Here is an 87,745-nt window from a genome sequence, read left to right on the forward strand (position 1 = left end):
CGATTACATCGAGATGTTTTACAACCCAAAACGACGCCACAGTTTCAACAATCAGCTGTCACCGGTAGAGTTTGAAAAGCGTTACGCAGCGAGCCTGGAGAGTGTCTAGGAAACCCGGGGCGATTCAGTCAGTGCAATAGCTGCTCCAAATACACTCAAGAAAGGATCGCTTGTCTGCCCCTCGGAAGAAGCATACGACACGCAGCTGCAGTACATCGTCCAAGGAGTGAACAAGCTCGTTGGAGGTTGTGGGTTTACCAATAAGACCTATCAGGTAGTCATCCTTGACTTAAACCTATTCAGTGCTTCTCAAGTTCAGGTGATTGAAAACGACATCACTGTGTGGACTGCCCACGAATCCTTGTCGAATTGACCCTCTAAGCCGCAGTGAGTGGGTGGAAAGTCGATTCTATAGTTTTCAGTTTATAGGTTTTAGAAGCGAGTTGGATTGGTCCCGTAGTGACCGCAGGGAGAGACTGTGCGGGGGGGGGGCAAGCAAGTGGCTGTGGATTTGTTGGGCTAAGGAAGACGCAAGAAAAATTGCTGGTTGTCGGGACCTGAGGTTCATGCGCAGACATAAAGTGTTACACCTCGGGAAAAGGTGCTTCGGAAGTCTGAGATTCAGGTAGTAGAAGGCTCTGCGACGTATCAGGTAGGCCATGTGTGACAATACTGGCTACACCCAAGATTTATGAATGCCCGTGCGAAGTGTTTACACGGGTGATTAGAAACAACCTCAGCAGCCTCTTTTGTTCAAGCCCGTCCCGGCGTTTATTCCGCGGTCGATGTCTTTTTGTGCGCGGCATAAAATATGCGGCTGTACGGCATGAGCAGTTTAAAGTGCGCATCGGATGCAATTTTGCCCCTGCTCCGCTAGCATTAGCCCCTTCCGCTTTTCTGACGCGACGGTTATCAATGAGTTATCAGGTTCTTGCACGTAAATGGCGTCCGCGCTCGTTCCGCGAAATGGTCGGCCAGACCCATGTGCTCAAGGCTCTGATCAATGCCCTGGACAGTCAGCGCCTGCATCACGCCTACCTGTTTACCGGTACCCGTGGTGTCGGCAAGACCACCATTGCGCGGATCATCGCCAAATGCCTGAACTGTGAGACAGGTATCACCTCGACCCCGTGCGGAACGTGTTCGGTGTGCCGCGAAATCGACGAAGGGCGCTTTGTCGATCTGATCGAAATCGATGCCGCGAGCCGGACCAAGGTCGAGGACACCCGCGAGCTGCTCGATAACGTGCAGTACGCGCCAAGCCGCGGGCGCTTCAAGGTCTACCTGATCGACGAAGTGCACATGCTCTCCAGCCACTCCTTCAATGCGTTGCTCAAAACCCTTGAAGAGCCGCCGCCCTACGTCAAATTCATCCTGGCTACCACCGATCCGCAGAAACTGCCGGCGACAATCCTTTCCCGTTGCCTGCAGTTCTCCCTGAAAAACATGACCCCCGAGCGGGTAGTCGAGCACTTGAGCCATGTGCTGAGTGTCGAAAACGTACCCTTTGAAGATGACGCGCTGTGGTTGCTGGGTCGGGCTGCGGACGGCTCGATGCGTGATGCGATGAGCCTGACCGACCAGGCCATTGCCTTCGGTGAAGGCAAGGTGCTGGCGGCTGATGTGCGCACCATGCTGGGTACTCTCGACCACGGCCAGGTGTTTGACCTGCTGCACGCCTTGATCGAAGGCGATGCCCGGGGACTGCTGGAGGCTGTGCGCCATCTGGCCGAGCAGGGCCCGGACTGGAACGGCGTCCTGTCCGAAATCCTCAACGTCTTCCATCGCGTTGCCATTGCCCAGGCGTTGCCCGAGGGGGTCGACAACGGCCACGGCGACCGTGATCGCGTACTGGCCCTGGCCAAGGTATTGCCTGCCGAAGACGTACAGTTTTATTACCAGATGGGCCTGATCGGCCGGCGTGATTTGCCGCTGGCACCAGACCCCCGTGGCGGTTTTGAAATGGTCCTGCTACGGATGCTGGCCTTCCGTCCGGCAGACGCGACAGACTCGCCGAGTCAGCCGCTAAAGCCAGTGGGGATCAGCCAGGCCACAGTTGATTCCGCCCAAACCGTGGCTGGCCCGACCGCTGTTGCGCCAGTAGTTGCTGCACCTGCACCTGCCGCTGTGGCGGTGGTTGAAGTGCCCAGGCCTGAGCCTGAGCCTGAGCCGGCACCTGCACCTGTGGCGGCCCCCAGGGCGCCAGCAGTGCCGGTAGTGGACTTGCCGTGGAACGAGCCTGCTGTTGCCGTGATCGAAGAGCCGCTGGCGCCCCAAGCGATGCTCGATACGCTGGGCGAACAACCCGAGTTGCCACCGATGCCGTTGCCTACGCCTGACAGCGTGGTGCCGGACGCGCCGCAGTGGGAAGACGCGCCTGTACCTGAGCCAACGCTGGAGCAAGTGGACTCGGCGCTGTCGGGCCTGGATCGCGATGACGAGCCGCCGCTGGACGAAGATTACATTGAGCCGGACATGGACTCGGCGGCCTATAGCTACCTTGACGAACTGGCCAGCGAGCATGGGGGCGAGCCTGCACCTGAGCCCGAGCCATTGCCTGCTGCCGAGCCTGCGACCGGGCTGGCCCTTGAATGGCTGAATATGTTCCCCAAATTACCGGTATCGGGCATGACGGCGAGCATTGGCGCCAACTGCACATTGATCTCGGTTGATGGTGATGACTGGTTGCTGCATCTGGACCCGGCCCACAGCGCGTTGTTTAACGCGACTCAGCAGCGCCGGCTCAATGATGCGTTGAACCAGTATCATCAGCGCACACTCAAAGTGACTATCGAGCTGATCAAGCCGGAGCAGGAAACCCCGGCCCAGGCCGCCTCGCGCTTTCGTGCAGAGCGCCAGCGCCTGGCAGAAGAATCCATCTATGCCGATCCGCTGGTGCAGCAAATGATTGAACAATTCGGTGCGGCAGTCCGTGACGATACGATTCAACCTGTGGACGTTGTTGAGGCTCAGGCTTCATAACGCCAGGAAAAACTTACAGCCCGAGGTTTCTTGGCCGCGGGTGCATTGTCCAAATAACGTTTGAGGTGATTCCCATGATGAAAGGTGGCATGGCCGGCCTGATGAAGCAGGCGCAGCAGATGCAGGAAAAAATGGCCAAAATGCAGGAAGAACTGGCCAATGCTGAAGTCACTGGTAAAGCCGGTGGCGACATGGTGACTGTGGTCATGACCGGTCGTCATGACATCAAGCGTGTGAGCATTGATCCGGCTCTGCTTGAAGGCGTCAGCGATGATGACCGTGAAGTGCTGGAAGACCTGTTCGCGGCTGCAGTCAACGATGCCGTGCGCAAGGTCGAAGCCAATAGCCAGGACAAAATGTCCGGCGTGACCTCCGGCATGCAACTGCCGCCAGGCATGAAGCTGCCGTTCTAAGGCGCTGCACAAAATGCCAGGCCCCGGGCCTGGCATTTTTTTGCCTGGCTGTTTTTGATTAATGGTGCAGGCTGCCCGGGTGCACGGGATTGCTGGTATTTGACGCTGGCCCGGACCGCGGGTATAAACCGCCTCTCGTTGTTTTGTCGGACCTTTCCCTATGAGCTTTAGTCCCCTGATTCGCCAACTGATCGATGCCTTGCGCACCTTGCCGGGCGTAGGTCAAAAGACTGCACAGCGCATGGCTCTGCAATTGCTTGAGCGTGATCGCAGCGGTGGTTCGCGTCTGGCGCTGGCCTTGAGTCAGGCTATGGAGGGCGTGGGTCATTGCCGTCTGTGCCGGACCCTGACCGAGGATGACTTGTGTCCGCAGTGCGCCGATGTGCGCCGAGACGACACCCTGCTTTGTGTGGTTGAGGGGCCGATGGATGTCTATGCCGTCGAGCAGACCGGCTATCGCGGTCGTTACTTTGTGCTCAAAGGGCATTTGTCGCCGCTGGACGGCCTGGGGCCGGAGGCGATAGGTATCCCGCAACTGATGACGCGCATCGCGGAACAGGGCACCTTCACCGAGGTGATCCTCGCCACCAACCCGACGGTCGAAGGCGAGGCTACTGCACATTACATAGCGCAATTGCTCGGCAACAAAGGCCTTATTGCTTCGCGCATCGCCCACGGTGTACCCCTGGGTGGAGAGCTGGAACTGGTTGACGGCGGAACCCTGGCCCACTCGTTCTCCGGGCGCAGACCGATCGTTCTGTAAGCATCAGCTTGCCGGCGAGCAGACGACACGGCCTTACTCTGTCAGGGAAAATTCAGTCAGGCAAAAGGTCGGGACGCCCATTTCCTGCAGGCGTTTCGACCCGCCCAGTTGTGGCAGATCAATAATCGCAGCGGCTTCAAACACCTGTGCCCCCATGCGCCGCACCAGATTGGCAGCGGCAATCAGGGTCCCGCCCGTAGCGATCAGGTCATCGACGATCAACAGCGAGTCGCCTTCACACAGGCTGTCGGCGTGAACCTCGAGAAACGCTTCGCCATATTCGGTCTGATAGCCTTCGGCTAAAACGTCAGCGGGCAATTTGCCTTGCTTGCGAAACAGGATCAGCGGCTTGTTGAGTTGATGCGCCAGTACCGAGCCAATCAAAAAGCCGCGGGCATCCATGGCGCCGATGTGGCTGAAATCAGCCTCGACGTAGCGTTCGATAAAGGTATCGGCAATCACGCGCATGGCGCGGGGGGATTGATACAGCGGCGTGATATCGCGAAAAATCACCCCTGCTTTGGGGAAGTCAATTACTGGGCGAATCAAGGATTTGAGGCAAAAGTCGTCGCGGATCATATCGGGCTGTCCTGGCGTGCGTTAGCTCGCCAGTATAGCCCGATGAATGACGGATTCAGACTTCCAGCGAGCCACCGGCCAGGGCGCACAGCTTGATGGGGTCAAGAATGTGAACTTCCTTGCCATCAGCGGTGATCAGCTGGTTTTCTTGCAGGCGGGTAAATACCCGGGAAACCGTTTCAACTGCCAGGCCCAGGTAATTGCCGATTTCATTGCGCGACATGCTCAGACGGAACTGGTTGGCCGAAAAGCCACGGGCGCGGAAACGGGCAGACAGGTTGACCAGAAAGGTCGCGATACGTTCGTCAGCGGTCTTTTTCGACAGCAGCAACATCATCTGCTGATCGTCACGAATTTCCCGGCTCATGATGCGCATCAGCTGGCGACGCAGTTGCGGCAGCTGTACCGAAAGCTCGTCCAGACGCTCGAAGGGAATTTCGCAAACCGGCGTGGTTTCCAGTGCCTGGGCAGATACCGGATAGGATTCGGTGTCCATGCCTGACAAACCGACCAGCTCGCTGGGCAAGTGGAAACCGGTGAGTTGCTCTTCGCCGCTGTCACTCAAGCTGAATGTCTTGAGGGCGCCGGAGCGTACTGCGTAGACCGAGACGAACGGGTCGCCCTGACGAAACAGAAATTCGCCTTTTTTCAATGGGCGACCGCGTTTGACGATTTCCTCTAACGCATCCATGTCTTCCAGGTTTAACGAAAGTGGCAAACATAAAGGCGCGAGACTGCAATCCTTGCAGTGAGCCTGGCTATGAGCGCGCACTTTTACTGGCTCGGACATTTCTTAAATCCTTATAGGAAAACACACATAAGATGCAAGGTTACCCCAGGGAGGGGGCTGAGGCCAGTGCGCCAATTCAGTGCACTTCACTCAAGTAACCTGCAGCCGTGCCGATAGCCCGGTAACGGCTTAAGCACAGGGAGCAGGTCAGATGTCATCGATGGGTGGAGTTGGCCTTAGTCAGAGTGGCATGTTGACCATAAACACGCCTGCGATAAACAGACAGAATGTCGCAGTGGCCGACGAGGACACGGGCCTTGGCCAGGCGGCAGCTCCCGCTGAGGGCGTCAAAGTGGTGATTTCAGGTGCGGCCATGAAGTTGGCAAAAGCGCAGAAAGATCAGAACGACGACATTGAAGGCAGCGGCTTGCCGGATCAGGTTCAGAAAATTCTGAAGATGATTCGCGAGATCAAGAAGCAGATAGCTGAAAAGCAGGCTCAACTGCAGCAAGTCATGGCCAACAGCAATTTGAATCCTGAGCAGGCCAAGGCTCAGGCCGCCGGCTTGCAGGCGGCAATTGCCGGTTTGAGTGCTGCATTGCTCAATGCCAATGCCAGCCTGGTCAAAGCCATGAAAGACTTGAGCGGTGAGGACGCGCTCAAGGCTTCTTCGCTGATGGCCAGTTAGCGGGCGTTATCACCGGTTGCGAGCGCTCCCTATATCACCCGGGAAAATCGCTGCCGACTGGCCTGTTCCAGGTAGCCATCAAACACCATGCACACCGAGCGCACCAACAGCCGCCCGGCGGGCAGTACGGTCAATTGCTCATGGTCCAGGGTGATCAGGCCATCGGCGGCCATTCTCTGCAGGGCAGGCCACTGCTGGGCAAAATAGCCTCGAAAATCAATATTGAATACTTGCTCTATGTGGGCGAACGGCAAGTTCAAATTGCAGATGATTTGTTGAATCACCTCGCGCCGGATCCGGTCATCCTGATTGCACAGCAGGCCACGGGCAGTGGCGAGCTGGCCGCTGGCCAGGGTGCGCTGATACTGGGTGATGTCGCTGTCATTCTGGCAGTACAGCTCGCCGATCTGGCTGATGGCTGATACGCCGAGGCCGATCAGGTCGCAATGACCGTGGGTGGTGTAACCCTGGAAGTTGCGTTGCAGGGTGGCTTCTTCCTGGGCGATGGCCAGTTCGTCGTCCGGCAGAGCGAAGTGATCCATGCCGATATAGCGATAGCCGGCAGCTGTCAGCTGGGCGATGGTGCGCTCAAGCATTTCCAGTTTGGCGGCAGGCGAGGGCAGATCGCTGGTATTGATCCGCCGTTGCGGCATGAAGCGCTCTGGCAAGTGCGCGTAATTGAACACCGACAAACGATCCGGCTGCAGGCTGATCACTTCGTTGATGGTTTGTGCGAAGGCTTCGGGGGTTTGCTTGGGCAGGCCGTAGATCAGGTCGATATTGATCGAGCGAAACTGCAGGGTGCGCGCAGCATCGATCACGGCACGGGTTTCTTCCAGGCTTTGCAGGCGATTGACCGCTCGCTGTACCTGGGGGTCGAGATCTTGCAGGCCAATGCTGACGCGATTGAACCCCAGCTCGCGCAGCAGGCCCATGGTCGACCAGTCGGCTTCCCGGGGGTCGATTTCGATGCCGTAATCGCCGGAGTCGTCGTCCAGCAAGGTGAAGTTTTCGCGCAGGCTGGCCATCAGTTGGCGCAATTCGGCGTGGCTGAGAAAGGTCGGCGTTCCTCCGCCAAAGTGCAGTTGCTCGACGGTTTGTCTGGGGTCGAGGTGGCAGGCGACCTGGCGGATTTCCTGCTCCAGTCGCTGCAAATAAGGCTGCGCCCGGCCACGGTCTTTAGTGATCACTTTATTGCAGGCGCAGTAGTAGCAAATATTGGCGCAGAACGGCACGTGTACATACAGCGACAACGGCCGCGACGCCTTGCGGCTTTCGCGCAGGGCGTGCAGCAGATCGAAAGTACTGACCTGATCAGTGAACTGCATGGCTGTCGGATATGAGGTATAGCGCGGGCCGGCCAGGTCATAGCGGCGAATCAAATCTGAGTCCCAACGAATGGCGTCGAGCATGCGGGCATTCCCCTGGGATGGTTGGCAATGCGCTGGAGTCTAGGGGCTCGGGATTTGGATGGCCTTGATTTGTATCAATGGCGGCGTGTACTGCATCGCCGGCAAGCCAGCTCCCACAGAGTGTCCCTCGGGGTTGCACAGCTGTTATGGGAGCTGAGGTCATTCAGCTCCCACAGAGTGTCCTTGGGGGTTGCACAGCTATTGTGGGAGCCAGCTTGCTGGCGATGGTATCGGTGAGGTCAAGCAGTTGGGCTGCGTTGCCTGCATCGCTGGCAAGCCAGCTCCCACAGTGTGTTCCTTGAGGTTGCACAGCTGCTGGGGGAGGTGAGGTCATCCAGTTGAACTGGGTTGCCTATATCGCTGGCAAGCCAGCTCCCACAGAGTGTCTCTTGGGGTTGCGCAGTTGCTGTGGGAGATCAGGTCATCCAGCACCCACAGAGTGTCCTTGGGGGTTGTACAGCTATTGTGGGAGCCAGCTTGCTGGCGATGGTATCGGTGAGGTCATGCAGTTGGGCTGTGTTGCCTGTATCGCTGGCAAGCCAGCTCCCACAGTGTGTTCCTTGGGGTTGCACAATCAGGTCATCCAGCTCCCACAGAGTATCCCTCCCGGTTGCATAGCTATTGTGGGAGCCAGCTTGCTGGCGATGGTATCGGTGAGGTCAAGCAGTTGGGCTACGTTGCCTGTATCGCTGGCAAGCCAGCTCCCACAGTGTGTTCCTTGGGGTTGCACAATCAGGTCATCCAGCACCCACAGAGTGTCCTGGGGGGTTGCACAGCTATTGTGGGAGCCAGCTTGCTGGCGATGGTATCGGTGAGGTCATCCAGTTGGGCTGCGTTGCCTGTATCGCCGGCAAGCGCTCGCACAAGTGACTGGGCTAGTGCCCCATCAACCAGTGCTGATGGGGGCCGGGCAGGGTCCAGATGCCGAACAGGATCACCAGCAAGCCCCCGGCCATGCGTACGCTGCGCTTACGCAGCAGTGCCGTGACACGCTCGGCAGCCAGGCCGGTCGCCAGCAGCACGGGCCAGGTACCAAGCCCGAATGCCAGCATCAGCAGTGCACTGTCGATCGCGCTGCCCTGGCTGGCCGACCAGATCAGCGTGCTGTAGACCAGGCCACATGGCAGCCAGCCCCACAGCGCGCCCAGCAGCAATGCCCGGGGCAGGCTCGATACGGGCAGCAAGCGGTTGGCAACGGGCTGGATATGCCGCCACAGGCCGCGTCCCAGGCTTTCGATGCGGGTCAGGCCGCTCCACCAGCCGGCCAGGTACAAGCCCATGCAGATCAGCAGCAACCCGGCGAGGATGCGCATGTACATCGCCGCCGGACTGTTGGCCACCGCCCATCCGGCGAGCCCCAGCAGCAAACCTGCTGCGGCGTAACTGAGGATTCGCCCCAGGTTATAGGCCAGTAGCAGCCTGAAGCGGCGGCTGCGTTGCTCTTTGGGGATGGCCAGGGTCAATGCCCCCATCAGGCCGCCGCACATGCCCAGGCAATGGCCGCCCCCGAGCAGGCCCAGAATCACGGCCGAAACCAGTAGTGGCGCTAGCTCAAACATGGGGTGGGGCCTTGCTGTCGGTGTCCTGCTCCGACTCCGGGTGATGCAGCCTGGCTTCTTCGACGGCCGCTGTATGTTTCGGGTCCTGGTCGTCAAACAGGATGCTGTGGGCCGGGCTGTCGAGGTCATCGTACTGGCCGCTGTCCACTGCCCAGAAGAAGATGTAGATGGCGATTGCGACAATCAGCAAGGCCGCGGGAATCATGATGTAAAGCGCTGGCATAAATACTCCAGGCGTCCGGTTCAGATCGGCAGCGGACGGGGTTGTGACGCAGGCCGGGCATGGGCCTGTCGGGGCATGCGGGTCAGGCGCAAGGCATTGAGTACCACGGTCAACGAGCTGATCGACATGCCGATGGCAGCCCAGATCGGCGTGATCCAGCCCAGTGCCGCAAAAGGCAGCATAAGGCCATTGTACAGGCCGGCCCAGAGCAGGTTTTCGATGATTACCCGCCGTGTGCGGCGGGCCAGGCTGAAGGCTTGCACCAGGGCATCCAGGCGATTGGAGAGCAATACCGCATCGGCACTGGTTTTGGCCAGGTCAGTGGCCGAGCCCATGGCCACGCTGATATCGGCAGCGGCCAGCACCGGCACATCGTTGACCCCGTCACCGAGCATCAACACCTTGCGGCCCTGGGCGTGCAGTTGCTGCAAGACCTGCAGTTTGTCATCCGGGCGCAAGCCGCCCCGGGCCTCATCGATACCCAGCTCGGCGGCCACACTGGCCACCATCGGCGAGCTGTCCCCCGAGAGCAGCAGCGTGCGCCAGCCCCGCGCCTTGCAGGCCGCCAGTAGCGCGGGAGCGTCGTCGCGCAGATGGTCGTCGAGCACCAGCCAGGCCAGCGCGCCGGCGGTATCACCCAGCAACAGCCATTGCCCGGGCTCATCCGGCATCGGCGGCACCGGGCAGAGGCTCAGTTCGCAGACAAAGTCCGGCTGGCCGATGCGTAACTGGCGGTCACCCACCAGGCCTTCAAGGCCCCGGCCTGGTGTGCTGTGTACCTGTTCGGCGGCTTGTGCAGCGCGGCCGAACGCGCGGGCGATCGGGTGTTCCGAGCGGTTCTCGAGGGCCGCCGCCAGGGCCAGACACTGATCGCTGTCCAGTTCGCCCAGGGGGCGAATCGAGCGCAAGGTCAGCCGGCCTTCGGTCAGGGTCCCTGTCTTGTCGAAGATCACCGTGTCGATCTGGTTCAGCCCTTCGAGCACATGGCCGCGGGTCAGCAACAGGCCCAGCTTGTGCAGAGTGCCGGTGGCCGCGGTGAGCGCGGTGGGGGTCGCCAGTGACAGGGCGCAAGGGCAGGTGGCTACCAGCATCGCCAGGACGATCCAGAACGCCCGTGACGGATCGAGTTGCCACCACAGCAGGCCAATCGCCACGGCAGCGAGCAAGGAAAACAGCAGGAACCACTGCGCCGCTTTGTCAGCGATCTCGGCCAGGCGCGGTTTTTCGCTCTGGGCCCGGTCCAGCAGGCGCACGATGGCGGACAGGCGCGTGTCCTGGCCCAGGGCCAGAACCTCGACGGTCAGTGCGCCTTCGACATTCAGGGTGCCGGCGGTGACCGCATCACCAGTCCGGCGTGCCTGTGGCAGGTATTCGCCGGTCAGCAGAGACTCGTCGATGCTGGACTGGCCTTGCAGGATCTTGCCGTCGGCCGGAAGAATCGCGCCGGGGTGCACCAGCACCTTGTCACCGACTTTGAGTTCGCTCAGCAGAATGCGCTCGCTCTGGCCGTCATCACTCAATCGCAAGCAGGACGCCGGCAGCAGGTTGACCAGTTGTGCGGTGGCGGCGGCAGTGCGTTCCCGGGCGCGGCGTTCCAGGTAGCGCCCGGCCAGCAAAAACAGGGCGAACATGCCCACCGCATCGAAATACAGCTCGCCGACTCCGGTAATGGCAGTCCAGATGCCGGCGATATAGGCGCCGCCGATGGCCAGCGAAACCGACACATCCATGGTCAGATGGCGGGTGCGCAGATCACGCATGGCGCCTTTGAAAAAAGGCGTGCAGCTGTAAAACACGATGGGTGTTGTCAGAAACAGTGCAACCCAGCGCAGGATGGTGTGCATCTCGGGGCTGAGATCAATGTTGAATTCCGGCCAGGTGGCCATGGTCGCCATCATCGCCTGGAACCACAGCAGTCCGGCGACACCCAGCTGGCGCAAAGCCAGGCGATTTTCACTGGCCAGTTGTTCCGTTGCCCTGTCTGCCTGATACGGGTGCGCGGCATAACCGATGTGCCGCAGTTCGCTGAGGATTTCACTCAGCGGCAACTGGCTGTCAGCCCAGCGCACATGCAAACGGTGGTTGGACAGATTGAGGCGGGCTTCGCTCACGGCAGGCAGGCGCCGCAGATGTTTTTCAATCAGCCAGCCACAGGCGGCGCAACTGATGCCTTCGATCAGCAGGGTGGTTTCGGCCTGTTCGCCTTCATGCCGGACAAAGGGTTTTTGCACATCGGCGCGGTCATACAGAGCCAGCTCTTCCACCAGTTGCACGGGTAATGCCTGGGGGTTGGCAGAGGCTTCGCTGCGATGCTGGTAATAGCTTTCCAGGCCGCCGGCCACGATCGCCTCGGCCACCGCCTGGCAACCAGGGCAGCAGAACTCGCGGGTCTGGCCCAGAACAACGGCAGTAAAGCGGCTGCCGGGCGGGACGGGCAGGGCACAGTGATAGCAGGGAACGGGAGAGGTCATGGCGGTCTTTCGCGAGAGGGTGTCGCCGGAACTGCGACATTGCGCTCCGGCCCGCCCCTGCAGGTGCGGGAACGGGCTGGCGCGCAATGGGGTTAATTGGTCTTGTGCACTTCAGCGCCCTGAAGCGGCTCGTCGCCCAGCAGCAGGTCTTTGTCATGGCCCACCAGCTCTTCTTCAAACAGGCGCCAGGTTTTGCCGTCTTCAACGCCCAGCAGCTCAACAAAGCGCCGGCCTTCGATTTTGTCATCCAGCTGGCCGATGTAACGGCCCGGCTCTGATTCACTCTGGCTGAGGCTGATCTTGCGGTCTTTCTCGGGTTGGGTCGGCGAGATCAGATTCAGTTCCAGTACCTTCGGCTTGCTGTTGCCATCAAGCAGCAGCACCACTTCGCCGGTCATTTCGTCCAGCCGCAGCTTGGCCTTGAGCTGCAGAGTCTGGCCCAGCAGTTCGCGGTCAAGTGCGCGGTTAATGCCTTTGCCGGCTTCGTAGTAGTTGTCGTTGACCAGGTTGTCCGGGTTGTTCACGGCAATGGTCACCATGGACAGGGTCAACGTCACCGAGCAGGCGAGAATGGCAATGATGATCCACGGCCAAAGATGCTTGTACCAAGGGCTGGAGGCGTTTGCTGCGGGCATGGCAGGTTCTCTTCTCTTATCTGATTTGTGGGCCGATGAAGCGGCTCTTGGCTTTGACGCTGATGTCGTTGTGATCGGCATCCTTGAGGATGAAGAACACTTCGTTGGTGCTGGACGGCAGCTGCTCCGGAGCAATCGAGAGCTCGACCGGCAGGCTGACGATATCGCCCGCGGCGACCCTGATTTCGCGTTTGCCTTGCAGCTTCAGGTCCGGCAGGCCTGTGGCCTCCAGCACATAGGTGTGGTCTTGCTGATCCTTGTTCATGATCTTCAGGCTGTAGACGTTTTCGATCCGTCCTTCAGCGTTTTCGCGGTAGAGCACGCGGTCTTTGCTGACGTCGAACCCCACCAGGGTACGGGTATAGAACGCAGCTGCCAGCAGACCCATCATGGTCAGCAACACCAGTGCATAGCCAAGCAGGCGCGGACGCAACTTGTGGGTTTTCTGGCCCGACAGGTTGTGCTCGGTGGTGTAGCTGATCAGGCCGCGAGGATAGTTCATTTTGTCCATGATGCTGTCGCAGGCATCGATACAGGCGGCGCAGCCGATGCATTCAATCTGCAGGCCGTCACGAATGTCGATCCCGGTCGGGCATACCTGCACGCACATGGTGCAGTCGATGCAGTCACCCAGGCCTTGGGCCTTGTAATCAGTGTCTTTTTTGCGCGGGCCGCGGACTTCGCCGCGCCGCGGGTCGTACGAAACGATCAGCGTGTCCTTGTCGAACATCACGCTCTGGAAGCGGGCATACGGGCACATGTAAATGCACACCTGCTCGCGCAGCCAGCCGGCGTTGCCGTAGGTGGCGAGGGTGAAAAAGCCGACCCAGAAGTAAGCCCAGCCATCAGCCTGGCCGGTAAAGAAATCGAATACCAGTTCGCGTATCGGCGAGAAGTAACCGACAAAGGTCATGCCGGTGACAAAACCGATCAGCAGCCACAGGCTGTGCTTGCTGAATTTGCGCAGGAACTTGTTGGCGCTCATTGGCGCCTTATCGAGCTTGATGCGCTGGTTGCGGTCACCTTCAGTGACCTTCTCGCACCACATGAAAACCCAGGTCCAGACGCTTTGTGGGCAGGTGTAGCCACACCACACGCGACCTGCATACACGGTAATAAAGAACAGGCCAAAGGCCGCGACGATCAGCAGCCCGGAGAGCAGGATGAAATCCTGTGGCCAGAAGGTGGCGCCAAAAATAAAGAATTTACGCTCGGGAAGGTTCCACCAGACGGCCTGGTGCCCACCCCAGTTGAGCCATACCGTACCGAAATACAGCAGGAACAGCACGGCGCCACCGGCGATGCGCAGGTTGCGGAAAATACCGGTAAAGGCCCGGGTGTAGATCTTTTCCCGGGAGGCATACAAATCGACGCTGTCACCAGGTTTTTTGGCAGGCGGCGTGACGTTGTGTACAGGAATCTGATTGCTCATTAGTGCGTCCCACGGCAGTGGAAAATGCCTCGGTCAGTACATGCCGACCGCGGTCAGAAGGTGTTGCAGTGGCGTAATGATACGCCTGTGACTCTAGCTCAAGGGTGCGACCTTTGGTCGCGTTCCGGAAATCACCAACTTGGTATAGGAGATGTAACAAGTCGTGACATGGATCAATTGACTTGGGGTCGCGGTTCAAGTGCAGGGCAATTGCGCACCGGGCAATGGTGGCGTCCAGCGAAAGCACGGCTGTAATAAAACGGCCCCGCCAACGTGGGTTGGCGGGGCCGTTTTCTGCAGCAGTTACAACCCTGGTTTACTCGGCTGCCTTGGCGTCATCGCCATGGGACAGACTGTAAACGTAGGCCGCCAGCAGGTGAACCTTGTCGTTCCCTTGCAGGTCGGCCTGTGCAGGCATCTGGCCCTGACGGCCGTAACGGATGGTCTGTTGCAATTGAGCGAAGCTCGAACCGTAGATGAATGCACCCGGGTGGGTCAGGTTCGGTGCGCCCATCAACGGGTTGCCCTTGCCTTCCGGACCGTGGCAAACCGCACAGTTGGTCGCGAACAGTTCCTTGCCCTTGGCAGGGTCGGCTTTCGCGCCTTCCGGCAGCTTGCGGCCGTCCAGGCCGGTCAGGACATAGGCGGCCACGTCGCTGACGCCTTGCTCGCCGATCACTTCGGACCAGCCCGGCATGATGGCGTGGCGACCGCCCATGATGGTGGCCTTGATGTCTGCCGGTGTACCGCCCCAGCGCCAGTCGGCGTCGGTCAGGTTAGGGAAGCCATAGGCGCCTTTGGCGTCGGAACCGTGGCACACCGAGCAGTTGGAGGCAAACAGGCGGCCACCCATCTTCAGTGCTTGCGGGTCTTTGGCCACTTCCTCAATGGGCATGGCGGCGAATTTGGCGAAGATCGGACCAAATTTAGCGTCCGATTTAGCCATTTCCTTTTCCCACTCGTGAACACCGGTCCAGCCTGTCTGGCCATTGGCAAACGCGGTCTTCTCTTTGGTGTCCAGGTACTCGTAGCCCGGCAGCAGGCCTTTCCAGTTACCCAGGCCCGGGTACAGCACCAGGTAGCCGAGGGCGAAGATGATGGTGCCGATGAACAGCATGAACCACCATTTCGGCATCGGGTTGTCGTACTCTTCAATCCCGTCGTAAGAGTGCCCAACTGTCTCGTCAGTCTGCTCGCTGCGTTGGCCCTTGCGGGTGGCCAGCAACAACCAGGTCAAGGCGAAGATGGTACCCAGACTGAGGACTGTGACGTACAGACTCCAGAACGTAGTCATTCTTTGTTACTCCTAGAAGCTTGCTCTTGCTCTACGTGCTTGATGGCTTCGGGATCATCCTTGAACGGCAATAAGGTTGCGTCATCAAACTCCGACTTGCGTCGCGGACTGAAAACCCACAATGCCAAACCGATAAAAGCCACCATCACGACGACAGTGCCCAGGCCACGAATCATCCCGATATCCATCTAGATCACCGTTTGCTTTTGATGATGGTGCCCAGGCCCTGGAGATAGGCCACCAGCGCGTCCATTTCGGTTTTGCCTTTCACTGCATCCTTGGCCCCGGCGATATCTTCGTCGGTGTAAGGAACGCCGAGCACGCGCAAGACTTCCATTTTTTTCGCCGTGTCCTTGCCGTCCAGCTTGCGTTCTACGAGGAACGGATAGGCAGGCATGATCGACTCGGGGACCACGTTGCGCGGGTTGTACAGGTGTGCACGCTGCCAGTCATCGGAGTAACGACCGCCAACCCGGGCCAGGTCCGGCCCGGTACGCTTGGAGCCCCACAGGAACGGGTGATCCCAGACGCTTTCGCCGGCTACCGAGTAGTGGCCATAACGCTCTGTTTCTGCGCGGAACGGGCGGATCATCTGCGAGTGACATTGCACACAGCCGTTGGCGATGTAGATGTCGCGACCTTCCAGCTCAAGAGCGGTACGCGGCTTCATGCCTTCAACCGGGGTATTGGTCACGTCCTGGAAGAACAGCGGAACGATTTGGGTCAGACCACCGATGCTCACGGCGATGACCATGAAGAAGGCCATCAGGCCAATATTCTTCTCGATTGTTTCGTGCTTCATCAGTGGGCTCCAACTACAGCGATTTTGCTCGCTGCTTCAGCTTCTACCGGGTTCGAGGCGCGTACGGTACGGAACACGTTGTAGGCCATGAACAGCATGCCGCTGGCGAAGATAGCCCCGCCGATGGCGCGAACGATAAAGCCAGGATGGCTGGCTTGCAGTGCTTCCACGAACGAGTAGGTCAGGGTGCCATCGTCGTTGATTGCGCGCCACATCAGGCCCTGGGTGATGCCGTTGACCCACATCGAAGCGATGTAAAGCACGGTACCGATAGTCGCCAGCCAGAAGTGCGTGTTGATCAGGCTGGTGCTGTACATCTGCTTCTGGCCATAGATGCGCGGGATCATGTGGTACATGGCACCGATCGAAATCATCGCTACCCAGCCCAGTGCCCCGGCGTGTACGTGGCCGATGGTCCAGTCGGTGTAGTGCGACAGCGAGTTGACGGTCTTGATTGCCATCATCGGGCCCTCGAAGGTCGACATGCCGTAGAAGGCCAGGGACACCACGAGGAAGCGCAGGATCGGGTCGGTGCGCAATTTATGCCAGGCGCCCGACAGGGTCATCATGCCGTTGATCATGCCGCCCCAGCTTGGAGCCAGCAGGATGATCGACATTGCCATGCCCAGCGACTGGGCCCAGTCCGGCAGAGCGGTGTAGTGCAAGTGGTGCGGGCCGGCCCAGATGTAGAGGGTAATCAGGGCCCAGAAATGCACGATCGACAGACGATACGAGTAGATCGGACGCTCGGCCTGCTTCGGCACGAAGTAGTACATCATGCCCAGGAAGCCTGTAGTCAGGAAGAAACCTACAGCGTTGTGGCCGTACCACCACTGGATCATGGCGTCAGTCGCACCGGCGTAAGCCGAGTAGGACTTGAAGAAGCTCACCGGCAGGGACGCGTGGTTGACGATGTGCAGCATTGCCGTGACGACAATGAATGCACCGTAGAACCAGTTACCTACATAGATGTGCTTGGTTTTGCGCTTGGTAATGGTGCCGAAGAACACAATACCGTAGACCACCCAGACGATGGCCAGCAGGATAGCCAGGGGCCATTCCAGCTCTGCGTATTCCTTGGTTGTGGTGTAGCCCAGCGGCAACGTGATGATCGCGCCGATAATGACCGCCTGCCAGCCCCAGAAGGTGAAGGCAGCCAGGGCGTCGGAGATCAGGCGTGTCTGGCAGGTGCGCTGCACGACGTAGTACGAGGTACCAAACAATGCACAGCCACCGAAGGCAAAAATCACAAGATTGGTATGCAGGGGACGCAGACGGCCAAAGGTTGTCCACTCAAGACCAAGGTTTAATTCAGGCCACACAAGCTGTGACGCGATAAAAACCCCGAGCCCCATGCCAAGGATCCCCCAGACCACCGTCATGATGGCGAACTGGCGGACTACCTTATAGTTATAAGCAGTCGGACTGATTGCTGTGCTCATTCTAAGGTTCCACGGTTTTGGTGTTTTATTAGGAGTAAAAATCGGTCGCAAGTATGTATAAAACGTAGGGGTATTGCAACGCGGCTTGACCTCGGTCAATGCGTTCCAACGCTTATTCTGCGGCCTTTCCATGCGTGCAGTAGGGTCAAGTCGACCGCCAACAAAACACCCCGTGGAAGGCAAAAATGAAAGGGCCGGGCAGGGCAAAACCGGGAGGGGGGCAGTCATGGCAACTTGATGGCGAAGATCGCAATCAACGATAGCCGTTGTAAACCCACCAGTGTGGCCTGTAACTGCACCCTTCAACTTACCGATTAAATTCACTTGACGTGAAACTGGTGACCCCGGGATCACTGAGAATTTGAGCTTAGTCCTGAATGGCGGGAGAGCAACGGCGGACTAAAAAGAGGTGCGACACTTGGTCGCGCTTTTAGGCGGGAACTGCCGCACCAAAATGATGCGGCAGGAAATGTCTGGTAATTATTCGGCTGTTTTTTCCTCTTGATTACCATGGGACAAGCTGAACACATACGCAGCCAGCAATTGCACCTTGTCGTTACCCAGCAACTCGTTCTGCGCCGGCATGTGGCCCTGGCGGCCATGGCGAATGGTTTGCTGCAATTGCGCCAGGCTGGTGCCGTAAATAAAGCCCGCTGGCACCGTCAGATCCGGCGCGCCCATCAGTGGCATGCCTTTACCGTTGGCACCGTGGCACGCCACGCAGGTGGTTTCGAAGGCTTGCTTGCCAGCCACCAGATCCACGGTCGTGCCCTGGGGCAAAGGCAGGCCGGCCAGATCGTGGCGCACATAGGCGGCAACGTTCTTCACGCCCTCGTCACCCAGTACCGGGCCCCAGGCCGGCATTGCAGCGATGCGTCCGCCCATGATCGTGGTTTTAATGGTGTCGGCATCGCCGCCCCAGCGCCAGGTGTTGTCGGCCAGGTTGGGGAAGCCGAAGGCGCCCTTGGCATCCGAGCCGTGGCACACAGAGCAATTGGAGGCAAACAGACGACCGCCCATTTTCAGTGCCTGGGGATCCTGGGCCACTTGCTCAACCGGCATGGCGGCGTATTTGGCGAAAATGGGGCCAAACCTGGCGTCTGCCTTGTCCATCTCCTTTTGCCACTCGTTCACCCCTGTCCAGCCATCCTCGTAACCCGGCAGCAGGCCTTTCCAGTTGCCAAGGCCCGGGTAAAGGATCAAATAGCCCACACCAAACACCAGCGTGCCGACGAACAACATGAACCACCATTGTGGCAGCGGGTTGTCGTACTCCTCGATGCCGTCAAAACTGTGGCCCATGGTCTCGACGGTTTCGCTTTTTCTTTCCCCCTTGCGGGTACTGATCAACAGCCAGGTCAGGCCGATCAGCGTGCCAATGGTCAGCACGCAGATATAAACACTCCAGAAGGTGGTCATTGCTTATTACTCCTAGACGCTTGTTCTTGCTCGACGTGTTTGATCGCCTCTGGATCGTCTTTGAATGGCAGCAGGGTCGCGTCTTCGAACTCCGACTTGCGCCGCGGGCTGAATACCCACAGCGCCAGGCCGATAAACGCCACCGCCACCACCACAGTGCCCAGGCCGCGGATCATTCCACTACTCATGTCAAACATGGCTCACCTCTTGCTCTTGATGGCAGTGCCGAGCACTTGCAGGTAGGCCACCAGCGCGTCCATTTCGGTCTTGCCCTGTACCGACTGTCTGGCATTGGCGATGTCTTCGTCGGTGTAAGGCACGCCCAGGGTGCGCATCACTTCGAGTTTTTTCTGGGTATGGCTGTCATCCACCGGTTCGGAGACCAGCCACGGGTAGGCGGGCATTTTCGACTCGGGTACGACGTTGCGCGGGTTGTACAGATGCGCGCGGTGCCAGTCATCCGAGTAGCGGGCGCCGACCCGCGCCAGATCCGGCCCGGTACGCTTGGAACCCCACAGGAACGGGTGATCCCAGACACTTTCACCGGCGACCGAGTAATGGCCATAGCGCTCGGTCTCGGCCCGGAACGGACGAATCATCTGCGAGTGACATTGCACGCAGCCTTCGCGAATGTAGATGTCACGACCTTCCAGTTGCAGCGCGGTATAAGGCTTCATGCCTTCGACCGGGGTATTGGTGACATCCTCAAAGAACAGCGGGACGATTTGCGTCAGGCCGCCGACACTCACACAGAGAATCATCAGCAACAGCATCAGGCCGATATTTTTTTCAACGATTTCGTGTTTCATGGCGAACTCCTCAGGCCATCTGCGCGGCGGCTACGACTTCAGCGGGCTCGGCGTTACGCACGGTGCGCCAAGTGTTGTATGCCATCAGCAACATGCCGCTGAAGAAAATCGCGCCGCCGATCAGGCGCACGACATAGCCCGGATGGCTGGCCACCAGGGTTTCGACGAAGGAGTAGGTCAGCGTGCCGTCTTCGTTGACTGCGCGCCACATCAGGCCCTGGGCGATGCCGTTGACCCACATCGAGGCGATGTAAAGCACTGTGCCGATAGTGGCTAGCCAGAAGTGCGCGTTAATCAGGCCCATGCTGTACATCTGCGGGCGACCGAAAATTTTCGGGATCATGTGATACAGCGCGCCGATGGAAATCATCGCCACCCAGCCCAATGCCCCGGCGTGTACGTGGCCGATGGTCCAGTCGGTGTAGTGGGAGAGGGCGTTGACGGTCTTGATCGCCATCATCGGTCCTTCGAAGGTCGACATGCCGTAGAACGCCAGGGACACCACGAGGAAACGCAGGATCGGGTCGCTGCGCAATTTATGCCAGGCGCCCGACAGGGTCATCATGCCGTTGATCATGCCGCCCCAGCTTGGCGCCAGCAGAATCAGGGACATCACCATGCCCAGTGACTGGGCCCAGTCCGGCAGTGCGGTGTAGTGCAAGTGGTGCGGGCCGGCCCAGATGTAAAGGGTGATCAGGGCCCAGAAGTGCACGATCGACAGGCGATAGGAATAGATGGGACGTTCGGCCTGTTTCGGCACGAAGTAGTACATCATCCCCAAAAAGCCGGCCGTCAGGAAAAAGCCCACAGCGTTATGGCCGTACCACCACTGCACCATGGCGTCAGTCGCACCACCGTACAGCGAGTAGGACTTGGTGAAGCTGACCGGGATTTCCAGGTTGTTGACGATGTGCAAGATGGCCACGGTCACGATAAATGCGCCGAAGAACCAGTTGCCCACGTAAATGTGTTTGGTCTTGCGCTTCATGATCGTGCCGAAGAACACGATGGCATAAGCGACCCAGACGATGGTGATCAGGATATCGATCGGCCACTCAAGCTCGGCGTATTCCTTGGAGCTGGTGTAGCCCAGCGGCAAGCTGATGGCAGCCAGCAAAATCACCAGTTGCCAACCCCAAAAGGTAAACATGGCGATCTTCGGCGCGAACAGGGTTGCCTGGCAGGTACGTTGCACTGCGTAAAAGGACGAGGCAAACAGTGCACAACCGCCGAAGGCGAAGATCACCGCGTTGGTGTGCAATGGGCGCAAGCGCCCGAAACTGGTCCAGGGCAAATTGAAGTTGAGTTCCGGCCAGACCAGCTGCGCGGCGAGAAAAACGCCGAGCCCCATACCGACGATGCCCCAAACCACCGTCATAATGGCAAATTGGCGGACCACCTTGTAGTTGTAGGCAGTACTTGTAGAAGTGTTCATGGTTCCCCATCCACGGTTCAGGCGCATACAAAGGTACGCCTGGAGTTATAGGCAGACTAAAAGCGAGGCAAGCATGGGCGTAGCAGGCAAGGCCGGTATTGACAGGGATCAATGGGCGCAATGCGTGCAGGAGCAGGGCTGGTTATGGAGTCCGGCCACCGGCGAGGTGAAAAACCCGCAACCGCAGACCCTGATCCTGGCCCATGGTGCCGGTGCTCCGATGGACAGTGCCTGGATGACCGGTATGGCTGAACGCCTTGCGGCACGAGGGGTGAACGTATTGCGCTTCGAGTTCCCGTACATGGCGCAACGCCGGCTCGATGGTGGCAAAAGGCCGCCAAACCAACAGGTCAAATTGCTCGAATGCTGGCGCGAGGTGTATGCCGGGGTGCGACAGCATGTCGCCGGGCAAATTGCGATTGGCGGCAAGTCCATGGGCGGGCGCATGGCCAGTCTGGTGGCTGATGAGCTGGGGGTTGCTGCTCTGGTCTGTCTGGGTTACCCGTTTTACGCCTCCGGCAAACCGGAAAAACCCCGGGTGGCGCACTTGGCCGGGCTGCAGACAGCCACCCTGATCGTGCAGGGCGAACGTGATGCTCTGGGCAACCGGCAAGCCGTCGAGGCTTACACCCTGGCGCCGGGCATTGAACTGCACTGGTTAGTGGCGGGGGATCACGACTTGAAGCCGCTCAAGGCATCGGGGTTTAGCCATGAACAGCATCTGGACGCCGCTGCCGACAAAATCGCCCACTGGCTCCAGGCCGGTGATGCCCTGTAGGAGCGAGCTGTTCAATATGCCAGCGAAGAGCTCGCGAGCAAGCTCGCTCCTACAGGTTAAAGGGGGGGCAGTGCTTAACGGTTGAACCGCTCCACCAGCGAATACTGGATGTTTACCGTCTGGGTCAGCTCTTCGCTCAAGCGCGCCGAATGCTGGGCCTGCTCTGAGGTCTGGTCAGCGAGGTCGGCAATGGTGCTGATGTTGCGGCTGATTTCTTCCGCCACTGCACTTTGTTCCTCGGTGGCTGCCGCGATCTGGGTGGTCATGTCGGTGATATTGGCCACCGCTTCACTGATGCCCACCAGGGCCTTGTCGGCTTCCAGTACCCGGGCCACGCCTTCTTCAGCCTGACGATGCCCGGCATTCATGGTCTGTACGGCAGTGGCCGCAGTCTGCTGCAACTTGGCGATCAGGCCATGAATCTGTCCGGTCGACAGGCTGGTGCGTTGTGCCAGTTGGCGCACTTCGTCAGCCACTACGGCAAAGCCGCGGCCCATTTCACCGGCACGTGCGGCTTCGATGGCCGCGTTCAAGGCCAGCAGGTTGGTCTGGTCGGCAATGCCTTTGATCACGTCAACCACGCCGCCGATTTCATCGCTGTCCTTGGCCAGCTGAGTGACTGTCGCGCCGGTTTCGCCGACCACGATGGACAGGCGTTCAATGGCTTCGCGGGTTTCACCGGCAATGTCGCGACCGCGGCTGGTCAGGCGATTGGCTTCTTGAGTGGCGTCAGCCGTGCGCTGTACGTGGCTGGCAACTTCCTGGGTGGTGGCTGCCATCTGATTGACCGCGGTAGCCACTTGTTCGGTCTCCACCCGCTGGCGCTCCAGCCCCTTGGAGCTTTTGTGTGCCAGCTCATCGGATTGACGGGCTTGCCCGCTCAAATGCTCGGCGGTGTCCTGCAGGCGGGTCAGGCAGGTCTTCAGTCGTGCTTCCTGACTCAGAATCGACATTTCCAGGCGCGCTTGCGGGCCGCGGCTGTCGGTGTACATCTGCGCAATCAGCGGGTCCGACGTGGTTTGTTCGGCCAGGCGCAGCAAGCGCTTGATCCCGCGCTGTTGCCAGCTCAGCCCCAGTAACCCCAGCGGAATCGACAACAGGGCCGCCAGGGCAAAGCCCCAACTGGAATTGAGCAGGGCACCAATCATGAAACTCAGTTGGCTGACCAGAATGAACGGCAGCCAGTCCTGCAGCACGGGGATCCATTTATCGCGCTGTGGCACCGCCGACTTGCCGCGATTAAGGCGCGAATACAGGGCTTCGGCACGGCGGATCTGTTCGGCGCTCGGCTTGACCCGAACCGACTCATAGCCCACCACGCGCTCATTCTCGAATACCGGGGTCACGTAGGCGTTGACCCAGTAATGGTCGCCGTTGCGGCAACGGTTTTTCACGATGCCCATCCACGGCGCGCCTTTTTTCAAGGTGCTCCACATGTGTTCAAAGACGGCAGAGGGAACATCCGGATGGCGCACGAGGTTGTGTGGTGCGCGGATCAGATCTTCACGCAAAAAACCGCTGATCTCGACAAAGTCGTCGTTGCAATAGGTGATTACACCTTTGGCATCGGTGGTGGAAATCAACCGTTGCTGAGCGGGGAACGTACGTTCGCGTTGGGTGATGGGCTGGTTATTCCGCATGTCATATCTATCCGCAAGACTTTGACAGGCTGTCGGCATGGCCAGGGATTTGTTTAATTTATATTTCGGCTGCCGGGTGCGGCGAAACGCCCCGGTAGCCGTTGTGTGCTAGATAGCCCGCATCGGGTAGGTAAAAAACACGAAGTGCAGCAGGTTCAGCCCGAAGTGAGTAGCGATTGCCGCACCCAGCCCGCCGAAGCGCCAGGCCAGGCCATAACCAAGGCCGGCAATCCCCGACAGCAGCACCCAATGCCAGCCAGCGGCCATGTGCGCCAGACCGAACAGCAGCGCAGCCATGACCAGGGCCAGAGTCTGGCCATGGGGCAGTTGTTTGAACCAGCGACTCAAGCCGCCCTGGATGTAGCCGCGAAACAGGGCTTCTTCCACCAGGGTCACCAGCAGTAAATTGTTCAGCACCCATATCCAGCCAGAGGCTGGCCATTTGGGGGCCCAGGTAATCATGCCCAGCAGCATGGCGCCGCCCAGAGCCGCAATCGCCACCAGGGTCAGGGCCATCAACGTGGCGGCAAACGAAACCCGCCAGCCGAAGCGTGGCGCAATCCAGGGGCACACCAGCAATAGCCAGAAGCCGATCAGCGGCTTGTCCAGATTGAGGTACAGCGAGAAGGGCACGGCGTCCGGTGTCAGCCGCTCAGGGTTGATGGCGCGGCCATTATGGAAACCGGGTAACCAGTGCAGGGCCAGCGCCAGGGCGAGCAATACAAACAGCCCGTGACCGGCATAACGCAGCCATTGCTGGCGCTGCTGACGGGCTGCGAGCCCGGCCAGGATCAAGGCAAACAACGGGATAAGGGCCTGGGCGGTCAATTGGCCGTAACTCAGGGCCAGGCAGTAGCCCAGGCTCAGAAATGCCAGATAAGGCCATGGCAGAGCAATCATGAAAATCCTTGTAATTGTTAAAAAAACGCCCCGAATGCAGATCGGGGCGCTGAGGATACATCGCGAGACAAGCTCGCTCCTGCACAAGGTTAACCTATGTCGCGGTATACGATCTCACTGACACAACCCCACCTGCAGGAGCGAGCTTTTCTACGGGACCGGCCAGAGGTAGCCAGAGCGTTTCAGGAGGCAATCAACTGGCGCAATACATAGTGCAGGATCCCGCCTGCCTTGAAGTATTCCACCTCATTCAGGGTGTCGATGCGGCACAGCACTTCGATTTTTTCCTGTTGACCATCCTCGCGGGTGATGACCAGCGTCAGGTTCATCCTTGGCTGCAGTTCGGCATCCGTCAGTCCCAGGATATCCAGGGTTTCCTTGCCGGTGAGTTTCAGGTTCTTGCGATTCTGGTCCAGTTTGAATTGCAGCGGCAGCACGCCCATGCCCACCAGGTTCGAGCGGTGGATGCGTTCAAAACTCTCGGCAATCACCGCTTTGACCCCCAGCAGGTTGGTGCCTTTGGCCGCCCAGTCGCGACTGGAACCGGTGCCGTATTCCTGGCCGGCAATCACCACCAGTGGTGTCCCCGCTGCCTGATAACGCATCGCCGCATCATAGATTGGCAGCTTTTCGCCGCTCGGGATGAAGATCGTATTGCCACCTTCTTCGCCGCCGAGCATTTCGTTGCGAATCCGGATGTTGGCAAAGGTGCCGCGCATCATCACTTCATGGTTGCCGCGCCGCGAACCATAGGAGTTGAAGTCCCGCGGTTCGACGCCTTTCTCGCGCAGATAGCGTCCGGCCGGGCTGTCCGCCTTGATATTGCCGGCAGGAGAGATGTGGTCGGTGGTGACCGAGTCGCCAAGCAACGCCAGCACCCGGGCACCCTTGACGTCCTTGATCACCGGTAGCGGGCCGTCGATGTCATCGAAGAAAGGGGGATGCTGGATGTAAGTCGAATCTTTCTGCCAGACATAGGTTGCGGCCTGTGGCACCTCAATGGCCTGCCATTGTTCGTCACCGGCAAACACCTCGGCGTATTCCTTGTGGAACATGGCGGTAGTCACCTGTGCCACGGCATCGGCGATTTCTTTCTGGCTGGGCCAGATATCGCGCAGGTATACCGGTTTGCCGTCTTTACCGGTGCCCAGCGGTTGAGTGCTGATATCAATACGCACGCTGCCGGCCAGGGCGTAGGCGACCACCAGCGGTGGCGAGGCCAGCCAGTTGGTTTTCACCAGAGGGTGCACGCGTCCTTCAAAGTTGCGGTTGCCCGACAACACCGAAGCCACGGTCAGGTCAGACTGGGTGATGGCTTTTTCGATCGGCTCGGGCAACGGCCCGGAGTTGCCGATGCAGGTGGTGCAGCCATAACCCACCAGGGCGAAGCCCAACTGGTCGAGGTACTGGGTCAGGCCTGCGGCCTTGTAGTAGTCAGTCACCACCTTGGAGCCGGGCGCCAGGGAAGTTTTCACCCACGGCTGGCTTTTCAGGCCTTTTTCAACGGCTTTTTTTGCCACCAGCCCGGCAGCCATCATCACACTCGGGTTGGAGGTGTTGGTGCAGGAGGTAATGGCCGCGATCACCACCGCGCCGTTTTTCAGGCGATAGGTCTGACCTTCAACGCTGTAGTCCACTTCACCGATCAAGTCGGCATTGCCCACAGCCACGCCACCACCGCCTTCACTTTCAAGGCGGCCTTCTTCTTTATTGGCCGGTTTGAATTGCAGGCTCATAAACTCGTCAAAAGCCTGGCTGACATTGGGCAGCGAAACCCGGTCTTGGGGGCGCTTTGGCCCGGCCAGGCTGGCTTCGACGCTGCCCATGTCGAGTGCCAGGGTTTCGCTGAAGACCGGCTCCTGGCCCGGCAAGCGCCACAGTCCCTGGGCTTTGCAGTAGGCTTCGACCAGTTTTACGGCGGCTTCGGGGCGCCCGGACAGGCGTAGATAGTCCAGGGTGATTTGATCGACCGGGAAAAATCCGCAGGTGGCGCCATATTCCGGTGCCATGTTGGCAATGGTGGCGCGGTCAGCCAGGGGCAGATCCGCCAGTCCATCGCCGAAAAACTCGACGAACTTGCCGACAACCCCCTTGCTGCGCAGCATTTGCGTCACCGTCAGCACCAGGTCGGTGGCGGTGATGCCTTCTTTGAGTTTGCCGCTGAGTTTGAAACCCACCACTTCCGGGATCAGCATCGAAACCGGCTGGCCGAGCATCGCGGCTTCGGCTTCAATCCCGCCCACGCCCCAGCCCAGTACACCCAGGCCATTGATCATGGTGGTGTGGGAGTCGGTACCGACCAGGGTGTCCGGGAACGCATAAGTGCGGCCGTCTTCGTCCTTGGTCCAGACTGTCCGTCCCAGGTACTCCAGGTTCACCTGATGGCAAATCCCGGTGCCGGGCGGTACCACGCTGAAATTGTCGAAGGCATCCTGGCCCCAGCGCAGGAACGCATAACGTTCGCCGTTGCGCTCCATCTCAATATCAACGTTTTGTTCAAAGGCACTGGGGCTGGCAAATTTGTCGACCATTACCGAGTGGTCAATCACCAGGTCTACCGGGGACAGCGGATTGATTCGCTGTGGATCGCCTCCGGCCCTGGCCATCGCCGCACGCATGGCGGCCAGGTCGACCACCGCCGGCACGCCGGTAAAGTCCTGCATCAACACCCGGGCCGGGCGGTACTGGATTTCCCGGTCGCTGCGCCGCGCCTTGAGCCAGGCGGCCAGTGCCTTGAGATCCGGTTCGGTGACGGTCTTGCCGTCTTCCCAGCGCAGCAGGTTCTCCAGCAGCACTTTGAGCGACATGGGCAGCTGGCTTAAATCCCCCAGTGACTTGGCGGCAAGCGGCAGGCTGAAATAGTGATAAGTCTTATCGTCGACTTTTAGTGTGGCGAGGGTGTTCAGGCTATCAAGGGAGGACATGAAATGACTCCTTTTGATCCGCACGGTACGGATCGTGTGGAACGAACAGAGCTTCTAACGTAGCCCTGAATCATTGATCTGGCTAATAACTGGACTGTCTATAAGGGTTCAAGGTTCCGAACTCAGTTATCATGCTGGCCTTTTCGTGACAGTCCTTGCTCCAAATCAAGGATGCGCAGCCGGCCAATTCCCGCCTGCTGCCCAGGAGTAATTCAATGAACACCGTTTTTATGCACTGCCGGCCCGGTTTTGAGGGAGAAGTCTGCTCCGAAATCGCCGAGCATGCTGCCCGCCTCAATGTCTCTGGTTATGCCAAGGCCAAGCCGAGCAGTGCCTGTGCCGAATTTGTCTGTACCGAAGAAGGCGGCGCCGAACGCCTGATGCGCGGTTTGCGTTTTGCCGAACTGATTTTCCCGCGTCAATGGGCCCGGGGCGGTTTTATCGAACTGCCGGAAACCGACCGCATCAGCGTGATTCTCGGGCACATGGCCGACTTTCCGGTCTGTGGCAGCCTGTGGCTGGAAATGGTCGATACCAATGACGGCAAAGAGCTGTCCAACTTCTGCAAGAAGTTCGATGCTCACCTGCGCAAAGCCCTGATCAAGGCCGGCAAGCTGGTGGAGGACGATGAGCAGAAACCGCGGCTGCTGTTGACCGTTAAAAGTGGACGCGAACTGTTCCTTGGTCTGGCCGAGTCGAACAACTGTGCCATGTGGCCCATGGGCATCCCGCGGTTGAAATTTCCCCGTAAAGCGCCTAGCCGTTCGACCCTCAAGCTGGAAGAAGCCTGGCACCACTTCATCCCCCGCGACCAGTGGGATGAGCGCCTGCACAGTGACATGACCGGGGTTGACCTTGGCGCAGCGCCCGGCGGCTGGACCTGGCAGCTGGTCAATCGCGGCATGATCGTCACCGCCATTGACAACGGCCCGATGGCAGAAAGCCTGATGGACACCGGACTGGTGCAGCACTTGATGGCGGATGGGTTCACCTTCAAGCCCAGGCAGCCGGTGGACTGGATGGTCTGCGACATCGTGGAAAAGCCTGCGCGTAATGCGGCGATGCTCGAAGAGTGGATCGGCGAAGGTCATTGCCGCGAAGCGGTGGTCAACTTGAAATTGCCGATGAAACAGCGTTATGCCGAAGTGCGGCGTTTGCTTGATCGCATTGCTGACGGTTTCAAGGAACGCGGTATCCAGGTCGAAATCGGCTGTAAGCAGCTGTACCACGACCGCGAAGAAGTGACCTGCCATTTGCGTCGACTGGACGTGAAAAAAACCAAATCCCGTTGATTCAGGAGTAACTGATGAGTTTTGCTGATTTGCCGGTTGACGGCACTCTGGACGCTACCGGCCTTAACTGTCCGGAACCGGTGATGATGCTGCACCAGCACATTCGTGACCTGGTACCGGGCGGTTTGCTGAAAGTCATCGCCACCGATCCCTCGACCCGGCGTGACATCCCCAAGTTCTGCGTGTTTCTCGACCACGAACTGGTAGGGCAGCAGGAAGAGGCGGGCAAGTACCTGTACTGGATTCGCAAGAAGCAGGACTGAGCAAGATCCTGCAGGAGCGAGCTTGCTCGCTCCTGCAGTGTGGGTCTATGCCATGCGAATCCGCTCTTTGGCGCTGCGGGTCAGGCGTACGCTGAGCATCAGCGCCGCGCAGGTCAGGCCTACAATCAGGCCCTGCCACAGCCCGCTGGGGCCATTGGCCGGGCCGAACCAGTCGGTCAGGCCCAGCGCATAGCCCACCGGCAAACCAATCCCCCAATACGCGAACAGGGTCAGGATCATCGTCACCCGCGTGTCCTGATAGCCGCGCAACGCGCCCGCCGCAGTCACCTGAATCACATCCGAAAACTGATACAGGGCGGCAAACATCAACAGCATGGTCGCCACCTCGATCACCAGCGGATCGGCCGTGTAGACGGTGGCAATCTGCTCGCGCAACAACAGGATCAGACTGGCAGAGATGCCCGCCCATACCAGCGCAGTGCCCATGCCGACCCCGGCGACGAAACGTGCTTCGCGCGGTTGCTGGCGCCCCAGTGCCTGGCCCACGCGGACGGTGATTGCCATGCCCAGGGAGTAGGGGATCATAAACACCAGCGAGCTGAAGTTCAGAGCGATTTGATGGCCTGCCACCACCGTTGCCCCCAAGCTGCCGATCAACAGGGCAATCACCGCAAAAATGCTCGACTCGGCAAATACTGCAATGCCGATCGGTAGCCCCACACTCAGCAAACGCTTGATGATTGCCCATTGCGGCCATTCAAAACGGCTGTATACCCGGCTCGACTGGTAGATCGCACCACGCCAGGTCCAGGCCACCATGCCCAGGGCCATAAACCACATTACAATGGCCGTCGCCCAGCCACAGCCCACGCCACCCATGGCCGGGACCCCAAAGTGCCCATAAATGAACACGTAGTTGATCGGGATGTTGAGCGCCAGGGCACACAACCCCAGCACCATGCTTGGCCGCGTACGGCCCAGGCCATCACTGAAGTTACGCAGCACGCAATACAGCCCCACCGCCGGCATGCCGCTGGCGATCCCGTGCAAATAGCCCATGCAGGGTTCAATCAGGTCCGGGGCGACTTTCATCAGATGTAACAGCGGCTCTGCACCCAGCAGGATAAATGTCGCACACAGCCCGGTAATCAGCGCCAGCCACAGGGCCTGGCGCACGATCGGGCCGATCTCCCGGTGATTGTTGGCGCCAAAACGCTGGGCAACCTTGGGCGTGGTGGCCAGCAGGATGCCCGACATCAACAGAAACACCGGTATCCAGATCGAATTGCCCAGAGCCACGGCCGCCAGGTCCCGAGGCCCGACGCGTCCGGCCATGACGGCATCGACAAAACCCATGGCCGTGGTGGCCACTTGGGAAATGATGATCGGAAACGCCAGCGCCAATAGCGCCCGCACTTCCGTGCGAACCCGGGCCGGGCGGCTGACAGGGGCGGCAGGGGTGTTATCAGTGACAGAGTTCACAAGCGTGCATCCACAGTGTTTAACGCGCAAAGCCGGCGATTGTACGCCTGCCCCGGAGCTCGGCAAACCTTGAGTTGTAGGGGCTTTGTAAGCGCGATTGAAAGTGCTTGGCACAGCTTGCTGGCCCATTGATGACTACAACGCCTACACTGCCACTCCGCCAAAGGAGCCTGCCATGTTGATTGTTGCTGACGAAAATATTCCGCTGATCGAAGAGTTCTTTGCCGGCTTCGGTGAAATACGCCGTCTGCCGGGACGCCAGATCACGCGTGCAGACGTGCATGCTGCGGATGTGTTGCTGGTGCGCTCGGTGACCAGGGTCGATCGCGACTTGCTGGAAGGCAGTGCGGTACGTTTTGTCGGTACCTGCACCATTGGCACCGACCATTTTGATCTCGATTACTTTGAACAGGCAGGTATTGCGTGGTCCAGTGCCCCGGGCTGCAATGCCCGCGGCGTGGTGGACTACGTGCTCGGCAGCCTGCTGACCCTGGCCGAAATCGAAGGTGTCGACCTTATTCAGCGCACCTACGGGGTTATTGGCGCCGGGCAGGTGGGCGGGCGTCTGGTCGATGTGTTGCGGGCACTGGGCCTCAAGGTACTGGTCTGCGATCCACCGCGCCAGGCGGCTGAAGGTGGCGACTACGTCAGCCTTGAACACATCATCGAGCACTGCGATGTGCTCAGTTTGCATACTCCGTTAAGCACCAGCGGCAGCTTCCCGACCCGGCATTTGCTTGACCGCCAGCGCCTGGACCGACTCAAGCCGGGGACCTGGCTGATCAACGCCAGTCGCGGTCCGGTGCTCGACAATAAGGCGCTGCGCGAAGTCCTGACCCGGCGCGATGACCTGCAGGCAGTGCTCGATGTGTGGGAGCACGAGCCTGAGGTGGATCTGCAACTGGCGGACATGTGTGTGCTGGCGACGCCTCATATCGCCGGCTACAGCCTGGATGGCAAGCAGCGGGGCACGGCGCAGATCTATCAGGCACTGTGCGACTTCCTCGGGCAGCCGGCTGTGGTCAGCCTGTCAGACTTGTTGCCGGCACCCTGGCTGGCGAGGGTCGCACTGAGTGCCAATACTGATCCGGGCTGGGCCCTGGCCATGCTGTGTCGGGGTGTCTATGACCCGCGTCGCGATGATGCGGACTTTCGCCGCAGCCTGATCGGCAGCGTCGAAGAGCAGAAGCTGGCGTTTGACGGATTACGCAAAAACTATCCGGTACGTCGTGAGATAGAAGGCCTGGAGGTGCATGTCGAGGGCGAGTCGGTGGCCTTGAAGCAATTGGTCAAGGCGCTGGGCGGGGTGTTGGTTTAAGCACCGGGCACAAAAAAACGGCCCTTTCAGCGGGGCCGTTGTATGTTCTGAGCGCTGTTGCAGGAGTGGGCCGCGCGACGCATGGAACCCGGTTAAACCCTGTCGCCTGCATCGCGGGCAAGCCGCGCTCCTGCCGAGGATCAGTCTTTGTGCACAGGTTTGACCAGACGCAGCTCCAGTTCGTGGCAGGCGTCCTGAATCATCTCTTCAGTGATCGAAATTTCCTGGCCATTTTCATCGATAATGGCGCACCCCAGTGATTGCTTGGCTTGCGTACGAATCACTGGAACCGCTTGAGCATTGTGTTGCAAATCCATGGCCTGTCTCCTCATCAGGGTGTCTCGCTACTTTAGGTCCGTTTAGTGACCAAACTGTGACATGGCTTGGCGACGGACCCAGTCCAACAGAAATATCCTGAAACTTCCACCCTCACTTTAGAACGATAATGCCTATGGCTTGTTGTCTCAGGTCATATTCAAAACGATTGAGAAAGGTTTAGCTCTGCGCAGCTGACTTCGTTGTAGGCTGTTTCACGCTTTCTTCTGGATGCCTTCCATGCTTTCTTCGCGTCAACGCCGGGCCATTCGCTTGGCCGCCCATTTTGTAGCGCCTTATCGTTGGCAGGCGGTGGGTGCCTTGCTGGCCCTGATCGTCACTGCGGGTGTCACCCTTTCGATGGGGCAGGGCATTCGTCTGCTGGTCGACAAAGGCTTCATGACCCAGTCGCCACACTTGCTCAACCAGTCCATCGGTTATTTTCTGCTGCTGGTGCTGGCTTTGTCGGTGGGTACATTTGTGCGCTTCTATCTGGTGTCCTGGATTGGTGAACGGGTGGTGGCTGATATCCGGCGACAGGTGTTCAACCACCTGATCGGCCTGCATCCGGGCTTTTATGAGAACAATCGCAGTTCGGAAATCCAGTCGCGGCTGACCACCGACACCACGCTGCTGCAATCGGTGATCGGGTCGTCCTTGTCCCTGTTCCTGCGCAACAGCCTGATGGTGATAGGTGGTGTGATCCTGCTGTTTATCACCAATCCCAAACTCACCAGCATCGTGGTGGTCGCGCTGCCACTGGTACTGGTGCCGATCCTGTTCTTTGGCCGCCGCGTGCGTACCCTGTCGCGCCAGAGCCAGGATCGTATCGCCGATGTCGGCAGCTACGTGGCCGAAGCCCTGGGCCAGATCAAAACGGTCCAGGCTTACAACCACCAACAGCAGGATCAACAGCGCTTTGCCAGCACCGTCGAAAATGCATTTGCCACCGCCCGCAAACGCATCCTGCAGCGCTCATGGCTGATTACCCTGGTGATCCTGCTGGTGCTGGGGGCGGTCGGCGTGATGCTGTGGGTCGGCGGCATGGACGTGATCGCGGGGCGCATTACCGGCGGCGAGCTGGCGGCATTCGTGTTTTACAGCCTGATCGTCGGCAGTGCCTTTGGCACCCTGAGCGAGGTGATCGGCGAGCTGCAACAGGCTGCGGGAGCAGCTGAGCGAATTGCCGAGCTGCTGCAATCGAAAAGCCTGATCATGGCGCCGAGCAGCGATTTGCTGGTATTGCCCCGGCGGGTGGCCGGTAACTTGCAGCTTGAGAACCTGTACTTTTCTTATCCGTCACGGCCTGAAAGCTATGCCATTGAAGGGCTGAGCCTAACGATCAATGCGGGCGAAACCCTGGCTCTGGTGGGGCCATCGGGGGCAGGCAAGTCGACGTTGTTCGATTTGCTGCTGCGTTTTTACGATCCCCAGGCGGGCCAGGTCCTGCTCGAAGGCCTGCCCATTACCCGGCTGGACCCCCACGACCTGCGCCGTTGCTTTGCACTGGTGGCGCAAACCCCGGCCCTGTTTTTCGGCACCATTGAAGACAACATCCGCTATGGCAATGCCCTGGCTACCGACGCCCAGGTCGAAGCCGCGGCACGGATTGCCCATGCCCACGATTTCATACAGCAAATGCCCGAGGGTTATAAAACCCATCTGGGAGATGGCGGTCTGGGCTTGTCTGGCGGGCAGCGCCAACGGTTGGCCATTGCCCGGGCGCTGCTGGTGGATGCGCCGATTCTGCTACTGGATGAGGCCACCAGTGCCCTCGATGCGCAAAGTGAGCACTTGATCCAGCAAGCCCTGCCGAGCCTGATGCAAGGCCGCACCACGCTGGTCATCGCCCACCGCCTGGCCACCGTACAAAATGCCGACCGGATTGCGGTGATGGATCAGGGCAAGCTGGTGGCGATAGGTACCCACGCGCAATTGATCGCCAGCAACCCGCTGTATGCGCGGCTGGCGGCGTTGCAGTTCAATGTGGATATGGGCACGCAATGACGTGTAGGAGCGAGCTTGCTCGCGAGCTCTTTAAACAGCTCGCGAGCAAGCTCGCTCCTACAGATTTTTAGCGGTATTCACACAGGTAAGCAGTCTCAACCACGACCTTGAGCTGGAACTTGCTGTTGGCCGGTACGTTGAACTGGCTCCCGGTGGCGAAAGTCTGAAACTGCTCGCTGCCTGGCAGTTTGACGCTCAACTCGCCCGATACCACGTGCATGATTTCGCGCTCGGCGGTGCCGAACTCGTATTCACCCGGGGCCATGACGCCAATGGTGGCTTTGCCTTCGGCTTGTGCGAAGGCAATCGACTTGACGGTACCGTCGAAGTATTCGTTGACTTTAAACATGGCGATTCCTCGGAATGGGCTAAAAAGGGCTGGCCAGTATGCAGAAGCCGTTTTATCCCGTCACGCCATTTTATGGCCGCTAAACCTTGAGGATCAGCGGCAACAGGCGGGCAGTGTTACGGGCATCTTCCAGTGCCCGATGCTGCTGCCCGTTGAACTGCATGCCTGCCAGTTGCAGGGCACTGTTAAGCCCCGGCGCACTCTTTAGCTGGCGGGCCTGGGCAAATTGCTGCTTGAGGTTCATGTGTGGCAAACGAGCCAGCGCACTGTCGAGTTTTTTCTGCTGCCATTCCTGCTCCAGCTGCTTGCGGTCGTAGTCACCCCAGCTGGCCCAGCCTTCAAGTTTGGGCAGGTGCTGGCCGAGCCAGCGCTCGAACTGCTCCCAGACCTGCGGCAGCGGAGCCCCGGCATCAATATTGGCCTGGGTGATACGGGTCAGATGACGGCAAAAAGGGGTCAGCAGCGGACGCCGTTGCGGGCGGATAAAGCGCTGGAAGTGGTCCACCTCCCGCCCGGCTCGAGTGACTACACTGGCGCCGATTTCAATGACTTCCATTTCTTCTATCGGCCAGCCGCCATCATCGGTAGTCGCTTCCAGGTCAATAACCAGCCAGTGAGGCATGTGCAGCTTCCTTAAACAGCATCGGCGTTGAGAAGGGGAGCGTAGCTAAAGCAGCGCAAATTTGTAGTGGGCCGGTCCGGCTCTTGCTTGATAACCTGTGCACCCTTAAATTACGCGCACGCATGATGTCAGGTTGTGCGCAGATCAATAAGTTCCAGTGATGGGCTCGACCAGGGGTGCATGGCTTTGAAGTGTTTGCCAGTGTGGATGGTCCATTGTGCAGTGCTGTCCTTGGGCACATTTTTTCTGACACCCGCCTGGGCTGTCCAGGAAGTCAGAGTGGGGGCGGCCCATTTTCCGCCCTATACCGTGCGCCCGGAAATCGGCGTCGATACCGGCCTGTTGCCGCAACTGCTCGACGCCTTGAATCAATTGCAGGGGGACTACCACTTCGTCATCGTCCCTACCTCCAATGCTCGGCGCTACCGTGAGTTCGAGCAGGGGCGCATGGACATGGTGCTATTCGAAAACCCGACCTGGGGCTGGAATACCATTGCGCATAATCCGGTAGACATGGGGCTGGAAGATGTCGAAGTGTTTGTCGCCAAGCGCCAGCCTGGCCGTGGGCAAACCTATTTTGGCGACCTGGCCAACAAGCGGCTCGCGCTCTTTAACGGCTATCACTATGCCTTTGCCGGATTCAATACTTCGCCCAAGGCCCTGACCGAAAAATTCCACGCCAGCCTGACTTACTCCCACGCCAGCAATTTACAGATGGTCCTGCGCGGGCGGGCAGATATCGCGCTGATTACCCGTTCCCATCTCATCGACCTGCTGAACAAGAATCCGCAGATTGAACCAACGGTGCTGGTGTCCGACCGGGTCGACTATATCTACCATCACTACGCGTTATTGAGTCCCCGGGCGCCGATCCAGGGTGCGCAGTTGGCGAAGATGCTGCAGGCGCTGCGTGACAATGGCCAGTTTGCCTCGATCTTCGCGCCTTATAAAATTGCCCAGGTACCCGCGCAAATACCCGGGGCCCAGGCCGTACCCTAGGGGCGCCGGGTATTTGCCGCAGCGAGCTCCTGCAGGTGGGGGTTCTCAGTGTCTGGCAAAGATATCCGGCTGGGTTCCCGACACTTTTCGGCAATGCACCAGCGCATCCCGAATCATGAAGTTCACCAGGGTCGGTGATACTCCCAATTCCTTGGCGATATCTTTTTGCTGCACGCCGTGCAGGCGATACATCTCGAACGCATAACGGGTGCGGCTCGGCAGTTCGGTCAGGGCGACCGCGATGTGCTCCAGCGTCGAAAAATTGATGTGCGAGGTTTCTGGAGACGCGCCGTGAATGACCACATTCAAACCTTCCTCTTCAGTTCCCGAATACTTCTGTTCGAGCGCCTGCTTGCGGTAGTGGTCAATTGCCAGGTTGCGCACGATCTGGAACAAGTAACTCAGTTGCGCCTTGAATGATGAAGTGATCTGCGGCGCAGACTGCAAGCGGAAGAAAGCGTCCTGCACCACATCTTCAGCCCTGGATCGGCAGCCGGTGATACGAGCTGCGATTTTGACCAGGATCAGCCGGTTATCAACGAAGGCTTGGAGTAGGGGTGAGTCGCACCTGCTTGTGGACACTTGTTCCGTCATGGAGATCACCTGTTGCGAGTGAATGAGTGCAGGGCTCGGTAAGCGTCCTACACAGCTCGCAACAAATTAGGCTGAATGATAATTATTGTCAATTGAGAAAGAGAATTAATGGCGCTTGAAATGGAGGATTGAGAGGTTGTTCACATCGCCCGGCGGTGCCTCTAAAACGCCACTATTGGCCGGTCCCATGATCTGTCCGGCACAAACGTTCTCAAGGCAAATCTGCAGGAGCGAGCTTGCTCCTGCAGGCATTTCGGGGTTATTTGGGACCGAGGATTTTCACCAGTTTGTCCGGTGACGGTGCGCCTTGCTGTTGTTGCAGGTTGCCTTGTTCGTCGAGGTAGAAAATCGCCGGGGTGGCCGACACATCGAGGTCAGTCATCAACTGTGCATTGGCATCCAGCTTGGCTTGAACGTCAGCCGGGATCTTGGTCAGGGGCTTGAGCTTGCTGGCCTTGCCGGCTTGCTCATGTTCGTGCAGGGCCTGCTGCGGGTCTTTGGCGGCCAGCAACGCAGCAGATTTTGCCGGGCTGTCTTCGCGGATGATGCCGACCATGATATGGCGCAGCTGTACCTTGCCCGACTCTACCCATGGACGGGCCTGTTCCCAGAACATGTTGCAGTACGGGCAGTTCGGGTCGCTGAACAGGTAAACGATGCGCGGTGCATCTTTCTTGCCGTCGGCAATCCAGTTGCTCTTTTCCATATTGGCCCAGACCTGCTTGGCCATCGGCTCGTACACCAGCTTTTGCAGCGGTGCCAGGCTCAGGTCCTTGCCATCAGCGTCATACAGATTGCCCACCAGCACGTTTTTGCCATCCGGGGTCAAATACAGGGCCATGCCACGGTTCTGGTACTGCGCGGCATAGCCACGCATGCCGCTGGGCGCATCGAAACTGCCAATGATTTTTGCACCTTTGGCTTCAATCTTCTTGATCGGCGCCGGCCACTCTTCAGCGTGCACCAGCGACGATTGCAGCAGGGCGGCGCCCAGCAGGGTGGTTATGCTCAGGTTTAGCAGTTTGCGGTTAAACATTTTTGCAGATTCCTAGCAGGGTCGGCCTGGTGGGCCGACATTGAATTGTTCTGATCGAAGCTTTCCAGCGCACGGGCCAGGCTGGCTTCGGACAGCTCGCCCAGATGACTGCCCAGCAGGCGGCCTTCAGGACTGTAGAACAGGGTAGTGGGCAGGGCCATCGAACCCACTTTTTGTGCCAGTTGGCCGCCGCTGTCGAACAGCACGTTGCTGAGGTTCAGACCTTGGGTTTCAAGGAAGGTGCTGACGCTCTGCATGCTCTCGCCCTGATTGACGAACAGGAAGGTCACGTCCTGGTGTTGATGCTGAGCGTTTTGCAGCACCGGCATTTCCCGGCGGCAAGGCGGACACCAGGTGGCCCACAGGTTGATGACCAGCGGGCCGCCCTGATAACTGCTCAGTTGCACCGATTCGCCACTGGCATTGCGCAACACCAGTTCGGGCATGCGTGTGCCTTGTTCGTAGAGGCTGGACGAGAACGTGGCCAGCAGCCAGAACGCCAGGCCAGTACCCAGCCCCCAGCCCAGAGGGCGCCGCAGCCCCTGGCGGCGCCAGCCCCAGATCACTGCGCCGATCACCACCGCCAATAACCCCGGCCACAACACAAAACCACCGTCGCGCAGGTCGAGAATCTGCAGCAGGTCCTTCTGGAAGTAGCGCCAGTAGCTGATCACAAAGCCGATGCGGGCCACCAGCAAACCCAGCAAGAACAGGCTGAACAACACTGACTCAGGGTTTTCGCCACCGCGTTTGGCCACCCGCCAACCCACCAGCGTCGCCAGGGCGAGGGCCAGTATCAGCAGTAAGTGGTTGATGGCCAGGGCAAATGAACCAATGGTCAGAGTGAGCATTTAGAGGAGTTCCCGAGTGGCATTCCAGTTATTCAAAAAGGTCTCGGCGTTGACTTCGCCGGTGATGCGTTGCCCACGTCGCTCTGCACCGTCGGGGCCGATCCAGATGAAGCTGGGAGGCCCGGGGACTTGATAGCGGCTGAGCAATTCGCGGCTGGCGACATTATCGGCGGTCACATCAAGACGCAACAGGCGCACGCCCTCTAGCGCCTGCATCACCTGAGGCTTGGCAAAGACCTGTTTTTCCATGACCTTGCAGGACACACACCAGTCGGCGTAGTAATCGAACAACACCCATTGCCCTTGTTCCTTGGCACTGGCCAGTTCGCGCTCGAGGCTGGCGGGGTCCTTGATGGTGATGAAGGCATCATGGGCAGTCGTGGCGCTGCTGCCGGCGACTGTTTTGGCGGTATACACCTGCAACGGTTGCCACAGATCGGAACCGCCACCGGCTGCTCCCACCAGTAACAGGCTGCCCCACAGACCGGCCAGCAGACTGAGCGGGCTGAACAGCATTCTGGCGCGCAGGAAGGTCTGCGCCTGTTGCCACAGGCTGCACGCCACCAGAACCAGCAACACGCCCCACAAGCCGACCCACAGGGATTCGTCGAGCACCGGGCGGACCAGCAGCAGGGCCGTGCCCAGGAACAGGAAGCCGAACAGGCCTTTCATCAGGTTCATCCAGGCCCCAGGCTTGGGCAGGAAGCGGCTGCCGACGGTGACCAGCAGCAACAGTGGAACGCCGATGCCGAGCCCCATCACAAACAGCACCAGGCCACCTTGCACGGCATTGCCGCTTTGCGCGATATACAGCAGGGCGCCGGCCAGCGGGGCGGTCATGCACGGGCCGACCAGCAAGCCGGACAGCGCGCCAAGAATGCCCGCACCCAGCAGGCTCCCGCCTTTACGCCCGCGGCCGGCGGTTTCCAGCCGGTCACGCAGCGCTGCGGGCAATTGCAGTTCGAAGAAGCCAAACATTGGCAGCGACAGCACCACGAACAGGGCGGCAAAGCTGCCCAGTAACCAGGGTTGTTGCAGCAGTGATTGCAAGTTGGCGCCCAGCAGTGCGGCCAGCACGCCCAGCCCGGCATATACCAGCGCCATGCTGATGACGTAACTGCCTGCCACTGCAAAGCCGCGTCCGGCGCTGGCGCCGCTGCCCACCACCAGTCCGGCCAGAATCGGCAGCATCGGCAGCGAGCACGGGGTAAAGGCCAGCAACAGGCCCAAACCGAAGAACAGCAGCAAGCTCCAGCCCAGCGAGCTCTGTTGCAAGCTGGCGGCCAGGGACTGGTCCTGAGCCTGGCCTTGCGCTGCAACCGGTGCAGTGCCGCCCAGGTCCACTGTCTGGCTCTGCGGCGGGTAGCACAGGCCGGCATCGGCACAGCCTTGCCAGCTGACTTTGACCTGGCCGCTGGCACCTGCCGGAATCAGCAATTCAAGGCTGTCGCGATAGACCTGGGTCTCGCCAAAAAACTCGTCGCTGTGTTCCTGCCCTTGTGGCAGCGCAGGCTTGTGCGCTTCGTCCAGGCCGTCAAACTTCAAGCGCTTTTGATACAGGTAATAGGTGTCGGCGACCTTCCAGTGCAGGCGGGTTTCGCCGGACGGCATGGCTTCAGAGCTGAACTCGAAGGCTTTATTGGCAGGCAGGAAGTCGGGCTGTGCGAAAGGATCGTCCGTGCCCTTGGCTTGAGCCAGACCGGCGAAACACACCAGCAACAAAGTCATCAACAAACGCATCTTTAAAACCTTAAGCAATCACAAGTGGCGCTACAGTGCTGGCAACCCATTAACTGATTATTAAACGTTGTACAGTCAGTTGGCCCGCCATCGGCCCTTTAACGGCATAATCGGGCCTTAATCCTGTCGCCTTTTAATCGGCCACATTTACGCGGGTATCAGCATGCATGTACTGGTTTGCGAAGATGACGAACTGATCGCCAGCGGCATTGTGGCCGGGCTCACGGCTCAGGGCCTGACGGTGGAGCACGTAGGCACCGCAGCAGCGGCCAGGGCCATGCTCAAAGTGGCGGAGTTCGATGTGATGGTGCTCGACCTCGGCCTGCCGGATGAAGACGGCCTCAAGCTGTTGCAACAGCTGCGTCAGCAAGGCTTCGAGCTGCCGGTACTGGTGCTCACCGCACGGGACTCGGTGACTGACCGGGTCGATGGCCTGCAGGCCGGAGCCGATGATTACCTGCTCAAGCCCTTTGATCTGCGCGAGCTCGCGGCCCGTTTGCACACCCTGTTGCGCCGGGTGGCAGGGCGCAGCGTCAATCTGATCGAGCATGGTCAGCTGAGCTATGACCCCAGCAGCCGCGTGACCCTGCTTGCCGGCCAGCCGGTGGACTTGTCACGTCGGGAGCAGGCGCTGCTGCAAGCCTTGCTGCACAACCGTGGTCGGGTGCTGTCCAGCGAGCAGCTCAAGGACAGCATCTATGGCTTTGGCGACGAACTGGAGAGCAATGCCCTGAACGTACATATCCATCACCTGCGCCGAAAGCTGGGCAATGGCATTGTCGAAACCGTCCGTGGCCTGGGCTATCGCCTGGGCCCGGCCGATGGTGTCGGGCAGCCATGATGAGTATGCGACTGCGTTTGAGCCTGACCATCGGCTCGGCGTTCGTGCTGGTCTGGGCCCTGGCCGCCGCCTGGATGCTCAGCGACCTGCGTCAACAAATGATGTTCTCCCTTGATCAGCGGCTGGTGGCATCGGCGCGGATGGTGGCGGGGTTGCTGGAGCAGCTGCCGCAATTACCGGTCAAAGGCGAGGGCACCCATTTCAGCGCTGAACAACTGACCATCCCGGGTGGCATGGCCTGTCAGGTCAGCTCCCTGCGCGGCGAGATTCTGGCCCGCAGCCACAACAATCCGGACCAGCCGATGCAGTCCGAGGCGGCCGGTTTCCATGATCAGGTAATCGATGGTGCCGTGTGGCGTACTTTCACCCTGGACCGCGGCGATGTACGCATCACCACCGCTGACCGTCAGGTCGAACGCGAAGCGCTGAACCTCTCGGTATTGCTTGCGGCCTCGGTGCCGGTGGGCATGGCGTTGATGGTTTGCCTGCTGTTGTTGTGGCTGGGTATCGGTCAGGGACTGGCGCCTCTCAAGCGCATGCGTGAAGCCTTGATGCGCCGCGATGCCGATTCGTTGCAGCCCTTGCAGATCGAACCGCTGCCCAGTGAACTGAAACCGCTGCTCGACTCCCAGAACCAGCTGTTGTCGCGCATCGCCAAAGCCATCGAGCGCGAGCGTCGCCTCACGGGGGATGCTGCCCATGAACTGCGCAGCCCGTTGACGGCGATCAAGACCCATCTGCAAGTGGCGCGCATGACCGAAGGCGCCGCGCGTGACAAGTCCCTGGCCCACGCTGAAGCCGCCACTGACCGCTTGCATCGAACCCTCGAACAATTGCTGCTGCTGGCGCGGGTGGAGGGCAGTTTGTCGTTCGATGACGGTGTGCTGTGTTCGGCCGAGCAGGTGGCACGCCTGGCCATCCACGATGCCGCGAGCGGGGCGGCCGAGCGCATTGACCTGCAACTGCCAGAAGGGTTGCCGGGCACGGCACTGGAGGTGCCTTCGGTACTGGCCATTGCCGCATTGCGCAACCTGTTGGACAACGCCCTGCGTCACACCCCGGCAGATACCCAGGTCGAACTGCAACTGCGGGTTGAGGGCCGCTCGGTGCATTTTGTGGTGCGCGACCACGGGCCGGGCATCCCCCCGCAAACCCTGCAACACATGACCCAGCGCTTCTGGCGCAATGGCAACAGCAACGGCTGTGGCCTGGGGCTGGCCATCGTGCAGGCGATCGTCGAGCGGTGTGGCGGCGACCTGAACTTCGACAGTCGACCGGACGGGTTGCGGGTTGACCTGCGGATGCCGTTGAAAACCCCTTGAGCTGCCTATGTGAGCTGGCTGCCTGCGATATTGGCACCTCGGACTATCTGAACGTGCCGGTGACCCATCGCTGGCAAGCCAGCTCCCACAGGGTAAGGGGCTGGCTTTTTTTCAAGGGTTTTATTGATCTGAATCTTGTCGCTCAGCGATTTTTCTGGAACGATCCCTCCCTCCAATAAACGCCCGGGACAGCGCTTTAACAGGCGCTTGTGCAGTGTTTCAGACGCTGCCACAGCATGCTCTCAGCCCTTCTTTCAGGCCGATAAACATCGTGTTTATCCGGTTTGCGGACCCCGTAAAAGACCAAGAACTCAAGGTAGAAAAACAATGAAGGATTCAACGCTGAATCACCGACCGGACGGGGAGGAGCCTGAACTCAAACGCAGTCTGTCCAATCGTCATATCCAACTGATCGCCATTGGCGGTGCCATCGGCACCGGCCTGTTCATGGGCTCGGGTAAAACCATCAGCCTGGCCGGCCCCTCGATCATTTTTGTTTATATGATCATCGGCTTCATGCTGTTTTTCGTCATGCGCGCCATGGGCGAACTGCTGCTATCCAACCTCAATTACAAGTCCTTCATTGATTTTTCGGCCGACCTGCTGGGCCCCAGGGCCGGCTATTTCACCGGCTGGACATACTGGTTTTGCTGGATCGTGACAGGCATTGCCGATGTGATTGCGATTTCCGGCTATACCCAGTTCTGGTTCCCGGACATACCGCTGTGGTTACCGGCCATCGCTTGCGTGGCGCTGCTGCTGTCGTTGAATTTGATCACGGTGAAAATGTTCGGTGAACTGGAGTTCTGGTTTGCCATGATCAAGATCGTGGCCATTTGCGCGCTGGTCTGCACCGGCCTGTACATGGTGGTTACCGCTTTCCAGTCGCCGACCGGCAACACCGCCTCGGTGGCCAACCTGTGGAATGACGGCGGCATGTTCCCCCATGGCCTGATGGGCTTTTTTGCCGGGTTTCAGATTGCAGTCTTTGCTTTTGTCGGTATCGAGCTGGTGGGTACAACTGCCGCCGAAACCAAGAACCCTGAACGCAACCTGCCACGGGCGATCAACTCAATTCCGCTGCGCATCATCATGTTTTATGTGTTCGCGCTGATTGCGATCCTGGCCGTTACCCCCTGGCGCGATGTGGTCGCCAACAAAAGCCCCTTCGTCGAACTCTTCATGCTCGCCGGCCTGCCTGCAGCCGCTGGCATCATCAACTTTGTGGTACTGACCTCTGCGGCTTCATCGGCCAACAGCGGGGTGTTCTCCACCAGTCGCATGCTGTTCGGCCTGGCGCTGGAGGGCGAAGCGCCGAGCAAGTTTAAAAATCTTTCCCGACGGGCAGTGCCCTCCAACGGTCTGATCTTTTCCTGCATCTGTTTGCTGGCGGGTGCGCTGGTGATCTATCTGGTGCCGAACCTGATGGACGCGTTCACCTTGATCACCACCGTCTCGGCGACCCTGTTCATGTTTGTCTGGACCATGATCCTGCTGTCCTACCTGGCGTACCGCAAAAAAAGCGATCACCTGCACCAGGCATCGCGCTACAAAATGCCGGGCGGCAAGTTGATGGTCTGGGTTTGCCTGACCTTCTTTGTCTTCATCCTGGTACTGCTGGCCCTTGAGGACGACACCCGGCAGGCGCTGTATATGGTACCGGTATGGTTTGTGGTACTGGGCCTGGCCTACCGCTCAGTACGGCGCAACAAGATGCTGACCCAGGACCGCTAGTCTGTAGTTGTTGTCAGTACTTTCACAATTGCGTCGATGTTGCCTTGCAGTTCCGCCACTGGATCGGCGCCATCGGCGCTGACCACCACCAGTTCACTGCCGCCTTCGGTCACCGCAGCCTGCAACGCTGCGGACGCCGGGCGGTGGTCCAGTACCAGGGCTACGTCATTGTCCTCAAGGGTCTGGCTCAAGGCCTTGAGTGCCTCGGGCGTCCATGGCTCATCGCCTTTGTGGTGTACCTCGACACGCTCCAGGTTGAGCCCGCCAATCAAGTAGTCCAGGCGGTCCGACAAGCTCACCACGCTCAAGTTGTCGGCCCCGGCCAGTCTGGCTTCGCTATCGGCGCTGAGTTTGAGCAGACGCTGTTTGAGGCTCGCCAGATTGGCTTCAATTTGCCCTTTGGCGGACGGCGCCAGGCGCACCAGGTCTGCCGCGATCACGTCAGCCATTCGTCCCATATTGTTACTGGCCAGCCAGGGCTGACTGTTCAGCCCGTCGGGGTGGTTGCCCGGCTGCAGGGCGATGCCTGGCAGGCTGCCATCCACCGGGCGGGCGGCGTCGACCTCAACGATGCGGATATTGCTGCGCCGCGCCATGGGGTAGAGCGGGTCGTCGCTCCACACCGAGCGCAGACCGATCACCGCATCGGCATTGAGCGCCAGCTGGTGCAGGGCCGATGCGCCGCGACCGCTGAAGTAAGCGCTTTGGCGACTGCCGGGCAAGTTGGCCGCCGCCGCCCGTTCCAGGGCGATGTTGCTGTCCTTGACCAGCAGTTGGCCCAGCCCGTAGGTAATCGGCAGGCTGGCGAGGATTCGCAGCGGCGCGCCGCTCGTGTCGGCCGCCTGCAGCGGGGTGCTGAGCAGGCCGGTGATGGCCAGTGCCAGAGTCAGTTTGCGTAGGCTAGACATTTATCCAATATTCCCTTTCAGGCTGGGTACCACGCCACGGGCGATGGCTGCCAGGGCGAAAGCAATACCGGCCACCAGAATGATCGCGGCGCCGGACGGAATGGGCAGGTCGAACACGATGGGCAGCAAGATGCCGCACAAGGTACTGAGGGTTGCGATCAACACCGAAATCCAGAAAAAGCCTTTCAGTGACTGGCTGAGCAAGCGTGCCGCCGCCGCCGGAATCACCAGCAGGGCGCCTACCAGAATGGCCCCGATCACCTTGACCGCCGCGACGGTAATCAGGGTCACAAGAATCACGAACAGATAGTCCAGGGTCTTGACCGCCACCCCGCGCACGGCAGCCAGTTGCGGGTTGAAACTGGCGAGCATGATGCGGTTGTACAGCGTCAGACTCAGGCCAAGAACCAGCGCGCCGACTATGGCCAGCACCAGCAGGTCGTTGCCGTTGACCGTCAATACCGAGCCAAACAACACGTTTTCGAGGATGTGCACGTTGATCTTGCCCGCCAGAATCAGCAGCAGGCTGGCACCCAGTGCCAGGGACACCGAGAGGAACACCCCGATCAGCGTGTCGGGGGCCAGGCCGGTGCGGTTGCGCAGGTAATTGAGTGAAATGCCGAACAGCAGGCAATAGCCGAACAGGCTGCCATAAGGGCCGGTATAGGGTTCGCCGAGCAATATGCCGATGGCCACCCCCGTCAGCGCAGCATGGCCTACGGCTTCGGAGAAAAAGGCGAAACGCTTGACCACCACCAGCGTACCGAGGCCGCCCAGCACCGGGCCGATCAGCAACCCGGCAAGCACGGCGTTGACCACAAAACCGTAGGCCAGAACCTCTGGCAGATACCCGGCCGAAGCCCAGCCCTGAACCATCACACGGAATGCTTCGTAGCTCATCAAAGGGTGCTCCCGCGGGTTGCCGGATGGGTCGAAAACAGGCTCAGCAAGCGCTCCGGGCTGAGGGTTTGTTCCGGTGGGCCATCGAACAGCACCTGGCGATTAAGCCCGGTGACGCGATCGGCCAGACGCTTGACGGCCGCCAGGTCGTGCTCGATCCACAGCACCGTCACCCCGCTGGCGCGCCAGTGCGCCAGCAAGCGTTCAAAGACCTGGGCCCCGGCTTCATCCAGGGCCGACATCGGTTCATCCAGAACCAGCAGTTGCGGGGCCGGAATCAGCCCCTGGGCCAACAACACGCGCTGGCGCTCACCACCGGACAACGCGCCCATGCGCCGCTTGCGCTTGTCCTGCATGCCCACTCGCTCCAGTGCCTCGCCAATGGCCGGAGCGACCTTGGGCGACAGTCCCATAAAGGCCGGGCGCCGCTGGCACATGGCAGCCATAAAGTCGTCGACGGTCATCGGCAAGCCGCGATCAAACTCCAGTGCCTGGGGCACGTAGCCGATCAGCCCCGGCTCACCGGGCCAGTTCAGGCCCAGGCGGCCCTGGTGCGGCATTTGCCCGAGCAGGGTTTTGATCAGTGAGCTTTTGCCACCGCCGTTGGGGCCGACCAGTGCATGCACGCTGGCGGGGCGAATGCTGAAGCTGACGTGGTCGAGGATCAGGGTGCGCCCCAGGGTCAGGGACACTTGATCAAACTCGATTCCGGGCCCGCTGGCGGTAACACTCAGGTGTTCGGCGGCACTCATGCTCCGGCCTCCTGGATGGCCCTGACCACGGTGTCGAGGTTGCCGGTCATTTCTTTTTCGTACTTGTCGGCGCTGTAGTCGCCATAGGAAATATGCGACAGCGGGTACAGCCTGACCCCGGACTCGCGTTGAATGGTGTCGACATAGCTGGACGGGAAATCCATCTCGGAGAAGATCACTTTCACATCCAGCTCCCGCAGTTGATCGATGGTTTTCTTCAGTTGGCTGGGGCTTGGCTCGATGCCGTGCGCCGGTTCGACCACGGCGGTGACTTCAAGGCCGAATTCGCGCAGCAGGTAGTCATAGGCGGCGTGCACCGTGGCCACCCGCAAGTCAGCGTTGGGTGCCTCGGTCAGCTTGGCCAGTGCGTCAGCGCGCATCTGGCGCAGGCGTTTGCCGTAGGCGCGGGCATTGGCGGTGTAGGTTTTGGCGTTGGCCGGGTCGAGCTTGCCCAGTTCGCGGGCGATGTTATTGACCTGGGCAATCGAGGCGCTGATCGAGAGGAAGGTGTGGGGGTTGACCACCTTGCCTGCGCCTCGCGCAGCGTTGCCGGTGGCGGCCAGCAGCGGCACATTCTGGTTGGCTTCGATGACCGCGATCTGGGGTTTTTCGCTGGCTGCAATCATGCGGTCGGCGAAGTCGTCATGCCCCACGCCATTGAGCACAATCACATCCAGTGTGCCGATGCGTTTGATGTCTTCGGCCCGGGGCTCGTAGGCATGGGGGTTGAAACCGGCGGGAATCAGCGGCACCACTTCGGCCTTGTCGCCGACGATATTGGCCACGTAGCTGTAGTAGGGATGCAGGGTGATGCCGATGCGCAGCGGTTTGGCCAGCGGGGCGTCGGCAGCTGCCAGGGGGGTAATGCAAAAGGCCAACAGGCCGGCCAGCAGCAGGCTGCGGCGGCGCAAAACAGATGCAATGGACATGACAAGCCTCAGGTAAAACGGTGGGTTCAGTGCCGATGCTGGCGAGTAACCCCGGCATCGAACTGCGCGATCACTTGCTGCCAGCCGCTGCGGTTCAGGGCGGCATCGCTGAAGTCGGTCGGGGCGCTGGCGCCGGGATTGCGGTTTAGCCACACATCCGGATCGGTGCCTATACGCAGCAAAAACGAGCCCGCCACCCCAGGGTCGGGACTGATGCCCAGATAGGCTTTATCCCCCAGCAATTGCCAGGCGTGGCTGCCCCGGCTGACGGAGCTGGCATCGATGGCAAAGGGCGCAAAGCCTTCTGCGCCCAGTTGCTCGGGTTGTGCCAGGGCGCCGGACTCTTCACTGAGCAGCAGAATCTCGTCCAGGGTCACTCGCAGGTCGGCGTAGATGCCCTGTTCGGCGGCGTTCAGATCCCGCCGCGCATCCAGCTGGTGGGCGGCCACTGCAGTCACTTCCAGGGATTCATGACGCCAGGCCACCACTGAGCCGGCCACGACCAGAATCAGCAGGCACAAGAGCAACACATACAGGGTTTCATGCCCGGCCCCTTCGGGGCGTACGACTTGAGTAGTCATGGGGTCTCGATATCGGCTTGATCGATTTCAACGATGTGCCCGGGTCCCGCGTCGAACAGCACGTAAAACTCGGCATCCGGGCGCTTGAAGGTCATGCTCGAGTCCGGCCCCAGCTTGCCCGGTACCAGGATGGTCTCGTCGTAGCCGATCACATCCAGGGTCACTCCCGGCGCGCCGCTGCCATCGGAAAACCCGCCGGTACAGCGGATTTGCCCGTCTTCGACGCTTTTGCACTCGCACATCGGGTTGTGGGCCAGGGCCTGGCCGCTGAGGCCCAGCAAAGCCAGGAGCCCGGCTGTCATGGCCGGGCGTATGAACAGTCGCGAATTCATTGTTTAGCACCTCGTTGGGCCAGCCAGGCCATGGTTGCCGGGGAAGCCTGACTCAGGGGAATGGATGCCTGATGCATCGAGCCGTCCCACCCTTCAAGGGTGATCCACAGCTCGGCGTCGGCCCTGGTCCGCTCGGGGATCGGCAGCGTGGCGCCCATGCGATACGGCGTACCGAAGAAAATCACCCCGGCGGCCCGCAGGCTGCGCGGCTTGCCAATGCGCAGGTAAGCAGCCTTGACCTGATCGATGGAGCTGTCGCTCAGCGCCGCGTTAAAGCTCTTCATGTAGCCTGCCGGGCCATCGGGGCGCGGGCCTTCATTGCGCAGTTCAGCCAGTTGCAGGCTCCACGGCCCTACCTGCACCGTGCCCACGTCACGCTCGCCCAGGCCGCTGTCACCCCGGAACAGCGACGCATCGGCAAAGTATTTGGGCATAAACCCCAGCGGCACCAACAGCAGCAGGATGTTTATGTGAAAGCGCCATTTGTGCCACAGCCGGCTCAGGGTGGAAGGGGGCTGTGCAGTCACTGTCTTGCTCATGCATTGGCCTCTGCGGGTTGTTTTTTATGGGGGCTGGCGGCCAGGCTTGCTGCCGGGCGCGGGGATTTATGGCTGCGTTTAAGGGCGTTGGCGGTGGCCAGTGCGGTCCGTTTGGTCCAGATCAGCAGGCCGCTCAACACCATCATGCTCAGCACCAGGCCGAAGAAGAACCAGATCAGTTTGACCCACAGGCCGCCGAAGTCGCCGGTGTGCAGCGGCCGCATCGACTCGGTTACCAGTTCCAGGCCGGAGCGGTCGGCGATCATCCGCGAGCCTTCAATCGCGCCGTTGTACGGGTTGATTTCGGCGGTCTGGAACAGCAGCGGATACCAGCCCGGGCCGCCCACTTCAATATGGCCGTAGGCATTGCCCGGCAAGCTGACAAAGCTGGCTTCGAAGCCGGGAATTTTTTCGGCGGCAATCTTCACTGCCTGGTCGAGGCTGATCTGCGGTGCGGGCTGACCGTTGGCCATGATTGGCACATCCTGGCGCGCCACCACGGGGGGGATGCCTTCCGTGGAGATGGAGATCTGGTTATCAAACAGAAAGGCCTGAATCAGAAACCACAGGCCGGTGATGGAAATCACTGCAATAAACCAGATCGACCAGACGCCGCACAGGCGATGGAAGTCGCCCCAGAAAATCCGTGCCCCATGTTTGAAGCGCAGATTGGGTTTGAAAAAACCTTTCCAGAACTTCTTGTAGACCACCAGCCCGGTCACCAGCGATGCCAGCAATGGCAGGCCGAGAAACGACACCAGGTACCAGCCCCAGCTGTAGCCATTGGTAAAGGGCACCAGCCACCAGCCGTGCAGGGCCCGGGTGAATTGTTTGAAGTTGAAACTCGGGCTTTCGCCCTGGATGGCGCCGGTGTACGGGTTGATGTACAGCGAAGGCGAGCGACCGTCCGGGTAGACCACGTCGGCCACCAGTGCGAAATGCGATTCATCGGGACGGCTGATGGACTGCACTGCCAGTTTCGGTTCGGCCTGGTGAATCGCGCTCAGTATCTGCTCGTAAGTGAGCAGCGGCGCATCATCTGACGGTTGGCTGGCGCGGGCTTCAGGGGTGGCCAGCCACACTATCTCCTGGCTGACTACGGCCAGGGTGCCGGTGACACAGACAATCAGGACAAAAAACCAGATGGGCAGGGTTAGCCAACTGTGGACCAGGAACCAGAGCTTTGAACGGGATTTTTTGGACATGGGAAACGACTAACTCGCAGCTGGGCGGGTACTTGATCGCTATTGAGAAGCGATTGCTTATCCATGTAGGACGGATGAGCCGCGGAAAACCCGAACCCCGAGTTGTAATAAATTATTTCTCCGGCCTCTTCCTGTAGCAGCGAGCTTGCTCGCGAGCCGTGTAAATGCCACTGAAGAGCTCGTGAGCAAGCTCGCTCCTACAGGTGTTTGGGGGTTACTCCAGGGAGCGTCCGAGTTTCCAGTACCCCATCAAGGTCAGGCTTTTGCGATCCAGCCCGCATTGATTAATGAAAAACCGCCGGATCGTCATCACTGCTGCCGATTCACCGGCGACCCAGGCATAAAACTCGCTCTGTTTGGCGCTGGCCCGTTCCCACAGGAGCTGGGTGGTCAGGTCGGGCTCTTCGAGTTCGCCCCCGGGTTTTGTTCTGATCAGCGGCAAACTGGCCAGTTCGCGGGCAGCCAGGGTCATGCCGTCGCCGTGCTGCTTGCCGAGGCTGGCGCGGGGCAGCCAGTGGATTTTGGCCTTTGCGCCGCACAACAGGGGCTGGCAGTCCGACTCCTGGGGAACCTCGATAAAGGCTTGCACCTTGGGCGGGTCCGGGTTCAGGGCGAGTTGTTCGAGAATTCCGGTAATCGCCGGCAAGGCGGTTTCGTCGCCGATCAACAGCACTTGGCGCACGCCTTCTGGGGGCTGCCATTCATAACCGCCGGGGTCGGCGGCATAGGCTCCATTGGGAGCAACGATTTGCAGGCGGTCGCCGGGTGTTGCATGGGTGGCCCAGCGCGAGGCGGGACCGGTTTCGCCGTGCAGGACGAAGTCGATGTCCAGCTCGCAGGTTTCCGGGCGCAGATTGCGAATGGTGTAGGTGCGCATTGGTGTAGCGCACTGCGCACTCGCTTGGCGCCGTGCGGCTTGCCAGTCGCCATGTCTGGGCAGGTTGGGGGGCGTGCCATTGGCGCTCGGGAAAAACAGCTTGACCCGTTGATCCGGCCCCAGCGTGCGCATCAACCCCACATCGCTGCCGCTGAACACAAAGCGCTTGAGCGAAGGGCTCAAGGCAATGCTGTACTTGAGCCGGATATCGAACAGCTGGTAACCGGCGGGTTTACTGAGTCGTTTACGCAGGGATTGCACCAGCGTGGTGGAAACGGACATGGCAGCGCCTAAATAAACAGGAGTCATTAGATAGAACGACCCGTGTTGCGCTCAATTTAAAGGCTGATATCGAGTGGCCTGCATCGCAGACTGGCCAGCGATGCAGGAGGGCTGTTCAAGCCCCGAAGCTGAGCTGCGCGATCAGCCAGATATTGGCGCAACTGATCACGGCAAACAGGAACCAGGCCAGCAGCCGGGTCGGCAGGCGGTTGGTGAACGGCCCCATGAGTTTCTCGTCGCCGGTCATGCGGATCAGCGGGTACAGGGCAAACGGCAATTGCAGGCTGAGTACCACCTGGCTGAGGATCAGCAGTTTGCCAACGGCGTCGTCCCCCATCAGCCAGACCCCGAGAAATGCCGGGATCAGTGCCAGGCCACGGGTGATCAAACGGCGCTGCCAGCAGGGAATCCGCAAGTCCAGATACCCTTCCATGATGACCTGGCCGGCGATGGTGCCGGTGAAGGTCGAGCTTTGCCCGGAGGCCAGCAGTGCCACGCCGAACAGGACACTGGCCATGGCGCCGCCCACCAGTGGGTCGAGCATGCGGTAGGCGTCCTGGATCTCGACCACGTCGCTGTGGCCGGTTTGGTGAAAGGCCGCTGCGGCCAGGATCAGAATCGCGGCGTTGACCAGCAGCGCCAGGGCCAGTGAGCCGATGGTGTCGATGCGCGACAGGCGCACGGCGTCCAGTTTGCTGGCGTAATCGGTGCCCGTCAGGCGGGTCTGCACGATGGAACTGTGCAGGTACAGGTTGTGCGGCATGACGGTGGCGCCAATGATGCCGATCGCAATGTACAGCGGTGCCGCCTCGCTGATCGCTGACAGGGACGGTTTGAAACCTTCGAAAACGTCCGGCCAGTAAGGTTTGATCAGCAGCAGTTCGACAAAAAAGCACATGCCTATGGTCAGCACCAATGCCAGCATGATCGCTTCCAGGCGGCGGAAGCCTTTGCCTTGCAGGGCCAGGATCAACAGGGTGTCGAAGGCGGTGAGGGCGATGCCGAAGGTCATCGAACAGCCCAGCAGTAAATGGAAGGCCAGTGCACAGCCGAGCACTTCGGCCAGATCGGTGGCGATGATTGAAATTTCTGCCAGTACCCACTGGGCCCGTGCCGAGCGCTTGCTATAGCGCTCGCGGCACAGTTGCGCCAGGTCGCGGCCGGTGGCGATGCCCAGCCGTGAACACAGGCACTGCACCGCCATGCCTGCAAGGCTGGCCAGCAGGACCACGAACAGCAAGTTGTAGCCGTAACGCGAGCCCGCCTCGATGGCGGTGGCCCAGTTGCCCGGGTCCATGTAGCCAATGCTGATCAGCAGCCCGGGGCCGGCAAAGCGCAATGCGCGTTTCCAGAATGGCGCCCTGGCATCCACGGGAACGCTGCCGCTGACCTCGGGAGGGCAGAAGGGCGCAGTGGCGATTTTCGGCAGGCTGAATTTCAAGCGCGGGCTCCGCTGTCATGGTCAAAGAGGCGCGGGCAAGCCCACGGGCGTCAGTACCGGTTGCCCGGAAAAAAATGCCACCAGGTTGTTAACGACCATCTGCACTGTGCCTTTAGCCGCTTCTGGCGATTGACCGCCCATGTGCGGGGTCATCACCACATTGCCCAAGGTCTTGAACGCATCCGGGACCTGGGGTTCGTGATCGAATACATCGAGCCCGGCCCCGGCAATTTGGCCGCTGCTCAGCGCAGCGATCAGGGCATCGGTGTCTACGACACTGGCGCGGGAAATATTGATCAGGTAGCCGTCGGGTCCCAGGGCATCGAGCACCGGGCCGTTGACCAGATGCCGAGTGTCGCTGCCGCCCGGAGTGGCCACTATCAGGAAGTCCACGGCGCCGGCCAGTTCGGTCAGGCTGGCGCACCAGGTGTAGGGTGTGTCGGGGCGGGGCTGGCGGTTGTGGTAGCTGACACTCATGTCAAAACCGTTGGCGGCGCGTTTGGCGATGGCTTGCCCTACGGCGCCCAGCCCCAGGATGCCCATGCGCTTGCCGGCGAGGGACGGCAAGCGCAGTTTGTTCCATTCGCCACGACGGATGCCGGCATCGGCCTGGGGGATGCCGCGTACCAGTGACAGCAGGAGCGCCATGGCATGGTCGGCCACCGACGAGGCGTTGGCCCCGGCGCCGTTGGTCACGGTGATTCCCCGGTTACTGGCAGCCTGCAAGTCCACTTGCTCATAGCCGGCGCCGATCACGCAGATGATCTTGAGCAAGGGCAGGGCGGCCATCTCTTCGCCAGACAAGCCCAGGGGGCCGCGGGTCAGCACTGCGTCGATGCGTGCCCCATGGCTGGCAATGGCTTCGGCGCGGCTGAGGGGAGTGGGGGCAAGGATCAGCTCAAAACCTTCGCTTTCGAGCAATGGCAGGTAATCGTTAACCGTTTCAACCAGCACCAGTACTACTCGGGACATTGGGCGTCTCCAGTCAGGGGGATCGAGGATGGGCCGAGATTAGCACCCCTGCCGGTGGGGTTTCCCCGTATCAATTCGATACAAAGGCTCTATTCGCGCTTTTTTCCGCCCTGTGGCGTCACCGGTCAGTCCCGCGCTGGAGCCGGGCAGGGTCGGCCTGTTACCATTCGCCCTTTGTTTTATCTCTACTTCGAGACCGCCCATGACCACCGTTCGCACGCGCATTGCGCCATCGCCTACCGGCGACCCCCACGTCGGCACCGCTTACATCGCTTTGTTCAACTACTGCTTTGCCAAGCAGCATGGCGGCGAGTTCATCCTGCGGATCGAAGATACCGACCAGTTGCGTTCGACCCGCGAGTCCGAGCAGCAGATCTACGACGCCTTGCGCTGGCTGGGTATCACCTGGAGCGAAGGCCCGGATGTTGGCGGCCCCCACGGTCCTTACCGGCAGAGCGAGCGCAGCGAGATCTACCAGAAGTACACCCAGCAGCTGGTGGACATGGGGCACGCATTTCCGTGCTTCTGCACCAGCGAAGAACTGGACCAGATGCGCGCCGAGCAAATGGCCAAGGGTGAAACCCCGCGCTACGACGGTCGTGCGTTGCTGTTGTCCAAAGAAGAAGTGGCCAGCCGCCTGGCTGCCGGCGAACCCCATGTAATCCGCATGAAGGTGCCGACTGAAGGTGTATGCGTGGTTCCGGACCTGCTGCGCGGTGACGTCGAGATCCCGTGGGATCGCATGGACATGCAAGTACTGATGAAGACCGACGGTCTGCCGACGTACTTCCTGGCCAACGTGGTGGATGACCACCTGATGGGCATCACCCACGTGCTGCGTGGTGAAGAATGGCTGCCGTCGGCTCCCAAGCTGATCCTGCTGTACGAGTACTTTGGCTGGGAGCAACCGCAGTTGTGCTACATGCCGCTGCTGCGTAACCCGGACAAGAGCAAGCTGTCCAAGCGCAAGAACCCGACTTCGGTGACGTTCTACGAGCGCATGGGTTTCATGCCTGAAGCGATGCTCAACTATCTGGGCCGTATGGGCTGGTCGATGCCGGACGAGCGCGAGAAGTTTTCGCTGCAGGAAATGGTCGATAACTTCGATCTGTCCCGGGTCTCGCTGGGCGGGCCGATCTTCGATGTCGAGAAGCTGTCCTGGCTCAACGGTCAGTGGTTGCGCGATCTGCCGCTGGAAGAGTTTGCCAGCCGCGTTCAGCAATGGGCGTTGAATCCTGAGTACATGATGAAGATCGCGCCGCTGGTGCAGGGTCGTGTTGAAACCTTCAGCCAGATCGCACCATTGGCCGGGTTCTTCTTCGCCGGTGGCCTGCAGCTGGATGCCAAGCTGTTTGAGCACAAGAAGCTGTCCAACGAACAAGTGCGCCAGTTGATGCAATTGATTCTGTGGAAGCTCGAAAGCCTGCGTCAGTGGGAAAAAGACCCGATTACCGGCTGTATTCAAGCGGTGGTCGAGTCTCTGGGGCTGAAGCTGCGCGATGCGATGCCGCTGATGTTCGCTTCGATCACTGGCCAGGCCAGCTCGGTGTCGGTACTGGATGCCATGGAGATCCTGGGACCGGACCTGACCCGTTTCCGTCTGCGCCAGGCGCTGGATCTGCTGGGCGGCGTGTCGAAGAAAGAAAACAAAGAGTGGGAAAAGCTGTTTAACGCGATTGGCTGATCCTGGGTTATCTGTGGTGGCTGCCGCAGGCTGCGACGGGTTGCGCAGCAGCCTCCGGTGCTGTGGTGGTCCTGCTGACCCACCGCAGCCTGGGGCAGCGACTACAAGTTTTACTCTCAGGAGCCGTGTTTTCGGGGGTAGAAGGGTAAGTGGTTGTTCTCACGGCAAATTTTTTTAAAAAAGTTTGAAAATAAGTTTGACAGCCTACCCATCCAGTCTTAATATGCGCCCCGTCCACACAGCAACACGTAACAGTGACTGTCTGGGGCTATAGCTCAGCTGGGAGAGCGCCTGCATGGCATGCAGGAGGTCAACGGTTCGATCCCGTTTAGCTCCACCAAATTTACAGTTCAATGCCTGGCCACACCGGCATTGAATCGATCAGCACTCAGCGCTGATCAGTGTTAGAAGGTTTGTGTCCCCTTCGTCTAGTGGCCTAGGACACCGCCCTTTCACGGCGGTAACAGGGGTTCGAGTCCCCTAGGGGACGCCAGTTTTACAGAAGCATCACGCAAGTGTTGCTCCGCCGCCAGGCGATAAATCGGGGCTATAGCTCAGCTGGGAGAGCGCCTGCATGGCATGCAGGAGGTCAACGGTTCGATCCCGTTTAGCTCCACCAATTTACAGTTCAAGGTCTGGCCACACCGGCCTTGAATCGATCACTGCTCAGCAGTGATCACTGTTAGAAGGGTTTGTGTCCCCTTCGTCTAGTGGCCTAGGACACCGCCCTTTCACGGCGGTAACAGGGGTTCGAGTCCCCTAGGGGACGCCACGATTACCCGCTCTGCGGGATTTATAAGGGTCATTCGGTTATTGAATGGCCCTTTTGTTTGTCTGCGATTTGGCAAAACTCCGACCTTTTCCCTTCGTCTGTATCCGCCCGCGCCTTCGTGCTGACCGGGTGCGTTACACTGCGGCCTTCATTCGCGTATGGAGAAACGGCATGAGTTGGGATCTGGCAACGCCATTCATCATTGATCTGCAAGTGCAGGCCGACGATATTGACGGGTTTGGCCATGCCAATAACGCTGCCTATGTGGTGTGGCTGGAACGTTGTGCCTGGCGGCATTCGCAGCGTCTGGGGCTGGACCTGAGTGCCTATCGTCGCCTCGACCGGGCAATGGCCGTGGCCCGCCATGAGATCGATTATCTGGCCAGCGCCTATGAAGGTGACGAGTTGCAACTGGCAACCTGGATTGTCGATTGTGACAAGCGCCTGCGCATGACCCGGCACTTTCAGCTGGTGCGCCCTTGCGACGGCGTAACCCTGCTGCGCGCACAAACCACCTTTGTCTGCATCGAACTGTCTACCGGCAAGGCCAAGCGCCTGCCGCCCGAGTTTCTGGAAGGTTATGGCCCGGCGGTCGTAACGGCCTGACAAGGGCGACAGCCTGATACCCGTTGGCCCCGGAACCCCGTAAACTGCCGCACGTTTTTTATGAGAGTCACCCATGCAAATTGCTTTGGCGCCGATGGAGGGGTTGGTCGACAACATCCTGCGTGATGTCCTGACCCGCACCGGCGGTATTGATTGGTGCGTCACCGAATTTATCCGGGTCACCGAACGTGTATTGCCAGAGGCGTACTTTCACAAGTTCGCCCCCGAACTCCAGCACGGCGCCAAAACCCGCGCCGGCGTGCCGCTGCGTGTGCAGCTTTTGGGTTCTGATCCGGCCTGTCTGGCGGATAACGCGGCATTGGCCTGTGAGTTGGGATCAGGGGTGATTGACCTCAATTTCGGCTGCCCGGCCAAAACCGTGAACAAGTCCCGGGGCGGAGCAGTATTGCTCAAAGAGCCCGAATTGCTACATGCGATTTTGTTGCAGGTGCGGCGCACGGTGCCAGCGCATATCCCGGTCACGGCCAAGATGCGGCTGGGCTTCGATACGCCTGACAGTGCCAATGAGTGCGCGATTGCCCTGGCCGAAGGGGGCGCCAGCCAGATCGTGGTGCATGCCCGGACCAAGATGGATGGCTACAAGCCGCCAGCGCACTGGGAATACATTGCCCAGGTGCAAGACGCGGTCAAGGTGCCGGTGTTTGCCAATGGCGATATCTGGTCGGTTGAAGACTGGCGCCGCTGCCGCGAAATCAGCGGGGCCGAGGACATCATGCTCGGTCGCGGACTGGTATCGCGTCCCGACCTGGCCCGGCAAATTGCTGCTGCAAAAGCCGGTGAAGAGGTGGTCGAAATGACCTGGGCCGACCTGCAGCCCATGATTCGCGACTTTTGGGCCCAGGCCGAGGCTCAGTTGACCCCGCGTTCCGCCCCTGGGCGGCTTAAGCAATGGCTGGCCATGCTGACCCGCAATTACCCCGAAGCCATGGTGCTGTTCAATGCCATGCGCCGCGAAACCGATTGTGAAAAGGTCAGGCATCTGGTCAATAACCCGTCTTCGGACGCTGCCTGACACGGCAAAAAAAAATTCAAAAAAAACCCTTGAAATGCGTTTGGCGGTCCCTATCTATGGGGTACGCGATGCCGAAAGCGGGTCGCGTAAACCAATCTCGCTGAAATCAGGAGGATGAAATTATGAGCACTGCACTTTCCATGGCGCCTCTGTTCCGTAATTCTGTCGGCTTTGACCGTTTTAGTGATTTGTTTGAAACCGCATTACGCAATGATTCCAGTGGCGGGTACCCACCTTACAACGTTGAAAAACGTGGTGAAGACAGCTATCGCATCGTGGTGGCAACGGCGGGGTTCCAGCAAGATGATCTGGACCTGCAAGTAGAGAAAGGTGTGCTGACCGTGAGCGGCAGCAAACGTGAAAGCACCAGCGAAGAAGGCGTTACCTTCTTGCATCAGGGCATCGCCCAAAGGGCATTCAAGCTGTCCTTCCGTCTCGATGACCATATCGAGATCAAGGGCGCAAACCTGAACAATGGTTTGCTCAGCATCGACCTGCAGCGGGTCGTGCCCGAAGAGGCGAAAGCCAAACGCATCCCTATCAACGGGGATCGGCAGGCTGCTCTGAACAACTGATTTGAGCAAGCGCCAGCCCGGGACCCCGTCTTTAAGGCGGGGTCTCTTGCTTTGGGCGCCCTTGAAGAGTGGTACGCAGGCATTTGTTCCGACCCTCTCCCCGGGGCAGGTGCCTGCTTTGGTTGTCACTCGGCTCCAGTCGGGGCCGGGTATACAGTCCTGAATATCACGGCTCTGTCGCAAGTTTGCGGCTCGATGCCCATCGGACCCTGTACCTGGGTCAGCAAACATTGAATAAATCCTGAGCCGGGCCCGGGGAGACGGGCCTGGTTGTCACGCATTACTTTGCGGCCTGATTCGCTGTGCCCTGGTAGTGCTTGAGATTTTTCTCGGCTTTGTAGCGCAGGGCTATATCAGGCACGCTGCCGCTCTTGCCGGTTTCTACCCAGTTGCGAATACGGCCGGCATCGGCAAAGTGGGTGTATTTGCCGAAGGCATCGAGAATCACCAGCGAAACCGGGCGATTACCCATTTCCGTGACCAGTACCAGGCAGTGTCCGGCCTGATTGGTGAAACCGGTTTTGGTCAGCTTGATGTTCCATTTGTCTTTATTGACCAGATGGTCGGTGTTGTGAAAACCCAGGGTGTAGTTGGGTTTGCGGAACGCCACGGTCTTTTCTTTGGTGGTGCTCAACTGGGTCAGCATCGGGTAATGCCGCGCTGCGGCCAGCAACTTGCTCAGGTCCCGGGCAGTGGACACGTTGCGCACCGACAGGCCGGTGGGCTCGACGTAATGGGTGCTCATCATGCCCAGGCTTTTGGCCTTGGCATTCATCGCCGCGATAAACGCCACATAACCGCCCGGATAATGATGCGCCAGGCTGGCGGCGGCACGGTTTTCCGAAGACATCAGGGTGATCAGCATCATTTCATGGCGCGACAGTTCGCTGCCCAGCTTGACCCGGGAGAACACGCCTTTCATTTCCGGGGTGTCGCTGATGTTGACCGAGATGTACTCATCCATCGACTGCTTGGCGTCGAGTACCACCATGGCGGTCATCAGCTTGCTGACCGACGCAATGGGGACAATGACATCAGGGTTGCTGGAGTAAATGATTTTGTTGGTCTGCAGGTCGACCAGCATCGCGCTGCCTGAAGCGATGTGCAGTTGTGACGTATCCCTTGGAGCCGAAGTGGCTTCGTTCGCTGCGGCGATCGAAGGGGCGGCGGTGCCTGTAAGAACTAAAAATAGGCTCAGAATCGAAAGATGAATTTTCACGCAGAATGACTCAAGGATGGTTGGGAAGTGCCGATCTGTAACGGTTATTTGAAACGTATCGTTACATTTCGTGAGTATGGATCAATAATCGTTGAAATGCCTGATTTCGCAGGGACTTGGAGCATGTATTTCAGGTAAATCGTTATTTGTAGACTTTCTCTGCCCGGGCAATTTGTCGATCCGGTCGGCTGCCGCGGGCGAGGGTAGCAGCTCAAAGCTGTGCGCTGGCTGAACGCGAGTGGGGCCGGCCGGCGTTTGCTTTGGCCCGGGACACTTAAGAGACCGGCAATTGTGTAAAATGCCGGCCCTTGAAACTGACCGGCCGGCCCGATGACTCCTGAAGCGTTAAGCACCCTGCACCTGCACCTATTGACTGCCTTGGAGACTGCGCCCGACGAAACCCGGCGTTTGTTCCATGGGCGCGGACGGTGCTGGCCGGGACTTGAGCAATTGACGGTGGACTGGCTGCAGGGCGTGCTCCTGGTTTCGCTATTCAAAGAGCCTGAGCCGGCGCAGCTAGAGGCATTGAAGCACCTGCTGCTGAACCTCTCGCAATCGGCGGTATGGCAAGCCAGCGGGGCGCACACGCTGGTGATGCAGCACCGCTACACACTCAACAGTGACAGCGAATGGCTGGTCGGCGAAGCGATTGATGAGTGGACGCTGACCGAAGGTGGCTTGCGCTACCGCGTCGACCTGGGCCGCAAGCAGAACAACGGCCTGTTCCTTGATATGCGCTACGGCCGTGACTGGGTACGGGCCAATGCCGAGGGCAAGCGGGTCCTGAATCTGTTTGCCTACACCTGCGGCTTCTCGGTCGCCGCCATCGAAGGCGGCGCCCAGCATGTGGTCAACCTCGATATGTCCCGTGCGGCATTGAGCCGTGGTCGCGACAATCACCGTCTCAATGCCCATGACATGAGCAAGGTGAGCTTCCTTGGCCATGAGCTGTTCAAGTCCTGGGGCAAGGTGAAAAGCATGGGCCCTTATGATTTGGTGATCATTGATCCGCCTTCCTTCCAGAAGGGCAGTTTTTTGCTGACCAAGGATTACCAGCGGGTGGTTCGGCGCCTGCCGGAGTTGCTCACTGAGAACGGCACGGTGCTGGCGTGCATGAACGATCCGGCTTTCGGCTCTGACTTCCTGATCGACGGCGTGACCCTTGATGCGCCGAGTTTGCGTTTCGTGCAGCGACTGGAGAACCCGCCTGAGTTTCCGGACGCCGATGCAGAGTGCGGTTTGAAAGCGCTGGTGTTCAAACAAGGGGTTTGACCGGCAAAAAAAAGCCCGCGGGGGAGGGTGCGGGCGAAGGGTTCATTGAATGAGCAGGGCGAATATACAGCTCGCTGCCAGTCAGAAATGTGAAACATATTTCATGCTTTGTTAGCCGGTGCGGGCTTACTTGGTGCGCGACGATTCAAACAGGAACCAGACGCGGCGTTCGGCCTCGTCGATCCAGTTTTCCAGCAGGCTGGTGGTCGCCACGTCGCCGAGTTCAGAACACATTTCGTGGGTCTCGCGCATGTAGGCGGCGAGCTGGATATTGTCTTCGCGCAACTCGGCCAGCATGTCGCTCGGGGTCACGAAGTCGGCGTCGTTGTCCAGCAGGCGCTGGAGTTTTTTGATGTGACCCACCGAGCGGATAGTGGTGCGACCCAGCTTGCGCACGCGCTCGGCAATGGCGTCGGTGGTGGCAAAAATCTGATCGGACTGCTCGTCCAGCAGCAGATGGAAGTCACGGAAGTGCGGGCCTGACATATGCCAGTGGAAGTTCTTGGTTTTCATGTAAATGGCAAAGGTATCGGCCAGCAGGGCATTCACTTCTGCCGCAATGTTGATGCAGGCTTCATCGCTCAGCGCCGAAGGTGTCCGCAGATCGGCCTTTCTGCTTTCCTTGGCGGATTTCAGGTCTTTCATGATGGTTCCTCGTGGTGGCTGGAAATGGGGATGACGCAGGGTGTCGGGCGTGTCTGTGCCGGCTGACTAAAGACCAGGAACTGCCTTTCGTCAAACGCACCCTGGAGCCGTCTACAGGTTGCGACCGGCGAAAGAGCAAGATTGTTCAATACTTTGGAACACCCTGCTGCGACCCTTTGCCACTGCTTATTGCCGGGATGTTTTTTGATGCCTACGACCCTTCCACGCGTCGCGTTCACCCGCGGTGCGATTGCTTGTCTTCCATTGACCCTGGCGTGTGCGCCCTGGGGGTTGCTGGCGGGTTCGACGGCAATTGATGCGCAATTGACCCCGCTGCAGAGTCAGGGTCTGTCGGTGTTTGTTTTTGCCGGGGCGGCCCAGTTGGTGGCCATTGGCATGATCAAGGGCGGCGCCAGTGTGATTTCAATCCTGCTGACCACCTTGCTCCTGACCTCGCAGCATTTGCTGTACGCGATGCATCTGCGCCCGCTGGTGTCGCCACTGCCGGTCAGGTGGCGGTTCGGGCTCGGGTTTCTGCTGACCGACGAATTTTTCGCCCTGGTCAGCCCCTATGACCAGAAGACCTTCAGTCGCTGGTACGCATTGGGTGTCGGGCTGTGCATGTACCTGGGCTGGAACCTCTTTACCCTGCTTGGGGTAATACTGGGCAAGAGCATTCCGGGGCTGGATCAACTGGGGCTGGAGTTCTCGATTGCCGCGACTTTTATCGCCCTGATTACACCCGTGGTGCGTAATGTGCCGACGGTGATCTGTGTCGCGGTCTCACTGCTGAGCGTGGTGCTGTTCAGTCACTGGCAGTGGGAGTCGGCGATTGTATTGGCGGGGCTGGCGGGCATGGCTGCAGGCTATGTGTGCAAGCGGCTGGGGGAGTACTTCGCATGATCTGGATGATTATCGCGGGGATGACCCTGATTCTGTTTTTCAACCGCTACCTGTTTCTGGAGCCGCGGTTGCCGATTCGCCTGAACCGGCGGGTAAAGGAGTTTCTCGGGTTTGCGGTGCCCGGGATGCTCACAGCCATTTGCGGGCCGATCATTTTTGTCAAAGATCACGGCCTCGACCTGGGGCCGGGCAATCCGTACCTGCTGGCCGGCCTGTGTGCGATAGGGCTGATGCTCTGGAGCCGCAACGTTCTGCTCAGTGTTGCGTTAAGCATGGGGCTGTTTTATCTGTTTCGCTGGTGGCTTTGATCTGGGCCGCAGCTCGCGTAGTGAAGGGACCGCTGACGGCAACGCCGTCACTGACCAGGTACCAGCAGGCCAGAAGGCCGTCGGCTCGAAGCCGGGCCGGTACTGCGCTACCGATGACAGACATGACATGAACTTTTGACATACAAACCTCTCTGCAAACAATGTTGCTAGCTTAAGGTCTGTGCCGGTGCGCAAATAATCATTGCGCGTGATAGTGGCCATTGATGCCAGTGAGGTCAGGGTCTAATCAACCACCTGGTCGAGCATCTGCATCACTTGCTGATCGCTGATGAGCCCTTCGCTTACAAGGTGCTGGGCCAGCAGCGACATGAGTTTCGCAGTGCGGTGGCCTTCGAGCTGCTTGAGCTCGGTGAGGGTGTTATAGACCTTGCTTGAAGTGCACAGGCCTGCGGTGCGGTGCGGGTTTTGTGTAGGCATACAGGTCGTCCTTGTTTTTATAAAGTGCTCTTGTTGGCTGTCCGGGTGCAGCGGACTGATGACCATCATGCCGCAACCCGCAGCATGAGGCTGTCTCAGCCGCGACACCCATGACATCTAATCAGACCTGGCGCCAGCTTCACAAGCCTGCCGGTGAACCCGCTGCTTACCAGCGCGGCGGGCCGTAGTAGCCGCGGGGCGGGCCGTAATACACCGGGTGCGGGCGACCATAGTAGCCCTGGTAATAGACCGGTTGTGGCGCCGGGACATAGACCGGCCGTGGCTGGTAATAGATCGGTTGCGGCTGGACATACACCGGCTGCTGGATATACACCGGACGTGGTTGTTGTGCAGCCATGACCGAGCCTGCAACGGTAGCGCCGACCACTGCACCGACAACGGCTGATCCGGCATCCCAACCGCCATGGGCGCTGGCTTGGCCTGCGACAGCCAAAGCGCCGATAAGCAAAGCTACTTTGGGGATGGTACGCATCATGACGATTCCTCTGGTTTCAGTCCCGACTTTGGCCACTGGGCCACGTAAACATTGCGGGGATAACTCTATGACCGCCTTTTTTGAAAAAACTGCGGAGCGCTTCGGTAAATATTGTGTAAGGTTTGCCCGGCGCTGAGACGTTTCAGCCCGGGCAGCAGCAATATGATCCAACAAAACTACCCACGCGGCTTGTGCCGTCGATCTGAAAGCAATCTGCAAGGAGATGAGCATGCAAATGAATCCGGATAAAGACACCCGACTGTGCATATCGCTGTCGGGCCGGCCGGGGAATTTCGGACTGCGTTTTCATAATCATCTATACGAGCAGCTGGGCCTGAACTTTTACTACAAGGCGTTCAGCAGCAAGGATCTGGCAGGGGCGGTGACCGGTATCCGGGCCCTGGGCATTCGCGGCTGCGGCGTGTCCATGCCCTTCAAGGAGGCCTGCATTGCGCTGGTCGATGAGCTGGATGCCTCGGCCCGGGCCATTGCGTCGATCAACACCATCGTCAATACCGATGGCCACTTGAAGGCCTACAACACCGACTACATCGCCATAGCCCAATTGCTGCGCGATCATAAAGTCCCGCAGCAAACCACATTCGCCCTGCGCGGCAGCGGTGGCATGGCCAAGGCAGTGGCATCGGCCTTGCGTGATGGTGGTTATCGCAATGGACTGATCGTGGCCCGCAATGAGGCGACGGGGGCGGGGCTGGCCAAAACCCTGGGTTATGCCTGGCAGCCGGAGCTGGGGGAGAGCAGGCCGCAGATGCTGATCAACACCACGCCCGTGGGCATGACGGGGGGTGCCGAGGCGAATGATCTGGCGTTTGCAGAAGATGCAATTGCGCAGGCAGAAATCATCTTCGATGTGGTGGCCATTCCGGCTGAAACGCCATTGATCCTTTGCGCTCGGGCTCAGGGCAAGCGGGTGATTACCGGCCTTGAGGTCATTGCGATCCAGGCCCTGGAGCAGTTTGTGCTGTACACCGGCGTGCGGCCCACAGCCGAGCAGTTCAAGGCCGCGGTGGCGTTTGCCCGTAGCTGAGTGAAGGAGCGGGCGCGTTATTTCGCCCGCTCTACGGATTTACTCGAGTTCCGCCAGACGTGCTTCGAGCGCGGCGATTCGCGCCTCAAGGGCTTCAAAGCGTTCCAGTGATACGCCGGCACTGGCGCTGCTGCGCTCGGCAGGTTGCTGGCGGGCCGAGATGATTGTTTCGATATCGGCCGGGTCGCCCAGAGCGTGCATGTAGCGGTCTTCGCGCTGGCCGGACTGGCGCGGCACCAGCAGCGCCAGATCACGGGCGATCAGGCGCTCCAGCTGGTGTTGCACTTGTTCGGTGTCTTCGAAATCGTGCATGCGTGAGCTGCGGGTCAGCAGCTCATTGAGGGTTTGCGGGCCCCGCAAAAACAGCAGCCCCAGCAGGATCACCTGGGCCGGAACCAGCTCCAGCGCCTTGTCGACCTTGTGTTCCCAGCGGTCGGCACGGCTGCCCATCACCAGCCGGGTAAAGCCGCGACCTTCCAGTGCGCGCAGGCTTTGTCCGACCTGGCCCTGGGTCAGGCTCATCACCGGCTCGCGGCTGGTTTTCTGATTGCAGGCCAGCAGCAGGGCGTTGAGGGTCAGTGGATAAGTTTCAGGGTGGGTGGCCTGTTTCTCGATCAGGGAGCCGAGAATGCGGATCTCGATGCTGTTGAGACGAGGTCCGGTGTCAGATTCGATCTGCGGGTTTTCTGTGGACTGACTCGCTGGGGATTCCATTTCTCTTCTCCATTTTTAGCCAGCGGCCATTGTGGAGTCTTTTGCCCGTTAGAGCGACTGTCTTGATTGGCCCCGCAGGGGGCTGGCCCGGGCAGTACCTGCGGGGAGGGCGGTTAGCGGTTGACCAGTTTGGCCGGCAGCGCAATCACCAGCAGGCTGCTCAGTAGCAGACAGCCGGCAAAGAACCACAGTGCGCCGGCACCGCTGCCGGTGACGTCGATGGCAATGCCCATCAGCGAATTACTCACCAGCCCGGCAATATTGGCCAGCGAGCAGGCCAGGGCGAACCCGGTAGCGGCGGCCCGGCCCTTGAGAAAGGTCGCCGGCAAACTGAAGAACACCGGTACGGCCCCGATGATGGCGGCCGAAGCAATGGCGAACAGCAAAACCGTGGCAAACACGTTGTGGTTAAAGAAGGTGGTGGCGGCCATGGCTGCCGCACCAATCAAAAAGGGCACGATGATATGCCAGCGCCGTTCGCGACGACGGTCCGAACTGGCACCGATCATCAGCATGCCAACCAGGGCGGCGGCACTGGGCAGTGCGGTCAGCACACCGATATGAAAGTTGTCGGCCACCCCAGCGTTGCGAATGAAGGTCGGCATCCAGAACGCCATGGCGTAGGCGCTGAGCAGGATGGAAAAGTCGATGCCGCCGAGCATCCAGACCTTGAGGTTGAAAAAGCCGTCACGGAAGCTGTGCTTGCTGTTTTTGCCCTCGACGTCATCCAGGCGCAGTTCGCCTTCGAGCAAGGCTTTTTCTTCGTCGTTCAACCATTTGGCTTTGTGATGGTTATCCGGCAGTACCCAGAACGTCAGGATGCCGAGCAGCACGCTGGGTACGGCTTCGACGATAAACAGCCATTGCCAGCCGCGCAGGCCGGCGGTGTTGTCGAAGGCGCCCATGATCCAGCCTGACAGCGGCCCGCCGATCACGCTGGAAAGCGGCATGCCGATCATGAACAGGGCAATGATGCGCCCGCGCCGATAGGTCGGAAACCAGGTGGTCAGGTAGTACAGCACGCCCGGCAGAAACCCGGCTTCGGCCGCACCCAGCAGAAAGCGTACAAAGTAGAACTGGGTCGGGGTGGTGACCAGCATGGTGCAGGCCGACAGCAGGCCCCAGGTAATCATGATCCGGGCAATCCAGACCTTGGCCCCGACCTTCTCCAGCGCCAGGTTGCTCGGCACCTCGAACAGGATATAACCGACGAAAAACAGGCCCGCGCCAAGGCCGAATGCGGTCTCGCTGAAATGCAGGTCTTGCAGCATTTGCAGCTTGGCGAAGCCGATGTTGATCCGGTCCAGATAGGACGCCAGATAACAGAAGCAAAGAAAGGGGATCAGTTTCCAGGTGATCTTGTGATAGAGCGCCTTGACGGGATCTGCCACAGGGGTCGCAAGGGTTGTTCCAGCATTTGCAGAGGGCATGTGTGTCTCCTGGCGGTGACTTATGTTTGTTTTTGTGTAGCCGCGATCAGTGCTTTGGCAGGCTCGTAAAGCGGCTTCCAAAGGCAGTGTCAGAAGACTGGGCCGGCCCTCCTCGATGCTCGGAGTGAGGCCTTGCCCAGTTGTGGCGACCGGTGCTCTGCGGCCCGGTTCTATGGCGGATTTCCCTGTCTGCCGGATGTTACTCAAACGCTTTTGGCGAATTGCTCCATGGCCTCCCGTTTGCTCACCACATCGCCATATTTACTGTCGATATCGAACAGGTTGGCTTCATGCGGCGCGCTGTGCCGGTCACCGACACACTCGCGCACAACGATGGTGCGAAAGCCGTGTTGCACGGCATCCACTGCTGTTGCGCGGATGCAGCCACTGGTGGAGCAGCCTGCGAGGACCAGGGTGTCGATACCCTGGGCGTGCAACAGCGATGCCAGGCTGGTGCCGAAAAACGAACTGGCGTATTGCTTGCTGATCACCACTTCATCCGCATTCGGTGTGACCGCTTCGCAGAAGGCGGCCAGCGGGTTGCCCTCGACCATGTCTTTCATCACCGGGGCTTTTTTAAGCCAGATCCCGCCGTCGGCAAAATGCCCCGGGTGGTAGCGGATATTGGTATGCACCACCAAAACTCCGTGGTCACGGGCGCAGGCCAGCAGCCCGGCACTCTCGGCGACAGCGCTGACCACGCCCGGGGCGAACAGGGGGGCGCCCTCGCGGGTATAACCCTGCATGAAATCCACCATCAGCAAGGCCGGCTTGTTGCCAAAACCGATGCGCTGGCCCCATACGCCCTGATAGTTGGCGTCGGCACTTTGTTCCTGGCTCATGACTTTGCTCCTATTTATAAGCGCCCGAAAGCAGCGCGCCGGCGCCCGGCACTATGGGTTCCAGATCGAGGGCCTTGAGCATGGCGTAAGTGGTGGCAATGGCGGCAGTCAGTACCGGGATTCCGGTTTGCGCTTCAACCTGGGGCACCACGGGCAAGGATTGCATTTGCACGCAGGCAGATAGCACGATCACGTCCACGCCTTCAAGGTTCATGCTGCTGACAATGGCCGGTAACCTGGCTGGATCATGCAGGGCTACTTGCAGATTGTCGGGGATTTCCAGGGCGCGCCAGTCCACCACTTCAAACCCTTCCTCGCGAATGTAATCCACCACCAGCTGTGTCAGCGGCTTCATGTACGGCGCCACGATGGCGATTTTTTTGGCGCCCATCACCTTGAGGCCGTCGATCAGTGCGCCGGCGCTGGTAATGACCGGTGCAGTGGCGTCGTTATCGGCCGTGGCCCGGGTCAGGCGCGCCTCGGATTTGCGATGGTAGCCCAGGCCCATGGCCATGATCGCCACCAGGCAGGCGTAGCCCAGTACGTCGACTTTGGCGTCGGACAGTTCGATGGCGCAGCGGTCGGATTCGCCGTCCATTGCTGCCAGTTCTTCCTTGCGCACCTGTTTCATGCGCATGCGGCTGGAGTGGAAGGTGAAGCGTTCGGGGCGGATCAATTGGCGTGCGGTGAGCATCGCCGGAATCTCGGTTTCCATGGTGGTGTTGGAGCTCGGCACAATCTGGCCGATGCGGTAAGGCTTGATCACAGAGTGTCTCCTTAAAAGCGTTGCGCAGAATGCGGATCAGTGGCGGGCGAGGAAGTCGCGGCATGCGCCGAGAAAACCTTCAAGGTCATCCCAGGGGATCATGTGCCCGGCGTTCGGCACCCGGGCTATCTGGATCCGTGGCTGCAGCTCGAGGATTTGCGCTTCGTCGGCGGCCTGTATCACTGCGCCACGCCCGGCGACCATCAGCAGCGCGGGCACGGTGAGTTTTGGCAGGTCTTGATGGAAGTCCACGTCATGGAAATCGTTGAAGGCGCGAACGATGGCGGGCTCATAACAGGTGTGCAGCCATTCGGCGCGCAATTGCAGTTGCTCCAGGCTCCAGGTGGGGCAGAAGGCGCGCATGGCCTCGGCGTCCATGCCTTGTTCGGCCTGGCGGATCGAGTCCACGTACCACGCCAGTTTGCTGGGGTACTCGCGTCGACCCGGGCCGGATACCGGAGGATCGATCAGCACCAGGCTTTTCACTGCGCCCGGATTGCGTGCGGCACTGCGTACGGCAAAGCGTGCGCCCATGGAGTGGCCGGCCAGGTGATAGCCATCAAAGCCCATGGCCTGGGCGAAAGCGCTGATGTCGTCCGCGCAGGTATCGGCGCTGTAATCCAGTTCGGGGCCGGTGGAAGACAGGCCGCGCCCCCGTACATCAAGTACATAGGTGTCGTAATCGGCGCCAAGGCGTTCGGCGACAAAGCCCCAGGTAATGGCCGGGCTGGTGATGCCCGGGATCAGCAGCAACACCGGTTTTACCGAGTCGTGCTGGCTGCCGTAGCGCAGGTAATGCTGGCGAATGCCATTGGCCTGGACATTGCCGCCCTCTATGAATGTGCTCATGCCGGTACTTCCGACTCAAGGGAGTGGCTGTACAGGTCGTAGCCGTAGACCCAGGCCGGATCTTCCTGGGTGCGCAGCCAGGTGTTGGCGTTGGACACGGCCTGGACCCGCGAGGCGCGATCCTTGCGGTTGGCTTCGTACAGTTTGAACGCGGTGCGGTAGTCGCCCAGGCCGGTTTCCTGCAGGCAACGGGTCAACATGGCGGCATCTTCGATGGCCATGCCGGCACCCTGGGCCATGTGCGGCTTCATGGGATGGCAGGCATCGCCCAGCAACACCAGGCGTCCGCGGCTCCACAACGGCAGTGGATTGCGATTGAGCAGCGGCCACTTGGTCACGCTTTCACTGGACTCAATCAGCGCCTGAACGGTGGGGTTGTAACCCTCGAAAGCCTGGTACATCTCTTCGCGGCTGCTGTCGACGAAATTGCCCTGGAAGTCCCACGCCTCATGGGGAACCCCGGTGACGTAGTAGTACTCGTCGCGCTTGGCGGTGGTGTGATAGACCATCATGTGGCGGTCGTGGCTCCACCACTTCACACAGTTCTCGAAGTCGAGGTTGTATTTGCCCAGGGTTTCGCTGCGGATCAGCGCGCGATGGGCAACCCAGCCGCTGTAGAGCGGTTTTTCTGCGCCGAGCAATTCTTCGCGGATTTTAGAATTGATGCCATCGGCACCAATCACGATGTCGGCTTCGGTGCTGGTGCCGTCGCTGAAGTGCAGGCGTACCAGCGAATCGGTTTCTTCAAGGCGGGTCAGGCATTTATTGAAGTGGGTGGTGCCCGGCGCGATGGTCGACATTTGCAGCGCATGCAAATCGCCGCGATGCACCGTGATATAGGCGGCGCCGTATTCTTTGCGGGCAAACTCGCCCAGCGGGATGCGCGACAGGTAGTCGCCGCTGGCACCGTCCCGGCTGAACCAGAAATCGGGGTGCGAGCCCATGTCGCTCAACTTCTGTTCGATGCCCATGCGGCGGAAAATTTTCATGATATTCGGCCCCATGTGAATACCCGCGCCAATGCGGGAAAACGCGGGGGCCTGCTCATAAATATCGACCTGGAACCCGGCTTTTTGCAGCAGCGTGGCCGCTGCGGCGCCTCCAAGACCTGCGCCGACGATGGCGATTTTTTGTTTTACGGGCATGCAAGGCTTCCTTTTTCTAGAGCGGGAGCGGTTGCCGGGACCATGGGCCTCGGCCAGACATTTACAGTGTATACGCTATTAATTTTCAAGCTGTATAGCCCCTCAGAAAAATAAATACTTTTCCTGAGGGCTGTTTTCAGCCTTGAAAGCCACTAATTGTTGGGCTCTAACTGTTGTGTGGTTTTTTTGGTTTTTCGGAAAATAATGTTCATCAGTTATTAAATAGTGTGTACGCTTTAGTTGAGCGGCTGAAACGCTCTGCCTGATTTGGTGCGACGGGCAGTTCGGCGTTTGCCCCCTGCAGCGATTCGATAGAGAGGATGAGTAAATGCCGGTGAGCGACTGCGAGTTGACGCAAATGTTTGAGCACGTGTTGCAACTGTCCCGAGTGGACGCGACCCAGAGTGTCGCAGTGCTCAAAAGCCACTATTCCGATCCGCGTACGGTGCGGGCCGCCATGGACGCCGCCCAGCGTCTTGGGGCCAAGGTCTACGCCGTGGAATTGCCCTCGTTCAATCACCCGACGGCCATGGGTAATGACATGACGGCTTACTGCGGGGACACCGCGCTCACGGGCAACATTGCGGCGCAACGGGCGCTGGAGGCGGCGGATCTGGTGGTCGATACCATGATGCTGCTGCATTCGCCGGAGCAGGAGCAGATCCTCAAGACCGGAACCCGGATTCTGTTGGCGGTTGAACCCCCGGAAGTGCTGGCGCGGATGCTACCGACCCTGGCCGACAAGGAGCGGGTGATGGCGGCCGGAAAACTGCTGGAGCAAGCGCGCTCCATGCATGTCAGATCCAGGGCAGGGAGTGATTTCAAGGCGTTGCTGGGGCAGTACCCGGCCGTGACCGAGTATGGTTTTGCCGATGAGCCGGGGCGTTGGGACCATTGGCCCAGCGGTTTCCTGTTCTCCTGGCCGAATGAAGAAACCGCCGAAGGCGTGCTGGTAATCGATGTCGGCGATATCATCTTGCCGTTCAAGAACTATTCGCGAGAGCGCATCACCCTGGAAATCGACAAGGGTTTCATTACCTCGATTCATGGCGGGTTCGAAGCCGAGTATTTGCGCGACTACCTGAAGTATTTCAACGACCCGGAGGTGTACGGCATTTCCCATATCGGTTGGGGTTTGCAGCCGCGCGCCCAATGGACGGCGATGGGCCTGCACGACAAGAACGACGGAATGTGCATGGATGCGCGGGCATTCGAGGGTAACTTCCTGTTTTCCACCGGGCCCAATACCGAGGTCGGTGGCACGCGCAAGACCCCGTGCCATCTGGATATCCCGTTGCGTCATTGCGATATCTATCTTGATGATCAGGCGGTGGTTGCCGGCGGTGTGGTACTGGCCCGCTAAACCAGGCCCGCCCGGGTCAGGGGCCGGTGTTGTGGGAGCCGGCTCCTGCATGGGCGTTGCGACACAGATTGAGCATTACCCCGATCATGGCCCCGCAGGTTAAGGTCATGACCTCTCACCCTTGAATTGAAAGAGGCCGTTGTGCCGGATACGAAAGACAAAAAACCAGGCCGTCAGGCCGCTTATGATTTCTGCGAACAGCCAGGCCATTTGTTGCGCAAGGCCTATCAGCGCAACATGGCGATTTTTCAGCAAAATGTCGGCAACTCGCAGTTGACTGCGGTGCAGTTCATCACCCTGTGTGCCGTTCGGGATCACGGGCCCAGTTCCTTGAGTGAGCTGATCAAGGCCACTGCAGTCGATCAGGCAACCATTCGCGGCATAGTCGAGCGTCTTCAGGCCCGCGACCTGATCACCCTCAAGCCCGCCGTGCAGGACAAGCGCAAAGTCATCGTCAGTCTCACCCCGGCGGGTGAGCAATTAGTGCGCGAGACCGAGCCCCATGCACTGCAAGTGAGCGAGCTGACCATGAGCAAACTCAACCCGGCAGAGCGGGTCGCACTCCTGTATTTACTGCGCAAAATGGTGGATGAAGGCAGCGAATAAGCTTTCCCCAACCTTGTGGCATCGTTCTTGCTCTGGCTTGTATGAAGTGTTTACTTCATCAAAACCGGAGTGAATCAGGGTCTGCCTGTGCAGGCCTTTGTTACGCCTGTTTCATGAAGTAAACACTTAATAAGATCCGCCTCCAACAGTGCGGACGATGTTACTTGGGGAAGCCTTGAATGAGCGATCACACCCTTGCGCCTGTCAGAACGGTAACACTGCACGTCAACGGCCAGCCTGTCGTGGTCAGTGCCATGGCCGATACCCCGCTGTTGCTGATCCTGCGCAATGACTTGCAGCTCAACGGCCCTAAATATGGCTGTGGTCTGGGGGAGTGCGGTGTCTGCACGGTGATCATTGACGGGGTGGCTGCCCGCTCCTGTGTCTTCCCGTTGTCCGGTGCCGAGGGGCGCACCATTACCACCCTTGAAGGCCTCGGCAGCCGGGCGCAGCCGCACCTGGTGCAGCAGGCCTTTATCGATGAGCAGGCTGCGCAATGCGGCTACTGCATGAACGGCATGATCATGACCGCCAAGGCGCTGCTTGATCGCATTCCCCACCCCAGCGAAGCGCAAGTTCGAAACGAACTGTCAGCCAACCTCTGTCGCTGCGGCACCCATCTCGAAATCATTCGCGCGGTCATGCTTGCCGCCCGTCAAATGCCCTGAACGGATTGATGACTATGACCCTTACCACGCTCACCCGTGATCAGTTGTTGGCCAAGTCTGGCGTCTTGCTGGTGGTTGATCAGATTCAGCCGCCTTCAGGTCCCGTGGCCAAAGGCGGTGTTCCTGTACTCAAGCCCAGGGAGCTGGGGCTGTTCATTGCGGTAAACGATGACGGGCAGGTCTATGGCTTCAACGGCCATGTGGACCTGGGTACCGGCATCCGCACGTCGCTGGCGCAGATCGTGGCCGAAGAGCTGGACCTGGCCCTGGAGCAGGTATGCATGGTGCTGGGCGATACCGACAGCGCGCCAAATCAGGGGGCGACCATTGCCAGCGCCACGATCCAGATCACTGCCATCCCTTTGCGCAATGCGGCAGCCGAAGCGCGACGTTTTTTGCTCGATCTTGCAGCCCGGCGTCTGGGTGTCGAGCCGCAGTCATTAGTGATGGACAGCGGGGTGATAACCAGTGCGGACGCTCGCCAGCTGACATTTGCCGAACTGGTGGCCGGGGAGCGCCATGTGCTTGGCATTTCCGGCGATGCGCCGCTCAAACCCGTGGAAGACTACCGGCTGGTAGGCAAGGCCTCGGCCCGGGTGGACATCCCGGCCAAGGCCAGCGGCGAGCTGACCTATGTGCATGATATGCGCCTGCCCGACATGCTGCATGGCCGCGTGATTCGCCCGCCCTATGCCGGGCTCGACAGTGGCGAGTTTGTCGGCACAAGCCTGCTGCACGTGGACGAGTCGTCCATTGCGCACATTCCGGGCATCGTCAAAGTGGTGGTGATCGGTGATTTTATCGGCGTGGTTGCCAAGCGTGAAGAGCAGGCCGTGAAGGCGGCGCAAGCGCTGAAAGTCAGCTGGAAAGCCTGGACGCAAAAACTGCCGGACATGGATGATGTGGCGCAGGCCATCCGTGACAACCCCCGGGTCCGGCGTGTGGTGCTGGACAAGGGCAACGTTCAGCAGGCGTTGGACCAGGCCAGCGAACGCATGCCCCGCACCTATTTGTGGCCTTACCAGATCCACGGCTCCATCGGCCCGTCCTGTGGCCTGGCGGATTATCAGGAACACCAGATACGGGTGTGGTCGGGCACGCAAAACCCGCACCTGTTGCGGGCGGATCTGGCATGGCTGCTGGAGTACCCGGAAGAGCGGATTGAGATCATTCGCATGGAGGCAGCGGGTTGTTACGGGCGTAACTGCGCCGATGACGTGTGTGCCGATGCCCTGTTGTTGTCCCGGGCGGTGGGCTTGCCGGTGCGGGTGCAGCTGACCCGGGAGCAGGAACATGTGTGGGAGCCCAAGGGCTCGGCGCAATTGATGGAAGTGGATGGCGGCATCAATGCCGATGGCGGGGTCGCCGGTTATGACTTTCAGACCAGCTACCCCTCCAATGGTGCGCCGACCCTGGCCTTGCTGCTGACGGGCCGCGTCGAGCCGGTGGCGGCAATGTTCGAGATGGGCGACCGCACCTCCATCCCGCCGTACGATTTCGAGCACCTGCGGGTGACCATCAACGACATGGCGCCCATCGTGCGGGCGTCGTGGATGCGCGGGGTTTCCGCACTGCCCAACACGTTTGCCCACGAGTCCTATATCGATGAACTGGCGTTTGCCGCCAAGGTCGATCCGGTCGAATACCGCCTGCGCTATCTGCACGATGAGCGCGCTGCCGAACTGGTCAGGGCCACGGCCGCGCGAGCCGGGTGGGTGGCCCGCACCGAGCCCATGCAAACCCCTGAACAGGACAATATTTTGCGTGGCCGCGGTTTCGCCTATGCGCGGTATATCCACAGCAAGTTCCCCGGGTTCGGGGCGGCGTGGGCGGCATGGGTCGCCGATGTGGCGGTCGACAGGCTCAGCGGTGAAGTTTCGGTGACGCGGGTGGTCATCGGGCATGACGCCGGGATGATGGTCAACCCGGCGGGTGTCCGGCATCAGATCCACGGCAATGTGATCCAGGCCACCAGCCGTGTGCTCAAAGAGCGGGTCACGTTCGAAGAGTCGACCGTCAGCAGCAAGGAGTGGGGCGCCTATCCTATTTTGACCTTCAAGCAGGTGCCGAAAATCGACGTGCTGATGATGCCCCGTCAGCACGAACCACCCATGGGCGCCGGGGAATCAGCGGGGGTGCCGAGTGCGGCGGCGATCGCCAATGCCATTTATGACGCCACCGGGATCCGCTTTCGCGAGCTGCCGATTACCCCCGAACGGGTATTGGCTGCACTCAAGCTTTCCCAGGACGAAGCCGCTGCCGCCGTCGATCCGCAGCCAGTCAAAGGCAAGCGCTCCAAGTGGTGGTTTGCCCCCCTGATTGCCGGTATCGGCGCCCTGGCCGGCATGGCCGCCACTGCATTGCCCTGGCGTGCAGAAATCGCCCCCATTACACCGCCCCTGGCGGGCACCTGGTCGGCGGCCACGCTGGAGCGGGGACGCCTGCTGGCGGCGGTGGGGGATTGTGCGGTGTGCCATACCGCACCGGGTGGCGTGACCAACGCCGGGGGGCTGGCGATGCAAACGCCGTTCGGCACCCTGCACAGCACCAATATCACCCCCGACCCCGAGACGGGCATCGGCAAGTGGTCTTACACAGCGTTCGAGCGGGCCATGCGCGAAGGCATCAGCCGGGACGGCAAGCATCTGTATCCGGCCTTTCCCTATACATCTTTTCGCAATATCGATGATGCCGACATGCAGGCTCTGTATGCCTATCTGATGTCGCAGGCGCCGGTCAGCCAGCCGGCCACAAGTAATGCCATGCAGTTCCCTTTCAACCTGCGCCCGCTGATGGCGGGCTGGAACGCGATCTTTCTGCGTTCAGGGGAGGTCAAGGCGCAGCCGCAACGCAGTGCACAATGGAACCGCGGTTCTTATCTGGTCAATGGGTTGGGCCACTGCGCGGCCTGTCACTCGCCGCGCAACCTGATGGGCGCGCAGAAGGGCGGCAGCGCCTTTCTGGCGGGCGGCATGGTCGATGGCTGGGAAGCCCCGGCGCTCAATGGCCTGTCCAAAGCTCCAACCCCCTGGACCGAAGATCAGCTGTTCAGCTACCTGAGCACCGGCTACACCGACGCCCATGGCGTGGCGGCCGGGCCCATGGGGCCAGTGGTCACCGAGCTGGCGAAGCTGCCCGACAGCGACCGGCGCGCCATGGCGGTGTACCTGGCTTCACTCAGTGGCGATGCCCTGGCGCAACCCGAACCCGGCCCGGCGGCCCCCCAGGTCAGTACGCTGGCATTGAGTAACGGTCAGCGGGTGTTCGAGGGTGCGTGCCAGGGCTGCCACGCCGATGGCCTGGGCCCGAAACTGTTTGGCGTCAGCCCGTCATTGGCGAGCAACAGCAACCTGCACAGCGCCTTGCCCGACAACCTGTTGAAAGTGATCCTGCAAGGCATTCCCGTCCCGGCGACGGCGGACCTCGGCTATATGCCCGGCTTCAAGGACAGTCTGTCGAATCGCCAGATCAGCGAGTTGACGGCCTATCTGCGCCAGCGTTTCGCCCCGTCCGAGCCTGCATGGCAGTCACTGGAACAGAAGGTGGCGCAGATACGGGCCAATCCCGGGTCTCATTGACAGTTCGCGGCGCCGGGCAGGGTCATGACCCCGCGTATGACCAGATCGCTGATAAAGGCCAGCCAGTCCTGTTGCTGGCCTTTATCGGCGAGGTCCTGACCCAGGAACGAGGTGAGGGTGTGTTGGTTGGAGTTATAGAAGTAGCACAGCGAAGCGATCATCAAATAGACATGGTTGATCTCCACATCGAGGCGAAAAATGCCCATGCGCTGACCGGCTTCGATGATTGGCCTGATCACGCCCACGGTGGTGGCCGACAGGCGCCCGAGCTCGCGCGACTGGCGGGCGTGCCTGCCTTTATGCAGGTTTTCAATGGTGAGGATGGCGACGAATTCCGGGTGTTTCACGTAGTAGTTCCAGAAAAACGCGACTTGTTCGCGCAATGCTGCCACGGGGCTGGACAGGTCCGGGCGGCAGGTACTTTCGGCCAGGTTGAAGGCTTCGTAGGTGTGTTCCAGAACCTGGACGAACAGATTTTCCTTGCTGGAAAAGTAGTAATAAATCATCCGGTCGTTGGACTCGGCTTCTTTGGATATCTGTTCGATGCGCCCGCCGGCATAGCCGTCGCGGGCGAATACGGTCACGGCGGCCTTGAGAATGCGCGCCTTTGTCTGGTCGGCCTGATGAGCCCGGACACCGGTTTTTTTGTTCACGCTGTTGTCCTCCACGATGAGGTGTTGCGCGGCGGCTGAAGAAAAAACTGACGAAAAACTGCAGTCGATGGTACGGCAATTAACTGGATAAGGTTGGGAGCGGCGCTCATGTCTGACTTGTATGGTTTGCTCGATGCTCTGGACCAGGCCGACAGTAACAATGTCGCCGTGGTACTGGCCACCGTGGTCAAGGTTGAAGGCTCGGCTTATCGGCGCCCGGGCGCCAGGATGCTGATACCGCGGGACGGGCAGGCGGTGGGTACGGTCAGTGGCGGCTGCCTGGAGCAGGAGCTGGTGCGCAAGGCCTGGTGGCTGACCGAGTCCGGGCTGCCGGTGATTCGTCGCTACAGCACCGCGGCCCACGACGAGGATGACAGCGATGAAGAGGGGGCCGCGCTGACCTTTGGTCTTGGCTGCAACGGCACGGTGCATGTGCTCCTGGAGCGGCTTGAAGCAGGCGCCCCGTCGCTGCTGACCGATGTCCTGCAAGGCGTGCGAGCCACCGGTCAGCCGGCCGCGCTGGCAACCGTACTGGCGGCAGGGGCCGGCAGCGGGGCGAGAATGGGGGCGCGGCTGGGGCTGACGGCGTTGTCGCGAAGCAGCCAGGGGTTTTGCTGTGACGTGCTTGAAAGCCGGGTCCAGGCCGATTTACTCGCCACCCTCGAGCGCAAGAAATCGTCGCGGATGATTTATGCAAGCGGGGCGCAGGCCGTTGAAGTGCTGCTGGAATACATCCCTGCGCAGCGGCGGCTGGTGGTGTTCGGTGCAGGTAACGACGCCCAGCCTCTGGTGCGGTTTGCCGTGCAACTGAACTGGCAGGTGCATGTGGTGGACGGGCGGGCGAATTTTGCCCGGGCCGAACGCTTTGCGGGGGCCAGGGAGGTGCTGGTGGCGTCGATTGACCAGCCGTTCGCGTTGCGCACCCTGGTTGATGGGGCGGCGGTGGTGATCATGACCCACAGTTACCGTCAGGACCGTTTTTGGCTCCAGAGTGTTCTGGCCTGCGCCCCGGCCTATATCGGGCAACTGGGGCCCAAAGAGCGCACCGAGCGCCTGCTTGACGAAATGGGCGGCGGTGCAGCTGCAGCCCGTGCTGAGCTGCATTATCCCATGGGGCTGGATCTGGGCGGCGATACCCCGCAAAGCGTCGCCCTGGCCATCGTCAGTGAAATCACGGCCTGCCTTAATCAGCGCGAAGGCGGGATGTTGAGGCTGCGCAAGGCCAGGATCCATGACCCGGCAGATGCACAACACGCAGCGCTGTCAGCGCGCTCACCGGAGGCAAGAGATGCCCGTCGCCAGTGAGCCGGCCGGGGTCGTGGCGGTGGTACTGGCAGCGGGGCTGAGTCGGCGCATGGGGGCCAGCAACAAGTTACTGCTGCCGGTTGCCGGCCAGGCGATGGTCAGGCATGTGGTGCAGGCCGCGCTGGCATCGCGCTGTGGGAAAGTGCTGGTGGTCATCGGGCATGAAGCCGGGAATGTTCGTCAGGCCTTGTCCGGTCTGCCGGTCGAATTTGTGCTTAATATGGATTACCGGGAAGGCATCGGCTCTTCGGTGCGCGCCGGTGCCAGTGCGGTCAGTGACCGGCAGGCGGTGATTTTTTGCCTGGCAGACATGCCCGGCGTCACGGCCGGGGTCATTGATCAGTTGGTCGATGCCCTGCACGGGAATCCCGGGGTCATGGGGTGTCAGGCCAGTTACCAGGGCAAGCGCGGCAACCCGGTCCTGTGGGCCAGCGAGTGTCTGCCGCGGCTAAGAGAGTGTGGCGGTGATGAAGGTGCCCGCCCGCTTTTACGCCAGTATCGCGAGCAAGTCATTGCGCTAGAGACGTGCAGTGAATGGGTGATGGTTGATCTTGATACACCCGAAGACTACAGGCGTGTCTATAATCGCCCCACATCCCGTTCCCGCCCACAGACTGTCGAGACTTTCATGACTATCTCTCTGTACGCTGCTTCCATTCCCGTGTTCAAACAAATGCTCAACGCCCTCAGCGGTGTGCTGACCAAGGCTGAGGCGCACGCCACGGCCAAGAACATCGATCCAAGTGTTTTCCTGCAAGCGCGTCTGGCGCCGGACATGTTCCCGCTGGTGCGTCAGGTGCAAATCGCGGTTGATTTCGCCAAGGGTGTTTCGGCCCGTCTGGCTGAAATCGAACTGCCGAAGTACGACGACAGCGAAGTGACCTTTGCTGACCTGCAAGCGCTGATCAGCAAGGTTCTGGCGTTTGTCGACGGGATCAAGCCTGAGCAGATCGACGGCAAGGAAGGCATCGAAATCATCACCCGTCAGGGCACGCCGAAAGAAAAACGCTTCACCGGTCAGGCTTACCTGCTGACCTACGGCCTGCCGCAGTTCTTCTTCCACGTGACCACTGCTTACGCGATCCTGCGCCACAATGGCGTTGAAGTCGGCAAGCGCGACTACATGGGCGCGTTCTGATCGCAATACAGTAATCGCTGACGAGGAGCGAGGCTGCGATCGGGTACCCCCCGAACCGCGATACCTCGTCAGCGCTTACATCGCCGGCGTCATCAGGACGCCGGTTTTTCCTCGGCCATGCAGGCCGCCGCAGTAAAGAGTACGTCGGTGGACGAGTTCAGCGCGGTTTCGGCGGAGTCCTGCAGGATGCCGATAATGAAGCCCACGGCCACCACTTGCATGGCAATCTCGCTCGGGATGCCGAACAGGCTGCATGCCAGAGGGATCAGCAACAGCGAACCTCCCGCCACACCCGATGCGCCACAGGCACAAATGGCTGCCACCACGCTCAGCAAAATCGCGGTCGGAATGTCGACTGCAATGCCCAGGGTGTGAACTGCGGCCAGGCTCAAGACCGTGATGGTGATCGCGGCACCTGCCATGTTGATGGTCGCGCCCAGGGGGATCGATACCGAGTAGGTGTCTTCATGCAGACCCAGACGCTCGCTCAGTGCCATGTTCACGGGAATGTTGGCCGCCGAACTGCGGGTGAAGAACGCGGTAATCCCGCTTTCGCGCAAGCACAGGAACACCAGCGGGTACGGGTTGCGGCGCAGTTTCCAGAGCACGATCAACGGGTTCATCACCAGAGCCACGAACAGCATGCAGCCAATCAGCACGGCCAGCAGGTGCAGGTAACCCAGCAGGGCACCGAAACCTGAACTGGCGAGCGTCGAGGCCACCAGGCCGAAAATCCCCAGTGGTGCAAAGCGGATGACCACGCGCACGATCAGGGTGACGCCATTGGAAAGGTCGCTGAGTACGGTGCGGGTGGTATCACCGGCATGGCGAATGGCAATGCCCATGCCGATGGCCCAGGCCAGAATGCCGATGAAATTGGCGTTCATCAGCGCGCTGACCGGGTTGTCGACCACGCTCAGCAACAGGCTTTGCATGACTTCGCTGATCCCGCCCGGGGCGGCAATGGCGACATTTTCCGTCGCCAGTACCAGGTTAGAGGGGAACAGCATGCTGGCGATGACGGCCACGACGGCGGCGGCAAAGGTACCGAACAGGTAAAGCACCAGGATCGGGCGAATATGGGTTTCTTGCCCGTGCTTGTGGTTGGCAATGGATGCCATGACCAGCACAAACACCAGGATCGGCGCCACGGCTTTCAAGGCGCTGACGAACACCTTGCCGATAAAGGCCACCGAAAGTGCAGCAGCAGGCGCAAGCCAGGCCAGCAAAATACCGGCAATCAGGCCAATCATGATCTGGGTGACCAGGCTGGTGCGTGTGAGCTTTTGCAGCAGGGTAGGTGGAGCGTCAGTCATAAGGGTATCTCTAGTTGTTTTGGGCCGTGCACTGAACAACGTTGGAGCGATCTGCAACAAACGGGCAGGCAGATCGATGTCGGTCGGCGGGTTAAAACCTGTTGAGTAAAGCAGGGTCGGCAGCTGAGGTTAATCACCCGTGCCGAGTGGTCTGTCCGGCAGAATCCTGGCGGGGGCGGACTTTAGCATAGTGCCGGAGGCGCTTCGCGCTTCAGAGGCAATCTGCCACACCCGCGCCTGCTCTTCTCTGCAGGGGAGCGGCGTGTTCTTGGGTTTACTCATTCTGTTACTATTGCCCATCCTCACTTTTCTTTAAACCGGCGGGCCTGAATCGGCTTTCGCTGGCGTTGCCGTTTCTGGAGCCCTTCATGCTGTTGCCCATCCTGCTGCTGTCTGCGGCCGGTTTTACCGTGCTCACCACCGAGTTCATCATTGTCGGCCTGCTGCCCGCAATTGCCCGCGATCTTGAGGTCAGCGTGCCCCAGGCCGGTTTGCTGGTGACCCTGTTCGCCTTTACGGTCGCGGCCCTGGGGCCGTTTTTGACCGCTTACTTTGCGCGTTTCAAGCGCAAGCCGCTGTTTATTACGATCCTGTTGATGTTCGCCTTCGCCAATACCCTCGCGGCGCTGGCCCCCAATATTTGGGTGATGGGCTTTGCACGGTTATTGCCGGCTTTGGGCTTGCCGGTGTTTTGGGCCCTGGCCAGCGAAACTGCGGTAGACATAGTAGGGCCGGAGTACGCCGGGCGGGCGATTGCCAAAATCGGTTTCGGGATTGTCTGCGCAACCGTATTCGGGATCCCGGTCGGCACCCTGATCTCCGATGCCTGGGGCTGGCGCAGTGCGTTCTCCATCCTCGCGGTGGTTGCCCTGGCCAAGGCCTTGCTGCTGTGGCTGTACTTGCCGGCGACCCACGTGGTGAGGGCCAACGCCAGCCTGCGCTCGCAACTGGGCATGTTGCGCAGCCCGCTGGTGATTGGCCATATCGTGCTGTCGGTGCTGGTATTCAGCGGCATGTTTACGGCCTACACCTATCTGGCCGACATCCTGGAGCGTCTGGCGGGCTTTGATGGCACCCTCGTTGGCTGGTGCCTGATGGGCTTTGGCGCGGTGGGCTTGATCGGCAACTCGTTGGGCGGGCGCATGGTGGATCGTCATCCGCTCATCGCATCGATGGTGTTTAGCGCCTTTATGATCGGCGCGCTGCTGGCGTTGGTGCCGAGTATTCACTCTTCGCTGGCTCTGGCAGCGGCGCTGGCGATTTGGGGGATTACCCAGTCGGCGCTGTTTTTGGTCAGCCATGTCCGGCTGATGAAGATTGCGCCCCAGGCCCCTGCGTTTGCCGCGTCGTTGAATATTGCCGGGGGCAACCTGGGTATAGGTTTGGGGGCGATGGTCGGCGGCCGGGTGATTGACAGCTACGGCCTGGGCAGCCTGGGCCTGGCTGCCGCCGGTTTTATCCTGCTGTCGATCGTGCTCGCGCTGGTGCTGATGTCTGCAAAACCACGGGCCGCGGCCTGCGCTTAATCGCTGGCCGGGGTGAACAACTCGCGTCGAGCGCCCTCGGTAATTGCAACGATGCCAGGGTGCCGGCTCTTGCGCTCGACAGTGATGGCGTAAAACGATTCGGTAACCGCCTCGGTCTGGCCGATCAGCTCCACATCGAATTGGCGCATGACTTCCTGGGCGATCACGCTGGGGGCGATAAATACCCCGATGCCGGACTGACCAAACGCTTGCATCAAGGCACTGTCATCGAACTCACCGACGATTCGCGGCTGGATTTTCTGTTCTGCCAGCCAGCGCAACAAGCGGCTGCGGATCACGGTTTCAGGCCCGGGGATCAGCAGTGGGGCGCCGTTCAGGCAATGGGGGAAGTTTTCCCCATAGTTGCGGGCCAGGGTGGCAGTGGCAAAAAAACTGATGCCGCATTCACCCAGCTTTTGGCTCAAGCCTTTGATATCGAGGTGGGAGGGCATCGGGCTGTCGGAAATCACCAGGTCCAGACGTTGAATGGCCAGATCCGCCAGTAGCCGGTCGAGCTTGTCTTCGCGGCAGGTAATGCGGATCGGCTTGTCCAGCTCCATGGTGGGAGCGATCAGGCGATAAACAATCGACTTGGGCACCACATCGGCCACACCCACCCGGAACAGAATCTGCTGCTCCTTGGGGGCCATGCGCAGCATGCTTTGCAGGTCGTTGCCGAGCTGAAAAATCTGCTCGGCATAAGGCAGGACCTGACGCCCGGTCTCTGTCAGTTCCAGCTGGCGACCGACCCGGCGAAATAACGGCAAGCCGTAGGTGTCTTCCAGCAGGCTTATTTGCCCGCTGATGGTTTGCGGGGTGAGGTTCAATTGCTCGCAGGCTCGAACAATGCTGCCGGTTTTGGCGACCACCCAGAAGTAATGGAGCTGGCGATAGTTAAGCATGCTGAATACTTCGTAAAAATCGAAGTATAGCCCTTAAAAATACGAATTTTCCTGAAGTATTTATCTCTCTAGAATCCCGCGTTATTCGCGAGCCATGCAGTGGGCCGCCGTTTTAGAGAGGAAAGCGAGATGAACATGAAGAAAGCAGGTGCATTGGCATTGGTAGCAGCAGGCCTGCTACTGCTGGGCGGTTGTGATCAGGCGGAAAAAGCGGCGCAACAAATGTTGAGCAAAACCGCTGAAACGGCCAAGCAGGCGATTGATGACACCCACAAGGCGGCAGAACAGGCACTCAGCGAAGCCACCGGCTCTCAGGTGGAAAAAGAACAGCCTGAGCAAGAACGCAAAGAGTCGTCCCAAGCGATTTAACTTGTCTTAAACCAGAGTCAGAACACACCTATGGAATATCTTTTACAACTGGCTGCCAGCCCCGCAGCCTGGGTCGCGCTGGCCACGTTGATCGTGATGGAAATCGTGCTGGGCATCGATAACCTGATCTTTATCTCGATTTTGACCAACAAGCTGCCTGAGGCGTATCGCACCAAGGCGCGCCGTATCGGGATTGGCATGGCGTTGATCCTGCGTCTGGGCCTGCTGGGCACTATCGCTTACATCGTGCAGCTGACGACGCCCGTGTTTGAAGTGCTGGGCCAGGCTTTCTCCTGGAAAGACATGATCCTGATTGCCGGTGGTCTGTTCCTGGTGTGGAAGGCGACCAGTGAAATCCACCACAGCATGAGCCCTGAGGTCGAGGATAAAACCACCGGCGTCTCGTCCAAGGTGGCGCTGGGCTTTGCGGCTGCTATCGGGCAAATCTTGATGCTGGACCTGGTGTTCTCCATCGATAGCATTATTACTGCGGTGGGCATGACCGAGCACTTGCCGATCATGGTGATTGCCGTAGTGGTGGCGGTGCTGGTGATGTTGCTGGCTTCGGAGCCTCTGGCCAAGTTCATCAATGAGAACCCGACCGTGGTGATGCTGGCGCTGGCCTTCCTGATCATGATCGGCATGACCCTGATCGCTGAAGGCTTTGGTGCTCATGTACCCAAGGGCTATGTATATGCCGCGATGGCATTCTCCGCCACGGTGGAAACCCTCAACATTGTGGCGCGGCGGGTTCGGGAAAAACGCCAGGCTGCTCTGCTGAAGTAATCTGCAGCTGTAACTCAAAGGCCGTCCACCCTGTGCAGGGGGACGGCCTTTTTTGTAGCAGGGTTTTTGTCGCGGTCACAACCAGACGTCAACCGCCCTAGTGGGCGTTTGCAGTGCCAGTCACGGGTTTTTCAGGCGGGACTTGCAGCTTGGGCTGTACCTGCGGGTGATGATGACGGCTGATGCGCATCAGTCCCCAGAGCATTGCGGCGGCAACGGCCAGCCAGCCGGTGATTAGCAGGATAATGGTCAATGTCGGGCTCATCAGTGCCTCCTTTGCCCACAATGGGCACAAACACACACTAAGCAACTGACAGTCTAGCGCGGGTAGTGTTGCAGTCTATTGACCAAAGGTCGTGCTGGACCAACTGATTTGTTCTATCCCGGTGATCTCGCTGGAGCTTAAGGCTATACCTGCGCTTGATGGCATCCTATGATCGACGGCCATGCCGGGCCTCGGGGCCGGTGCTCATTCAAGGCGAGGGAATATGCAGGCAGTGACGGGATCAAGATCGGTGCGGCTGTGGTTGCTGGCGGTACTTGCGCTGGCGGTGGTGGGGTGTGCCAGTGTCGAGCCGCCTGAGCTTCGTCGCCTGCCGGAACGGGTCGAACTCAATGGCGTGCCATTTTTTCGCGGCAATGCCAATCAAAGTGGTCCGCAGGTGCTGGCCAGCATGTTTGGCGAGCAGCGCATCAGAATTACCCCGGGCCTGCTGCTCAAACCATTGAAGCTGCCGGATGCCGAAGCATCCCTGCAAGACAACATGCAGCAACTGGCGGCGGGGTACGGGTTGCTGGTGTATCCATTGGACACCTCCCTTTCGGCGCTATTGGCCCAGGTGGCTGCGGGTTATCCGGTGATGCTGCGCTTCAGCGACGGTACAGTCTGGTCTGAACCGCGCTACGCAATGCTGGTGGGTTATAACCGCACCAAGCACACCGTGCTGTTGCGTGCCGGTATGGAGCGGCGACGGCTGATGGACTTCAACAAGTTTGAGTCGGCCTGGAAAGATGCCGGAGGCTGGGCGGTGCTGATTCTGTCGCCCGAGCAACTGCCGGCCAATGTCGACAAGGCGCGCTGGTTGAAAGCGGCCAACGACCTGTCCCGTTCGGGTCAGGAGCAGGCTGGAGCCCGGGCCGTCAAAGCCCTGGAGAACTCGGGGGAATAACGGTCACAGCCATCGTCTGGGAGGCGGGCTGGCCCGCGATGGCCTCACGGGGGCCATCAGCGCCGTCTGCATCGCCGGCCAGCCAGCTCCCCGGGTTGCACAAAGTAAATTAAAAGCCGTACTTGTCACGCAGGCTGTAGTACCACGCCCCCAAAGCGGTCAGCGGTGTACGCAATAACTGGCCGCCGGGGAAAGGGTAGTGCGGAAGATCGGCGAAGGCATCGAAGCGCTCGGCCTGGCCGCGCAAGGCTTCGGCCAGCACCTTGCCGGCCAGATGGGTATATGTCACCCCGTGCCCGCTGCAACCCTGCGAGTAATAGATGTTGTCACCGATACGGCCCACCTGGGGTAGGCGCGAAAGAGTCAGCAGGAAATTGCCGGTCCACGCGTAGTCGATCTTCACATCCTTGAGTTGCGGAAAGGCTTTCAGCATCTTCGGGCGAATAATCGCCTCGATATTGGCCGGGTCTCGCGCGCCATACACTACTCCGCCGCCGAAAATCAGGCGCTTGTCCCCCGACAATCGATAGTAGTCGAGCAAGTAGTTACAGTCTTCGACGCAATAGTCTTGTGGCAGAAGGGTCTTGGCCAGCTCATCACTCAAGGGCTCGGTAGTGATCACCTGAGTGCCGCATGGCATCGATTTGGCTGCCAGCTCGGGCACCAAATTACCCAGATATGCGTTACCGGCAACGATGATGAATTTGGCGCGGACCTTGCCTTGAGGCGTATGCACCACCGGGTTGGCGCCGCGCTCAATGCGGATGGCCGGTGATTGCTGGTAAATCGTACCGCCCAGTGACTCAACGGCTGCGGCTTCGCCGAGAGCCAGGTTGAGTGGATGAATATGGCCGCCACTCATGTCCAGCAGCCCGCCCTGATACTGGTCACAGGCGACCACTTCACGAATCCGGCGCTGATCCAGCAGCTCCAGTTGCGTATTGCCATAACGCTCCCAGAGCTTCTTCTGTGCTTCCAGATGACCCATCTGCTTGGCAGTGATGGCGGCAAACACACCGCCGTCTTTCAAGTCGCACTGAATTTGATATTTGGCCACCCGCTCGCGGATGATCTTGCTGCCTTCAAACGCCATTTTCCCCAACAGCTGCGCCTGCTTGGCCCCCACCGTCCGCTCGATGACATCAATGTCACGGCTGTAACTATTAACAATCTGCCCGCCATTGCGACCAGACGCGCCGAAACCGACCTTTGCGGCTTCCAGAACCGTGACCCTGAACCCGTTCTCCAGCAAAAACAGCGCGCTCGACAGCCCGGTATAGCCAGCGCCGATGACACAGACGTCAGTCTCGATCTCCTCCTGCAGGGCGGGGCGTTCGGGAACCGGATTGGCAGAAGCTGCATAGTAAGACTGGGGGTAGGGGGTGTTCGACATTCTGCAGCCTCTGTTTAATATATTTGACGAGTAAGGGCGATGCTACCTGAGTTGAAATCCAGCGGCTAGCCACCTGCGGAAGCGGTTTTTTGCGTCTCCTATAAATAATTCGACTATTCATAGAGTTAGCTGCAAAAAAGGTGTTGACACCCCTCCGCAAATCTATAGAATGCGACCCCACAGCAGGCACGTAGCTCAGTTGGTTAGAGCACCACCTTGACATGGTGGGGGTCGTTGGTTCGAGTCCAATCGCGCCTACCAAACAAAATCCGCTCTGCTGGGCGGTCTAGAAGGGCTCACCGAAAGGTGGGCCCTTTTTTGTTGTCTGTGTCCCGTCCTGAATAAGGTTTACACCTTCTGATCTATTTTCAGGAGGGCGTAATGGAGACAAGTAAAAGGCGTAGTCAGCGAGACTACACGCTGACCTTTAAATTGTCGGTCGTCGACCAAGTCG

86 protein-coding genes, 5 tRNA genes and 1 pseudogene are annotated in these 87,745 nt (G+C 59.7%); 38 read left to right on the forward strand and 54 right to left on the reverse strand.

Features of this window, described 5'->3' with window-relative positions:
* The 4 genes from EQV90_RS15755 to recR form a co-directional block, all read left to right on the forward strand.
* A partial coding sequence (locus tag EQV90_RS15755; RefSeq protein ID WP_138762977.1) for an IS3 family transposase occupies window positions 1–109 on the forward strand: 109 nt, incomplete at its 5' end.
* Between the two features lie 806 nt (window positions 110–915).
* Window positions 916–2,982, forward strand: coding sequence for a DNA polymerase III subunit gamma/tau (dnaX, locus tag EQV90_RS15765; RefSeq protein ID WP_240878388.1), 2,067 nt, complete (start codon window positions 916–918; stop codon window positions 2,980–2,982).
* 74 nt (window positions 2,983–3,056) lie between these two features.
* Window positions 3,057–3,395: a YbaB/EbfC family nucleoid-associated protein gene (locus EQV90_RS15770; RefSeq protein WP_003447184.1), complete on the forward strand. Its 339-nt coding sequence runs from the start codon at window positions 3,057–3,059 to the stop codon at window positions 3,393–3,395.
* 160 nt (window positions 3,396–3,555) lie between these two features.
* The gene (recR, locus tag EQV90_RS15775) at window positions 3,556–4,158 is read left to right on the forward strand and encodes a recombination mediator RecR (RefSeq protein WP_003447185.1); all 603 of its coding nucleotides are present in this window, start codon (window positions 3,556–3,558) and stop codon (window positions 4,156–4,158) included.
* A 33-nt stretch (window positions 4,159–4,191) separates the two neighbouring features.
* On the opposite strand, the gene EQV90_RS15780 is transcribed toward recR, so the two are convergent.
* The gene (locus EQV90_RS15780) at window positions 4,192–4,737 is read right to left on the reverse strand and encodes an adenine phosphoribosyltransferase (protein WP_010656163.1); all 546 of its coding nucleotides are present in this window, start codon (window positions 4,735–4,737) and stop codon (window positions 4,192–4,194) included.
* Window positions 4,738–4,792: 55 nt separating this feature from the next.
* On the reverse strand, window positions 4,793–5,527 hold the full coding sequence (fnr, locus tag EQV90_RS15785; RefSeq protein ID WP_003447190.1) for a fumarate/nitrate reduction transcriptional regulator Fnr: 735 nt from the start codon (window positions 5,525–5,527) through the stop codon (window positions 4,793–4,795).
* Window positions 5,528–5,840: 313 nt separating this feature from the next.
* Here fnr and EQV90_RS15790 point away from each other — a divergent pair, with 313 nt between their 5' ends.
* Complete coding sequence (locus EQV90_RS15790; protein WP_232286848.1) at window positions 5,841–6,155, forward strand: hypothetical protein; 315 nt, start codon at window positions 5,841–5,843, stop codon at window positions 6,153–6,155.
* A gap of 29 nt (window positions 6,156–6,184) precedes the next feature.
* On the opposite strand, the gene hemN is transcribed toward EQV90_RS15790, so the two are convergent.
* The 14 genes from hemN to ccoN (EQV90_RS15860) all read right to left on the reverse strand — a co-directional run bounded on the left by hemN (window position 6,185) and on the right by ccoN (EQV90_RS15860) (window position 21,088).
* The gene (gene hemN, locus EQV90_RS15795) at window positions 6,185–7,567 is read right to left on the reverse strand and encodes an oxygen-independent coproporphyrinogen III oxidase (RefSeq protein ID WP_003447195.1); all 1,383 of its coding nucleotides are present in this window, start codon (window positions 7,565–7,567) and stop codon (window positions 6,185–6,187) included.
* Between the two features lie 875 nt (window positions 7,568–8,442).
* Window positions 8,443–9,126 carry a sulfite exporter TauE/SafE family protein gene (locus tag EQV90_RS15800; RefSeq protein ID WP_003447197.1) on the reverse strand — a complete coding sequence of 228 codons (684 nt, stop codon included), beginning with the start codon at window positions 9,124–9,126 and terminating at the stop codon, window positions 8,443–8,445.
* Window positions 9,119–9,349, reverse strand: coding sequence for a cbb3-type cytochrome oxidase assembly protein CcoS (gene ccoS / locus EQV90_RS15805; protein ID WP_003447199.1), 231 nt, complete (start codon window positions 9,347–9,349; stop codon window positions 9,119–9,121). The genes EQV90_RS15800 and ccoS overlap by 8 nt, the downstream gene beginning before the upstream one ends.
* A gap of 20 nt (window positions 9,350–9,369) precedes the next feature.
* Window positions 9,370–11,820, reverse strand: coding sequence for a heavy metal translocating P-type ATPase (locus EQV90_RS15810; RefSeq protein ID WP_240878389.1), 2,451 nt, complete (start codon window positions 11,818–11,820; stop codon window positions 9,370–9,372).
* 92 nt (window positions 11,821–11,912) lie between these two features.
* Window positions 11,913–12,455, reverse strand: a complete 543-nt coding sequence (locus EQV90_RS15815) for a FixH family protein (protein WP_003447203.1) — start codon at window positions 12,453–12,455, stop codon at window positions 11,913–11,915.
* A gap of 16 nt (window positions 12,456–12,471) precedes the next feature.
* The gene (gene ccoG, locus EQV90_RS15820) at window positions 12,472–13,887 is read right to left on the reverse strand and encodes a cytochrome c oxidase accessory protein CcoG (protein WP_010656158.1); all 1,416 of its coding nucleotides are present in this window, start codon (window positions 13,885–13,887) and stop codon (window positions 12,472–12,474) included.
* Window positions 13,888–14,203: 316 nt separating this feature from the next.
* Window positions 14,204–15,181 carry a cytochrome-c oxidase, cbb3-type subunit III gene (gene ccoP / locus EQV90_RS15825; RefSeq protein ID WP_003447207.1) on the reverse strand — a complete coding sequence of 326 codons (978 nt, stop codon included), beginning with the start codon at window positions 15,179–15,181 and terminating at the stop codon, window positions 14,204–14,206.
* A complete protein-coding gene (locus EQV90_RS15830; protein ID WP_003447209.1) occupies window positions 15,178–15,369 on the reverse strand; it encodes a CcoQ/FixQ family Cbb3-type cytochrome c oxidase assembly chaperone in 192 nt (63 codons plus the stop codon). Before EQV90_RS15830 ends, ccoP (EQV90_RS15825) begins: the two co-directional genes overlap by 4 nt.
* Window positions 15,370–15,374: 5 nt before the next feature.
* Window positions 15,375–15,983, reverse strand: a complete 609-nt coding sequence (gene ccoO / locus EQV90_RS15835; protein WP_003447211.1) for a cytochrome-c oxidase, cbb3-type subunit II — start codon at window positions 15,981–15,983, stop codon at window positions 15,375–15,377.
* Window positions 15,983–17,425 carry a cytochrome-c oxidase, cbb3-type subunit I gene (gene ccoN, locus EQV90_RS15840; RefSeq protein ID WP_003447214.1) on the reverse strand — a complete coding sequence of 481 codons (1,443 nt, stop codon included), beginning with the start codon at window positions 17,423–17,425 and terminating at the stop codon, window positions 15,983–15,985. Before ccoN (EQV90_RS15840) ends, ccoO (EQV90_RS15835) begins: the two co-directional genes overlap by 1 nt.
* 480 nt (window positions 17,426–17,905) lie before the next feature.
* A complete protein-coding gene (gene ccoP, locus EQV90_RS15845; protein WP_003447216.1) occupies window positions 17,906–18,844 on the reverse strand; it encodes a cytochrome-c oxidase, cbb3-type subunit III in 939 nt (312 codons plus the stop codon).
* Window positions 18,841–19,032, reverse strand: a complete 192-nt coding sequence (locus tag EQV90_RS15850) for a cbb3-type cytochrome c oxidase subunit 3 (protein WP_003447218.1) — start codon at window positions 19,030–19,032, stop codon at window positions 18,841–18,843. Before EQV90_RS15850 ends, ccoP (EQV90_RS15845) begins: the two co-directional genes overlap by 4 nt.
* 12 nt (window positions 19,033–19,044) lie before the next feature.
* Window positions 19,045–19,653 (reverse strand): cytochrome-c oxidase, cbb3-type subunit II, encoded by a 609-nt coding sequence (ccoO, locus tag EQV90_RS15855; RefSeq protein WP_003447220.1) that lies wholly within the window; start codon window positions 19,651–19,653, stop codon window positions 19,045–19,047.
* A 10-nt stretch (window positions 19,654–19,663) separates the two neighbouring features.
* Entirely contained in the window at window positions 19,664–21,088 is a 1,425-nt protein-coding gene (gene ccoN, locus EQV90_RS15860) for a cytochrome-c oxidase, cbb3-type subunit I (protein ID WP_003447222.1), read from the reverse strand.
* A 73-nt stretch (window positions 21,089–21,161) separates the two neighbouring features.
* Between ccoN (EQV90_RS15860) and EQV90_RS15865 the strand changes: the two genes are divergently transcribed.
* A complete protein-coding gene (locus EQV90_RS15865) occupies window positions 21,162–21,866 on the forward strand; it encodes an alpha/beta family hydrolase (RefSeq protein WP_240878390.1) in 705 nt (234 codons plus the stop codon).
* A 74-nt stretch (window positions 21,867–21,940) separates the two neighbouring features.
* On the opposite strand, the gene EQV90_RS15870 is transcribed toward EQV90_RS15865, so the two are convergent.
* From EQV90_RS15870 to acnA, 3 genes are all read right to left on the reverse strand, one after another.
* Window positions 21,941–23,506 carry a PAS domain-containing methyl-accepting chemotaxis protein gene (locus EQV90_RS15870; protein WP_240878391.1) on the reverse strand — a complete coding sequence of 522 codons (1,566 nt, stop codon included), beginning with the start codon at window positions 23,504–23,506 and terminating at the stop codon, window positions 21,941–21,943.
* Window positions 23,507–23,614: 108 nt separating this feature from the next.
* Window positions 23,615–24,406, reverse strand: coding sequence for a type II CAAX endopeptidase family protein (locus EQV90_RS15875; protein ID WP_003447228.1), 792 nt, complete (start codon window positions 24,404–24,406; stop codon window positions 23,615–23,617).
* Window positions 24,407–24,588: 182 nt separating this feature from the next.
* A complete protein-coding gene (gene acnA / locus EQV90_RS15880) occupies window positions 24,589–27,330 on the reverse strand; it encodes an aconitate hydratase AcnA (protein ID WP_003447230.1) in 2,742 nt (913 codons plus the stop codon).
* Window positions 27,331–27,545: 215 nt separating this feature from the next.
* Between acnA and rlmM the strand changes: the two genes are divergently transcribed.
* Window positions 27,546–28,622 carry a 23S rRNA (cytidine(2498)-2'-O)-methyltransferase RlmM gene (gene rlmM / locus EQV90_RS15885; protein WP_240878392.1) on the forward strand — a complete coding sequence of 359 codons (1,077 nt, stop codon included), beginning with the start codon at window positions 27,546–27,548 and terminating at the stop codon, window positions 28,620–28,622.
* A 14-nt stretch (window positions 28,623–28,636) separates the two neighbouring features.
* Window positions 28,637–28,885 (forward strand): sulfurtransferase TusA, encoded by a 249-nt coding sequence (gene tusA / locus EQV90_RS15890; protein ID WP_003447233.1) that lies wholly within the window; start codon window positions 28,637–28,639, stop codon window positions 28,883–28,885.
* 45 nt (window positions 28,886–28,930) lie between these two features.
* On the opposite strand, the gene EQV90_RS15895 is transcribed toward tusA, so the two are convergent.
* A complete protein-coding gene (locus EQV90_RS15895) occupies window positions 28,931–30,328 on the reverse strand; it encodes an MATE family efflux transporter (protein ID WP_003447235.1) in 1,398 nt (465 codons plus the stop codon).
* Window positions 30,329–30,503: 175 nt separating this feature from the next.
* Between EQV90_RS15895 and pdxB the strand changes: the two genes are divergently transcribed.
* Complete coding sequence (gene pdxB / locus EQV90_RS15900; protein ID WP_003447236.1) at window positions 30,504–31,646, forward strand: 4-phosphoerythronate dehydrogenase PdxB; 1,143 nt, start codon at window positions 30,504–30,506, stop codon at window positions 31,644–31,646.
* A 140-nt stretch (window positions 31,647–31,786) separates the two neighbouring features.
* On the opposite strand, the gene EQV90_RS15905 is transcribed toward pdxB, so the two are convergent.
* The gene (locus EQV90_RS15905; protein WP_003447239.1) at window positions 31,787–31,963 is read right to left on the reverse strand and encodes a PA1571 family protein; all 177 of its coding nucleotides are present in this window, start codon (window positions 31,961–31,963) and stop codon (window positions 31,787–31,789) included.
* A 229-nt stretch (window positions 31,964–32,192) separates the two neighbouring features.
* On the opposite strand from EQV90_RS15905, the gene EQV90_RS15910 reads away from it, so the two are divergent.
* Window positions 32,193–33,968 (forward strand): ABC transporter transmembrane domain-containing protein, encoded by a 1,776-nt coding sequence (locus EQV90_RS15910; protein ID WP_165439657.1) that lies wholly within the window; start codon window positions 32,193–32,195, stop codon window positions 33,966–33,968.
* Between the two features lie 67 nt (window positions 33,969–34,035).
* On the opposite strand, the gene EQV90_RS15915 is transcribed toward EQV90_RS15910, so the two are convergent.
* A complete protein-coding gene (locus EQV90_RS15915; protein WP_003447243.1) occupies window positions 34,036–34,317 on the reverse strand; it encodes a pyrimidine/purine nucleoside phosphorylase in 282 nt (93 codons plus the stop codon).
* A gap of 79 nt (window positions 34,318–34,396) precedes the next feature.
* A complete protein-coding gene (locus EQV90_RS15920; RefSeq protein ID WP_003447245.1) occupies window positions 34,397–34,939 on the reverse strand; it encodes an exonuclease domain-containing protein in 543 nt (180 codons plus the stop codon).
* Window positions 34,940–35,146: 207 nt separating this feature from the next.
* On the opposite strand from EQV90_RS15920, the gene EQV90_RS15925 reads away from it, so the two are divergent.
* Window positions 35,147–35,938: a transporter substrate-binding domain-containing protein gene (locus tag EQV90_RS15925; RefSeq protein ID WP_177412949.1), complete on the forward strand. Its 792-nt coding sequence runs from the start codon at window positions 35,147–35,149 to the stop codon at window positions 35,936–35,938.
* 45 nt (window positions 35,939–35,983) lie between these two features.
* Here EQV90_RS15925 and EQV90_RS15930 read toward each other — a convergent pair whose 3' ends face one another.
* The 4 genes from EQV90_RS15930 to dsbD form a co-directional block, all read right to left on the reverse strand.
* On the reverse strand, window positions 35,984–36,532 hold the full coding sequence (locus EQV90_RS15930) for an RNA polymerase factor sigma-70 (protein WP_003447249.1): 549 nt from the start codon (window positions 36,530–36,532) through the stop codon (window positions 35,984–35,986).
* A 259-nt stretch (window positions 36,533–36,791) separates the two neighbouring features.
* Window positions 36,792–37,568, reverse strand: coding sequence for a thiol:disulfide interchange protein DsbG (gene dsbG, locus EQV90_RS15935; RefSeq protein WP_003447252.1), 777 nt, complete (start codon window positions 37,566–37,568; stop codon window positions 36,792–36,794).
* Complete coding sequence (locus EQV90_RS15940; RefSeq protein WP_003447255.1) at window positions 37,547–38,419, reverse strand: TlpA disulfide reductase family protein; 873 nt, start codon at window positions 38,417–38,419, stop codon at window positions 37,547–37,549. The genes dsbG and EQV90_RS15940 overlap by 22 nt, the downstream gene beginning before the upstream one ends.
* Window positions 38,420–40,159: a protein-disulfide reductase DsbD gene (gene dsbD / locus EQV90_RS15945; RefSeq protein WP_003447258.1), complete on the reverse strand. Its 1,740-nt coding sequence runs from the start codon at window positions 40,157–40,159 to the stop codon at window positions 38,420–38,422. It abuts the gene before it with no gap.
* A gap of 163 nt (window positions 40,160–40,322) precedes the next feature.
* Between dsbD and EQV90_RS15950 the strand changes: the two genes are divergently transcribed.
* The 3 genes from EQV90_RS15950 to cycA all read left to right on the forward strand — a co-directional run bounded on the left by EQV90_RS15950 (window position 40,323) and on the right by cycA (window position 44,056).
* Window positions 40,323–41,000, forward strand: a complete 678-nt coding sequence (locus EQV90_RS15950; RefSeq protein WP_003447260.1) for a response regulator — start codon at window positions 40,323–40,325, stop codon at window positions 40,998–41,000.
* Window positions 40,997–42,322, forward strand: coding sequence for an ATP-binding protein (locus tag EQV90_RS15955; RefSeq protein ID WP_029612472.1), 1,326 nt, complete (start codon window positions 40,997–40,999; stop codon window positions 42,320–42,322). The genes EQV90_RS15950 and EQV90_RS15955 overlap by 4 nt, the downstream gene beginning before the upstream one ends.
* Before the next feature lie 327 nt (window positions 42,323–42,649).
* Entirely contained in the window at window positions 42,650–44,056 is a 1,407-nt protein-coding gene (gene cycA, locus EQV90_RS15960; RefSeq protein ID WP_003447275.1) for a D-serine/D-alanine/glycine transporter, read from the forward strand.
* Here cycA and EQV90_RS15965 read toward each other — a convergent pair.
* From EQV90_RS15965 to EQV90_RS16015, 11 genes are all read right to left on the reverse strand, one after another.
* Window positions 44,053–44,964: a zinc ABC transporter substrate-binding protein gene (locus EQV90_RS15965; RefSeq protein ID WP_010656153.1), complete on the reverse strand. Its 912-nt coding sequence runs from the start codon at window positions 44,962–44,964 to the stop codon at window positions 44,053–44,055. The genes cycA and EQV90_RS15965 overlap by 4 nt on opposite strands.
* Window positions 44,965–45,864 carry a metal ABC transporter permease gene (locus EQV90_RS15970; protein WP_003447279.1) on the reverse strand — a complete coding sequence of 300 codons (900 nt, stop codon included), beginning with the start codon at window positions 45,862–45,864 and terminating at the stop codon, window positions 44,965–44,967. It lies immediately after the preceding gene.
* Window positions 45,864–46,616, reverse strand: a complete 753-nt coding sequence (locus EQV90_RS15975) for a metal ABC transporter ATP-binding protein (protein ID WP_003447281.1) — start codon at window positions 46,614–46,616, stop codon at window positions 45,864–45,866. Before EQV90_RS15975 ends, EQV90_RS15970 begins: the two co-directional genes overlap by 1 nt.
* Complete coding sequence (locus tag EQV90_RS15980; RefSeq protein ID WP_003447296.1) at window positions 46,613–47,545, reverse strand: metal ABC transporter substrate-binding protein; 933 nt, start codon at window positions 47,543–47,545, stop codon at window positions 46,613–46,615. The genes EQV90_RS15975 and EQV90_RS15980 overlap by 4 nt, the downstream gene beginning before the upstream one ends.
* 26 nt (window positions 47,546–47,571) lie before the next feature.
* A complete protein-coding gene (locus tag EQV90_RS15985; protein WP_010656150.1) occupies window positions 47,572–48,126 on the reverse strand; it encodes a DUF6162 family protein in 555 nt (184 codons plus the stop codon).
* Entirely contained in the window at window positions 48,123–48,458 is a 336-nt protein-coding gene (locus EQV90_RS15990) for a hypothetical protein (RefSeq protein WP_003447300.1), read from the reverse strand. The genes EQV90_RS15985 and EQV90_RS15990 overlap by 4 nt, the downstream gene beginning before the upstream one ends.
* Window positions 48,455–48,997: a hypothetical protein gene (locus EQV90_RS15995; protein WP_003447302.1), complete on the reverse strand. Its 543-nt coding sequence runs from the start codon at window positions 48,995–48,997 to the stop codon at window positions 48,455–48,457. Before EQV90_RS15995 ends, EQV90_RS15990 begins: the two co-directional genes overlap by 4 nt.
* On the reverse strand, window positions 48,994–50,202 hold the full coding sequence (locus EQV90_RS16000; RefSeq protein ID WP_003447303.1) for a PepSY domain-containing protein: 1,209 nt from the start codon (window positions 50,200–50,202) through the stop codon (window positions 48,994–48,996). The genes EQV90_RS15995 and EQV90_RS16000 overlap by 4 nt, the downstream gene beginning before the upstream one ends.
* A gap of 214 nt (window positions 50,203–50,416) precedes the next feature.
* Window positions 50,417–51,361, reverse strand: coding sequence for a siderophore-interacting protein (locus EQV90_RS16005; RefSeq protein WP_240878393.1), 945 nt, complete (start codon window positions 51,359–51,361; stop codon window positions 50,417–50,419).
* 115 nt (window positions 51,362–51,476) lie between these two features.
* Window positions 51,477–52,802, reverse strand: a complete 1,326-nt coding sequence (locus EQV90_RS16010) for an Nramp family divalent metal transporter (RefSeq protein ID WP_003447307.1) — start codon at window positions 52,800–52,802, stop codon at window positions 51,477–51,479.
* A 21-nt stretch (window positions 52,803–52,823) separates the two neighbouring features.
* Window positions 52,824–53,774: a 2-hydroxyacid dehydrogenase gene (locus EQV90_RS16015; protein WP_003447308.1), complete on the reverse strand. Its 951-nt coding sequence runs from the start codon at window positions 53,772–53,774 to the stop codon at window positions 52,824–52,826.
* A gap of 202 nt (window positions 53,775–53,976) precedes the next feature.
* On the opposite strand from EQV90_RS16015, the gene gltX reads away from it, so the two are divergent.
* From gltX to EQV90_RS16055, 8 genes are all read left to right on the forward strand, one after another.
* Window positions 53,977–55,458, forward strand: a complete 1,482-nt coding sequence (gltX, locus tag EQV90_RS16020) for a glutamate--tRNA ligase (RefSeq protein WP_003447309.1) — start codon at window positions 53,977–53,979, stop codon at window positions 55,456–55,458.
* Window positions 55,459–55,722: 264 nt separating this feature from the next.
* Window positions 55,723–55,798: transfer RNA gene (locus tag EQV90_RS16025), tRNA-Ala, on the forward strand.
* Between the two features lie 77 nt (window positions 55,799–55,875).
* Window positions 55,876–55,951, forward strand: a tRNA-Glu gene (locus tag EQV90_RS16030).
* A gap of 50 nt (window positions 55,952–56,001) precedes the next feature.
* Window positions 56,002–56,077, forward strand: a tRNA-Ala gene (locus tag EQV90_RS16035).
* Window positions 56,078–56,154: 77 nt separating this feature from the next.
* Window positions 56,155–56,230 (forward strand) — tRNA-Glu (locus tag EQV90_RS16040).
* Window positions 56,231–56,401: 171 nt separating this feature from the next.
* Window positions 56,402–56,836, forward strand: a complete 435-nt coding sequence (locus EQV90_RS16045) for a thioesterase family protein (protein WP_003447310.1) — start codon at window positions 56,402–56,404, stop codon at window positions 56,834–56,836.
* Window positions 56,837–56,909: 73 nt separating this feature from the next.
* Window positions 56,910–57,869: a tRNA-dihydrouridine synthase gene (locus EQV90_RS16050; protein WP_240878394.1), complete on the forward strand. Its 960-nt coding sequence runs from the start codon at window positions 56,910–56,912 to the stop codon at window positions 57,867–57,869.
* 122 nt (window positions 57,870–57,991) lie between these two features.
* A complete protein-coding gene (locus tag EQV90_RS16055; protein WP_003447312.1) occupies window positions 57,992–58,444 on the forward strand; it encodes an Hsp20 family protein in 453 nt (150 codons plus the stop codon).
* Between the two features lie 280 nt (window positions 58,445–58,724).
* On the opposite strand, the gene pbpG is transcribed toward EQV90_RS16055, so the two are convergent.
* Window positions 58,725–59,663: a D-alanyl-D-alanine endopeptidase gene (gene pbpG, locus EQV90_RS16060; protein ID WP_029612469.1), complete on the reverse strand. Its 939-nt coding sequence runs from the start codon at window positions 59,661–59,663 to the stop codon at window positions 58,725–58,727.
* A 330-nt stretch (window positions 59,664–59,993) separates the two neighbouring features.
* Between pbpG and EQV90_RS16065 the strand changes: the two genes are divergently transcribed.
* Window positions 59,994–60,935, forward strand: coding sequence for a class I SAM-dependent methyltransferase (locus EQV90_RS16065; RefSeq protein ID WP_003447314.1), 942 nt, complete (start codon window positions 59,994–59,996; stop codon window positions 60,933–60,935).
* Between the two features lie 126 nt (window positions 60,936–61,061).
* On the opposite strand, the gene EQV90_RS16070 is transcribed toward EQV90_RS16065, so the two are convergent.
* Window positions 61,062–61,580 carry a DNA starvation/stationary phase protection protein gene (locus EQV90_RS16070; protein ID WP_003447315.1) on the reverse strand — a complete coding sequence of 173 codons (519 nt, stop codon included), beginning with the start codon at window positions 61,578–61,580 and terminating at the stop codon, window positions 61,062–61,064.
* A 207-nt stretch (window positions 61,581–61,787) separates the two neighbouring features.
* Between EQV90_RS16070 and EQV90_RS16075 the strand changes: the two genes are divergently transcribed.
* Together EQV90_RS16075 and EQV90_RS16080 are read left to right on the forward strand one after the other, a co-directional pair.
* Entirely contained in the window at window positions 61,788–62,483 is a 696-nt protein-coding gene (locus EQV90_RS16075) for an AzlC family ABC transporter permease (protein WP_003447316.1), read from the forward strand.
* Window positions 62,480–62,791: an AzlD domain-containing protein gene (locus tag EQV90_RS16080; RefSeq protein ID WP_003447318.1), complete on the forward strand. Its 312-nt coding sequence runs from the start codon at window positions 62,480–62,482 to the stop codon at window positions 62,789–62,791. Before EQV90_RS16075 ends, EQV90_RS16080 begins: the two co-directional genes overlap by 4 nt.
* Here the strand turns inward: EQV90_RS16080 and EQV90_RS16085 are convergent.
* The 3 genes from EQV90_RS16085 to EQV90_RS16095 all read right to left on the reverse strand — a co-directional run bounded on the left by EQV90_RS16085 (window position 62,739) and on the right by EQV90_RS16095 (window position 63,725).
* Window positions 62,739–62,933 (reverse strand): hypothetical protein, encoded by a 195-nt coding sequence (locus EQV90_RS16085; protein ID WP_081481304.1) that lies wholly within the window; start codon window positions 62,931–62,933, stop codon window positions 62,739–62,741. The genes EQV90_RS16080 and EQV90_RS16085 overlap by 53 nt on opposite strands.
* Window positions 62,934–63,034: 101 nt before the next feature.
* Window positions 63,035–63,229, reverse strand: a complete 195-nt coding sequence (locus tag EQV90_RS16090; RefSeq protein ID WP_003447320.1) for a hypothetical protein — start codon at window positions 63,227–63,229, stop codon at window positions 63,035–63,037.
* Between the two features lie 166 nt (window positions 63,230–63,395).
* The gene (locus EQV90_RS16095; protein WP_240878395.1) at window positions 63,396–63,725 is read right to left on the reverse strand and encodes a hypothetical protein; all 330 of its coding nucleotides are present in this window, start codon (window positions 63,723–63,725) and stop codon (window positions 63,396–63,398) included.
* 229 nt (window positions 63,726–63,954) lie between these two features.
* Here EQV90_RS16095 and EQV90_RS16100 point away from each other — a divergent pair, with 229 nt between their 5' ends.
* On the forward strand, window positions 63,955–64,773 hold the full coding sequence (locus EQV90_RS16100) for a shikimate 5-dehydrogenase (protein ID WP_240878396.1): 819 nt from the start codon (window positions 63,955–63,957) through the stop codon (window positions 64,771–64,773).
* Window positions 64,774–64,812: 39 nt separating this feature from the next.
* Here the strand turns inward: EQV90_RS16100 and EQV90_RS16105 are convergent, their stop codons facing one another.
* The 6 genes from EQV90_RS16105 to EQV90_RS16130 all read right to left on the reverse strand — a co-directional run bounded on the left by EQV90_RS16105 (window position 64,813) and on the right by EQV90_RS16130 (window position 70,519).
* Entirely contained in the window at window positions 64,813–65,487 is a 675-nt protein-coding gene (locus EQV90_RS16105) for a DUF480 domain-containing protein (protein WP_003447323.1), read from the reverse strand.
* A gap of 113 nt (window positions 65,488–65,600) precedes the next feature.
* Window positions 65,601–66,917, reverse strand: coding sequence for an MFS transporter (locus EQV90_RS16110; RefSeq protein WP_010656144.1), 1,317 nt, complete (start codon window positions 66,915–66,917; stop codon window positions 65,601–65,603).
* 203 nt (window positions 66,918–67,120) lie between these two features.
* Window positions 67,121–67,759 carry an N-carbamoylsarcosine amidohydrolase gene (locus tag EQV90_RS16115; RefSeq protein ID WP_003447325.1) on the reverse strand — a complete coding sequence of 213 codons (639 nt, stop codon included), beginning with the start codon at window positions 67,757–67,759 and terminating at the stop codon, window positions 67,121–67,123.
* Window positions 67,760–67,769: 10 nt separating this feature from the next.
* Complete coding sequence (locus EQV90_RS16120) at window positions 67,770–68,474, reverse strand: Asp/Glu racemase (RefSeq protein ID WP_177412951.1); 705 nt, start codon at window positions 68,472–68,474, stop codon at window positions 67,770–67,772.
* An 87-nt stretch (window positions 68,475–68,561) separates the two neighbouring features.
* Window positions 68,562–69,374 (reverse strand): alpha/beta hydrolase, encoded by an 813-nt coding sequence (locus EQV90_RS16125; protein ID WP_240878397.1) that lies wholly within the window; start codon window positions 69,372–69,374, stop codon window positions 68,562–68,564.
* Window positions 69,371–70,519 carry an FAD-dependent monooxygenase gene (locus EQV90_RS16130; RefSeq protein ID WP_010656143.1) on the reverse strand — a complete coding sequence of 383 codons (1,149 nt, stop codon included), beginning with the start codon at window positions 70,517–70,519 and terminating at the stop codon, window positions 69,371–69,373. The genes EQV90_RS16125 and EQV90_RS16130 overlap by 4 nt, the downstream gene beginning before the upstream one ends.
* A 328-nt stretch (window positions 70,520–70,847) precedes the next feature.
* Here EQV90_RS16130 and EQV90_RS16135 point away from each other — a divergent pair, with 328 nt between their 5' ends.
* From EQV90_RS16135 to EQV90_RS16150, 4 genes are all read left to right on the forward strand, one after another.
* Entirely contained in the window at window positions 70,848–71,882 is a 1,035-nt protein-coding gene (locus EQV90_RS16135; protein WP_003447329.1) for a 2,5-dihydroxypyridine 5,6-dioxygenase, read from the forward strand.
* Between the two features lie 141 nt (window positions 71,883–72,023).
* Window positions 72,024–72,488 (forward strand): MarR family winged helix-turn-helix transcriptional regulator, encoded by a 465-nt coding sequence (locus tag EQV90_RS16140; protein WP_127195944.1) that lies wholly within the window; start codon window positions 72,024–72,026, stop codon window positions 72,486–72,488.
* Window positions 72,489–72,667: 179 nt separating this feature from the next.
* Window positions 72,668–73,156, forward strand: a complete 489-nt coding sequence (locus EQV90_RS16145) for a (2Fe-2S)-binding protein (protein ID WP_240878398.1) — start codon at window positions 72,668–72,670, stop codon at window positions 73,154–73,156.
* A gap of 14 nt (window positions 73,157–73,170) precedes the next feature.
* Window positions 73,171–76,734, forward strand: a complete 3,564-nt coding sequence (locus tag EQV90_RS16150; RefSeq protein WP_240878403.1) for a molybdopterin cofactor-binding domain-containing protein — start codon at window positions 73,171–73,173, stop codon at window positions 76,732–76,734.
* On the opposite strand, the gene EQV90_RS16155 is transcribed toward EQV90_RS16150, so the two are convergent.
* Window positions 76,728–77,387, reverse strand: coding sequence for a TetR/AcrR family transcriptional regulator (locus EQV90_RS16155; protein WP_240878399.1), 660 nt, complete (start codon window positions 77,385–77,387; stop codon window positions 76,728–76,730). The two genes, EQV90_RS16150 and EQV90_RS16155, sit on opposite strands and share 7 nt — an antisense overlap.
* Before the next feature lie 108 nt (window positions 77,388–77,495).
* Here EQV90_RS16155 and EQV90_RS16160 point away from each other — a divergent pair, with 108 nt between their 5' ends.
* From EQV90_RS16160 to EQV90_RS16170, 3 genes and pseudogenes are all read left to right on the forward strand, one after another.
* Window positions 77,496–78,692: an XdhC/CoxI family protein gene (locus tag EQV90_RS16160; protein WP_010656140.1), complete on the forward strand. Its 1,197-nt coding sequence runs from the start codon at window positions 77,496–77,498 to the stop codon at window positions 78,690–78,692.
* A pseudogene (locus tag EQV90_RS16165) lies at window positions 78,676–79,185 on the forward strand (nucleotidyltransferase family protein); the annotation flags it as partial. The gene EQV90_RS16160 and the pseudogene EQV90_RS16165, both read left to right, overlap by 17 nt.
* Window positions 79,186–79,320: 135 nt before the next feature.
* The gene (locus tag EQV90_RS16170) at window positions 79,321–79,830 is read left to right on the forward strand and encodes a DUF1993 domain-containing protein (RefSeq protein ID WP_235972512.1); all 510 of its coding nucleotides are present in this window, start codon (window positions 79,321–79,323) and stop codon (window positions 79,828–79,830) included.
* Window positions 79,831–79,922: 92 nt separating this feature from the next.
* Here the strand turns inward: EQV90_RS16170 and sstT are convergent, their stop codons facing one another.
* The gene (gene sstT, locus EQV90_RS16175) at window positions 79,923–81,146 is read right to left on the reverse strand and encodes a serine/threonine transporter SstT (protein WP_240878400.1); all 1,224 of its coding nucleotides are present in this window, start codon (window positions 81,144–81,146) and stop codon (window positions 79,923–79,925) included.
* A gap of 368 nt (window positions 81,147–81,514) precedes the next feature.
* On the opposite strand from sstT, the gene EQV90_RS16180 reads away from it, so the two are divergent.
* Window positions 81,515–82,672 carry an MFS transporter gene (locus EQV90_RS16180; RefSeq protein WP_003447339.1) on the forward strand — a complete coding sequence of 386 codons (1,158 nt, stop codon included), beginning with the start codon at window positions 81,515–81,517 and terminating at the stop codon, window positions 82,670–82,672.
* Here the strand turns inward: EQV90_RS16180 and nhaR are convergent.
* Window positions 82,669–83,574: a transcriptional activator NhaR gene (gene nhaR / locus EQV90_RS16185; RefSeq protein ID WP_003447340.1), complete on the reverse strand. Its 906-nt coding sequence runs from the start codon at window positions 83,572–83,574 to the stop codon at window positions 82,669–82,671. The genes EQV90_RS16180 and nhaR overlap by 4 nt on opposite strands.
* Before the next feature lie 129 nt (window positions 83,575–83,703).
* Between nhaR and EQV90_RS16190 the strand changes: the two genes are divergently transcribed.
* Window positions 83,704–83,943, forward strand: a complete 240-nt coding sequence (locus EQV90_RS16190; RefSeq protein WP_010656136.1) for a hypothetical protein — start codon at window positions 83,704–83,706, stop codon at window positions 83,941–83,943.
* Window positions 83,944–83,973: 30 nt separating this feature from the next.
* Entirely contained in the window at window positions 83,974–84,729 is a 756-nt protein-coding gene (locus EQV90_RS16195; protein ID WP_003447353.1) for a TerC family protein, read from the forward strand.
* A 97-nt stretch (window positions 84,730–84,826) separates the two neighbouring features.
* Here EQV90_RS16195 and EQV90_RS16200 read toward each other — a convergent pair whose 3' ends face one another.
* Complete coding sequence (locus tag EQV90_RS16200) at window positions 84,827–84,994, reverse strand: hypothetical protein (RefSeq protein ID WP_003447354.1); 168 nt, start codon at window positions 84,992–84,994, stop codon at window positions 84,827–84,829.
* A gap of 223 nt (window positions 84,995–85,217) precedes the next feature.
* Between EQV90_RS16200 and EQV90_RS16205 the strand changes: the two genes are divergently transcribed.
* The gene (locus tag EQV90_RS16205) at window positions 85,218–85,898 is read left to right on the forward strand and encodes a peptidase C39 family protein (protein ID WP_240878401.1); all 681 of its coding nucleotides are present in this window, start codon (window positions 85,218–85,220) and stop codon (window positions 85,896–85,898) included.
* A 109-nt stretch (window positions 85,899–86,007) separates the two neighbouring features.
* Here EQV90_RS16205 and EQV90_RS16210 read toward each other — a convergent pair whose 3' ends face one another.
* Window positions 86,008–87,291, reverse strand: coding sequence for an FAD-binding oxidoreductase (locus EQV90_RS16210; RefSeq protein ID WP_240878402.1), 1,284 nt, complete (start codon window positions 87,289–87,291; stop codon window positions 86,008–86,010).
* A 184-nt stretch (window positions 87,292–87,475) separates the two neighbouring features.
* On the opposite strand from EQV90_RS16210, the gene EQV90_RS16215 reads away from it, so the two are divergent.
* A tRNA-Val gene (locus tag EQV90_RS16215) sits at window positions 87,476–87,552 on the forward strand.
* Window positions 87,553–87,745: the final 193 nt, after the last annotated feature.

Origin of the sequence: Pseudomonas sp. TMW22089 (assembly GCF_022496645.1) — a bacterium.
GTDB classification, from domain to species: Bacteria; Pseudomonadota; Gammaproteobacteria; order Pseudomonadales; family Pseudomonadaceae; genus Aquipseudomonas; species Aquipseudomonas paraversuta.

Coding starts and splice junctions, on each gene's coding strand:
- dnaX (WP_240878388.1), top strand. CDS start 916: ATGAGTTATCAGGTTCTTGCACGTAAATGGCGTCCGCGCTCGTTCCGC.
- EQV90_RS15770 (WP_003447184.1), top strand. CDS start 3,057: ATGATGAAAGGTGGCATGGCCGGCCTGATGAAGCAGGCGCAGCAGATG.
- recR (WP_003447185.1), top strand. CDS start 3,556: ATGAGCTTTAGTCCCCTGATTCGCCAACTGATCGATGCCTTGCGCACC.
- EQV90_RS15780 (WP_010656163.1), bottom strand. CDS start 4,737: ATGATCCGCGACGACTTTTGCCTCAAATCCTTGATTCGCCCAGTAATT.
- fnr (WP_003447190.1), bottom strand. CDS start 5,527: ATGTCCGAGCCAGTAAAAGTGCGCGCTCATAGCCAGGCTCACTGCAAG.
- EQV90_RS15790 (WP_232286848.1), top strand. CDS start 5,841: ATGAAGTTGGCAAAAGCGCAGAAAGATCAGAACGACGACATTGAAGGC.
- hemN (WP_003447195.1), bottom strand. CDS start 7,567: ATGCTCGACGCCATTCGTTGGGACTCAGATTTGATTCGCCGCTATGAC.
- EQV90_RS15800 (WP_003447197.1), bottom strand. CDS start 9,126: ATGTTTGAGCTAGCGCCACTACTGGTTTCGGCCGTGATTCTGGGCCTG.
- ccoS (WP_003447199.1), bottom strand. CDS start 9,349: ATGCCAGCGCTTTACATCATGATTCCCGCGGCCTTGCTGATTGTCGCA.
- EQV90_RS15810 (WP_240878389.1), bottom strand. CDS start 11,820: ATGACCTCTCCCGTTCCCTGCTATCACTGTGCCCTGCCCGTCCCGCCC.
- EQV90_RS15815 (WP_003447203.1), bottom strand. CDS start 12,455: ATGCCCGCAGCAAACGCCTCCAGCCCTTGGTACAAGCATCTTTGGCCG.
- ccoG (WP_010656158.1), bottom strand. CDS start 13,887: ATGAGCAATCAGATTCCTGTACACAACGTCACGCCGCCTGCCAAAAAA.
- ccoP (WP_003447207.1), bottom strand. CDS start 15,181: ATGACTACGTTCTGGAGTCTGTACGTCACAGTCCTCAGTCTGGGTACC.
- EQV90_RS15830 (WP_003447209.1), bottom strand. CDS start 15,369: ATGGATATCGGGATGATTCGTGGCCTGGGCACTGTCGTCGTGATGGTG.
- ccoO (WP_003447211.1), bottom strand. CDS start 15,983: ATGAAGCACGAAACAATCGAGAAGAATATTGGCCTGATGGCCTTCTTC.
- ccoN (WP_003447214.1), bottom strand. CDS start 17,425: ATGAGCACAGCAATCAGTCCGACTGCTTATAACTATAAGGTAGTCCGC.
- ccoP (WP_003447216.1), bottom strand. CDS start 18,844: ATGACCACCTTCTGGAGTGTTTATATCTGCGTGCTGACCATTGGCACG.
- EQV90_RS15850 (WP_003447218.1), bottom strand. CDS start 19,032: ATGAGTAGTGGAATGATCCGCGGCCTGGGCACTGTGGTGGTGGCGGTG.
- ccoO (WP_003447220.1), bottom strand. CDS start 19,653: ATGAAACACGAAATCGTTGAAAAAAATATCGGCCTGATGCTGTTGCTG.
- ccoN (WP_003447222.1), bottom strand. CDS start 21,088: ATGAACACTTCTACAAGTACTGCCTACAACTACAAGGTGGTCCGCCAA.
- EQV90_RS15865 (WP_240878390.1), top strand. CDS start 21,162: ATGGGCGTAGCAGGCAAGGCCGGTATTGACAGGGATCAATGGGCGCAA.
- EQV90_RS15870 (WP_240878391.1), bottom strand. CDS start 23,506: ATGCGGAATAACCAGCCCATCACCCAACGCGAACGTACGTTCCCCGCT.
- EQV90_RS15875 (WP_003447228.1), bottom strand. CDS start 24,406: ATGATTGCTCTGCCATGGCCTTATCTGGCATTTCTGAGCCTGGGCTAC.
- acnA (WP_003447230.1), bottom strand. CDS start 27,330: ATGTCCTCCCTTGATAGCCTGAACACCCTCGCCACACTAAAAGTCGAC.
- rlmM (WP_240878392.1), top strand. CDS start 27,546: ATGAACACCGTTTTTATGCACTGCCGGCCCGGTTTTGAGGGAGAAGTC.
- tusA (WP_003447233.1), top strand. CDS start 28,637: ATGAGTTTTGCTGATTTGCCGGTTGACGGCACTCTGGACGCTACCGGC.
- pdxB (WP_003447236.1), top strand. CDS start 30,504: ATGTTGATTGTTGCTGACGAAAATATTCCGCTGATCGAAGAGTTCTTT.
- EQV90_RS15905 (WP_003447239.1), bottom strand. CDS start 31,963: ATGGATTTGCAACACAATGCTCAAGCGGTTCCAGTGATTCGTACGCAA.
- EQV90_RS15910 (WP_165439657.1), top strand. CDS start 32,193: ATGCCTTCCATGCTTTCTTCGCGTCAACGCCGGGCCATTCGCTTGGCC.
- EQV90_RS15915 (WP_003447243.1), bottom strand. CDS start 34,317: ATGTTTAAAGTCAACGAATACTTCGACGGTACCGTCAAGTCGATTGCC.
- EQV90_RS15920 (WP_003447245.1), bottom strand. CDS start 34,939: ATGCCTCACTGGCTGGTTATTGACCTGGAAGCGACTACCGATGATGGC.
- EQV90_RS15925 (WP_177412949.1), top strand. CDS start 35,147: ATGGTCCATTGTGCAGTGCTGTCCTTGGGCACATTTTTTCTGACACCC.
- EQV90_RS15930 (WP_003447249.1), bottom strand. CDS start 36,532: ATGACGGAACAAGTGTCCACAAGCAGGTGCGACTCACCCCTACTCCAA.
- dsbG (WP_003447252.1), bottom strand. CDS start 37,568: ATGTTTAACCGCAAACTGCTAAACCTGAGCATAACCACCCTGCTGGGC.
- EQV90_RS15940 (WP_003447255.1), bottom strand. CDS start 38,419: ATGCTCACTCTGACCATTGGTTCATTTGCCCTGGCCATCAACCACTTA.
- dsbD (WP_003447258.1), bottom strand. CDS start 40,159: ATGCGTTTGTTGATGACTTTGTTGCTGGTGTGTTTCGCCGGTCTGGCT.
- EQV90_RS15950 (WP_003447260.1), top strand. CDS start 40,323: ATGCATGTACTGGTTTGCGAAGATGACGAACTGATCGCCAGCGGCATT.
- EQV90_RS15955 (WP_029612472.1), top strand. CDS start 40,997: ATGATGAGTATGCGACTGCGTTTGAGCCTGACCATCGGCTCGGCGTTC.
- cycA (WP_003447275.1), top strand. CDS start 42,650: ATGAAGGATTCAACGCTGAATCACCGACCGGACGGGGAGGAGCCTGAA.
- EQV90_RS15965 (WP_010656153.1), bottom strand. CDS start 44,964: ATGTCTAGCCTACGCAAACTGACTCTGGCACTGGCCATCACCGGCCTG.
- EQV90_RS15970 (WP_003447279.1), bottom strand. CDS start 45,864: ATGAGCTACGAAGCATTCCGTGTGATGGTTCAGGGCTGGGCTTCGGCC.
- EQV90_RS15975 (WP_003447281.1), bottom strand. CDS start 46,616: ATGAGTGCCGCCGAACACCTGAGTGTTACCGCCAGCGGGCCCGGAATC.
- EQV90_RS15980 (WP_003447296.1), bottom strand. CDS start 47,545: ATGTCCATTGCATCTGTTTTGCGCCGCCGCAGCCTGCTGCTGGCCGGC.
- EQV90_RS15985 (WP_010656150.1), bottom strand. CDS start 48,126: ATGACTACTCAAGTCGTACGCCCCGAAGGGGCCGGGCATGAAACCCTG.
- EQV90_RS15990 (WP_003447300.1), bottom strand. CDS start 48,458: ATGAATTCGCGACTGTTCATACGCCCGGCCATGACAGCCGGGCTCCTG.
- EQV90_RS15995 (WP_003447302.1), bottom strand. CDS start 48,997: ATGAGCAAGACAGTGACTGCACAGCCCCCTTCCACCCTGAGCCGGCTG.
- EQV90_RS16000 (WP_003447303.1), bottom strand. CDS start 50,202: ATGTCCAAAAAATCCCGTTCAAAGCTCTGGTTCCTGGTCCACAGTTGG.
- EQV90_RS16005 (WP_240878393.1), bottom strand. CDS start 51,361: ATGTCCGTTTCCACCACGCTGGTGCAATCCCTGCGTAAACGACTCAGT.
- EQV90_RS16015 (WP_003447308.1), bottom strand. CDS start 53,774: ATGTCCCGAGTAGTACTGGTGCTGGTTGAAACGGTTAACGATTACCTG.
- gltX (WP_003447309.1), top strand. CDS start 53,977: ATGACCACCGTTCGCACGCGCATTGCGCCATCGCCTACCGGCGACCCC.
- EQV90_RS16045 (WP_003447310.1), top strand. CDS start 56,402: ATGAGTTGGGATCTGGCAACGCCATTCATCATTGATCTGCAAGTGCAG.
- EQV90_RS16050 (WP_240878394.1), top strand. CDS start 56,910: ATGCAAATTGCTTTGGCGCCGATGGAGGGGTTGGTCGACAACATCCTG.
- EQV90_RS16055 (WP_003447312.1), top strand. CDS start 57,992: ATGAGCACTGCACTTTCCATGGCGCCTCTGTTCCGTAATTCTGTCGGC.
- EQV90_RS16065 (WP_003447314.1), top strand. CDS start 59,994: ATGACTCCTGAAGCGTTAAGCACCCTGCACCTGCACCTATTGACTGCC.
- EQV90_RS16070 (WP_003447315.1), bottom strand. CDS start 61,580: ATGAAAGACCTGAAATCCGCCAAGGAAAGCAGAAAGGCCGATCTGCGG.
- EQV90_RS16075 (WP_003447316.1), top strand. CDS start 61,788: ATGCCTACGACCCTTCCACGCGTCGCGTTCACCCGCGGTGCGATTGCT.
- EQV90_RS16080 (WP_003447318.1), top strand. CDS start 62,480: ATGATCTGGATGATTATCGCGGGGATGACCCTGATTCTGTTTTTCAAC.
- EQV90_RS16085 (WP_081481304.1), bottom strand. CDS start 62,933: ATGTCAAAAGTTCATGTCATGTCTGTCATCGGTAGCGCAGTACCGGCC.
- EQV90_RS16090 (WP_003447320.1), bottom strand. CDS start 63,229: ATGCCTACACAAAACCCGCACCGCACCGCAGGCCTGTGCACTTCAAGC.
- EQV90_RS16095 (WP_240878395.1), bottom strand. CDS start 63,725: ATGATGCGTACCATCCCCAAAGTAGCTTTGCTTATCGGCGCTTTGGCT.
- EQV90_RS16100 (WP_240878396.1), top strand. CDS start 63,955: ATGCAAATGAATCCGGATAAAGACACCCGACTGTGCATATCGCTGTCG.
- EQV90_RS16105 (WP_003447323.1), bottom strand. CDS start 65,487: ATGGAATCCCCAGCGAGTCAGTCCACAGAAAACCCGCAGATCGAATCT.
- EQV90_RS16110 (WP_010656144.1), bottom strand. CDS start 66,917: ATGCCCTCTGCAAATGCTGGAACAACCCTTGCGACCCCTGTGGCAGAT.
- EQV90_RS16115 (WP_003447325.1), bottom strand. CDS start 67,759: ATGAGCCAGGAACAAAGTGCCGACGCCAACTATCAGGGCGTATGGGGC.
- EQV90_RS16120 (WP_177412951.1), bottom strand. CDS start 68,474: ATGGAAACCGAGATTCCGGCGATGCTCACCGCACGCCAATTGATCCGC.
- EQV90_RS16125 (WP_240878397.1), bottom strand. CDS start 69,374: ATGAGCACATTCATAGAGGGCGGCAATGTCCAGGCCAATGGCATTCGC.
- EQV90_RS16130 (WP_010656143.1), bottom strand. CDS start 70,519: ATGCCCGTAAAACAAAAAATCGCCATCGTCGGCGCAGGTCTTGGAGGC.
- EQV90_RS16135 (WP_003447329.1), top strand. CDS start 70,848: ATGCCGGTGAGCGACTGCGAGTTGACGCAAATGTTTGAGCACGTGTTG.
- EQV90_RS16145 (WP_240878398.1), top strand. CDS start 72,668: ATGAGCGATCACACCCTTGCGCCTGTCAGAACGGTAACACTGCACGTC.
- EQV90_RS16150 (WP_240878403.1), top strand. CDS start 73,171: ATGACCCTTACCACGCTCACCCGTGATCAGTTGTTGGCCAAGTCTGGC.
- EQV90_RS16160 (WP_010656140.1), top strand. CDS start 77,496: ATGTCTGACTTGTATGGTTTGCTCGATGCTCTGGACCAGGCCGACAGT.
- EQV90_RS16170 (WP_235972512.1), top strand. CDS start 79,321: ATGACTATCTCTCTGTACGCTGCTTCCATTCCCGTGTTCAAACAAATG.
- sstT (WP_240878400.1), bottom strand. CDS start 81,146: ATGACTGACGCTCCACCTACCCTGCTGCAAAAGCTCACACGCACCAGC.
- EQV90_RS16180 (WP_003447339.1), top strand. CDS start 81,515: ATGCTGTTGCCCATCCTGCTGCTGTCTGCGGCCGGTTTTACCGTGCTC.
- nhaR (WP_003447340.1), bottom strand. CDS start 83,574: ATGCTTAACTATCGCCAGCTCCATTACTTCTGGGTGGTCGCCAAAACC.
- EQV90_RS16190 (WP_010656136.1), top strand. CDS start 83,704: ATGAACATGAAGAAAGCAGGTGCATTGGCATTGGTAGCAGCAGGCCTG.
- EQV90_RS16195 (WP_003447353.1), top strand. CDS start 83,974: ATGGAATATCTTTTACAACTGGCTGCCAGCCCCGCAGCCTGGGTCGCG.
- EQV90_RS16200 (WP_003447354.1), bottom strand. CDS start 84,994: ATGAGCCCGACATTGACCATTATCCTGCTAATCACCGGCTGGCTGGCC.
- EQV90_RS16205 (WP_240878401.1), top strand. CDS start 85,218: ATGCAGGCAGTGACGGGATCAAGATCGGTGCGGCTGTGGTTGCTGGCG.
- EQV90_RS16210 (WP_240878402.1), bottom strand. CDS start 87,291: ATGTCGAACACCCCCTACCCCCAGTCTTACTATGCAGCTTCTGCCAAT.